The organism is [Leptolyngbya] sp. PCC 7376 (genome assembly GCF_000316605.1).
Classification (GTDB): domain Bacteria; phylum Cyanobacteriota; class Cyanobacteriia; order Cyanobacteriales; family MRBY01; genus MRBY01.
In genome coordinates this window covers 2,824,897-2,940,239 of record NC_019683.1, presented here as the reverse complement: position 1 = coordinate 2,940,239, position 115,343 = coordinate 2,824,897, and the positions used below count along the sequence as shown (strand labels likewise).

111 protein-coding genes, 1 tRNA gene and 2 pseudogenes (1 of these 114 running past the window's edge) are annotated in these 115,343 nt (G+C 44.0%); 61 read left to right on the top strand and 53 right to left on the bottom strand.

Annotated elements, in window-relative coordinates:
* Window positions 1-320 precede the first annotated feature (320 nt).
* A complete protein-coding gene (locus LEPTO7376_RS23595) occupies window positions 321-1,772 on the top strand; it encodes a sensor histidine kinase (protein ID WP_160148456.1) in 1,452 nt (483 codons plus the stop codon).
* Window positions 1,773-1,802: 30 nt separating this feature from the next.
* Here the strand turns inward: LEPTO7376_RS23595 and LEPTO7376_RS13130 are convergent, their stop codons facing one another.
* Both LEPTO7376_RS13130 and LEPTO7376_RS13125 read right to left on the bottom strand, forming a co-directional pair.
* Entirely contained in the window at window positions 1,803-2,699 is an 897-nt protein-coding gene (locus LEPTO7376_RS13130; protein WP_015134659.1) for a branched-chain amino acid ABC transporter permease, read from the bottom strand.
* Between the two features lie 33 nt (window positions 2,700-2,732).
* Window positions 2,733-3,683, bottom strand: a complete 951-nt coding sequence (locus tag LEPTO7376_RS13125; protein ID WP_015134658.1) for a branched-chain amino acid ABC transporter permease — start codon at window positions 3,681-3,683, stop codon at window positions 2,733-2,735.
* Between the two features lie 113 nt (window positions 3,684-3,796).
* On the opposite strand from LEPTO7376_RS13125, the gene LEPTO7376_RS13120 reads away from it, so the two are divergent.
* Window positions 3,797-5,089, top strand: a complete 1,293-nt coding sequence (locus LEPTO7376_RS13120) for a cell wall metabolism sensor histidine kinase WalK (protein ID WP_015134657.1) — start codon at window positions 3,797-3,799, stop codon at window positions 5,087-5,089.
* A gap of 191 nt (window positions 5,090-5,280) precedes the next feature.
* Here LEPTO7376_RS13120 and folB read toward each other — a convergent pair whose 3' ends face one another.
* Both folB and LEPTO7376_RS13110 read right to left on the bottom strand, forming a co-directional pair.
* Window positions 5,281-5,640 carry a dihydroneopterin aldolase gene (folB, locus tag LEPTO7376_RS13115; protein ID WP_015134656.1) on the bottom strand — a complete coding sequence of 120 codons (360 nt, stop codon included), beginning with the start codon at window positions 5,638-5,640 and terminating at the stop codon, window positions 5,281-5,283.
* A gap of 91 nt (window positions 5,641-5,731) precedes the next feature.
* Window positions 5,732-6,133: a biopolymer transporter ExbD gene (locus tag LEPTO7376_RS13110; protein ID WP_015134655.1), complete on the bottom strand. Its 402-nt coding sequence runs from the start codon at window positions 6,131-6,133 to the stop codon at window positions 5,732-5,734.
* Window positions 6,134-6,357: 224 nt separating this feature from the next.
* Here LEPTO7376_RS13110 and LEPTO7376_RS13105 point away from each other — a divergent pair, with 224 nt between their 5' ends.
* Both LEPTO7376_RS13105 and argC read left to right on the top strand, forming a co-directional pair.
* Complete coding sequence (locus LEPTO7376_RS13105) at window positions 6,358-6,597, top strand: hypothetical protein (RefSeq protein WP_015134654.1); 240 nt, start codon at window positions 6,358-6,360, stop codon at window positions 6,595-6,597.
* 282 nt (window positions 6,598-6,879) lie between these two features.
* Entirely contained in the window at window positions 6,880-7,938 is a 1,059-nt protein-coding gene (gene argC, locus LEPTO7376_RS13100) for an N-acetyl-gamma-glutamyl-phosphate reductase (RefSeq protein WP_015134653.1), read from the top strand.
* A gap of 124 nt (window positions 7,939-8,062) precedes the next feature.
* Here the strand turns inward: argC and LEPTO7376_RS23590 are convergent, their stop codons facing one another.
* Window positions 8,063-9,304, bottom strand: coding sequence for a lysozyme (locus LEPTO7376_RS23590; protein WP_015134652.1), 1,242 nt, complete (start codon window positions 9,302-9,304; stop codon window positions 8,063-8,065).
* A 240-nt stretch (window positions 9,305-9,544) separates the two neighbouring features.
* On the opposite strand from LEPTO7376_RS23590, the gene LEPTO7376_RS13090 reads away from it, so the two are divergent.
* From LEPTO7376_RS13090 to LEPTO7376_RS13080, 3 genes are all read left to right on the top strand, one after another.
* Window positions 9,545-10,117, top strand: coding sequence for a GerMN domain-containing protein (locus LEPTO7376_RS13090; RefSeq protein WP_041763598.1), 573 nt, complete (start codon window positions 9,545-9,547; stop codon window positions 10,115-10,117).
* 215 nt (window positions 10,118-10,332) lie between these two features.
* Complete coding sequence (locus tag LEPTO7376_RS13085; protein WP_015134650.1) at window positions 10,333-10,698, top strand: hypothetical protein; 366 nt, start codon at window positions 10,333-10,335, stop codon at window positions 10,696-10,698.
* A 51-nt stretch (window positions 10,699-10,749) separates the two neighbouring features.
* Entirely contained in the window at window positions 10,750-12,717 is a 1,968-nt protein-coding gene (locus LEPTO7376_RS13080) for a tetratricopeptide repeat protein (RefSeq protein WP_015134649.1), read from the top strand.
* Window positions 12,718-12,870: 153 nt separating this feature from the next.
* Here the strand turns inward: LEPTO7376_RS13080 and LEPTO7376_RS13075 are convergent, their stop codons facing one another.
* The 7 genes from LEPTO7376_RS13075 to LEPTO7376_RS13045 form a co-directional block, all read right to left on the bottom strand.
* Window positions 12,871-13,509: a Uma2 family endonuclease gene (locus LEPTO7376_RS13075; protein WP_015134648.1), complete on the bottom strand. Its 639-nt coding sequence runs from the start codon at window positions 13,507-13,509 to the stop codon at window positions 12,871-12,873.
* A gap of 82 nt (window positions 13,510-13,591) precedes the next feature.
* Window positions 13,592-14,920 (bottom strand): cell wall metabolism sensor histidine kinase WalK, encoded by a 1,329-nt coding sequence (locus LEPTO7376_RS13070; protein WP_015134647.1) that lies wholly within the window; start codon window positions 14,918-14,920, stop codon window positions 13,592-13,594.
* 34 nt (window positions 14,921-14,954) lie between these two features.
* On the bottom strand, window positions 14,955-15,866 hold the full coding sequence (locus LEPTO7376_RS13065) for a phosphate ABC transporter substrate-binding protein (RefSeq protein ID WP_015134646.1): 912 nt from the start codon (window positions 15,864-15,866) through the stop codon (window positions 14,955-14,957).
* Between the two features lie 32 nt (window positions 15,867-15,898).
* A complete protein-coding gene (locus LEPTO7376_RS13060; RefSeq protein ID WP_015134645.1) occupies window positions 15,899-16,918 on the bottom strand; it encodes a PstS family phosphate ABC transporter substrate-binding protein in 1,020 nt (339 codons plus the stop codon).
* Window positions 16,919-17,048: 130 nt separating this feature from the next.
* The gene (locus LEPTO7376_RS13055) at window positions 17,049-17,744 is read right to left on the bottom strand and encodes a TIGR00266 family protein (protein ID WP_015134644.1); all 696 of its coding nucleotides are present in this window, start codon (window positions 17,742-17,744) and stop codon (window positions 17,049-17,051) included.
* Between the two features lie 80 nt (window positions 17,745-17,824).
* Window positions 17,825-18,502, bottom strand: coding sequence for a TIGR00266 family protein (locus LEPTO7376_RS13050; RefSeq protein ID WP_015134643.1), 678 nt, complete (start codon window positions 18,500-18,502; stop codon window positions 17,825-17,827).
* A 91-nt stretch (window positions 18,503-18,593) separates the two neighbouring features.
* A complete protein-coding gene (locus LEPTO7376_RS13045) occupies window positions 18,594-19,259 on the bottom strand; it encodes a TIGR00266 family protein (RefSeq protein ID WP_015134642.1) in 666 nt (221 codons plus the stop codon).
* A 190-nt stretch (window positions 19,260-19,449) separates the two neighbouring features.
* On the opposite strand from LEPTO7376_RS13045, the gene LEPTO7376_RS13040 reads away from it, so the two are divergent.
* Both LEPTO7376_RS13040 and LEPTO7376_RS13035 read left to right on the top strand, forming a co-directional pair.
* Window positions 19,450-19,770, top strand: a complete 321-nt coding sequence (locus tag LEPTO7376_RS13040) for a DUF2605 domain-containing protein (protein ID WP_015134641.1) — start codon at window positions 19,450-19,452, stop codon at window positions 19,768-19,770.
* Window positions 19,771-19,783: 13 nt separating this feature from the next.
* The gene (locus LEPTO7376_RS13035) at window positions 19,784-20,380 is read left to right on the top strand and encodes an Npun_F5749 family FMN-dependent PPOX-type flavoprotein (RefSeq protein ID WP_015134640.1); all 597 of its coding nucleotides are present in this window, start codon (window positions 19,784-19,786) and stop codon (window positions 20,378-20,380) included.
* Here LEPTO7376_RS13035 and modA read toward each other — a convergent pair.
* The 6 genes from modA to LEPTO7376_RS13005 all read right to left on the bottom strand — a co-directional run bounded on the left by modA (window position 20,370) and on the right by LEPTO7376_RS13005 (window position 27,856).
* Entirely contained in the window at window positions 20,370-21,191 is an 822-nt protein-coding gene (gene modA, locus LEPTO7376_RS13030) for a molybdate ABC transporter substrate-binding protein (protein ID WP_160148455.1), read from the bottom strand. The genes LEPTO7376_RS13035 and modA overlap by 11 nt on opposite strands.
* Window positions 21,184-21,978, bottom strand: a complete 795-nt coding sequence (locus LEPTO7376_RS13025; protein WP_015134638.1) for an MlaE family lipid ABC transporter permease subunit — start codon at window positions 21,976-21,978, stop codon at window positions 21,184-21,186. The genes modA and LEPTO7376_RS13025 overlap by 8 nt, the downstream gene beginning before the upstream one ends.
* A gap of 112 nt (window positions 21,979-22,090) precedes the next feature.
* A complete protein-coding gene (locus LEPTO7376_RS13020; RefSeq protein ID WP_015134637.1) occupies window positions 22,091-25,183 on the bottom strand; it encodes a methyl-accepting chemotaxis protein in 3,093 nt (1,030 codons plus the stop codon).
* A gap of 158 nt (window positions 25,184-25,341) precedes the next feature.
* Window positions 25,342-25,872, bottom strand: coding sequence for a chemotaxis protein CheW (locus LEPTO7376_RS13015; RefSeq protein WP_015134636.1), 531 nt, complete (start codon window positions 25,870-25,872; stop codon window positions 25,342-25,344).
* Window positions 25,873-26,000: 128 nt separating this feature from the next.
* Window positions 26,001-26,366, bottom strand: coding sequence for a response regulator transcription factor (locus tag LEPTO7376_RS13010; protein WP_015134635.1), 366 nt, complete (start codon window positions 26,364-26,366; stop codon window positions 26,001-26,003).
* A gap of 248 nt (window positions 26,367-26,614) precedes the next feature.
* Entirely contained in the window at window positions 26,615-27,856 is a 1,242-nt protein-coding gene (locus LEPTO7376_RS13005) for a response regulator (RefSeq protein ID WP_015134634.1), read from the bottom strand.
* Window positions 27,857-28,519: 663 nt separating this feature from the next.
* Between LEPTO7376_RS13005 and hmpF the strand changes: the two genes are divergently transcribed.
* Window positions 28,520-30,259, top strand: coding sequence for a pilus motility taxis protein HmpF (gene hmpF / locus LEPTO7376_RS13000; RefSeq protein WP_015134633.1), 1,740 nt, complete (start codon window positions 28,520-28,522; stop codon window positions 30,257-30,259).
* A gap of 172 nt (window positions 30,260-30,431) precedes the next feature.
* Here hmpF and LEPTO7376_RS12995 read toward each other — a convergent pair whose 3' ends face one another.
* A complete protein-coding gene (locus tag LEPTO7376_RS12995; protein ID WP_015134632.1) occupies window positions 30,432-31,337 on the bottom strand; it encodes a phosphoribulokinase in 906 nt (301 codons plus the stop codon).
* A gap of 148 nt (window positions 31,338-31,485) precedes the next feature.
* Between LEPTO7376_RS12995 and LEPTO7376_RS26445 the strand changes: the two genes are divergently transcribed.
* On the top strand, window positions 31,486-31,707 hold the full coding sequence (locus tag LEPTO7376_RS26445; RefSeq protein WP_160148454.1) for a hypothetical protein: 222 nt from the start codon (window positions 31,486-31,488) through the stop codon (window positions 31,705-31,707).
* Between the two features lie 10 nt (window positions 31,708-31,717).
* The gene (locus LEPTO7376_RS12990) at window positions 31,718-32,464 is read left to right on the top strand and encodes a hypothetical protein (protein ID WP_015134631.1); all 747 of its coding nucleotides are present in this window, start codon (window positions 31,718-31,720) and stop codon (window positions 32,462-32,464) included.
* Between the two features lie 13 nt (window positions 32,465-32,477).
* On the opposite strand, the gene LEPTO7376_RS12985 is transcribed toward LEPTO7376_RS12990, so the two are convergent.
* A complete protein-coding gene (locus LEPTO7376_RS12985) occupies window positions 32,478-33,371 on the bottom strand; it encodes a CoB--CoM heterodisulfide reductase iron-sulfur subunit B family protein (RefSeq protein WP_015134630.1) in 894 nt (297 codons plus the stop codon).
* Window positions 33,372-33,454: 83 nt separating this feature from the next.
* On the opposite strand from LEPTO7376_RS12985, the gene LEPTO7376_RS12980 reads away from it, so the two are divergent.
* On the top strand, window positions 33,455-34,222 hold the full coding sequence (locus tag LEPTO7376_RS12980) for a sensor histidine kinase KdpD (protein ID WP_015134629.1): 768 nt from the start codon (window positions 33,455-33,457) through the stop codon (window positions 34,220-34,222).
* On the opposite strand, the gene LEPTO7376_RS12975 is transcribed toward LEPTO7376_RS12980, so the two are convergent.
* Complete coding sequence (locus LEPTO7376_RS12975) at window positions 34,179-34,661, bottom strand: GNAT family N-acetyltransferase (RefSeq protein WP_015134628.1); 483 nt, start codon at window positions 34,659-34,661, stop codon at window positions 34,179-34,181. The genes LEPTO7376_RS12980 and LEPTO7376_RS12975 overlap by 44 nt on opposite strands.
* A 518-nt stretch (window positions 34,662-35,179) precedes the next feature.
* On the opposite strand from LEPTO7376_RS12975, the gene LEPTO7376_RS12970 reads away from it, so the two are divergent.
* The 3 genes from LEPTO7376_RS12970 to LEPTO7376_RS23585 all read left to right on the top strand — a co-directional run bounded on the left by LEPTO7376_RS12970 (window position 35,180) and on the right by LEPTO7376_RS23585 (window position 41,054).
* Window positions 35,180-36,532 (top strand): N-acetylmuramoyl-L-alanine amidase, encoded by a 1,353-nt coding sequence (locus LEPTO7376_RS12970; protein WP_015134627.1) that lies wholly within the window; start codon window positions 35,180-35,182, stop codon window positions 36,530-36,532.
* A 101-nt stretch (window positions 36,533-36,633) separates the two neighbouring features.
* Complete coding sequence (recR, locus tag LEPTO7376_RS12965; protein WP_015134626.1) at window positions 36,634-37,224, top strand: recombination mediator RecR; 591 nt, start codon at window positions 36,634-36,636, stop codon at window positions 37,222-37,224.
* 41 nt (window positions 37,225-37,265) lie between these two features.
* A complete protein-coding gene (locus LEPTO7376_RS23585) occupies window positions 37,266-41,054 on the top strand; it encodes a P-loop NTPase fold protein (protein WP_015134625.1) in 3,789 nt (1,262 codons plus the stop codon).
* Between the two features lie 11 nt (window positions 41,055-41,065).
* Here the strand turns inward: LEPTO7376_RS23585 and LEPTO7376_RS12955 are convergent, their stop codons facing one another.
* Window positions 41,066-42,088: a DMT family transporter gene (locus LEPTO7376_RS12955; RefSeq protein ID WP_015134624.1), complete on the bottom strand. Its 1,023-nt coding sequence runs from the start codon at window positions 42,086-42,088 to the stop codon at window positions 41,066-41,068.
* 765 nt (window positions 42,089-42,853) lie between these two features.
* On the opposite strand from LEPTO7376_RS12955, the gene LEPTO7376_RS12950 reads away from it, so the two are divergent.
* On the top strand, window positions 42,854-43,237 hold the full coding sequence (locus LEPTO7376_RS12950; protein WP_015134623.1) for a hypothetical protein: 384 nt from the start codon (window positions 42,854-42,856) through the stop codon (window positions 43,235-43,237).
* Between the two features lie 113 nt (window positions 43,238-43,350).
* On the opposite strand, the gene lspA is transcribed toward LEPTO7376_RS12950, so the two are convergent.
* The 3 genes from lspA to bioB are packed head-to-tail and all read right to left on the bottom strand — an operon-like array spanning window position 43,351 to window position 45,629.
* Window positions 43,351-43,845, bottom strand: coding sequence for a signal peptidase II (gene lspA / locus LEPTO7376_RS12945; RefSeq protein WP_015134622.1), 495 nt, complete (start codon window positions 43,843-43,845; stop codon window positions 43,351-43,353).
* A gap of 32 nt (window positions 43,846-43,877) precedes the next feature.
* Entirely contained in the window at window positions 43,878-44,516 is a 639-nt protein-coding gene (locus LEPTO7376_RS12940; RefSeq protein ID WP_015134621.1) for a biotin transporter BioY, read from the bottom strand.
* Window positions 44,517-44,537: 21 nt separating this feature from the next.
* Complete coding sequence (gene bioB, locus LEPTO7376_RS12935) at window positions 44,538-45,629, bottom strand: biotin synthase BioB (protein WP_015134620.1); 1,092 nt, start codon at window positions 45,627-45,629, stop codon at window positions 44,538-44,540.
* 174 nt (window positions 45,630-45,803) lie between these two features.
* On the opposite strand from bioB, the gene LEPTO7376_RS12930 reads away from it, so the two are divergent.
* Window positions 45,804-46,283, top strand: coding sequence for a DUF4079 domain-containing protein (locus tag LEPTO7376_RS12930; protein ID WP_015134619.1), 480 nt, complete (start codon window positions 45,804-45,806; stop codon window positions 46,281-46,283).
* Window positions 46,284-46,500: 217 nt separating this feature from the next.
* On the opposite strand, the gene LEPTO7376_RS12925 is transcribed toward LEPTO7376_RS12930, so the two are convergent.
* On the bottom strand, window positions 46,501-46,917 hold the full coding sequence (locus LEPTO7376_RS12925) for a CAAD domain-containing protein (RefSeq protein WP_015134618.1): 417 nt from the start codon (window positions 46,915-46,917) through the stop codon (window positions 46,501-46,503).
* 479 nt (window positions 46,918-47,396) lie between these two features.
* On the opposite strand from LEPTO7376_RS12925, the gene LEPTO7376_RS12920 reads away from it, so the two are divergent.
* From LEPTO7376_RS12920 to LEPTO7376_RS12895, 6 genes are all read left to right on the top strand, one after another.
* On the top strand, window positions 47,397-49,325 hold the full coding sequence (locus tag LEPTO7376_RS12920; protein ID WP_041765534.1) for a hypothetical protein: 1,929 nt from the start codon (window positions 47,397-47,399) through the stop codon (window positions 49,323-49,325).
* A 57-nt stretch (window positions 49,326-49,382) separates the two neighbouring features.
* Window positions 49,383-51,062 (top strand): ATP-binding protein, encoded by a 1,680-nt coding sequence (locus LEPTO7376_RS12915; protein ID WP_015134616.1) that lies wholly within the window; start codon window positions 49,383-49,385, stop codon window positions 51,060-51,062.
* A gap of 278 nt (window positions 51,063-51,340) precedes the next feature.
* Window positions 51,341-52,324 (top strand): IS630 family transposase, encoded by a 984-nt coding sequence (locus LEPTO7376_RS12910; RefSeq protein WP_015132345.1) that lies wholly within the window; start codon window positions 51,341-51,343, stop codon window positions 52,322-52,324.
* 93 nt (window positions 52,325-52,417) lie between these two features.
* The gene (locus LEPTO7376_RS12905; RefSeq protein WP_015134615.1) at window positions 52,418-53,314 is read left to right on the top strand and encodes a TAXI family TRAP transporter solute-binding subunit; all 897 of its coding nucleotides are present in this window, start codon (window positions 52,418-52,420) and stop codon (window positions 53,312-53,314) included.
* Window positions 53,315-53,657: 343 nt separating this feature from the next.
* On the top strand, window positions 53,658-54,191 hold the full coding sequence (locus LEPTO7376_RS23580) for an SMI1/KNR4 family protein (RefSeq protein ID WP_015134614.1): 534 nt from the start codon (window positions 53,658-53,660) through the stop codon (window positions 54,189-54,191).
* Window positions 54,192-54,286: 95 nt separating this feature from the next.
* Window positions 54,287-55,030, top strand: a complete 744-nt coding sequence (locus LEPTO7376_RS12895; RefSeq protein ID WP_015134613.1) for a hypothetical protein — start codon at window positions 54,287-54,289, stop codon at window positions 55,028-55,030.
* An 18-nt stretch (window positions 55,031-55,048) separates the two neighbouring features.
* Here LEPTO7376_RS12895 and LEPTO7376_RS29095 read toward each other — a convergent pair.
* Both LEPTO7376_RS29095 and LEPTO7376_RS12885 read right to left on the bottom strand, forming a co-directional pair.
* Window positions 55,049-55,542, bottom strand: a pseudogene (locus tag LEPTO7376_RS29095) (IS5 family transposase); the annotation flags it as partial.
* Between the two features lie 43 nt (window positions 55,543-55,585).
* Window positions 55,586-55,864 (bottom strand): DUF1816 domain-containing protein, encoded by a 279-nt coding sequence (locus LEPTO7376_RS12885; RefSeq protein ID WP_015134612.1) that lies wholly within the window; start codon window positions 55,862-55,864, stop codon window positions 55,586-55,588.
* Window positions 55,865-56,147: 283 nt separating this feature from the next.
* On the opposite strand from LEPTO7376_RS12885, the gene LEPTO7376_RS12880 reads away from it, so the two are divergent.
* Together LEPTO7376_RS12880 and LEPTO7376_RS12875 are read left to right on the top strand one after the other, a co-directional pair.
* Window positions 56,148-56,507 carry a ferredoxin-thioredoxin reductase catalytic domain-containing protein gene (locus tag LEPTO7376_RS12880; protein ID WP_015134611.1) on the top strand — a complete coding sequence of 120 codons (360 nt, stop codon included), beginning with the start codon at window positions 56,148-56,150 and terminating at the stop codon, window positions 56,505-56,507.
* A 5-nt stretch (window positions 56,508-56,512) separates the two neighbouring features.
* Window positions 56,513-56,905, top strand: a complete 393-nt coding sequence (locus LEPTO7376_RS12875) for a DUF309 domain-containing protein (RefSeq protein WP_015134610.1) — start codon at window positions 56,513-56,515, stop codon at window positions 56,903-56,905.
* Here the strand turns inward: LEPTO7376_RS12875 and LEPTO7376_RS12870 are convergent.
* The 3 genes from LEPTO7376_RS12870 to LEPTO7376_RS12860 are packed head-to-tail and all read right to left on the bottom strand — an operon-like array spanning window position 56,902 to window position 59,739.
* Window positions 56,902-58,149 carry a lipid-A-disaccharide synthase-related protein gene (locus LEPTO7376_RS12870; protein WP_015134609.1) on the bottom strand — a complete coding sequence of 416 codons (1,248 nt, stop codon included), beginning with the start codon at window positions 58,147-58,149 and terminating at the stop codon, window positions 56,902-56,904. The genes LEPTO7376_RS12875 and LEPTO7376_RS12870 overlap by 4 nt on opposite strands.
* 35 nt (window positions 58,150-58,184) lie before the next feature.
* A complete protein-coding gene (locus tag LEPTO7376_RS12865; protein WP_015134608.1) occupies window positions 58,185-58,805 on the bottom strand; it encodes a YqiA/YcfP family alpha/beta fold hydrolase in 621 nt (206 codons plus the stop codon).
* A gap of 4 nt (window positions 58,806-58,809) precedes the next feature.
* On the bottom strand, window positions 58,810-59,739 hold the full coding sequence (locus tag LEPTO7376_RS12860) for an NAD-dependent epimerase/dehydratase family protein (RefSeq protein WP_015134607.1): 930 nt from the start codon (window positions 59,737-59,739) through the stop codon (window positions 58,810-58,812).
* A gap of 179 nt (window positions 59,740-59,918) precedes the next feature.
* Between LEPTO7376_RS12860 and LEPTO7376_RS12855 the strand changes: the two genes are divergently transcribed.
* The 10 genes from LEPTO7376_RS12855 (at window position 59,919) to LEPTO7376_RS12810 (ending at window position 68,065) form a co-directional block, all read left to right on the top strand.
* Entirely contained in the window at window positions 59,919-60,119 is a 201-nt protein-coding gene (locus LEPTO7376_RS12855; protein ID WP_015134606.1) for a DUF3285 domain-containing protein, read from the top strand.
* Window positions 60,120-60,122: 3 nt separating this feature from the next.
* Window positions 60,123-60,602 carry an rRNA maturation RNase YbeY gene (ybeY, locus tag LEPTO7376_RS12850; protein WP_015134605.1) on the top strand — a complete coding sequence of 160 codons (480 nt, stop codon included), beginning with the start codon at window positions 60,123-60,125 and terminating at the stop codon, window positions 60,600-60,602.
* Between the two features lie 25 nt (window positions 60,603-60,627).
* A complete protein-coding gene (locus LEPTO7376_RS12845) occupies window positions 60,628-61,056 on the top strand; it encodes a diacylglycerol kinase family protein (RefSeq protein WP_015134604.1) in 429 nt (142 codons plus the stop codon).
* 26 nt (window positions 61,057-61,082) lie between these two features.
* Window positions 61,083-61,694, top strand: coding sequence for an aminodeoxychorismate/anthranilate synthase component II (locus LEPTO7376_RS12840; RefSeq protein WP_015134603.1), 612 nt, complete (start codon window positions 61,083-61,085; stop codon window positions 61,692-61,694).
* A gap of 45 nt (window positions 61,695-61,739) precedes the next feature.
* Window positions 61,740-62,564, top strand: coding sequence for an MBL fold metallo-hydrolase (locus LEPTO7376_RS12835; RefSeq protein WP_015134602.1), 825 nt, complete (start codon window positions 61,740-61,742; stop codon window positions 62,562-62,564).
* A 105-nt stretch (window positions 62,565-62,669) separates the two neighbouring features.
* Window positions 62,670-63,326 (top strand): GUN4 domain-containing protein, encoded by a 657-nt coding sequence (locus tag LEPTO7376_RS12830; RefSeq protein WP_160148453.1) that lies wholly within the window; start codon window positions 62,670-62,672, stop codon window positions 63,324-63,326.
* 142 nt (window positions 63,327-63,468) lie between these two features.
* A complete protein-coding gene (locus LEPTO7376_RS12825; protein ID WP_015134600.1) occupies window positions 63,469-63,777 on the top strand; it encodes a hypothetical protein in 309 nt (102 codons plus the stop codon).
* 369 nt (window positions 63,778-64,146) lie between these two features.
* Window positions 64,147-65,679, top strand: a complete 1,533-nt coding sequence (gene psbB / locus LEPTO7376_RS12820) for a photosystem II chlorophyll-binding protein CP47 (RefSeq protein ID WP_015134599.1) — start codon at window positions 64,147-64,149, stop codon at window positions 65,677-65,679.
* Between the two features lie 199 nt (window positions 65,680-65,878).
* Complete coding sequence (locus LEPTO7376_RS12815) at window positions 65,879-66,181, top strand: YkvA family protein (protein WP_015134598.1); 303 nt, start codon at window positions 65,879-65,881, stop codon at window positions 66,179-66,181.
* Between the two features lie 249 nt (window positions 66,182-66,430).
* Window positions 66,431-68,065 (top strand): ABC transporter substrate-binding protein, encoded by a 1,635-nt coding sequence (locus tag LEPTO7376_RS12810; RefSeq protein WP_015134597.1) that lies wholly within the window; start codon window positions 66,431-66,433, stop codon window positions 68,063-68,065.
* Window positions 68,066-68,098: 33 nt separating this feature from the next.
* On the opposite strand, the gene LEPTO7376_RS12805 is transcribed toward LEPTO7376_RS12810, so the two are convergent.
* Window positions 68,099-68,356, bottom strand: a complete 258-nt coding sequence (locus LEPTO7376_RS12805) for a hypothetical protein (RefSeq protein WP_015134596.1) — start codon at window positions 68,354-68,356, stop codon at window positions 68,099-68,101.
* 316 nt (window positions 68,357-68,672) lie between these two features.
* Here LEPTO7376_RS12805 and LEPTO7376_RS23575 point away from each other — a divergent pair, with 316 nt between their 5' ends.
* The gene (locus tag LEPTO7376_RS23575) at window positions 68,673-69,584 is read left to right on the top strand and encodes a phycobilisome rod-core linker polypeptide (RefSeq protein WP_015134595.1); all 912 of its coding nucleotides are present in this window, start codon (window positions 68,673-68,675) and stop codon (window positions 69,582-69,584) included.
* A 113-nt stretch (window positions 69,585-69,697) separates the two neighbouring features.
* Here LEPTO7376_RS23575 and LEPTO7376_RS29090 read toward each other — a convergent pair.
* From LEPTO7376_RS29090 to LEPTO7376_RS12780, 3 genes and pseudogenes are all read right to left on the bottom strand, one after another.
* Window positions 69,698-70,569, bottom strand: a pseudogene (locus tag LEPTO7376_RS29090) (IS630 family transposase).
* A 202-nt stretch (window positions 70,570-70,771) separates the two neighbouring features.
* A complete protein-coding gene (gene rpsN, locus LEPTO7376_RS12785) occupies window positions 70,772-71,074 on the bottom strand; it encodes a 30S ribosomal protein S14 (RefSeq protein WP_041763585.1) in 303 nt (100 codons plus the stop codon).
* 182 nt (window positions 71,075-71,256) lie between these two features.
* A complete protein-coding gene (locus tag LEPTO7376_RS12780; RefSeq protein WP_015134593.1) occupies window positions 71,257-72,438 on the bottom strand; it encodes an RtcB family protein in 1,182 nt (393 codons plus the stop codon).
* A gap of 46 nt (window positions 72,439-72,484) precedes the next feature.
* On the opposite strand from LEPTO7376_RS12780, the gene LEPTO7376_RS28400 reads away from it, so the two are divergent.
* Together LEPTO7376_RS28400 and cax are read left to right on the top strand one after the other, a co-directional pair.
* Entirely contained in the window at window positions 72,485-72,607 is a 123-nt protein-coding gene (locus LEPTO7376_RS28400; protein WP_015134592.1) for a hypothetical protein, read from the top strand.
* A 104-nt stretch (window positions 72,608-72,711) separates the two neighbouring features.
* Window positions 72,712-73,815 carry a calcium/proton exchanger gene (gene cax, locus LEPTO7376_RS12775; protein WP_015134591.1) on the top strand — a complete coding sequence of 368 codons (1,104 nt, stop codon included), beginning with the start codon at window positions 72,712-72,714 and terminating at the stop codon, window positions 73,813-73,815.
* A gap of 84 nt (window positions 73,816-73,899) precedes the next feature.
* On the opposite strand, the gene LEPTO7376_RS12770 is transcribed toward cax, so the two are convergent.
* Entirely contained in the window at window positions 73,900-75,228 is a 1,329-nt protein-coding gene (locus LEPTO7376_RS12770) for a CHAT domain-containing protein (RefSeq protein WP_015134590.1), read from the bottom strand.
* A gap of 188 nt (window positions 75,229-75,416) precedes the next feature.
* Here LEPTO7376_RS12770 and LEPTO7376_RS12765 point away from each other — a divergent pair, with 188 nt between their 5' ends.
* From LEPTO7376_RS12765 to LEPTO7376_RS12735, 6 genes are all read left to right on the top strand, one after another.
* Window positions 75,417-76,667, top strand: a complete 1,251-nt coding sequence (locus LEPTO7376_RS12765; protein ID WP_015134589.1) for an FGGY-family carbohydrate kinase — start codon at window positions 75,417-75,419, stop codon at window positions 76,665-76,667.
* 343 nt (window positions 76,668-77,010) lie between these two features.
* Window positions 77,011-77,700, top strand: coding sequence for a PHP domain-containing protein (locus tag LEPTO7376_RS12760; protein WP_015134588.1), 690 nt, complete (start codon window positions 77,011-77,013; stop codon window positions 77,698-77,700).
* 267 nt (window positions 77,701-77,967) lie between these two features.
* Entirely contained in the window at window positions 77,968-79,437 is a 1,470-nt protein-coding gene (gene purF / locus LEPTO7376_RS12755) for an amidophosphoribosyltransferase (protein ID WP_015134587.1), read from the top strand.
* A 52-nt stretch (window positions 79,438-79,489) separates the two neighbouring features.
* Window positions 79,490-80,464 (top strand): M48 family metallopeptidase, encoded by a 975-nt coding sequence (locus LEPTO7376_RS12750; protein WP_015134586.1) that lies wholly within the window; start codon window positions 79,490-79,492, stop codon window positions 80,462-80,464.
* 606 nt (window positions 80,465-81,070) lie between these two features.
* Window positions 81,071-81,721 carry a PTPA-CTERM sorting domain-containing protein gene (locus tag LEPTO7376_RS12745; protein ID WP_015134585.1) on the top strand — a complete coding sequence of 217 codons (651 nt, stop codon included), beginning with the start codon at window positions 81,071-81,073 and terminating at the stop codon, window positions 81,719-81,721.
* Window positions 81,722-82,322: 601 nt separating this feature from the next.
* Complete coding sequence (locus LEPTO7376_RS12735; protein ID WP_015134584.1) at window positions 82,323-83,078, top strand: PTPA-CTERM sorting domain-containing protein; 756 nt, start codon at window positions 82,323-82,325, stop codon at window positions 83,076-83,078.
* 199 nt (window positions 83,079-83,277) lie between these two features.
* On the opposite strand, the gene LEPTO7376_RS12730 is transcribed toward LEPTO7376_RS12735, so the two are convergent.
* Window positions 83,278-83,613 carry a LexA family transcriptional regulator gene (locus LEPTO7376_RS12730; protein WP_041763574.1) on the bottom strand — a complete coding sequence of 112 codons (336 nt, stop codon included), beginning with the start codon at window positions 83,611-83,613 and terminating at the stop codon, window positions 83,278-83,280.
* Window positions 83,614-83,795: 182 nt separating this feature from the next.
* On the opposite strand from LEPTO7376_RS12730, the gene LEPTO7376_RS12725 reads away from it, so the two are divergent.
* Together LEPTO7376_RS12725 and LEPTO7376_RS12720 are read left to right on the top strand one after the other, a co-directional pair.
* The gene (locus tag LEPTO7376_RS12725) at window positions 83,796-84,206 is read left to right on the top strand and encodes an SWIM zinc finger family protein (RefSeq protein ID WP_015134582.1); all 411 of its coding nucleotides are present in this window, start codon (window positions 83,796-83,798) and stop codon (window positions 84,204-84,206) included.
* A gap of 194 nt (window positions 84,207-84,400) precedes the next feature.
* Window positions 84,401-85,528 (top strand): TIGR03790 family protein, encoded by a 1,128-nt coding sequence (locus tag LEPTO7376_RS12720; RefSeq protein ID WP_015134581.1) that lies wholly within the window; start codon window positions 84,401-84,403, stop codon window positions 85,526-85,528.
* A gap of 25 nt (window positions 85,529-85,553) precedes the next feature.
* On the opposite strand, the gene LEPTO7376_RS12715 is transcribed toward LEPTO7376_RS12720, so the two are convergent.
* Window positions 85,554-87,137 carry a choice-of-anchor I family protein gene (locus LEPTO7376_RS12715; protein WP_015134580.1) on the bottom strand — a complete coding sequence of 528 codons (1,584 nt, stop codon included), beginning with the start codon at window positions 87,135-87,137 and terminating at the stop codon, window positions 85,554-85,556.
* A 174-nt stretch (window positions 87,138-87,311) separates the two neighbouring features.
* Between LEPTO7376_RS12715 and LEPTO7376_RS12710 the strand changes: the two genes are divergently transcribed.
* The 3 genes from LEPTO7376_RS12710 (at window position 87,312) to LEPTO7376_RS28395 (ending at window position 88,360) form a co-directional block, all read left to right on the top strand.
* On the top strand, window positions 87,312-87,689 hold the full coding sequence (locus LEPTO7376_RS12710) for a DUF1823 family protein (protein ID WP_015134579.1): 378 nt from the start codon (window positions 87,312-87,314) through the stop codon (window positions 87,687-87,689).
* 8 nt (window positions 87,690-87,697) lie between these two features.
* A complete protein-coding gene (locus tag LEPTO7376_RS26440; RefSeq protein ID WP_160148452.1) occupies window positions 87,698-88,027 on the top strand; it encodes a hypothetical protein in 330 nt (109 codons plus the stop codon).
* A gap of 201 nt (window positions 88,028-88,228) precedes the next feature.
* Window positions 88,229-88,360 carry a hypothetical protein gene (locus LEPTO7376_RS28395; protein ID WP_264308890.1) on the top strand — a complete coding sequence of 44 codons (132 nt, stop codon included), beginning with the start codon at window positions 88,229-88,231 and terminating at the stop codon, window positions 88,358-88,360.
* Window positions 88,361-88,990: 630 nt separating this feature from the next.
* Here LEPTO7376_RS28395 and LEPTO7376_RS12705 read toward each other — a convergent pair.
* Window positions 88,991-89,974: an IS630 family transposase gene (locus tag LEPTO7376_RS12705; protein ID WP_015132345.1), complete on the bottom strand. Its 984-nt coding sequence runs from the start codon at window positions 89,972-89,974 to the stop codon at window positions 88,991-88,993.
* Between the two features lie 324 nt (window positions 89,975-90,298).
* On the opposite strand from LEPTO7376_RS12705, the gene LEPTO7376_RS12700 reads away from it, so the two are divergent.
* Window positions 90,299-90,697, top strand: coding sequence for a hypothetical protein (locus LEPTO7376_RS12700; RefSeq protein WP_041763572.1), 399 nt, complete (start codon window positions 90,299-90,301; stop codon window positions 90,695-90,697).
* 440 nt (window positions 90,698-91,137) lie between these two features.
* Here LEPTO7376_RS12700 and cobT read toward each other — a convergent pair whose 3' ends face one another.
* Entirely contained in the window at window positions 91,138-92,265 is a 1,128-nt protein-coding gene (gene cobT / locus LEPTO7376_RS12695; RefSeq protein WP_015134575.1) for a nicotinate mononucleotide-dependent phosphoribosyltransferase CobT, read from the bottom strand.
* A gap of 78 nt (window positions 92,266-92,343) precedes the next feature.
* Window positions 92,344-93,114, bottom strand: coding sequence for a COP23 domain-containing protein (locus LEPTO7376_RS12690; protein ID WP_015134574.1), 771 nt, complete (start codon window positions 93,112-93,114; stop codon window positions 92,344-92,346).
* Window positions 93,115-93,247: 133 nt separating this feature from the next.
* Here LEPTO7376_RS12690 and LEPTO7376_RS12685 point away from each other — a divergent pair.
* Window positions 93,248-93,329: transfer RNA gene (locus LEPTO7376_RS12685), tRNA-Leu, on the top strand.
* 26 nt (window positions 93,330-93,355) lie between these two features.
* On the top strand, window positions 93,356-93,685 hold the full coding sequence (locus LEPTO7376_RS12680; protein ID WP_015134573.1) for a hypothetical protein: 330 nt from the start codon (window positions 93,356-93,358) through the stop codon (window positions 93,683-93,685).
* Between the two features lie 87 nt (window positions 93,686-93,772).
* Here the strand turns inward: LEPTO7376_RS12680 and LEPTO7376_RS12675 are convergent, their stop codons facing one another.
* Both LEPTO7376_RS12675 and LEPTO7376_RS12670 read right to left on the bottom strand, forming a co-directional pair.
* The gene (locus LEPTO7376_RS12675) at window positions 93,773-94,375 is read right to left on the bottom strand and encodes an ATP-dependent Clp protease proteolytic subunit (RefSeq protein WP_015134572.1); all 603 of its coding nucleotides are present in this window, start codon (window positions 94,373-94,375) and stop codon (window positions 93,773-93,775) included.
* A 52-nt stretch (window positions 94,376-94,427) separates the two neighbouring features.
* On the bottom strand, window positions 94,428-95,120 hold the full coding sequence (locus tag LEPTO7376_RS12670; protein ID WP_015134571.1) for an ATP-dependent Clp protease proteolytic subunit: 693 nt from the start codon (window positions 95,118-95,120) through the stop codon (window positions 94,428-94,430).
* A gap of 124 nt (window positions 95,121-95,244) precedes the next feature.
* Between LEPTO7376_RS12670 and cobA the strand changes: the two genes are divergently transcribed.
* The gene (gene cobA, locus LEPTO7376_RS12665; RefSeq protein ID WP_015134570.1) at window positions 95,245-96,750 is read left to right on the top strand and encodes a uroporphyrinogen-III C-methyltransferase; all 1,506 of its coding nucleotides are present in this window, start codon (window positions 95,245-95,247) and stop codon (window positions 96,748-96,750) included.
* Between the two features lie 11 nt (window positions 96,751-96,761).
* Here the strand turns inward: cobA and LEPTO7376_RS12660 are convergent, their stop codons facing one another.
* The 3 genes from LEPTO7376_RS12660 to LEPTO7376_RS12650 all read right to left on the bottom strand — a co-directional run bounded on the left by LEPTO7376_RS12660 (window position 96,762) and on the right by LEPTO7376_RS12650 (window position 100,818).
* Complete coding sequence (locus LEPTO7376_RS12660; protein ID WP_015134569.1) at window positions 96,762-97,550, bottom strand: EAL domain-containing protein; 789 nt, start codon at window positions 97,548-97,550, stop codon at window positions 96,762-96,764.
* A 145-nt stretch (window positions 97,551-97,695) separates the two neighbouring features.
* Window positions 97,696-98,991: an adenylosuccinate lyase gene (gene purB / locus LEPTO7376_RS12655; protein ID WP_041765527.1), complete on the bottom strand. Its 1,296-nt coding sequence runs from the start codon at window positions 98,989-98,991 to the stop codon at window positions 97,696-97,698.
* Between the two features lie 159 nt (window positions 98,992-99,150).
* Window positions 99,151-100,818 (bottom strand): hypothetical protein, encoded by a 1,668-nt coding sequence (locus LEPTO7376_RS12650; protein ID WP_015134567.1) that lies wholly within the window; start codon window positions 100,816-100,818, stop codon window positions 99,151-99,153.
* Between the two features lie 155 nt (window positions 100,819-100,973).
* On the opposite strand from LEPTO7376_RS12650, the gene LEPTO7376_RS12645 reads away from it, so the two are divergent.
* On the top strand, window positions 100,974-103,496 hold the full coding sequence (locus LEPTO7376_RS12645; RefSeq protein ID WP_015134566.1) for an O-antigen ligase family protein: 2,523 nt from the start codon (window positions 100,974-100,976) through the stop codon (window positions 103,494-103,496).
* A gap of 151 nt (window positions 103,497-103,647) precedes the next feature.
* Here LEPTO7376_RS12645 and LEPTO7376_RS12640 read toward each other — a convergent pair whose 3' ends face one another.
* The 4 genes from LEPTO7376_RS12640 to LEPTO7376_RS12625 form a co-directional block, all read right to left on the bottom strand.
* Entirely contained in the window at window positions 103,648-103,851 is a 204-nt protein-coding gene (locus LEPTO7376_RS12640) for a phycobilisome linker polypeptide (protein WP_015134565.1), read from the bottom strand.
* A gap of 224 nt (window positions 103,852-104,075) precedes the next feature.
* Window positions 104,076-104,561 (bottom strand): allophycocyanin subunit beta, encoded by a 486-nt coding sequence (apcB, locus tag LEPTO7376_RS12635; protein WP_015134564.1) that lies wholly within the window; start codon window positions 104,559-104,561, stop codon window positions 104,076-104,078.
* 101 nt (window positions 104,562-104,662) lie between these two features.
* A complete protein-coding gene (locus LEPTO7376_RS12630; protein ID WP_015134563.1) occupies window positions 104,663-105,148 on the bottom strand; it encodes an allophycocyanin subunit alpha apoprotein in 486 nt (161 codons plus the stop codon).
* A gap of 459 nt (window positions 105,149-105,607) precedes the next feature.
* Complete coding sequence (locus LEPTO7376_RS12625) at window positions 105,608-106,465, bottom strand: DUF72 domain-containing protein (RefSeq protein WP_015134562.1); 858 nt, start codon at window positions 106,463-106,465, stop codon at window positions 105,608-105,610.
* Between the two features lie 296 nt (window positions 106,466-106,761).
* Here LEPTO7376_RS12625 and LEPTO7376_RS12620 point away from each other — a divergent pair, with 296 nt between their 5' ends.
* From LEPTO7376_RS12620 to crtB, 5 genes are all read left to right on the top strand, one after another.
* Complete coding sequence (locus LEPTO7376_RS12620) at window positions 106,762-106,941, top strand: NblA/ycf18 family protein (RefSeq protein WP_015134561.1); 180 nt, start codon at window positions 106,762-106,764, stop codon at window positions 106,939-106,941.
* A gap of 325 nt (window positions 106,942-107,266) precedes the next feature.
* Window positions 107,267-108,139 (top strand): universal stress protein, encoded by an 873-nt coding sequence (locus LEPTO7376_RS12610; protein WP_015134559.1) that lies wholly within the window; start codon window positions 107,267-107,269, stop codon window positions 108,137-108,139.
* A 148-nt stretch (window positions 108,140-108,287) separates the two neighbouring features.
* Window positions 108,288-108,467, top strand: a complete 180-nt coding sequence (locus LEPTO7376_RS12605) for a hypothetical protein (protein ID WP_015134558.1) — start codon at window positions 108,288-108,290, stop codon at window positions 108,465-108,467.
* A 101-nt stretch (window positions 108,468-108,568) separates the two neighbouring features.
* Window positions 108,569-109,984 (top strand): 15-cis-phytoene desaturase, encoded by a 1,416-nt coding sequence (gene pds, locus LEPTO7376_RS12600; RefSeq protein WP_015134557.1) that lies wholly within the window; start codon window positions 108,569-108,571, stop codon window positions 109,982-109,984.
* A 138-nt stretch (window positions 109,985-110,122) separates the two neighbouring features.
* A complete protein-coding gene (gene crtB, locus LEPTO7376_RS12595; protein ID WP_041765526.1) occupies window positions 110,123-111,064 on the top strand; it encodes a 15-cis-phytoene synthase CrtB in 942 nt (313 codons plus the stop codon).
* A gap of 40 nt (window positions 111,065-111,104) precedes the next feature.
* Here the strand turns inward: crtB and LEPTO7376_RS12590 are convergent, their stop codons facing one another.
* Window positions 111,105-111,497 carry a response regulator gene (locus tag LEPTO7376_RS12590; protein ID WP_015134555.1) on the bottom strand — a complete coding sequence of 131 codons (393 nt, stop codon included), beginning with the start codon at window positions 111,495-111,497 and terminating at the stop codon, window positions 111,105-111,107.
* Between the two features lie 385 nt (window positions 111,498-111,882).
* Here LEPTO7376_RS12590 and LEPTO7376_RS12585 point away from each other — a divergent pair, with 385 nt between their 5' ends.
* Window positions 111,883-114,420 carry a DNA topoisomerase (ATP-hydrolyzing) subunit A gene (locus tag LEPTO7376_RS12585; RefSeq protein ID WP_015134554.1) on the top strand — a complete coding sequence of 846 codons (2,538 nt, stop codon included), beginning with the start codon at window positions 111,883-111,885 and terminating at the stop codon, window positions 114,418-114,420.
* On the opposite strand, the gene LEPTO7376_RS29085 is transcribed toward LEPTO7376_RS12585, so the two are convergent.
* Together LEPTO7376_RS29085 and LEPTO7376_RS12575 are read right to left on the bottom strand one after the other, a co-directional pair.
* The gene (locus LEPTO7376_RS29085) at window positions 114,410-114,592 is read right to left on the bottom strand and encodes a hypothetical protein (protein WP_015134553.1); all 183 of its coding nucleotides are present in this window, start codon (window positions 114,590-114,592) and stop codon (window positions 114,410-114,412) included. The genes LEPTO7376_RS12585 and LEPTO7376_RS29085 overlap by 11 nt on opposite strands.
* A gap of 49 nt (window positions 114,593-114,641) precedes the next feature.
* Window positions 114,642-115,343: the 3' portion of a lipopolysaccharide assembly protein LapB gene (locus tag LEPTO7376_RS12575; RefSeq protein WP_015134552.1), read on the bottom strand. 273 nt of this gene lie beyond the right edge of the window; the window shows 702 of its 975 coding nt (coding positions 274-975); the start codon falls outside the window, past its right edge; it ends in the stop codon at window positions 114,642-114,644.

Here is a 115,343-nt window from a genome sequence, read left to right as displayed (position 1 = left end):
TAACTTTTTCAATCTCCCTTGAGATAATAGATCTAGTAAGAGGTTTAGCATCACCAACATCAAGCGCTAGAGACAGTATCCATCAGCCTCCTCAGCTGCCCCTATTCCCACCATAGATGAATCCTCTAAACTCATTTTTCCGAGCTCGTCTCTCCAGAAAGATTGTTTGGTCTGTTTTTCTGAGTATTATTGCGATTGAATTCATTATCCTAATTCCTTCTTTTCTGCGACGAGAAGACGAAATATTAAATCATTTAACCAATCTTTCTTCCGCACAAATCTCAGCAGTTTTATCACCAAATATCACATTAAATGAGAGTGTGAAGACTCAAATTTTCCAGAAACTAGAGCAACTCACTAAGAGAGAAAATGCGTTATTTGAAGGGGGAATAATTTATAACGAAGCTGGTCTCTTAATCACATCATTTGGTCAAGAGCCAGAACTATCTTTTAACGATTTTCAGCAAGCACAAAAAACAACATATCTCAACAGAAACAGTTATCAATATGATGTAGCCCAAACTCTACCTTTAAAGGATGAACGTTACATTCTTATCATTCGCCATGATGCGATCGCCATCCGAGATGAATTCTTTGCCTTTAATAGCCGCATCTTAGGGTTGGTCATTATTATTTCTATTGCCGTCACCGTCTCCACTGCCATCGTTTTAAATAGTCTTGTAATCGCTCCTATTTTGAAACTGCGCGGTTATCTCCATGCAGTCGGTGAAGCTGTTCATCATCATGAAAGCTTGCGAGAAAAAATTCAGCCCACCCACAACATCCAAAATGATGAATTGGGAGAGGTGATGGTTGCGTTTAATGACATGGTGGAAAATATTGCGCGTGGTTTAGAAGAAATTGAAGCGACGCAATATCAGCTGATGCACACGGAGCAACTTATTCACAGTGCCAAGATGTCTGGCTTAGAAAAAATCGTTGCAGGGATCGCCCACGAAATCAATAATCCTCTTGGGGTTGTCTATAGCAATATCCACCATCTCGATAACTATGTAGCGCAGGTTTTAAAGGCTTTAAATCATTGTCGTTTACAACAGTCTGGCGATAAGGTTCCGACATCGACACATCATGCGATCAATCTAGAAAAAAACGAGGATGTCGTTAAAGAAGATACGCTGCCAACAGAAGAGGAGTTAGCGTTTATTGTTCAAGATTTACCGGAATTATGTGACTCAATGAAATCTGGTGCGAAACGTGTCCGCGATATTGTTCTATCTCTACGGGATTTTGCTCGTCTTGATGAAGTAGGCTGCAAAGTTGTAGATATTAATGATGGTTTAGACAGTACTTTAAGTTGGTTGACTTATCGTTTGGAATCTAATCGTTGTACGTCAAAAATCGATGTCAGTAAAGAATATGGCGATTTACCTTTAGTGGAATGTGATCCGAAACAAATCAACCAGGTCTTTCTGAATATTTTGATGAATTCAATTGATGCTTTAGAGGATCCTCTATGTACGACCAAGACTCCGAAATTACAACTGCGGACTCAGGTAGTGAATGGAGATTGTGTCGCAATTAGTTTTATTGATAATGGTGTAGGCATTCCTGCGGAGATTCAGTCCAAGGTTTTTGATCCTTTTTTCACGACTAAATCAGTGGGTCATGGGAAGGGATTGGGGTTAGCTTTGGTGGATCGCATTGTCACAGAGGAACATAAGGGTCAGGTGAATCTCAAATCCAGTCCCGCTGGTACTGAGATGACTGTCATCTTGCCAGTGAAATTCTGTGCTGAGGCGATCGCCAAGTAGTTTACAAATAATCTATTGGACAAGGATGTTCTAGATTTTCGAGCGTAGACGAGCAGGCAACCAACGACGCAATAACTCTGGGGTGATTAAACCTTGGGGATAAAAAATCGTTCCGAGCACCAACAGTAAGCCAAAAAAGATGAGGCGTGCATCACCTAAACCTCTCAAAACTTCCGGCAATGCGGTGAGAATAATACCGCCGAGGATTGGCCCCAAAAAGCTGCGAGAACCACCAATGAGTACAAAAGCCAAATAGGTGATACTGGCATCAAACGTTCCCTGACGGGCATTCCAAGTATTGAGAAAGTGCGCGGCGATCGCCCCAACGATTCCGGCGAGAATTGCTCCCAGCACAAACGATAAAACTTTGTAGTAGGTAGGATTAATTCCCATCGCATTGGCAGCGAGTTCATCTTCGCGAATGGCATTAAAGGCGCGGCCAACTTTCGTATTTTCTAGTCGCCAAACCAACACACCAACGAGTATCAACAGCGGCAACACAATCCAGAGATAATCCAGCGGACTGCCAAATGGTTGCGGGATCGCGAAGATGCCTACTGCACCACCCGTAATCTCTAAATTGAGAGATAAAACGCGCAAAATTTCGACAAATGCAATGGTGGCGATCGCCAGATAAATCCCCCGTAATCTCAAGACCGGAATCCCTAAAATTACCGCGAGAATCCCCGAAGCGACACCGGCCACTAACATTTCGACGAGCAGCCAAGGCACGGGAAACCAGCTCCCTTCAAACGGAATTACTGTGGTCGAGAGTACAGCGGCAATATAACCACCCAACGCATAAAAACCCGGCGTTGCCAGAGAAAGTTGCCCAGTCATCAACGGCAAATACACAGACATGCCCAACATTGCCCCGAGTAATGTCGAGACAATTAAATAGCCATAGGTACTTAGAAATGCCGCCATGTTTTTTGCTCAATCCCTAATAAAAATTCTGACTTAAACCTTTTGAATAGTCTTCTTCCCGAACAATCCCTGTGGACGAATTAATAGCATCCCAAATAAAAGTGCAAAGGCGATCGCCTCCTTATATCCTGAAAAATCCCCCGGAATAAATGCCTCTGCCAATCCAATCAATAAGCCACCAACCACTGCCCCCGGAATATTACCGAGACCACCTAGGACAATCACGCCCAATCCTTTCAAGCCATAGGTGATCCCGAAATAAGGTCCTGCAATACTGACGCTCGATCCCACCAACGTCCCCGCCAATCCAGCTAAACAACCACTTACAAAAAAGGTCAGCTGAATCACTCGCTCGGTATTAATCCCCAGCAAACTGGCTGTCACCCCATCCTCTGCAACCGCTTGCACAGCTTTACCCATTTTTGTTTGGGTCATGCCATAGGTGAGAATGGCCACTGCGATCGCCGATACCCCGAAAATAATCACTTGCACTGTTCGAATCAAAATTGGATTTTCCGCTGACCCAAAATTAATTGACTCGGGAATATTGCCGTAGATATTCGCCGGAAACGTATAAATTTCTGCTCCAACAAGTGCCTGAATACTATTCACAATAACCACAGCAGCCCCAAGGCTAGAGACCAAGCTCAATAGCGAATCAGCTCCTCGTTTGCGCAATGGCCGAAAAGCTAGCCATTCGAGACAGACCGAGGTTAGCCCAGCCACCAAACATCCGCAGATTAAGGCCAACCAAAACGGCAATGCAAAAGGGAGTTGGGCATTGGCAAGCACACCATTGAACCCAAACTTGCCCCCCGCAAACAGATAGGTAAAATAAGCCCCAAGGGTAAAAATTGCGCCATGGGCAAAATTAATGATGCCCAGTATCGAGAAAACCAACGTATAACCAAGGGCAAAGATGGCATAAACACTGCCGATCGACAAACCATTGAGGAGTTGTTGCAAAAACAGGGTAAAGTCCATCGTATGCAGAGGGGGTCAGATTTTTTGCCCCTATAGTCATACCATTTATTTCCACCGACTTTTTTCCATGACCTTAAATCCTTTCTTGTCGGCGATCGCCCGCTGCTAAAGCTATGTTTTGGATTTCACTACTCATCGGTTTAGGCGCTGGCTGTGTGATTTGTTTCGCATGGTACCAACGTCAGCGGTTGGAGGTGAAACGAATGCTCCACTCCTATGGCGATCGCCCTTCGGAAGTGCCATCCTTTGCACCTCTATCTTCGGTAAGACGTGAACTCAAAAGCCTTTATGCCGAAAAAAAAGACCTCCAACAGGAAGTCAGCCAATGCTATAGAATTTTTGAGCATTTTCCCTGCGGCTACCTTCATGTTGATGCGGACAATCAGCTCCTTTGGTGTAACCACAAAGCCCGTGAAATCCTGCACTTAAACCGTTGGCAATCTGGAGAAGTACGACTTTTATTAGAACTTGTCCGCTCCTATGAACTAGACCGACTCATTGAGCAAACCCGCATCAACAGAACCTCCCAAGAACGATCCTGGGAATTTCACCCAAGCCATGATGCCCAAACCCATGCAGATAGCAAAGGAAATTCTGTACATCTCCGGGGTTTAACGATCTCCATGACAGCGGGTGAAGTTGGCGTTTTTCTAGAAGATCAAGAATCTCTGCATATTGTTAAACAAGCCCAAGAAAAATTGCTCTCTGATCTGACCCATGAATTGCGCACTCCTCTCACAGCGATGCGACTAGTAACGGAAACATTAACGTCTCGTCTGCAAGGGCAAGATCAGAAATGGACAACGCAATTGCTCGGAGAAATTAATCGCTTATATTACCTCGTGCAAGATTGGCTTGAAATTAGTCGTTTAGAGTCCCACCCCCACCAAGTCCTCAGTCACCAAACATTTGATTTGGTAGCACTAATCCATGAGGTTTGGGAAAAACTGTCGCCCATCGCAGCCCAAAAACAAATTGACTTAAGCTACACCGGAGCAGATCAACTCAAAATACAAGGCGATCGCGATCGCCTCACCCAAGTCTTTTTAAATTTGTTTGATAACGCGATTAAATACAATCCTTTCCAGAAGCCAGTGCTTGTTTCTCTTCAGCACGATGATGCAACAAATCTAGCAACCATTGATGTCATTGACCAAGGCTCAGGGTTTATTGTGGAGGATTTGCCCTATGTGTTTGAGCGTTTATATCGTGGCGATCAGGCACGGGTGAGACAATCGCAATCTGCAAACTTTAGTCAGGGTAGTGGCTTGGGATTGGCGATCGTCCAGCAAATCATCAACTCTCACCACGGTGAAATCATAGCCAATAATCATGTAGATTACGGCGGCGCATGGCTGCAATTCACATTGCCTTTGACCTTACCTAAGGACGATCTTGATATCTAACTTTTTCCCAGATACAGGTAGTCACATAAATAAAGATTAAAAAGTAAATTTGCACTGCCATGTTTTCCTCCCCACTTTCTACAGGTTTGCACTGAGTCTTGATGTCTTCTTTAGACATGGACTAGATCGAAAAAGTTGCCCGAAGAAAGTAATTAACTCCTATGGCTTTATTTCAGACATAAAAGTCACTTTCAGCCCTTTTTCCGTGTGATATCTATCACGACGCTGCCGGAAAAATCGGGAATAGGTGGGTGAGGCTTCGTTAAACAAACTCTGACAGATTGTATTTTTTCTATTGCCAGCAATTTTGTGGCGATCGCCGCCGCTAAACGCTCCACTAAATCAAAACGATCATTTGTGATCGTCGCCTTCGTTAACTCAATCACCTGACGATAATCTACCGAGTCTTCAAGGTTGTCACTGACCCCAACCGACGCAAGATCTACCTCTAGCTCCAGATCAACCTCAAACCATTGCCCGAGCACTTTTTCTTCCTCGAGAAAACCGGTATAACCATAGCCACGAATATCACGAATTGAAATAATATCCACTGGAGTCCTTGGCAAAACCGCAACCGTATTTTCACGGGGATCATCTTTAGTTTATCTTAACTTTTGTTTAAATCCAAGGAAAAAATACGGACTACTCAGGCTGAATCGTGGCGATCGCCAACTGTAAACCTGGAATTTGGCGAAGCTGATCCATCACGGCAACCACCCGGCCATGGTCAACTTCTGCATCTGCTTGAATAATAATTTGAGTCTGTTCTGCAGTGAGTTCGGCTTCCACAAGCTCCACCAAATTTTCCAACTCAATGTCTTGCTGTTGAAAACGGATTTGTCCTTGGGCATTAATACCTACCTTCAAGGCTTCTTGAGTCTGACTTTCGGTACGCAAGGCTTCAGGGAGATTAATATCCAATCCTTCAGAAGGGACAAGAAACAAAGTCGACAGAATAAAGAAGGCCAAAATCGAAAAAATCACATCGATCATCGGCACAAGATTAATACTGAGGGGGCGATCGCCATCTTCTGGTAACTTCATATCCCTGCACTAAACCCAAGCAATAGACACCTTTAATATTTAAGCGTTGAACGGCACTATTCCTGCGATTTTTTTATGGTGTGTAGGACAATCACGGCGACAAAAATAGAAAAAACACCCTATTTCACTGCGTAAACTTATGTGAGCACACCACAACTTACAAAAGCCAATTTCGTATAATTAGATACAAGAATCATCTTGTTTATTCAAAAAAGAGTAGGAAAATGGCACAAACTCTATCTAAAGCCAATTTGCGCTTCAACTCAGAGAAAACCGTTGAGCATCCCTTCGACACAAAATTCATCCCCGCTCAACCTGATAGTGATTGGGTCAAACTCACGAATATCGAAAGCGATGAGTATGCATTGTTACTGTGTCCTTACTCCGAAGTGGAATGGCTAGTCTGGCTGCCATCCCGAGGTGAAGCTGTTCTCCACAATGATCACTTATGCCACGCCGCATAAATCTCGGACAATCATCGCCCTTCGTGTTTAGCTTTAGCCCAGACTGTAGTCAAACCGTTAGGCGATCGCCTTTTTCCTCAACTGAGATGAAATCATCATTCTGAGAAAAACATGTCATTGTGCGGCAAAAAACAGAGGTGAACCCTCTCAACACAACACATTGCCGTTCATTGACATCACCTCAAAAAATAGATGTGGTCTTGATTTCATTTCCTTGTACAATTGCTGCGAATAGGAACGGGATCAAGCCCGTCGCTAGCCTTTCAGCGATGACAAGGATTTATGAGTAATACAGCAAAAATTTCAGTCGGGATTGTTGGAGCATCGGGGTATGGTGGCGTCCAGTTAGTGCGCTTGCTCCATGACCACCCCAATGTAGAACTCGTTTATCTGGGTGGTAATAGCAGTGCTGGCAAGCCTTATGCTGAGCTGTATCCCCATGTTGGTCACCGCATTGATATGACTATCGAGCCGATTGACCTTGATGTTATTGCCGAGCGCTGTGATGTTGTATTCCTCGGTTTGCCTAATGGTCTTGCTTGTAAGTTTGCACCAGAACTCGTCGCGAAAGGGTGCAAAGTCCTAGATTTGTCCGCTGACTATCGCTTTGAAAATTTAGACACTTATAAAACTTGGTACAAAACCGAACGTACCGATCAAGATACCAATGCGATCGCCATTTATGGTTTACCCGAACTTTATCGGGACGACATTCGCCAAGCTACACTCGTGGGCTGCCCCGGCTGCTATGTCACTGCTAGTTTGCTTGCACTCTCCCCTCTCTTTAAACAGGGATTAATTCAGCCAGAGACTGCCATTATCGATGCAAAATCTGGCACATCAGGTGGTGGACGACAGGGCAAAATCAACTTGCTGTTAGCTGAAGCTGATGCGTCTCTTGGGGCCTATGGTGTCGCTTCCCACAGACATACACCAGAAATCGAGCAAACCTGTAGCAAGCTCGCAAGCCAAGATATTCGCGTTCAATTTACGCCGCACCTCATCCCAATGCCTCGGGGCATTCTGGCAACAGTTTATGCAACGCTCCGTGATCCGGGTTTAGTAAGGGATGATTTGCTCACAATTTATAAAGCGTTTTACCGTGCGTCTGCCTGCGTCGAAATTTTACCGAATGGCGTATATCCCCAAACGAAATGGGCTTGCGGCACAAATCTCTGTTACCTCGGCGTTGAAGTTGACCATCGTACCGGACGAGTAATTGTGATGTCAGCAATCGACAATCTACTTAAAGGCCAGTCGGGACAGGCTGTTCAGTGTATGAATATTATGATGGGATTAGAGGAAACCACGGGTTTACCGCAGCTCGCGTTTTATCCCTAAATCCATAGACTTTTTTTTATTTGGTTGAACCAAGTCTGGTGGCGATCGCCCATAAATAGCCTAGAAAAAACCTCCCATATTGCTGGGAGGTTTTTGCGTAGCAATTGATTTGTGCAAGATGAGATTACTTATTTTCTTTGACGTTGGTAAACCAAACATCAGCCTCGGCATTCCGGCGACGTAGTAAACCAGCTTCTACATTCGAGCCGGGATTACGATAAAGGATTAATGCTTTACGCATATTGCCCCAATCCTTATTTTTTAGGGTGCGGGTAATGGTTTCAAAGTTATTTGCACCGTAGAAACGAGCACCGAGATTATAGGCAAACGAAAGAATGGCACCCTTTTGATTATCATCCATCTCATTAAAATGAGGGATTTTCGCGAGGTGTGGCAGGAATGATTTTTTGCAGTTATTAATCAGCTCTCGCTCTGCTTGTTCTTTGGTAATTGTGTCGCCTTTTTTTACCTTCGCGCCATTTTCATAGAAGGTCGAACCATAGCCAATTGTCCAAGGGTCGCCACCTGTAAGGGGATCAGGATAGGCATGGAGTTCAATGCCTTCAAATTTTTTGATGAGGTCAATGGCCGATACTGGTACGCCATCGATACTACCGCCGCCACTAGTGGAGCCAGAGCTTGCCGCTGCGGCAGAAGCACTCCCTGGAAAGCCTTCCCAATGGAGTTTGTAGAGATACCAAGTCCCGGAGCCATAAGCGAGGTCGATTTTCATATGGTCGCCTGCTTCTTCGGTAAAGTTTTCGACTTGCCATTCTGTGCCTTTTTTATTCAATTTTTTATAGGCATCGGGTAATTCAGAAGCTGGTTTGATTTCACGTTTGAGATAGGTATCTTGGGTAGCGCGGATTGTAATCATAGTGGGTTTGGCAGGAGGAGAGAGAGGTTGAATATTGGGGAAGCCTTCCCAGTGAAAAGCGTAGACATACCAAGTTCCGGCACCATAGGCCAGTTCAATTTTGATATGGTCATCCGTTTCTAAGGAATAGCTCTCGATTTTCCATTCTGTTCCTTGTTTAGAAAGCTTTTTGTAAGCATTTGATAGTTCGGAAGCAGGTCTGATTTCACGTTTTAGGTAGGTATCTTGGGCAGCCTTAATGGTTCGGAGCGATTTGGGTTGGGGAGCGACGGTTTGGGGGAAACCATCCCAGTGAAAAGAGTAGGCATACCAAGTTCCGGCACCATAGGCCAGCTCAATTTTGATGTGATCATCGACATCTGGGCTCGAACTATCAACGCTCCATTCTGTGCCTTTGGGTGAATACTTTTTATAAGCGCTGGGTAGCTCGGATGAGGCTATGGGTTGGCGTTTCAGGAAAGTATTCTGAGTGGCACGGATGGTGAACATTACAAAGTTTCTGCTACAGAAAGAAGGAGTTATTGTCTTTAGGGTACTGAGATTTTCCTGAACTGCTAATGCTTCTGGGTGTTTTGCAATGAAGTTTTAAATTTCGGGGGCGATCGCCTTCATTTTTTATTGACCTAACCCATCGAATTGAATTCTGATTTTCTGAAGGCATCCAATCTTCGGAAAATAACGTCTTGGTAATGAAGGGTCAATTAGAACTGTCGATTTTTTGTGAGGTGAATGATGGTACTTTCTCAAAGAAGGTTTGGAGCGCTCTGGGCTGTGGCGATCGCCGCGCTAATTTTAGTGGGTTGTGATGAAGAAACGACTCAAAACTCAACGAATAATACTGAAACGCCTTCTGAAACGCCAACTTTAACGGCTGAATCCAAAGAGCCGAGGGTTTATTGGCTCGAAGATAATGGCGATCGCCTTGAGCTTGTGCCAGAGTCAGTGATGACGACAAAATCGAATGCGGGTGAAACTCTAGATCAATTGATGATTGAGCTAACGCAAACTACACCGGAAGGTGATCGCTCCTCAGCATTACCAGAAAATACAAAGGTGATTAGCCACACAATTCAGGATGATGGCATTGTGATTAATCTGTCAGAAGAATTCACGCTTGGCGGCGGTAGTGCATCGATGATTGGCCGATTGGGGCAGGTTTTGTATACAGCGACTAGTATTGAACCTGATGCCGCAGTGTGGTTTCAGATCGAGGGGCAACCACTAGAGTTATTGGGTGGTGAAGGGTTAGTTGTTGAACAGCCCATGACTCGCGCCATTTTCGAGCAAGAATTTGAGCTTTAAATAACTGTTTCCATCCCATAGCAAACTCACCGCCCAATCCCCAACAAATTCAGATGCCCACTGCCTCCCTTTAAAAGGGAGGTGCCGAAGGCGGAGGGATCTTTCAATAGGTTGTTCCACCGAAAAAATAGTCTCTAACCTACCTAAAAAAACAAGGGAGGAATCAAAACAATCCATTGCATAATGGGGTTAATGTGCAAGTTTAACGCGAAGCTATGGAACTCTTATTACTTGTCCTCGGTATTTTTGGATCGGGCATTGCGGCGAAGGCTGGGGAAGATACTTTTGACGCTGGGCGAAAGTTATTAACGGAAAAACTCAAGGGTTCAGATACTGGAAGGGCTTTGGCTGCAGGTGAGGAAATTGATCCAGAGCAGGCAGTAATTGATGTAGAGGTGATCGCTGCGGATGATGAAGTCAAAGAGCTATTGGCTGAGATTCAAAAATTATTGGCTCAGAACGAAGACCTCCAACAGCAAGTAAACGAATTAATCAAGAAACAACCGTCAATCACGAAAACCATTCAAGGCATTAATGTTGAGTCTGGCGGAGTCGTCCATAATCCAACGTTTCATTTTTGACTGCAGTCGTCCGAGTCGGGAGCGCGGACAAAGTTAAGACCTCCCAACAATGTGCCACCATTTAATGCTCGTTACTTTGTGGGGCGGGACGAAGATTTAAAGGCTGTGCATAAGCTATTGCAGTTGAATGAACGAGTATCGATTTCGGCTATTCAAGGGATGGGCGGCATCGGCAAAACTGAGTTGGCGAAACATTATGCGGCAGAATACCAAGATGAATATCCAGATGGCATTGCCTGGTTGAGTTTTGGGGCGGCAGGCATCGCTGAAGAGATTGTAAATTTTGGGCGATCACAGTTGAAATTATCCTTGCAAGGGGAAGATATCAAGGCGAAGGTGGCCGAAGTTTGGTCGCAGTGGGATATCCAGTCTGGCGCTCTGGTGATCGTCGATAATCTCAATCGGACAAAGGATTATGGAGCAATTAAATCTTTGCTACCCCAAGGGAATGGCGTGCGGGTATTGCTAACCAGTCGGGTGCGTTTTGGTAATGTGCCTGCCCACAATCTAGAGGTTTTGGATTTACCGGAGGCAGTGGCTTCACTCGAAACTTTGGCCGGGGCATCAGAGCGACAATGGGATCATGAACTCGCCAAGAAACTCTGTGATGAAAAATTGGGGTGTTTGCCCTTAGCGATCACTTTGGTTGGTTGCTATCTTGCCAATGATCCGGGCTTAACCTTGATAGACGTATTGAGACGTTTGAAGAAAAAAGGATTGGACTCAAAACCATTAAATCCGACGGATGATTCGGTAGCGGAAGAGGGAGTCCGCGCCGCTATTGAGTTGACTTGGGATGTTCTCGAAGCTGATGTGCGAAAGTTCGCCGTATTTTTAAGTATGTTTGCCTGTGCGCCGATGGAGTGGCGATTGGTTGAGGCGGCATTAGGAGAAATGGAGCCAGACGATGCCGAAGATTGGCGCGGGGAGTTGTTGCGGTACAGTCTGCTGGAAACAACCGAAATTGAAGAGAGAGAAGCTATTAGCTATAAGTTCCATCCGTTAGTTTGGGAATACCTGCGAGAGAAAGTCCCAACCATGCTGAATGCTCAAACTTGTCAGACAATGGTGAAGGCGATCATTACGGAAGCAGAAACAATTGAATACAATGCACCCCTTGCTGATTATGACAAAATTCGCCCTTCTATTCCTCACATTATCCAAGTAGCTGAAAAATGGACTGATAATCTTGCGACGGAAGATGTAGTTACGCCCTGTACTCGATTAGCTACTTATTATAAGGGACTTGCTGATTCTGCCAAGGGAGAATTTTGGGCCTTCAAAAATATTGATCTTGCCAAAACATGTTTATCGGAGAATCATCCAGAGATTGCGGTTGCTCTCAATAACCTGGCAGAATTTTACCGAGCACAAGGAAAATATGCGAAAGCAGAACCTCTTTACCAAGAAGCGCTGGTAATCGCCCGAGAAGCATTACCCGCAAATCATCCCCAGTTAGCTATTCACCTCAACAACTTGGCTAACCTCTGCAACTTACAAGAGAAATATTCTGAAGCAGAATCTCTCTACCAAGAAGCGCTGGTGATCGATCAAGAAGCATTACCCTCAAATCATCCCCAGTTAGCTAGTCATCTCAACAACTTGGCTAACCTATACCACTCACAAGAGAAATATGCTGAAGCAGAATCTCTCCACCAAGAAGTGCTGGCGATTAAAAAAGAAGCATTACCTGCCAATCATCTAACTTTAGCAATTAGCCTCAACAACTTGGCGGCATCGTACTCATTGCAGGGTAAATATGCTGAAGCGGAACCTCTCTATAAAGAAGCGTTGGCAATTGCTAAAGAATCATTACCAGCTAATCACCCTGATTTCGCTGCTTACACAAACAACTTAGCTAGGCTATATCAAGCACAAGAAAAATATAAAGAAGCGGAACCTCTATTTCAAAAAGCCTTAGCTATCTTAGAAGAGAGTCTTGGCCTAGATCACCCTAATACCTATAAGGTTCGCAGCTACTACGAGGATTTTCTCCGACAGAAAGAAAATGAGACTTAACCCAGATCCCCGACTTCTTTTATTGCGTGGCGACAAACCTCAAAGTCTAGCCACAGAAGTCCGGGGATCTATCGCCCACCGTTATCGCCTGGCTAGCTCCTTCCTTGGGGAAGGTGGTCGAAGATCGGAAGGGGTTTCAATAAGTGCCGCAGCCTACTGAGAACCCACCCCCACCAATTTGCGAAATTTCTTGATGACGGTATTTCGTCCTGCAACTTTACTCTCCGCTAGAAACTGAGGGATTAACTCAATCAAAGGAAGCTCTGGAAATGTGGGACTAGTATCAACTTCTTGGTATTCACCATTGATGAGCACATTAATTTGTAGCTTGCCATGTTCAAAACGCCAGAGTTCTCGGACACCGAGCGCCGCATAAATTTCTGGGTGAGTGCGAGAGGTTATTTCAATTTCAAGGGCGAGATCCGGTGGTGGGTCTATGGCCAAGTCAATGCGACCTTTCCCGCGAATTTTGGCTTCATTAGCAATATAAAAACATTGATCTGGCTCTAATCCTCGTAACGATTCTTTCTTAAATGTGGTAGATCCTAAAGAGCAAAATTCAATATCGAGTTCTTCCAATAACACCTTGATCAGATCCCCAATAATTTCTTTGCTATGCTCATGTTCTGGTAAAGGGGTCATGATTTCTAGAATGCCTTGGTTATAAGCGAGACGGCTGCTGCGACGTTCTCCTAAGTCTTCGAGGATACGCTCAAATTCTTGCCAACTCACATTTTCGAGGATGATGTGTTGTCCCGGCGGCACTTGAATTCGTTCTAGTTCTAGGAGCATGGCGATCGCCCAATAAATTATCTGGGTAGTTCTGTTTTAATTATAGGTATGGAAATTCGGGAGACTGAGGCGATCGCCCTGATCATGCTCCGGATGTTTGGGGTAAAGGCAACATCACTTTAAATTTTGTGCCCGTCCCATCGCTTTTTACTGAAATTTGTCCTTGGTGACTTTGGGCGATCGCATTAGAAATTGCCAACCCCAAACCGGAACCAGTGCTGCTGCCACCGGGATTACTGCGGGCGGGGTCAGGACGATAAAAGCGGTCAAAAATATTCGGCAAAATCTCGGCGGGAATGCCCACACCATTATCGAGAATCGAAACGATAACTTGTTCTTGGGTGGGGCGATTGGCTTTGGGTTGGGTGTCGATACTCACCTTCAACATTTTTTGTTTATCGCTAGCCGACTCCGGAAATGCATAGGCAATCGCATTGCCGATGAGATTCGTGAAAAGCTGTGCCATCTGATCCCAATCGCCCAAAATTGTGAAAGGCTCCTCCGCCTCAGAATCCCCCAGAATTTCTAGTTGCAGGTCAATATTTTGCTGTTCACAGACTGCCCGCTGTTCTTCGATTACTTCCACCAAAAGCGCATCAAGGGGTAACGGCTGAAAATCCACTTGCAATACACCGCTATCCGCCCGCGCCAAAAACAACAGATCATTTACTAACCGCCCCAACCGTTGCGTTAACCGCTCGATCACCTTTAGGTTTTGTTGCCGTGCATCTGGATCTGGATAGGCGATCGCCATTTGCACATTGGTCTGGATCATCGCAATAGGGTTCCGCAGTTCATGGGATGCATCCGCCGTAAATTGTCGCAGTTGTTGATAGGACTCTTTCACCGGTTCCATTGCAATCCCCGACAGCAACCAACCAATTGCCGCCCCGCAGGTAATCATGATTGAAATCCCTAGACTGAGATCAATCACCAATTTTCGAATCGGACGCGTCACCTCAAACCACGGATGACTAACCCGTAGATAACCCACAATATAATGCTCAAATTCCAGGCGATCGGTAATTTGCCGAAGCAGATAATCTGACCCTAAATGAATCGTGTCTCCCCGCAAATTGAACTCCACAGGTAAATCTAATGGTTCAGAAAATGTAGACCACAGCAAATCTCCCGTTGGACTAAATAACTCTAAATCAATGCGATCATCTTCAACACTCGGTTCCTGCGGCCGGAAACTGGCATCGATATTAATGTGATAACCTGCTGTCTTATCTGGCTCAATAATCAGCGATCGCTCGACCACTTCCACTACATGGGTCAGCGTGTCATCAATCCGTTCGATAAGGGTATAACGCACATAGAAATAAACCCCTGTTGCAAATAACAGGAGTAAAATCGCGGTGATCGCGGTATACCAAAGAGCAAGCCGATTACGGGTGGTCTGAAACATTAGCGTCGCATGAGATCCAGAACCATTGTGCCAACTATTGTGCCGCTTGGATGACTTCCATACCGACAGGAGACCCCGCAAATCCTAAAAAGGCTTCCGCTGCGGGAGTTGCAGGCTCTTTATACACGTAATATAGCGGTCTGAGATAAGGGTAAAGATCAGACTCAGGAGTCACACCATTAACGGGGACTGTGCGTACCGTTTGCTGATTCGCAATTTGACCATAGGTCGCGTAACTAATGCCATCTCTACCAAGGGCTTGCAAAATCGGTGTTGTCGCGTCTTGTTCCATCATGGTGAAATTGTCACCTGTGCCAAATGCTGCTCCCGCAAGGACAAGTTCCTGAAAGGTTTGATGGGTACCACTGACTGCAGGACGATTGATCACACGAATAGTACCGCTGGCACTACCACCAATGGCCGACCAATCAGTAATAGAGCCCGTAAATATGCCTTGAGCTTGTTCTTTGGTTAGTCCTGTACTGAAAGGATTTTCTTTCGACACCACAAGGGCGATCGCATCACTTGCGACAGGAATCGCCTTCAGACCTTGGGATGACTCTTGCGCGCTGAGAGGACGAGACACTGCGGCCACATCAGCATTTCCAGCAAGAACATCTTTAATCCCTTCACTGGAGCCACTAGCCGTTGCAGCAACTGTTGTGCCTGGGTATTGAAGTTCAAAGCGATTTTTTAAAGCTTCATTAATTTTGACCATACTAGTTGAACCAGACACGCGAATTGTAGTGCCTTGATTGACGGTGCCGGGTGGACTAAAAGGATTGGAGCTACTTGTATTTGCGACTTGCCCAGTATTCGGATCATCATCACCAATATTGACTTGAACATCAGACCCTTTCAGGAAAAACCAAGCGCCCGCACCCAAAATACCAAGGGTGACGAACAAAGCCAGAATTAGGGGGAGGGTATCGTTTTTTTGAGACATATTATTTAAAAACTGCTATCGAAACTTGTTGTCTAGCGAATTCGTACAAAGCCAGCCTTTTCAATTAAATCCTGGCCTTGTTCGGTTAATAGAAGATTAGCGTATGCCATCCCAGCCTCTTCTTCGACTCCATCGTTTTGTTTCACAATCACAAACAGCGATCGCATAATCGGATAAGCACCTGTTTTAAAGGCTTCATTATTGAGTACATTCCGTTCGAGAGGACAATTCGAGAGAGGCTGGAATGGCTCTTTATAGGGCTTGACCAGTTGGCTTTCGCTCTGACCAAGTGCCAAGGTTTTAACGGAACATTGTGGAACCACTTCTGGGGCTGAAGCATAGTAAACACCACCCAAATTTTCAGAAACTAATCGCAAAGCTTCCGCTGTCGAGGAGACATATTTTTTATTGTCGCCAAACGTTTCACCACCTAAAATCGATTCAATAAAAAAATCGACGGTACCGACCGTTTCTTCATTGCGCGTATAGGGAATAATCTCGACATTTGGGCCGCCAACTTCCTGCCAATTTTTAATCTTGCCAAGGTAAATGTCCTTCAACTGAGCCACAGTCAAACCAGCAACTTCAAGATCTGGATGCACGGCGATCGCCAACCCATCGAGAGCCACAGGAATTTCCTTTAATTTGAACCCTTTCTGCTCTGCTATCTCATACTCTTCGGGTTTTAAAGAGCGCGAAGACTGCGAAAAAGCCAGCTGATTATCCAGGAGCATTTTAATCCCTGCACTAGAGCCAGGAGGGTCAGCATCAGGGTCAATATAACTTAGGTCAAAACCTGATTTCTCAATCAGTAGTGCCTCGTCAATTTCGTCACGAATCGGCGCCCAAATTGTACTACCTCCATAACGAAACAAACCCTGCGGCACACCGTCAACATCGGCAAAAGTATCTTGCGATCGCCCCCCCTCAAACACACCACCATTCGGCGCATCAGAAAACAAATTTCGAGCATATTGCGCCCCGAAAAAAAGCACACCACCGATGATGCCAATCGACAACAGCAGTGAGGTCATCTCTTTACCCTTTGCCATACGATTCCCTACAACTGGGTAATTTTGCTGATCCTCTAAATTTTACTCAGAATCAGCCTAGCCATTCCCAATCAGGAAATAAGAATAGAGAAAAATCATCGATTAGATTAAATTGCAAAAATGGAACTAATTAATCACTCTTCACTGGGCGGTAAGGATAAAGGAAGTTCATCAATGGGAATAAATTACGAGATTGCACCCAAAGTTTTCCTTTGCCGCTAAATCGACAGACAAGACCTTCACCACCAAGGATACCTGTCCGCAAACTCCGGAACGACAACCCACCAATCATTTCCACGTTGTAGTTGAGCGTATCTTCGAAGGCCACAATATAGCCTGTATCAACCACATAATCACCTTCCACCGGAATCTCAATAATTGCGCCATAGGAACTAAACCAAAAATCCCCCTGACCTGATGCCCGTAGAAAGAAGATCGATTCCCCAGAGAAAAAGCCTTTTAATCCTTGAAATTTTGTGTCCAGCTCCACCGAAGGACTAGAAGCAACAAATCCCGATGACTGCACCATCAAACTTTTTGAGCCATCTAGTTCATAGTGAGCTAGATCCCCCGGAGCGCCGGGCGAGAGATAGATTTCAGCCGTTGTTGTTTGCGCTGTAAATTCACTGATAAATAAAGATTCACCACTGAGCATACGCCCCAGACCTTTCATCAGCCCGCCACGCATTTTTGATTTCATTTCGATATTGGCATCCATCGCTGCCATCGCCCCAGCTTCTACAAGGAGGGTTTGATTCGGTGGCAACTTAACAATTAATGAGGCGTAGGACGGGTTATTTTCAACGCGAAAGTCAAACTTAGACATGACACTTAAAACTCAAAGTTGGCAAAACAATTAATTTGGACATTGGGTCATGGCAGATGACCAGCTTTACTCAAAAATCCCTAACGGGGAGGCAATCGCGAACCAACCCGAGAACCGAAGGAACCAGGATTATGGGTTTGACAGTAGAGTTTGCCTTTTCCTTGAAAACGACAGACGAGTCCTTCTCCTCCAAGGAATGCGCCCATCCACGACGGATTTGCCTTACCAACTTTGAAGCTTAGGGTTTTCTCAAAAGCGACAATATGGCCAGTATCAACGATGTACTCACCATCGACATCGATTTCATAGATCGCCCCAAAGGACGTCACTAGCAATGGCCCCTGACCAGAGATGCTGAGCCAGAAAATTGATTCACCAGAGAAAAACGATTTAAAACCCTGCCAGCCTAGATCAATATCCACATTGGAACCAGAGGCAAGATACGAAGAGGCTTGCACTACAAATTCATCGCCTTGCATTTGATAGAGCAATAAATCTCCCATCAGCTTTGGGGCAAACCAGATTTCACTATCGGGCACAGGGGCGCGGAATACGCTTAAAAAGAGAGATTCTCCCGCCAACATCCGTTTCAGGCCGCCCATAATGCCGCCACCTTTGCCCTTTCGGAGAGTCGTGCTGGTGTTGATGCTGCCGCTCATCGCAATCATCGCTCCCGCTTGGGCGACGATCTCTTCGCCAGCATCCATCTTTATATGGGCGATCGCATTATCAGGCTGGTGTAAAAGTTGTATATCCATAAAGATTCAAGCGTTTGAGAGTAAACGAGAAATAATGATTGGGGATTAGTCGTGTCGTGACAGCGTTAATCCTTCTAGAGAAATAGAAACTTTAGAATCGGCATTTCGGACGGAGGAAACCAACCAAACTATCGACACTACGGGATTGGAGATACACTTTGCCGCGGCCTTTCAGCTTATTCACTAATCCTTCGCCAGAGGTAAGCGATCCGAGAAGGCCACCAGACATACGGATATTCATGGTGATACCGGGTTCATAGGCTACAAGGTGACTGTTATCAACGATGTATTCGCCCGCAATTTGTTTTTCCATAATGCCGCCATAGCAACCATAGAAAACGCGTCCTTTGCCTGTAAATTCAAGCTTGAAGAGTCCTTCTCCAGCGAACCAACTGGCAAACCCGGCCCACTTTACGCCCATATTTGCGCCGGGGGTATGGGCAATGTAAGCACCGGGCTGAAAACAAATTGGTCCTTGGGATAAATCAATCCGGTGAATATCGCCAATCATCGATTGGGTCAAAATCACGGTTTGTTTTTTGTTGCTGGTATTACGGTAGATATTGACAAAAAGCGATTCTCCACCAAAGAAAGATCGCAATATTGCCTGCACAAAGCCCCCTGAAAATTCTGTCTTCATCGTGATCCCACCATCCATACTGACCATCGCGCCAGCTTCAGCAGTCACTTGTTCACCCGGATCAAGGGTTACAAACAAACAAGCAAAGGCGGGTTTGTATCGAATTTCATATTTCACGTTCTGCTACCGTAACGTAAAGGTTTGCATTGAGTAGCCAAAAGGCTGACTCCTCCTTAGTTTTATCAGTGCTCCCATAGCTCCAGAACTGAATATTAATTTTGTTTAATATTCTGCATCGAAGCCATGCACAAACTCGATCAGAGAAAAACGTTAAAGTACGTAAAGAATAATTCACATAAAAAGTTTTATGGTCCCTGCTGAAATACCAAACGATCCAGAATTGTTGAAAACGATCCTGGCACCACTTTTAGATGATTTTTCTTATTGGTTTGAGCGATCGCTATCTGCTTTAAAAAAAGAACAATTATCTTTTATGTCGCCCCAAGAACAGGAAACATTTATGGAGAGAATTCAGCAAGCACAGGCAGAAGTGAATGCTACAAAATCTTTGTTTAATGCAACGGGTGGCCATGCTGGCATCGAGATGAAAGTGCTGATGCCTTGGCATCAATTAGTGAGGGAATGTTGGGGAGTTGCCCAGAAAAATCGGCAATCAAAGACTTCCTAGGACGTTTGAGATTATGCCGAATCCTATTGAGTTAGCGCCATGGCGATCGCCCTTATCTCGTGCTCTCCATCGCAATCGTAGCCAAATGCACTGCCGCTTTTTCCAACTGGCAACAGTCACGCCTGAGGGTTTGCCGACCAATCGTACTGTTGTATTTCGTGGCTTTGTGGAGCAAACCAATTACTTAAAAATCATCACTGATCGCCGCAGCCAAAAGATAGAACATCTCGCCTCACACAACCAAGCAGAAATCGCATGGTATTTCACAAAAACCCGTGAACAATTTCGTCTTGCAGGCACGATAGAAATGGTCAATGCAGATGATTTGGAGTCTGATTTTTTTCAAGAAAGACAACAGACATGGGAGACTATTTCAGATAGTGCCCGCTCACAATTTGCTTGGCCATCTCCGACAGCACAACGCAATATAAATTCCGATGATTTTAATGTCGAAACTTCAAGCTCAAAGTCTCCTCTTGACAGTTTTGTTTTGCTAATCTTCCAGCCGCACACTGTTGATCATTTAGAACTACGAGGCAATCCTCAGAACCGTTTTATCTATAAGTTATCTTCGTCTCAAGAGTGGAAAAACACCGAAGTTAATCCGTAGCCATCCAAAATCCATATTCAGCAATAATCTCTTGACCTTGAGGACTTAAAACAAAGTCGATAAATTCTTGGGTTCCAGTTTTATTTATTGTTTTCTGAATTGGGGCGATCGCGTAAGAAATCTCCCCTGTTTGTTCAGAATCCAATGCGAGAAGTTGAGACACAGCTTGAGAATGTTGAAGATCTGTTTGATAAATAAATCCTGCATCAACTGATTGGGTTTCAACATACGTTAGGACTTGTCGTACATTCTCAGTAAAAACTAGTTTTTGTTGTAGATTTAAGGTTCGGTATAAATCCTGATTCGAGGGCGATCGCCTCAAAGCATTTTTTGCATAGTTACCAGCGGGAACGAGTTTTGGATTGCCTAGTGCAATTTTGTTGATTTCGTCACTCACTAATTCTTCTAAACTTTCAACATTAAGCGTAGAATTCTTTACTGCCGCCAAGACTAAATGATTCTGAGCAAAAATCTTATTTGTTTGCGGATTGATTTTCTGTTGATTAATCAACTCCTGAATAATTTTTAGATCAGCACTAGCAAAAATATCAATAGGTGCATTTTGCTCAATTTGTTGTGCCAAGATCCCAGAACTTGCAGCATTAAAAACAACATTTACATTTGGATAAGATCCGATAAATTCTGTACGAATTTCTGACATCACATCACTTAAAGATGAGGCGATCGCCACGACAATTGTTTGCTGATCATCTAAACGAATCCGAGCATTATTACACCCATGTAAACAGAGCGAAAAAAAAGCAAATAGAACAATAACAAAAAAATATTTGAGGTATATGACTCTAACCAACCAATGCACTCCCAAGACCTTGGAACATCACCCATGACAAGAAAAAATTCGCAACAAAAATAGCGAGTAAAGATGTTACAACAGCTGTCGTCGTTGATTGTCCAACTCCCTTAGCACCACCAGAGGTTGTCAAACCCCAACTACACCCAATAATAGAAATCAACCCACCAAAAACAATGGATTTAATTAACGCACTTATAATGTCCCAATATTGTAGAAATGAACGAACCGAATTGATAAAAACAGACTGAGGAATTTGATACAAACTCGCTGCAATTACTAACCCACCTATCATGCCAGTCAACAACGACAAAATTGTTAACAGCGGCAACATCAAACAACAAGCCAAAAAACGCGGTAACACCAAATAATCAATCGGGTCAGTTCGCAGAATATGTAGCGCATCAATCTGCTCCGTCACCCGCATTGTTCCAATCTCAGCCGCAAATGCCGACCCGACCCGACCAGCCAAAACTACAGCTGTAAGCACAGGTGCTAATTCTCGCGTTAGAGATAATCCAAGAACACCACCAACTGCTGTTCCAGCACCAAAATAAATAAATTCTCGAGCCACCTGAATCGTAAAGACCATCCCCACAAAACCTGCCGTGACCAACGCGATCAGCAACGAATCCGGCCCAACAGAAGCCATTTGTTCAATCGTAATCCGGCGATTAAACCGACCACGACATAGGTGAACAATGACTTGTCCTCCCAAAAAAACAGCAGCAGTTAGCCGCTGAAACCACATTCTTAAAGTGCTATTAGAGCTTCTTTGACTGGCCATACTGGAAAGCAAAAGGGATGAATGAACAAATCATACCAACTCCCTTTCCCGAAAAACGCACACCAGCCTAATGTTCTGAGAAGAATATCCCAGATATCATCACAACAGCCAGTTATTTTTCGTCTCCAGACTCGACGCGGAATCTTTCCACAGAAGATAAAAGATCCCTTGCAATTCCCACAAGATTTTGGAGCGAACCTGCAACCCGTTGAGATTCTTGGGATGTTTCCTGAGCTGTTAATTCGACCGACTGCATTACCTGTGCCACTGCTCGAGAGTTCTCTCGCTGTTCAACGGTATCAGCAGTAATCGAACGTACTAACGCATCGATTCGGTTTGATACTTGAATAATATCTTCCAGAGACTGTTTCGCTTGTTCCGCACGCTTCGTACCATCGATAACCTGCTGCGTACCTTCTTCCATTGCAGTCATTACAAGACTTGTCTCAGACTGAATCTGCAATACGATTTGCTCAATCTCTTTCAAAGCTTTCGCTGAACGGTCTGCGAGTTGTCTGACTTCATCCGCAACAATCGCAAAACCTTTTCCAGATTCACCTGCGCGGGCCGCCTCAATTGATGCGTTCAAGGCGAGCAAATTTGTACGAGATGCAATCTGAGAGATCACCGCAACAATCTTCGAAATCTCTTGGGAAGACTCTGCTAAACGTTTTACCTTACGGGCAGTTTCAGCCACTGTTTCTCGAATCTGCAAAATACCAGCTACCGTATGTTCTACAGACTCACCACCTTTAAGCGCTGTCGCAGATGCAGTACGCGCAACTTCTTCTGCCTCACGCGCGTTTTCTGCCACACGCTGAATCGAATCGGTCATCATCTGTACCGAGTTCAAAGTGACAGCCAACTCTTCTGCTTGACGTAACGCATCACTAGACAGACCCCGCGCAAAAGATTCACTATCGGCAGAGTTTTGGTTCACTTGTCTCGCAGCCTGTTTTACCTGTTGGACAATTTCTCGTAGGTTCTGAATGGTTAAGTTAAACGCATCAGCAACCGCGCCTAATACGTCAGCCGTCACTTCTGCTTGTACGGTCAAGTCACCTCTTGCTGCGCCTTCCACATCATCTAGGAGTCGAATCACTTGGCGTTGTAGATCTTCCTTAGATTGCTCGGTTTCTTCAGCGCGACGTTGAGCCTCACTAGTAGTGGTCAAAATCACTCGTGCCATTTGGTTAAATCCAGTGGCGAGTTCCCCGAATTCATCTTCAGAATAGACGGTCGCTTTAACGTTTAAATTACCGTTCGAAACCGCATCAAATTGAGATTGGAGATTGTCGGTACTGCGCTTAATTTGTTTAGTCGTGATCTGACTAAGTAGCAAGGTTGCACCAAAACTAGCAGAGCCTGTAATTAATGTGGTGAGCGTGCCAAAAATGGCAATGGAATTCACAAAATCGCTTGTGCGTTTCTCTTGAGGTGTTGCACTAAGAACACAATAAGTGACGAATGCAGAGGCTAAACAAGAGGCAATACCAGCCCCGGCTGCAGTAAACCATTGTTTTTGTTGTAATCCTGCATTTTCAAACCAAGCAAAATAACCTTGTTCGACATCGGATGTGGCTTCAACTGCTGGTTTTTCACTATTTTTAGCAAAGCTTGTAACCACTTCTTCTGATTTGTTGCCGCCAAAAGTAGAGAAAACACTATCGTCTTCGTCAATGGTCAAGTCATCTGTATCTGTAAAAGAGAGGCTCCCTGCACTTCCGAGACTAGAGTCAAACAAATTAGTGTCGGGCATATCTGCATCGACATCATCGACATCCATATCTAGATTTGGGAGATGATCTAGATCTTCGTCATTAAAGACATGAAATTCTTCGAGAAAACCTTCTTCATCTTCATTATCATCGGCGGCAAGACTACTATCATTCAATAATTCTTCGCCTAATCCGCCGAGACTCATCTCTTCGTCGTAGAAGGGCTCATCATCGGGCATATCTAAATCAATATCTTGGAAGGCTAGATCTTCAGGATCGATATCATCTTCAATATCATTATTGGCAAATGAATCGGCTGCATAGTTATCGGACTCAAATAAACCTGAATCAGGGGAAGCAGATTCTAGGGTGTCATGGGACAAATCACTGCCACCACCATCAATGCCCATCAATAAAGTCTCTTGAAAATTCCCAGGAGCCACAGGAGATTCATCTACATCTTCATCACCAAGGTCAAAATCACCATACTCTTGGTCTGCCTGATCAAAGTTTTCTTGGATCGGGTCAACTGCCAATGTACCTAAGGTCTGAGGAGAGGCGGCATCGACATCGTTATCACTCTCATCAATAAAATCTTGGAAGCTACCAAGATCAATTTCATTGTCATCACCAGCACTGAAATCATCTAGAGCATCAGGGTTAAAGTCAACAAAGTTTTGATCATCTTCGTTCTCTCCGCTAAAGCTATTGATAAAGTCGGAGTCACCCTGATCATCGTTGATGGATGAGTCTGAGCTTTGGCGATCGCCGCCCGTAGGAAGAACAAAAGTCTGTTCGCCATCATTACCTGACTCAGCCATCCAGTTCCCTAATTCATCATCAAAACTCGAATTTGGCTCTCCACCTAAACTGGATGTTTCATCGACAAACGGAAAATCTTCCTGTTCATAATCGTCATCGAAGGAGCCACCATTTGATTCAAAAGCACTACTAAAGGGAGAATTCAAATCTTCTTCTTCAGAACTATTAAAGCTTTTAGCCACAGCTCCTAAGGAATTCTCTGTATCAAAAGGATTTGAAAATGGTTCCTCATCCAGAGACTCTCCTTCAAAATCGCCACTTGCCTCAGGCTCACCGAAATCAACATGATCCCCGAATAAACCACTCTCGTCCTGAGTTAATGTGCCATAGTCATCATCAGATTCAGTAAAGTCTTGATTTTCTACGCCCTGTCCATTAGCGTCCTCATCGCCCATAGAAGCAGAGGCTTGTTCTAAACCTTGGCGGGCATATTCATGAAAATCTTCCTGCTGCGTTACATCCAATACTTGGTTATATTGCTGTGATGCCGTTTGAAAATCTTGCAATCCCAAATAAATATGACCACTTAAAAGCAACAAATTAGGGTCGTCTGGATGGGCTTTCAACAACTGATTGGTAATGCTTTCGGCTTTGCCTAAATCGTTTTGGAAATAAGCATTTTGCGCCTCGCTGTATTCTTTCATGTAATCAGTGCTGAGTGGCATTCGTTTCTCTCCTCGACTTCGGCTCCGCGACCTTAGGATAATCGTACTGAATTGTGGACTGGAATTCTGGACAAATTGGGCTCCTTTTTCAAATCTAATCTACTTTTATTTATTTGGTAAGCAATGGATTTCTCAATACATCTCAATGAAGAGCCGTCCTAGGTTGCCCATCGTGCCGAGCGCAACACTGCCACATGGTCTAACAAATGCCAAATCAAATCTTCATCTTCACCAGGAAGCCACCCCCCCCGCACAAAAGGAGCCATACTGTCTGGCACATCACTGAGTTGAATTTGTAGATCTTCAGGGGGCAACCAACGCATTCCCTTCATATCACCGACGGCCAAGCCCAACAGAGTATCCTGATCTTCGATGGCAATGACCGGAAGTTCCTGGCGATCTGTCCTCAGAGGAATCTGATCCCCAAGGAACTGGCCTAAGTCTGCTACCCAAATAATTTGTCCTCTGAGGTTTATAGTGCCCAAGAGCAGGGGAGAAACATTAGGGATAGGCGTAATCTGATCGGGTGATTGCTGCATCACTTCACGGATACCTTCGGCAGGAAGGGCAAATGCCATCCCAGAAGGCAATGTAAAACGTAGGTGCAGTTCACCTTCCGGACTTTCTAGTTTTTGGACTTCTGAGCCAAATGGTGATGGGTTTTGGCCAAATTCTGTATTACCAACCATGACTCTCACGGATACCTAAACAAGATTTTAGGGCAGTTTATAGATTTCGCGATCACTTATGTCATATTTCGTCTCGACACATCTCAAACTCAAAATGCTTAAGGAATAATTGTCGTTCGGGCGATCGCCTAACTCCGCAGTAATTGCTTAATCGTACCGATCAATTCTGCAGGCTGAAACGGCTTTGCAATATAAGCATCAGCCCCTTGCTTCATGCCCCAATATCGGTCAAATTCTTCACCTTTTGAAGAACACATCACCACAGGAACATCCTTTGTTTTCGGATCAGATTTAATTTTGCGGCACAGCTCATAGCCATTCATACGAGGCATGACAATATCCAAAACGATAAGGTCAGGTTGGAACTGCTTTAAATTTTCTAGCGCCTCGACACCATCCCCTGCTACTTCGACTTTCAAACCACTTCCTTTGAGCAGTTCTGAAATCATTTCTCTTTGAGAGATGCTGTCTTCAACGACCAAAATTTTACTCATTTACGGATTCCCAAGAAACAAAGTGCCGACATTAGTAGCTTCTGTAAAACCAAACGGATTGGCAGATAGATGAACAAGGTTGTCTCCTAATTCTAAAGATACTTTCAAATACAGAAGTATGCTTTATTTAGCTATAACCCCGTTACAGAGTAAAGACAAGGCCACGAAGTAACGAAAAATTTTCGCCTGTTCACACTATGCCATGATACTCTCTTTACCTCAAGATCAATGATCAATCCGGTTGTTTTTTAAGGAGCAGCAGACGAAGTCATCGGCATTTGCCACGAAATATATTTTTCGATTAGAGCCAATAATTCCTGGGAGCCAAAAGGCTTGGTGAGGTAATCAGAAGAACCCACCATATTTGCCTTGATCCGATCAATAAAACCTTCTTTACCCGTCAACATCACAATCGGGGTAAGTCGAAAGCGGTTTGAAGCTCTCAGCATATTACAGATCTGGTTACCATCTAACTTCGGCATCGCGATATCACACAAAATCAAATCTGGTTCGTAGCTAAAGGCACGCTCAAATGCCACCAGAGGATTCTGAATAAGCTCTACCTCATAGCCATAAGGACGTAACATCTCTTCAACGGTTTTACCAATTGTCAGGTCATCGTCAATACACAAAATTTTGGGAGCCGTTAGGGTCTGTTGCTTTTCCCATGCAGGCTGAAAAGTCGTTGCAGCAGGTTGGTCAGGATTGAGCATCTGGATCCAATCTTTTTCGACATAGGGATGTAGTGCCTTAGATAAAGTAACGAGATCTCGGTTTAGATAACGAGCAAGTTGGCGTAAAGAGGTTTTTCCCTTGCTCCAATGGGTTAATCGTTGGTAGGCACTAGGAGGCAGATCTGCGGCTACTTTATTTTCATAAATGATGATGGGGCATTGGTGAGGAGATTTAATGAGCGGCAAAAGCTGCTTCCATTTCTGGACTTTTTTGGCGCTCTCAAGCAATAGATTTGTAATGGAATAGCTAGCAAGCTGAGGCGATAAGGGAGTGCTAAGGCGAAAGTTAAAAGAGCCTTGATGAAGACTGAGTAGATCAAAAAGGGTTTCTTGGATCATGCGTTGGAGAATATGACGGCCCTGATCAGTCGTAATAACATGCTGTTCTAGCAATAACCAGAGGTATGCATATTCTATGATATTCATCGAGGCGATCGCCTCAGGTGCCTTTAGTTCATCTAATTGTTCGTCGAGATGATAATGCCGGAGATAGCCTTTTAGACGCTTCAGGTTTGAGCTGCGGTTATTTGTGGCATAGGTAATCTGGCCATTCACAAAAAAGACATACCAGGCCAAATTACGCCCTGAAGAAGCTGCAATATCTCGATTTTGGGCAAACAGCTCCGTATTTTGCCAACTTGTATTGCGGTCAAAGGAAGCTGTCGGGGCATCAATGACCAGTTGGCCTGTACGTTGTCCCAACTCTACTAGCTGGAAAATACTTCTAATATCAATTTCGTTCAGAGTCCCGTGCATATTAATCCCAGCAACTCAATTCGTGAATCGTCATCCTATTCCGATAGTCTCGACCCTATACAGCGGCGATCGCCCTATTGAAACTGATACATCCAATCTAAAAAGCAAAGCACAAGACCAAACCTTATCGAGCATGCTCGAGTGTTGAATGTAACTGCCAATATTGTATACATAACTTTCGTTACCACCAGCTAAAACAATGGATTCTGCTCACAATGTAAAGACATATTGTAGGCAAGTCCTCCACAACATGAAGTTGATGATGCTACCTCTATATTCCAACAATCATGACGACTTGAGATCCGGATTTGTAACAAATAGAACAGAAAACTAAAGCATTGAACTCATCAAAATAGGAACATCACCAAAACGTCTTACAGACAAGACCCAGAGCGAATTATGTGACTATTTCATCTCTATGAAAATCACGAAAAATTACACTCTGAATCTTGCGATTCGTAATGGTTATAATGATCGACTAGAATCATGGCAATGTCGCCAAGACATTTTAGAGCTGACTGCCATTCGACGAAAATCCCTGATTTTTTCCGGAAAATTGCGAATTTTGTCAGACTCAATCTTTCGATGGGACACCTGTTCTTTCGGAATCTTCACAGCCACACCGCATTCAAGCACTAGAGCTTTCGAGGGGAATTTAGCAGCGTGCTATATCTTGCAGAAGTCAAAAAGACCAAAGGTTTCATGGGCGTTAAAACGGAGGTAAAACTGCTTGCCTGTGAGCGCAATGACAAAAGTTGGAGTGCCGTACCAGGAGATGAGGCGATCGCCACAGATGATTTAGGGCCCTATGGAGATGGAGCACTAATCGTCATTAACCTCGGTGGTAATCGTCAAGTTCAGGGAACACCGGAACCTGCTGGCAACCGTATTCTCGGCATTTTACAGAATTTTTCACGTCTATTGGAAAAGACGAAATCCCAAGAAGAAGAGATTGAGCAATGGAAACAGTCCCTCACTTATCAGGCAGAGGAGCTTAACCGTCGCCAGGCAGAGATGGAGAATCGTCTCGAAGAGCTTGAAGGGGCAGAAGAAGAATTAGAACGTCTCGCAGCCCAGCGGGATGAAGTAGAAAAACTTAAGGCAGAGTCTGATGAGATCAAAGCTGAGTTTGATCGTAAGCAGGCTGAACTAGAAGGTGCCTGGGAACATCTACGGGGTGAACAGGCCCGTTTAGAAGAAGTTCAGGGAGAGAGCAATGGTTCTGGTGGCAGTCTTGCACCGGAGCAAGCAGAACGTCTCAAGTCAATTTTCGAGCAAATTCAAGGGGCGATCGCCCCAACGGACAATTTTCAGGAGCGCTTAGGCCAAGTTTTACAGTCTTCTGAGCAACAGCAACAGCAACTCAAAACAGCCTGGGATGATCTAGAGCAAGATCGTCATCGTTATCAACAGCTAGAAGGAGAAGTTCAGGCGATCGCCACAGATCTTCAGCAACATGAGGGCAACCTACAAGAGAAAACCCATTCCCTTGAAGATGCAAAAATTCAGGTACAAGTCAAACAAGAACTCCTACATGCCAAGCAACAGCACCTCCAGTTTCTAACCTTTGCTCTGCAAAACCATGAAGAACTCAGCACTTCAATTAGTGGACTTGCAGCAGGCCTTGGAGATGGAGAAGGTGAAATCGTTGATGTTGAAGCATTGGAGTCGATGCCCCTCGGTGAACTCGAAAGTATTGTCAATAACTTCAAAGCTGAGCTCGACAAGCTTGTTAACTTCGTTAATGACCAAGAAGAAGAATTAACGCTCCAACACGATGCAGTCAAAGAATTGCGGGAAAAAATTGAGACAGCAGACACCGGTAATGTGATGGCTTATCAGGAGTTGGAAGAAGAACTTAAAGACGAACAAGAGCAAATGGGAATGCTCAATGAAACCCTCGTTGGTCAAAGAAGAACCTTGCGCGATCGCCAATCAGTAATGCGTCAGCACCTCCAAGTTTTAAAGCGCCGGCAAGGGGCGATCGAAGTTGAAGTTGAAACTAATATCAACCTCAATCCAGTCCTTTCCCGCGTCCAGAATGAGCAGCAAGAATATAGCGAAAAACAACAAAAACTCACTAATGATATTGAGCAGCTCACTCAGTCAATTCAGCAAATGCAGGATATTTTATCTGGGCAAACATCTGAGGTGAGCAAGGATCGGGAGCACCTCAAGCAAATGCAGAATGACTACGAACAGAAAAAATTTGAGTTCGAACGTTTAAAAACAAAACTTGAGCTATTTGAAACTCACTTACAACCGATTCAAGATAATCTTGATGGCATTAACCAACCGCTTCGGGAATTAGAGCAACTCAGCCAGCAATTTTCGAGCACAACTGAGCAGCAGCGTACCCTCGCAGATGAACTCAAGTCCACTCTTGATCCTTTGATGGCTTAAGCAAACATCAATAAGCAAAAAAGACTCCCTAGATTTTTATAAAAATCTAGGGAGTCTTCTCATACGCTATGTCGCGATTAATTTCTGAATTCAATCGTATTTCATCAAAAAAGATATAGCTCTCTTAATTCATGAGTTTGAAAGAAAAAATCACAGATTAGCTAAAAATAGATTAGATACCACCAGCTTCTTCAATCATCTGCTTGATGAGAGGTGCAAGGATAATTTCCATCGTGAAGCCCATCTTTCCACCGGGGACAACAAGTGTCGTATGGCGGGACATGAAGGAACCTTCAATCATGTTGAGAAGATAAGGGAAATCAATGTCAAATCTTTCTCTGAATCGCTTGTTGGTATGGACGACAACAAAGCTTTCATCAGGCGTGGGAATATCACGAGCGATGAAAGGATTAGAGGTATCAACGGTCGAAACACGTTGGAAATTAATATGTGTGTTGGAGAATTGAGGAGTGATGTAGTTCACATAGTCAGGCATCCGACGCAAAATTGTGTCGACGATCGCCTCAGCACTATAACCACGCTCAGCGTTATCGCGAGCAATCTTTTGGATCCACTCTAGGTTCACAATCGGTACAACACCGACCAACAAGTCAACGTACTGGGCAACATTAACACCGATTACTTCATCAACGACACCACCGTGTAGGCCTTCGTAGAAAAGGATGTCGCTACCAGTTTCAATATCTTCCCAGGGTGTAAATTCACCAGAGCCACAGTCGGTACCGAGTCGGCCATTATGAAAGTCTGCTTCGCCATCATTGTGAAGATAATAGCGTTTCTGGCCTGTACCAGATTCACCATACTGTTGGAACAGTTCTTCGAGTTTGTCGAGGATATTGCAGTAGAGACCGAAGTGACTCAGATTTTTACCGCCTGCTGCAGCTTTTGCCATCATGTCGCGCATTTGGACGCGATTAAACTTGTGGTAGCTATCGCCTTCAACGATGACAGGACTGATACTTTCGCGACGGAAAATATGCTCAAATGCACGTTTTACAGTAGAGGTTCCAGCGCCGGAAGAGCCTGTTACGGCAATAATCGGATGTTTTTTAGACATGAAGGTAAATTTAAATCTAAGTTGAATGGGCGATTGCTAGAGTGACAGCAAACAAGTTTATCTAACTGGCTTAAGTTAGCCACGGTGATTCCCTTTGAGGTGAATACACGATTGTTGCGGCAGTCTAGCGGCGAGATTTAATGTTTACTTGTTGATAAAGCGGTATCCCGTAGGACAGATAATATCAGTCAACAGCGATATCGTATATTGCTCTGCCGATGATCTTTTTTGGGGAATGGCGATCGCCTTTTGTATGGGCTTTCGGGTTTTTCGGGATGAAGTTTATGGTTCTCTGTCGTGGCTTGCGCTGATCTACTTTGTTTTGTCAGGGTCACAGGCGGCTTTTAAACTAGAAACTGCACTTTATTAACTGCGAAAAAATGCCGCAATTTCAGGTTGGTCAGCGATGGTCATATCAGGTTCGCGCTGAGGAGAATCGAGAGTCGACATTCGTGATCGGTGCGGTGGATACAGATGCCAATATTATTCATATCTCGGTGGAAAAAGCTTTCTTGTCAGACGCTACTGAACCAGTGAGTATTGGCCATATGCCTTTTTCTGGGGAGGCTCTCACTAAAAGTGTGGTTGAACTGCTTGGGAATCAGGTGCAGGTTGATAAAGGTTTTGCGGAAGGGTTGGCACACTGGAAAGCGAATCGAGGTGGCATATTTCAGATAACAGTATCTGATGCGATCACCGCAATTATTTCTGCGCAAAAACCATCGACACCTGATCTATTTGATGAGCTGGTACGAAAGATGCAGGCTGGGCGATCGCCCGAATTAGCGGCAGAATTATATCGGTCGTTATTTGCCCTTGAGGAATGGTTTTTCCTCTGTGAACTAGACAAAGACGAAACACCGATGCAATGGGATTTCAATATTGGAGGTCAGTCTTCGCCAGCAATTTTGGCCTTCACTAGCGCTGAAAAGGCGATCGCCGCTGCTGATAAATTAAACCTTTATCCCACAGAGACAGATATTCGCCTCATGCCTGCCGATATCGACAAAGCAATTATTTGGCTCGACAGCGAAAATTGCCATTGCACATGGGTTTGCTTTAATGTGACCCACCAACAATTTCCGCTCTACATTGCCGATGCAGTGCGGATGAATCTCAAACGTTAATCCGACACTCCGCCTAAAATCCTAATTTTTCAAGCAGAGGTTTTGTGGAAACAATATGTTTACCTAATCCCAATTCCTCTGGAGGAACACCAAGAGCTAGAGCAACTAATTGCGGCAAATGAATAATCGGTAAACCCAATTTTTCGCCAATTACTTTTTCGACTTCCGGTTGGCGGGAATCAAGATTTAGATGGCACAACGGGCAAGGGGTGACAATACAATCTGCTCCGGCGGCGATCGCCGCTTTTAAATGTCGACCAGCCATACTAAAAGATTGTTCAGTCGCATAGCTTGATAACGGCCAACCGCAGCATTGAGTCCTGCCGTCATATATCACGGGAGTTGCACCCACTGCCTCAAAAATATTTTCTAGCGACCGCGGATCAACTGGATCATCAAACGGAATTGTCTTTTGGGCACGCAATAAATAACAGCCGTAAAAAGAGGCACACTTTAAATTCTTGAGAGGTTTTTGAACTTTTTTGCGTAAAGTCTCTAGACCAACATCGCCAACCAATGCCCAGAGAATATGTTTGACCTCCGTTGACCCTTGGTAAGGCGAACAACTTTCTTTTTCGAGAAGGCCATTAATTTTGTCAAAATATAATGGTTCACTCTCCTTAGCCTCTTTCAGTCGTTCATCGACATGACCGAGAACCCCTTGGCAAGTACTGCAATGGGTGAGGAGAGGTAAATTCAAAGATTCAGCGAGGGCAATATTTCGTGCATTCACTGTATCTTCAAGGAGTTGAGATTCTTCTTTATAGGTACCAGAGCCGCAACAGGCAGCCTTTTTTAGCTCAATTAAATTTATATCCAGAGCGCTGGCTAATGCCATTGTAGAAAGGTGAAGCTCCCGACAAGCTCCTTGGGCAACACAACCAGGGAAATATGCGTAGCTCAACATTTCAGCTAGACCTAGGATGAAGTGGAGTCTCTTTCATCTTATCTTTGCGATATATACCGAAGGGCGAACAGTCACGTTTTGTTATGTCTGACACAATGAACAATACCGATACGGCTTTGATGATGGCGTTACAACTAGGGCAAATTCAAGCGGGCTTCCTCGGTCAAACTGCTCACGAGCTGCGATCGCCCATGAGCCACATGATGAGTTTGCAGCAGCTAATCCTGGCAGATCTCTGTGAAGATCCAGCAGAGGAAAAAGAATTTATTGCGCAATGTTATGCAGCTAGCCAAAAATTTATGGTGCTGCTTGATCTTGTACTTGATATCTCGAAATTAGACTACGGTGCGATCGCCCCTAAGTCTGACCTATTTGACCTTGTGACCGTAATAGAAGAGCTCAAGACAATGCTCATGGTCAAGGCTCAAAATCGCAATCTCAAGCTTAATTGCCCTGACGTTGCGGAAGATTTCTCGATCGAAATGATCGGCGATCGCCAACGCACTTATCAGTACTTTTTAACGCTGCTGAATACGACGATCAATGAAACACCATCGGGTGATATTAATTTCGAGTACGGCAAATTGGGCGATCGCTTTACCTTTCAGTTGCAATGCCAAAGCGATGGCGACTTCTGGGAAAACGCCCGTGTCACAGATCTAGAGATTAAAGAAAAACCAACGCTCAAAGAACTACAACACGCTGCTGAAGCCTTCGAGTTTTCTCCCGCCCTAAAATGGCAACTTCTAACAAAGCTCATCATCAAATTAGGGGGAGAGGCAAAACGGGAATTCACTCCCACAGGATCTATACAGATACAGGGCTGGCTTCCTCTATCGGACAAGAAATAATGCTCACTGGGTGTTCGTGGTTGTGAAGCACCATTGTCGTTGTTTGATTTTCGGTAAAGCCAATGCGCTCATAAAATTCTTGCTGGTGGGTTGTCATCAAATAAATGCGCTCAACCCGGTTCATACGGGGATGACTAATCAACGTTTCGACAAGTTTGCGGCCTAAACCCAAGCCTTGATAATCCGGGTGAATGACGACATCCCAAATGGTTGCACGGAAAACGCCGTCTGAGGTGCCCCGAGTAAACCCAATCATGCGATCGCCATCCCAAACTGTCACCACCGGATCGCTGTAATAGACAGCAGTTCGGAGGTCTTCCATGGATCGCTGCTTTGCCCAAAAGGCTGTGGCATTAAACAATTCTCTTAACTGGTGTAGATCTACACGATTTTTATCGACGGAAAAGAGAATATCACTGCAATCCAAAGTTTTAGCCATAATCACTCGCTGGGTAATGGGATCGTAATCAATCAATGACTGAGTTCAGTACCAAGATTTTCGCTAGCATTTGTCGCAAGATGTCAGGCACTAATGGCGATCGCACAGCTCACTTCGACTATGCTCCCCACTAACCTGAAAGTTGATGCACCAAACACCATCTAAGGAATCTCTAGAGTATCAAGTTTTCTAAACAATCCTTGATTTTCGCATTCAATTTTACCTAGTGAATCTTGTTTTGCGGCACTACCAGGGTGTAGAGATCGAACTTTTTTTTAGGAAATGATGATATTTTGCGACAGAAATTGAGGATTCGAGGCGATCGCCACCGTTACTAATCGAGACAATAGAAGCCGAGTATTTTTCCAGAAAAGCAGCCTAGAGCAGTAGAAAACCACGAATTTCTGAGCTAAAGGGGCGAAACTGTAATTCTTCGCAAAATTCCTGCTGTAGATTCAACGATTAGAGTTAACCTTGAATTTAAACGAATCTCTGAGCTCGATACGATAGCAAAGCCAATGGGTAGAATCTTCATTTCCGCAGGTCACGGTGGTTTGGAAGGGGGTCTTCTAGATCCCGGTGCTGTTGCCGGAAATACCACCGAAGCACAACAAATGATCCTCCTACGCGATCAGCTTGTGCCAGAGGTCCGGCGGTTAAATTTAGAAATTTTGGCAGTACCCGATGACTTGAGTGCAGCGGATACAGTTCGTTGGATCAACTCCCGCGCCCGTTCTGGTGATATTGCCCTAGAGCTCCAAACCGATGCCTTCACCGACCCCAGTGTTAGCGGTGCTACGGCCTATTACATCGCCAACAACAGCGATCGCCAAGGAAATGCGAATACTGTTCTAAAGTCATTGCTAAGACGCGTTCCAGAACTCAGCAGCCGTGGCGCGAAGCCCGATACCCAAACCGGATTAGGTCGTTTGCCTTTCTGCCGAGAAGTGGTGATTCCGTCGATTTTGCTTGATGTTGGATTTTTGACCAGCCCCAGTGATCGCACCCTTTTAATTAACCGCCGTAAAGATTTTGCCCTTGGTATCGCTGAAGGATTAGCGGCATGGTTACAGGAATTGAATGGGTTAGTGCCAAGCATTCCAGAAACCACTTACCCCGCGATCAATATTCTGATCAATAAGCAATCCTACGAAGAGCAAGGAATATTAATTAACGGCAACTCTTATCTACCCGTCGATTTTGTTGATCGTCTTGGCGTGAATGTCCTTGCCCAAGAGTCGCTCCGTCTCGTGCAATACCAAGGTGTCGTTTACGTTAAGGCGATTGAGCTACGGAATTTCAACATTACTGTCGGTTGGGACAAAGACACTCGCACGTTAATTTTGTCGTCGATTCAGGCGATTTGTCAGGGTCAACTCGACCGGATTATGGGCGTTGGCAATTTGTCTGAAGTACAGATGATTGTCTTCCTGAAAAATAACAATGCGTCGGCGTTACAGCAATTTCCAGAACTGCCCAAGCTCTATCGCGAAGAGGCCGCAGTGGAAGGGGTTAATGCCGATATTGCTTTTGCGCAGATGTGTCTCGAAACGTCATTTTTGCAATTTATCGGTGATGTGGATGCGTCCCAAAATAATTTTGCGAATCTTGGTTCAGCAGGTGGCGGTGCATCCGGTGCGACTTTCCCCAGTGCCCGCGTTGGTGTTCGTGCCCACATCCAACATTTGAAAGCCTACGGTAGCCTCGAACCCATCGTTCAGGAAATCGTCGATCCTCGTTTCCGGTTTATTACTCGCGGGATTGCACCGTTAATTCAGCAACTCTCTGGTCGGATGTCAGCAGATCTTCAGTATGGCGATCGCCTACTTGCGATGGTGCGTCGTCTCTACGAATCTGCGCAACTTCTCTAGAAAATAGACTCACGCATCAGATAACAAAATCTAAGTGGGAAATGGGGGCGATCGCCGTTTAAGATAAGGTTCGGACATTTTCGGAACCGGAGAAACGAGCCATTTATACGCCGCCCCTTGCCCGCCTGATCGAACAATTTCAGCGTCTTCCCGGCATTGGGCCAAAAACCGCCCAGCGTCTAGCTTTGTATATTCTGAAGCGTCCCGAAAAAGATATTGAAGCTTTCGCGCAGGCACTCCTAAACGCCAAAAAGCAGGTGGGGGTTTGTCAGACTTGTTTCCATCTCTCCGCCACGTCTATTTGTGATATTTGTAGCCACCCGAAACGACAGCAGGACACAATCTGCGTGGTGGCAGACTCAAAAGATGTGATTGCCCTCGAAAAAACCAGAGAATATCGCGGTAAATACCATGTTCTCGGTGGAGTGATTTCGCCGATGGATGGCATTGGCCCCGAACAGCTCACTATCCAAAAGCTCGTACAGCGTGCCAGTGAAGACGAAATCACAGAAGTGATTCTGGCGATTAATCCCAGCGTCGAAGGCGAAACCACAACTTTGTATATTGGGCAGCTCCTGCGACCTTTCGTAAAGGTGACGCGCATTGCGTTTGGTTTACCAATGGGTGGCGACCTCGAATATGCAGATGAAGTAACCCTCGCCCGTGCTCTCGAAGGTCGTCGCGAACTATAGCTCTCTTTCTATAATTGGGGCATCTCTTCAATGATCACCCCATGCAGAAATCAGACCTAACTCAATCTGAAACTATCAATTTTGCAAAGCACCCCGAACTTGTTAGCTCTTTTAAAACAATTTTGGGTGAGATTGAAACGGTCATCGATGTTTTACAACGAGAAGATCTGGACTTTGAATTACTTGTAAAAACCAATCAAGGATTACTACAAGATTTACGTCTAGCGATTAATAAATATCCTGAAGTAGAAGAATATTATCAACAACATTTAGAAGAGTTGGGGGAACTAAATAGTCTTGAAGGTTTTTTTAAAAATCCTGAGTATGTCCTAGAAAATCGTAGAAATTTCATTGATCATTTTAAAGTCATCCATCAATGTATCGAGAAGCCACTCAATGACACTAATAGAATCGAAGAAAAACAAATAAACTACCGTATTTTTAAAGTGCTATATGGTCATAAATCTGGTGTTTCAAGTGTAGATTTTTCACCTGATAGTCAACTCCTTGTCTCTGGGTCATTCGATAGCACAGTTAAAATCTGGAATCTTAAGGGAGAAAACTTACAAACTTTCACTGGACATCAATCAGGCATATTAGATGTTGCTTTTAGCCCTGATGGCAAAATAATTGCTTCAGCATCGAAAGATCAAACTGTGAAACTTTGGACTTTACAGGGTGAAGAACTTCTTACTTTAAGAGGTCACAGTGAATGGGTTTGGGGTATTGATTTTCATAGAAATGGAAAGCAACTAGTTTCTGTATCAGCAGATAAAACAGCCAGAATTTGGGATATATCAGGTCTTAATAATTTTAATCATGATCCAATCATTATTAGAGGTCATTCAGACAGAATTCATGATGTTACTTATAGCATCAATGGCAATGGAGATACTTTTATCACCGCATCTGATGACGGAACAGTTCGTTTTTGGAATCAAGAAAAAGCTATTCTCAAACCATTTTCACATTCAGATCGTGTTAGGTCTGTTTGCTCTAGTTATCATGGAGTAGAGATTTATACTGGCTGTTCAGATCGAAAACTCAGAAGCTGGACATTAAATGGGGAATTACTATTTGAGTCTAGTGGTCATCGTCTTGGAGTCGATTCAGTCACATCTCACCCGAAAGGCTTCTTCATTGCAACAGGTTCAGCAGATAAAACGATTCGTTTTTGGAGTACACAAGGAAAAGCATTAAAAACGATTCAAGGTCATGAAGATAGAATTTGGGATATTTGTTTCAGTCCAGATGGCAATTTATTAGCATCCGCATCTGATGATAGAACAATTCGTATATGGCAACACAATGATAGTTTAGAAACAATCAACTTAGTCCCTCAAGGAATTAGCAATGACTTAGCTCAAGGCGATGACCAACTAAGTATTGAAGATGAGCTTCAGGCTATAGCAGATGTACTTCTTCTCAGACAATTAGAACCGCCAATCGCCGTTGGGATTTTGGGGACTTGGGGCAGTGGCAAATCTTTTGGAATGCACTTAATTCAGCAACGAGTCAATGAAATTCGTTGTTCAAATCGACAGCTTGTTGAGGCTTGGGGTGAAGGATTAGAAGAAGATGACCCCGATAGAGAAAAGAAACTTTCGCCTTATGTCGGGCATATTTATCAGATTAAATTTAACGCTTGGAGTTACGCCAAACAGAACCTTTGGGCGAGCTTAATGCAGGAGATTTTCTCTGAGCTAAACCAACAAATTACTTTTGAACGGCAACTTCAGCAAGCAGGTGTTGATTTACTTTCCGGTGGTCAACTTTGGGAGGTTCTCGAAAATCTCAACACCGGCGATCACCAATATTTTTTAGAGCAAAATCTAGACCCAGAAACATTTGAGCGCTTACGAAATATCGAACTCAAAAGCGAACTCAAAAATGAACTTCTCGAAACATTACGGCGATCGCAAAACCAAGTTCAACAAGATATCAAAGAACAAGAAACTTTACTGCAAGAAACTAAACAAGCCCTCAAAAAACGCCAATGTGAAATTGCAGAGGGAATGGATAATAACCTGAACCTTGCCCTTGCTTCATCGCCAGACCTAATAAAACAAGTTCATAAGCATTTTGGAAAAAATGTTGAACTAAAAATCACTGAGAGTATTCGCGCTAAAGATCCAGATTTTGATCCACAAAACGTCAAAGATTTGATCAACGTTTTTGGTGAAAGTGCAAATCTATTTTTAGGCGATCGCAAACCAGAAGTTTTCTCTTTTCCGAGTCTCAGAAGATGGTTACCAAGGGTATGGCGACCATTACTGATCTTCCTCCTGCTGGTATTTATTTGTATTTTGATTCCATGGAAATTTTATCCTTGGCTTAATCAACTCCTCGCAGCAAAATCTGACAGTACAACTTGGTCATTTATTACCAGTGCTTTTGGGATGCTTGGATTTGGAACACCTGCGAGCTTTAAAGCACGGGATTTACTGACCAACTTTAATAAATGGTCAAAAGACGCAAACCTCACAATTCAAGAAACTCAGAAAAAACTTCAGCAGGAAATGCGGGCGGCAGTTGAGCAAGATGAACAAGCACAAAAATTAAACACGCAATTAACCACTCTAAAAAAAGATATTGAAAGCAAAAAACAAAAATTGCCAGAACTGCAATATGATTCCCTCGCTGAATTTTTAGGCGATCGCCTCAAGCCTGAGAACTATACAGATATGTTGGGGATGATTAATCAGGTGCAGCAAGATTTACAGGATTTGAGCGATAAACTACTGCCGCCCAAAGAAAAGCGTGATGAGAAAATCAAAGACCTTTTCCCTCGTGGTGAACCGAGAGTAATTCTGTATATCGATGACCTTGACCGTTGCCCACCAGACCGCGTTGTAGAAGTTCTTGAAACGGTTCAATTGCTGCTAAAAACCCAGCTTTTTGTGGTGGTACTAGCAGTCGATGATCGCTATATTGCGCGGGCATTAGAAGAAGTTTATTCCGGTGTCTTGAAGCGGCGCGGCAAACCATCAGGCATTGATTATCTCGAAAAAATCATCCAAATCCCCTATCGGATGCGACCAATTTCTTCCGATACCATCGAGCAATATCTCGGCTCACAAATCAATGTTCTAGAAAATATCCCCACCGAAATTCCAACTACTGAACAGAAATCGTTACCGCCAGCCTTAGAACAAGAACCAATTCAGACTACTGCTACGCAAAAGCCAATCACTTCTTCACAGCAAACAAATGATGCGGCGATCGCTCAACAGGATTTCAGTCAAGCACAAACTATCGAATTACCGCCAATTGAACTAGAACCAGAGGTAGACTCCGTAACCTCAGAATTAGGAAGCAATATCAACGAAATCAACACGATTGAACAAGCTGAACTCGATTTAATCGTGAAATGCTGCCAATACGTTGATATCACGCCTCGCACGGGCAAACGCCTAATTAATATCTATAAAATCCTCAAAATTATTTGGCAAAAACGTCAAGAACCGACTCCAGAAACGAAGCAAGTTTTATTCTCATTTCTAGCCCTATCAGGACGCTACCCCGACTTTATGAGGAATCTATTCGAGGAAATTGACACAGAGTTGCAGGAAAAACTTGATGAAACAGACAACCAGCTTGACTACAAAGATTTACTCAACAGTATTTATCCTCAAGTTCCAGAAAGGGATTACCATGCCCAACGTGAATGGCGAAAATTCAAAACTGATATTAGCCAAATGATCCCAACCAATCCATTCATCTTAAATAAGGACGATTTTGAGTTGGCGCTATCGTTCTGTTTTGTGGGAGATATTGGCTACGACCCAGATGATTTCTCGCGCGACCCAATTATGCCAACCCAGCAATAATTCTGACTGAATTAAATACCCTTATAGGTAATAGATTCGCTGAGCTCTTTGGGGGTAGGTTTGGGGACATTTTTCATGGCATTGAGTTTTTGGACACCAATTTGATTGGCGCAAATCCCCAGTAAAATCACAGCCCCACCAATATATTGGGCAGTTGTCGGCGCGTCACCCAAGAGTAAATAGGCAGCGAGAACACCAACCAACGGATTAAAGGCCGTTGCAAAAGACACTTCACTAGCTGTGCTCCGCTTCAAACCACTAAACCAAAATAATTGTCCACCCACAACAATAATCGCCGCATATCCCAACATCCATTGCCAGAGGAACGGCGTTGCCACATCCATAAAGTGATGAGGGCCATACAAAACAGTCGTTGCCGTAAAAAAGGTAATTGTCCCAATAATCATCCGAAATGTACTGAAGATTCCCAGTGGGATTTCTTTGAGGCTGATTTTGCTAATCAGATTGGCGATCGCCTTCAGAACCGCAGCAATCAGGACAAGCAATTCACCGCGACCAATCATAAACACCATCGCATCAGGACTCGACGGTTGCAAAATAACGGTCAAACTCACCCCCAGAAACGACAACGCAGCCCCAAAAATCACCCAGCGGTTCACTTTCGCACCAAGCAAAAATATCGACAGCAACAAAACTAGAGGGGTATCAATTTGGCCAATCAGAATGACATTATTGACCGCTGTAATCGCCAGTGCCGTAAATACCATCGTTGGTACAGCTGCCGCCCCTAACACTGCGACGAAGGTCATCGCCACCCAACTTTTTGCAGAAATCTTTTTCAGATTTTCCTTTGTCCATTGCCGATGATACAGAATACCCAGCAGCACTAAAGCGCATAGGTTCCCCACGAACAACACATTACAAAAGGAAATTGGGTTGCGCCCATCAATCAGGTTCTCAGCACCAATTTCTGTGATTTTACGAGTAACTGCATTTGCTGCCCCAAAAATGGCGATCGCCACCATCAGATAAGCACGCCCAGAGAGTTGAAAGCCTTGCTGTTCTTGCGCCATGAAATATTGCCTATTCGCGAGAAAAATCTATCTTCGCCATCAATTTAGCCCGTATTCACCAGAAAATCGACGTTAAATTTACCAAAAAAATAATACTGAGGCGATCGCCAACGCAAAAGCAAAAACCGAGCAGAAAATCCAGCTTTAGTACTTTTATTAACTGCAAAATCAATCCCTGATTATTACAGCGGCATTTACAAAAAACAAAGCCCCTTCTCAAAGAGCAACTTACATTGATACAAATTCATGACAGTAGCACTTACATAACTTAATTATTTATTTCTATTGCCCCAATGCTCATCAAGTCAAAGAGACAACATCAAGTCACTCATAAATCTAGAACAAAGACTTTTGTAAATCTTGCTCATAAAGAAACAGTAGACACCCCTATCTTTTACCGCATCAAAGTGCTTAAAAGGCTTATTGACTGCAGCTTTTAGGTTTCAGAAGCTTTCGAGGGGAAATAGGTTTATCTGTTCGGTTCAATAATGAAGAGCATAATGATCAGGAGAATAAATTTAGCGGAAAACAATATAGATTTTGTCTCTAAAGCATCAAAAAATGACTAAAATCAGCATTTCAAGACTATAAAAACTCATCCGAATTTATTTATAGAACTTAAAAAGCAACAAGAGTCTCACCCTAATTTCTGCAAGGTTTCCTTAAGGTTCTCAAAGAGAATCTTAAAGATAAGTCGATCAGTGGTTCAACAAGAAAAGATAGTACTAGCATGGTTGAAGTAAAGTTTTAAGGTCAGACTCAACTATGAGTGTTCATAATCATGTTCTTGAGTTGAAGCGCCAACTGGATCATCTCTATCAAACCGTAGAGCAACTTCAAGATAGTGTCCCGACAAATGGCGAAGTCTCCATAGACGAGCTAACACAATTAATGCCGCAACTCAGCAATGAGACTCTCGGCTTAGAGATGAATGTGGGAAATAACAATTTCCACCACAAAGATATTTTGTTCGATGAAACTGCTTTATTAGAAGGTCATCCAGTCGACGACAAAGCAATGACCCCTGATATCCAGATCAAACGACTCACAGCACAATTAACTGTTGCCTATAAACGCATCGCTCAGCTCGAAGAACAGCTTCTCTCCCGCCAAAGCCGCCACAATGGCAACGAGTATATTTACTCTTAGGAACGGAGGAATAGCCCAAAAAGTTTAACAGCAGTTTTATAGTCTTGAAACAAATTGTTTAGTGGGATGGAGAGCAACGTAAATTTCACAGTTTGTTTCATCGTGGATATGTATCACTCGGACTCTTTGTCTGGAAATCGTTGAGAAAAGAGGATGTTGAGCAGCAGACAAGCGATGCCGATATTGATACAGACATCTGCAATATTAAACACTGGAAAATCAATCAGTCGAAAATCTAAAAAGTCGACGACATAGCCAAATAGAAATCGGTCAACGCCATTACCCATAGCTCCAGAGAGGATAAAACCGTAGCCGAGTTGTTCCCAATTATTAAGGCGATCGCCGAACCATGCGAGAGCCATCAGCGCCAAACTCACTAGCAAAGACAACCAGCGTAACCAATGAACGCCGTTGGTAAAAATGCTAAACGCAGCCCCTGTGTTTCGGACATAGGTGAAGTGAAATACTCCATTTAACAGAGGAAAGGTATCTCCCACCTCTGGCAATGTCTGTAGGACAATGGTTTTAGTAAGCTGATCAAGAATTAAGCCTGCAAGGGCAATGAGCCAAAACCAGCGATTTTTCAGTAAATCTTTGCGGAGATCCATAAAGGGGTTATGCGTACCAAGACGTAAAGCTATTAGTAAAATAGGATACGTCGTAAACAGTATGCAATGAATGCGACACCACAAACGAGTACCAGCTGCCCCGCGAATGGTTGCAATGTATACAGGGCGATCGCCGCACCGAGCGTTAAATTTTCAGCCGATAACCGTTCTAACCAAGCCATTCCCATCAGGTAAATCATTCCCGACAAGTGGACAACTAACAAACCACAAAATGCACTGAGAGCAAGAGATTCAAGAGTCAACACATATCGAAAAGCCAACCATCCACACACTCCGGCGGCGGGCACAAACCCTAAAATATAGCCAAACGTTGGCTCCATTAAATAAGCAAGTTTACCGCCCTGAGTAAACACAGGCAGCCAAAATAAACCGACAAAAATATAGGCAATTTGCGACAGAATTCCTGCATTCTTACCGCCGAGACAACCCGTCAGCAACACCGCCCCTACTTGGCAATAGATTCCAAGGGAACCAAACTGAATACCATTCTCTGACCAAGTCCATGGTGGATTTGTGGTGACATGGGCTTCAATAAAAGTGCCCCCAATAGTGAGCAAAACACCGATTAGCGCCCACAGAAATTGATTAGGCGCAGAAACAGTAGACTTCTTCTTGGGGGACGGTTGTGGTTGTCTCAGGGTGGATTTCAAGAATATTGCGGCACAACAAACTTAGTGACTGCGCGAAAAATCTCCAGGGATCGGTGCTTCACCACCTTCTAAACCCAAAGATTCGAGCATTGCTTGGTCTTGCTCAGGAGGCTGACCCATAGTTGTGAGATAGTGACCAATGAGCATTGCATTAATCCCAGCTTTGAGACCAAGGTGCTGCAATTCACCCATGACAGCTTCTCTACCGCCAGCATAACGAATAATTTGCTCCGGTAAAATAAATCGGAAAATTGCCATGCATTTGAGAGCATTGTAGACATCTAATCTCTCGTTATCACCGAGGGGAGTGCCTTCGCGAGGATTTAATAAATTCAATGGCACGGACTCAACTTCAAGTTCCTGTAGAGCAAGAGCCAAATCAACGCGATCGCCCCAACTTTCACCGAGACCCATAATGCCGCCACTACAAGCCTGAATACCCGCAGCCTTAAGATTTTTAATCGTTTCAACCCGGTCTTGCCAAGCATGGGTTGATACAATTTCAGGGAAGAAATTTTCTGAGGCTTCAAGGTTATGGTTGTAGCGCGTTACACCAGCTTCACTGAGTTGCTGAGCTTGTTCTGCTGTTACTTCACCTAAAGCACAACACGGCTTAATTGATGTCTCATCGAGGATACGGTGTACCGTTTCGAGAATTTGAGCGAACTCATTATCCTTAGGGCTGTTGTACTTAATGCCGCGACCTTGACTCACTAGACAAAACCGTTTGGCACCCGCTTCTTCTGCGGCTTTCGCCTGTGCAAGAATTTCCTCAGGCGTCTTGAGTTCATAGGTGGGCGAACCAACACCGGGGTGATGGGCAGATTGCGAACAGAAGCTACAGTTTTCAGAGCAATTGCCAGATTTCACATTCACAATGCTGCATAGATCGACGACGTTACCACAGCATTCATGTCGAATCCGGTCAGCGGCAGCACAGAGTTTGAGAATATTTTCTTCGCCAGTGATTTCAGTTAAACGCAGAGCTTCGTGACGGTTGAGGCGCTTACCTTGAATAATATTTTCGGCGAGGTCATTGAGCCATGCTTCGAGGGCAGGACCATTGAGAATAACGTTTGTTGGAGAGGCGGATTTGATCGGTACTTGAACCACTTTGACCTTCTTTCTCTTTCACTAAAAGTATTCCAAATTTTATCACCCGAGTTTGCTGGTACTGACACTGGATGTTTCCAACTGTTACCTAAATGCTCCAGATGGACTTTTTCGGTGGTGTTTGCGGATAGAATATGCACCGCACGCATCAAGTTTTGTTAAGAGGAAAAAGCAATGGGAGAAATTATTCGCCCCTATTTGGAGCCGATCGCTGATTGGTTTGGTTCTTTACCGATTCCCGGGGTCGTTACGCACTGGGGTCACCCATTCATGATGGGGATTGTCATAGTTATGATTGGTGGGTTTGCAGCTATTAAAGGCTGGAAAGTTCGCACATCTCCTGAGGTAGACGTCAAGCAAGACAGTGCATATTGGCACAAAAAAGCAGCGTTATGGCTGACAACTTTTATCAGTCTTGGCTGGACTGGTGGTGTGCTTTCACTTGTCATGCAGGGTCAGCCGATATTTGAAAGTCCTCATTTCTGGACTGGCACGATCGCCATCGGTTTACTCATGGCAAATGGTGCTTTATCTCTTACCAAGTTTCTCGGGAAGGCTGAGCTCAGAACGGTTCATGCTTATCTCGGTTCTGCGGCGATCGCCCTGCTAGTTGCCCATGCAGCCCTAGGCGTCAACCTTGGTCTTTCTTTCTAAGAAAGATGCATTTAAAAAAATTGGCATCTCTCCAGTCAACATTGATTAAAGGCATACAGTTGGTATGTCTTTTTTATTTTTAAGACGACGCAATTCAATCATTTATCCATTCTCTTTAAACATCTCTCAACTCAAAATAAAAAACCCCGACCAACATGAATGGTCGGGGCGATCGCCATGTCCTTATCCAGAACACAGACAACTATTTACGAAACAATTAAGCGTCTTTTTTGCCTAAGATTTGAGACTTGAGTGAATCGAATTCACCGACAAGCTCATCCCGGTTGGAAGCTTTGAGCATATAGCGGTAAACGAACCAAGCTGTATAAGAAATACCAACTAGCTCAAACACGGGAGCGAGAAGAGGGATTTCGTTGATAGCGCCAAGAAGCGCAAACGTAAGTTTAACGGAAATAAAAGCTGCAATAATTAGACCGACTGAAACTAAAGGTTGCTTATAGTCGGAGAAAAATTTACCCAGCTCATCAGGTAAGTCGGACAAGAAATCCGTGACAGGCTGAACCCATTCTTGCCAAGGCTGATCAGCGTTGGGGGTTGCCATAGAACCGGGTGCTTCGGTATTGAGATATGGAGAAGTTCCAATTTCTGCTTGGGTGCCAGGCTGTTGTTCCATCTTTAAAACCTATCCTTAAAATAAATCACATAATAATTGTGGTAATCCAGCACCCGGAATTGAGTGAGGAAACCGAATTTTCGTGATGGGAGACGAATGATGCCATATTATCAGACATATCTAGATATCTTTCTACATCTACCCCCCTCAAGATCAAGAATAGCTAATATAAAATACTGTTGATGATATTCCCTACTTAATTAAGGGTCGATGCTTAATTAAAACTAAATATTTATCTAGTGGGTGATCGCCTAGTGTGACTATCCGGATTGAGCGTAAAAAGGCTTGCTGTTAAAGCAATAGGACATAACCTTTTGAGTTAAACCAAGGCCAAATGATAGTCATGATATGATCAATCAAAATTTCTATGGCTTAGACTGTCTGTAAAGCTTGATTATTTTGTTTGTTTGCGATCAGCTCCTATGACTCAAAAGCGCAATGTGTCCTCTCCAACCATCTCCGCTGGCGCTCAAAATACTATGAAGACCTCTTCCGATCAGCAACAATCATCACAGCAGACAGCCCGTCCAAAATCTGTCGAGCTGGTCGAAGTAGATAAAGAGGAGGCTCCCCCAAAGCAACGAACGATTCCTCTGCCAAGCTGGCATTTTTTAGGGCTTGTACTGATTTTGCTCTCTGGTGGCGTTGGTTTTGCGGCAACATCTATTTTGCTCAGTTTCAATGGCAGTAGTAATTGCAACGCTCTCTATGTACCGTTAGCCTCCGCAACAACGAGATTATATTGTGCGCAGGTAGAGGCAGAGCAACAAACCCTAGGCAGCTATTTAAAAGCGATTCGTATGGTGGATGGTTTTCCTCAGGATCACCCGCTACGTCCTGACATTGACCGCAATATTGAGGTGTGGACATCCGATATTTTGGAATTGGCGGAGGTACAGTTCCAAGAAGGTAATCTCGATGAGGCGATCGCCATTGCAGAGGAAGTACCTGTTCGTTCGACTGCACGGATCTTAGTTGAAGAACGGATTGAAGATTGGCGATTAGTTTGGCGCGATGGGGAAAGAATTTTTGCAAAGCTAGACCGCGAAATTAATGATGGTGATTTAAGTGCAGCACTTCGGACAGCGGTTGAGCTGAGCTATCTCGAAAATATTTATTGGTCAACGGTTAAGTACGAAGAAGCTCGCAATCAGATTCAGTTGGCTCGCAAAGAAAATGAAGAGCTGGATGTGGCCTATGTGTCCCACCGTCGGGGCGGCATCGAAAATTGGCTTCAAGCGATTGAACAAGCAAGTAAGATTTCGGAAGATAGTTACGCCTATCCACAGGCTCAAAAGCTGATTGACGATTCCCGCGAAAATATTATTCGCTACATCGAAGACCTCGTAGATCAGCAGCAATGGGATCAGCTTATGTCCCTCAGCGATCGCCTCCCAGGTCGTCTCAATCTCGACAATATGGTGGTGGATTGGAAAATTTTGGCACAGGCAGGTCTTAGCGCGCGACGCGGCAGCGTGATCGATCTTGAAACGGCTCTCGTTCAAATCCAGAGTATTCAGCCAAGCAGTTCTGTTTATGACCAAAGCCAAACTTTAATGAATCGCTGGCAATCGGAAATTGCTGATGTAACTCTATTAGAACAAGGAGACGCTATTGCCGCAGGGGGAACAATTACTGACCTGCAACGGGCGATCGCCAAACTCAATCTTATTGAAGAAGGTAATCCTCGCTACGGTGAAGCCCGTCGTAAAGTAGCACAGTGGCGGGAAAAGATCGAAATTTCAGAGGATCGACCCACTCTTCAATACGCGAGAGATCTCGCATCATCACGGGGAACCAATGCCCTCAATGAAGCGATTGTCCAAGCGCGAAAAATTCAACCAGGTCGCGCGCTCTACGACGAAGCTCAATCGGCTATTCGGGAATGGCAAGGAACCATTGAACGGCGGGAAGATCAGCCAATCTATGATCAGGCGATCGCCCTCGGCAACAACCAACGCTATAGCGAAGCAATCACTGTCGCCAACCAAATTACGGCTGGTCGTGCTCTTTATCCCAAAATGCAAGAGAAAGTGGGTGGATGGCGACGGGAACTTACCGCCGCGACAAAATTGCGAGATGCTTATAATGCAGCCTCTAGAGAAACAATCTCTGGTTTAGTTGAAGCAATTCGATTAACTCAAGAAATTCCCAGCAGTGCCTCCGCCGCCCGTTCAGAAGGTCGGGAAGCGGCTAATCAGTGGAGTTACGGCATTCTCAACGAAGCCCAGCGCCAAGCCAATACAGCTTCAATTCCTGAGGCGATCGCCACCGCTGAACTCATTCCTTCTGGTACCGCCGCATATTCCTCTGCCCAAGTCCAAATCGAGGCATGGGAAAGACTAATGCGCCCCGCTCCTCCGGTAGAGACTAGTGAGAATGACGTTTTTCTCGATCCCCAGATCTAGCCTCTACACTTAGGTTGAGGTTAATCTTCACCACGCCCCACACTTGAAACACGACTAATGACCCAAGAACATCCCCTCGGCTCCGTTATTCAGGGTTCCCTCAGCCAAGGTCTAGACGTCCGCCTCCACGGTGACATTTCTGTAGAAGAGATGCGTGTCGGAAAATTTTTAGTCGTTCAGGGTACACGCTCCAAATTCTTTTGTTTGCTCACGGATGTTTCTCTTGGTACTTCTAGTCAACGCATCCTTGCAGATCCTCCCAATCCCGCCGACGATTTTCTGCAAGCAGTTCTCGCAGGAACCAGCACATACGGGACGGTGGAACTTGCGCCTATGCTCATGTTTACGCCCACTCAGAGCGAATTAAGTTCCCAAAATGGTCACCATGAAGATTATGACGAGCTAGAGTTATTACCAGTTAAAACAATTCCGAGTCACTTTAGTCAGGTCTTTGATGCCAGCGATCGCGACTTCCGAATGGTTTTTGGTTGGGAAGACGATCCGCATCATAAAAACTTTGCCATTGGCCAACCTCTCGATACGGAAGTGCCGATTTGTCTTGATTTGGATCGCTTTGTCGAGCGAAGTAATGGCATCTTCGGAAAATCTGGTACAGGGAAATCTTTCCTCACACGACTTTTACTTTCGGGTATTATCCGCAAACATGCCGCCGTAAACCTAATGTTTGATATGCACTCCGAGTATGGCTGGGAGGCAATGCAGGAAGGCAAGGGTGTTAATACGGTTAAAGGCTTAGGACAGTTATTTCCCGGTGAAGTAGAAATTTATACGCTCGATTCAGAATCAACCAAACGGCGGGGTGTGCGGGGTGCGCAGGAAATGTACCTCAGCTTTGACCAGATCGAAATTGAAGATATTCGGTTGGTTGGGTTTGAGCTGGGCTTATCTGAAGCGAGTTTAGATAATGCCAATGTGCTTTATTCCGAATTTGGCAGACATTGGATCACCAGTCTCCTCAATATGAGTAATGAAGATATCAAGGTTTTCTGTGAAGAGAAGCAAGGTCATGCGGGTTCGATTATGGCATTGCAGCGGAAGTTAAAGCGACTCGAAAATTTAAAATACATCAAAGGTGCTTGTCCGTTTAACTACATTGATCAAATCCTCGAATCTCTCGCAGCGGGCAAACACGTCATTATTGAGTTTGGTTCCCAGTCCAATATGCTCTCGTATATGTTGGCGACCAATATGATTACGCGGCGGATTCACTCAGCTTATGTCAAAAAAGCTGACCATTTTCTCCAAACCAAAAATCCCCAAGATAAGCCTCGCCAACTTGTTATCACCATTGAAGAAGCGCATAGATTTCTTGACTCAAAGATTGTGCATCAGACGATTTTTGGAACCATCGCCCGAGAGATGCGGAAATATTATGTGACTTTGTTAGTGGTAGACCAAAGACCATCAGGTATTGATAACGAAGTGATGTCCCAAATTGGTACGCGAGTCACTTGTTTGCTTAACGACGAAAAAGATATTGAAGCAATTTTTACTGGTGTTTCTGGCGGCGGCAATCTCCGTTCTGTCCTCGCAAAACTTGATTCAAAACAACAAGCGCTTGTTTTAGGTCATGCAGTACCAATGCCAGTCGTTGTGCGAACCCGTTCCTATGACCAACAGTTCTACCGGGAAATTGGCATTAGCGACTATCAAGATATGGATGATAAAGAACTATTTGCCGAAGCAGAACTTGCAAAATCAGATTTGGGCTTTTAAAAGTAGCTATTCTCAAAATTGATCATAGTGACTACCCATTGCAAACATGTAAATTTACTAGTCATCGTATTTGCAGACACCGCGATCTTTTTAACGGATACGCAGTGACAATAGAACAGATAGATTATGTTTGAGTGGTTAAGTTTTGCCACGACTAACATCTTGATTGCCCTGCAAAATTTCTAGAATATGACAGAGCAATTTGTATAGTCTTTTATCATTTTAAAATGCTACAGCAAATTTCAGCCTAGCAAAGTGTATGAAGTAGTATAGGTGAGTTGACTGGTGAGGAAGAAAGTAGCATCTTGCCGAAAGCCTACTCATTAGACTTAAGACAGAAAATAGTGGATGCCTACGAAAGGGGTGGTGTGAGTCAAAGTAGTCTTGCCCGACAATTTGGAGTGGCGAAAAGTTTTGTACAAAAGCTCCTCGACCAAAAACGACTGACAGGGTCGATTGCTCCGAAAAAACGAAGCCAACAAACACCTCCCAAATTAAACGAAGAGCATCAAACAATATTGCGCCAGTTGCTCACCAAGAAAAACGATGCGACGCTAGCGGAACTATGTGATGAGATGGAGAAACGCACTGGTCTCCGTGTGGCCAATAGCACCATGCATCGCACCTTAAGAAGAATGGGATATAGCCTCAAAAAAACATTCTATCCAGACCTTAAGGCGACAAAACGAGTGCAACAAGCCAGATATGATTTTTGGCAGAAAATGCAAGCGACTCTAGCGAAAAACTTGATTTTTATCGATGAATCGGGCGTGAACTTAGCCATGACAAGACTGAGGGCACGTTCTGAGAAAGGGAAACGAGCTTATAGTCCGAAATCCAGTAAACGAGGCAAGAATGTTTCTTTGATTGGAGCATTAGGCTTCAAGGGAATGGTCGCTAATTATCATCTGCTGGGGAGTACGGATGGATTAACCTTTGAAGCATTCATCAGCCAGAAGTTAATACCAAACTTATGGGCGGGAGCATGTGTGGTGATGGATAACTGTTCGATTCATTTAGGAGAGTCAGTACGCACAATGATTGAGGCCGTGGGAGCTAAGTTGATTTACCTTCCTCCCTATTCTCCAGATTTTTCACCCATTGAAAATTGCTGGTCAAAGTTGAAAAGTACCTTGAAAAGTATCGGGGCAAGAACTTATCTAGCTCTAGACAAGGCAATTGAGGTAGCTTTTTCCAAGATTACCCTTGATGATATTCGATGCTGGTTTACACATTGCTGCTATTGCACCTCACTCGACTAGAAATTGCTATATACAAATTGTTCTCTAACATATGGAAAGTGATAAGACAGATATGATAAATCACTAATAACATTCATTATTGAATAGGAAAGTATGGAGTTTATAACTATTGGAACCGGCTCGGTCACAGGAGTCTACTATCCAACGGGTGGTGCAATTGCTAAGCTTGTTAACAAAGGTCGAAGAGAGCACAATATTCGTGGTTCTGTTGAATCAACTAGTGGTTCAATTTATAACATCAACACAATCCGTGCTGGTGAGCTGGATTTCGGTATTGTTCAGTCAGACTGGCAATACCATGGTTATAACGGTACAAGTGAGTTTGCTCAACAAGGCCCGTATAAAAAACTGCGTGCAATGTTCTCTCTCTATGTAGAGCCTTTTAATATCATTGCCCGTTCCGATTCTGGTATTCGCAACATAAGTGACCTTAAAGGTAAACGAGTAAACATTGGTAACTTCGGTTCTGGCGATCGCGCAACAATGAACGTTGTTATAGACTCAATGCACTGGACAAATGACAGCTTTAAGCTAGCATCGGAGTTGAAAGGTTCTGAACGATCTCAAGCTCTGTGTGATAACAAAATCGATGCATACATCTACACGGTTGGTCATCCGAATGGTTCTGTCAAGGAAGCAACAACGTCATGTGGAGCGAAACTTGTTTCTGTAAGAGGTTCTGAAATTAACAAGCTTATAGCCGATAACCCTTACTATTCTGTCAGCACAGTACCTGCCGGTATGTATGGGGGAACAGATCAGGACGTAAACAGTTTTAGTACACTGGCAACAATGGTAACTACATCAGATGTATCTGACGATGTAGCTTACAATGTTGCGAAATCAGTATTTGAGAACTTCGATACTTTTATACGCCTGCATCCCGCATTCGCTAATCTGAAAAGAGAAGAGATGGTTAAAGCAGGAATCTCAATTCCTCTTCATCCAGGTGCTGAAAAGTACTATAAAGAAGTTGGTCTTTTGAGATAGAAATAAAACTCAAGAAAATTTGTAAACAACTATTTGTATGCTTACAAATTCTCTTGTGAAAGCAAAGAATTTTGCAAGATTCATTTATCAATTTCTAAATATAATTATGTTTTTATCTGTCTCAGAAAAATTCAAGATTTAGAAAGTTTCTCTATTCTTTTTTTACTGGGAATCACATGTGATCACTGCCATTCTTCCTTTAGCCAAAAAATCTGCGACTTTAATACTGAAATCCGAGAATAATGGTGAACTCAATTCGTTTTCTACAAAAAGAGTAAGAGTTAAAGCTAAACGGTCAGGCGATCATCACGACAAAATACTACCTATAAAGGTTTAGAAAAGAATGGAAGACGAGATTCAAAAGTATTTTCCTCTATCAATTTCTTTCCCAGAAGAATTGGGCTTGTTATGTAACTGGGTTGAAACTAATAGATATCCAATTAGTGGTTATTTCCAACTTCGTGCAGGCGATGGACAAGACTTTTACTGGTGGTTCCGTTCTCACAAAGCTGATGAGCGATTAGCTTTATTTGGAGCAGGGTCAGATGGCTCGATGTATTGTATCTGGAAGCAAGATGATGGTCGGGAACCGATTGTTCATCTCGGATCAGAAGGAGATGAAGTAAAAGTTCTAGCTGGCAATATGAAGGATTTTATTGCTCTTCTGGCAATTGGTTATAGCGAGATTGGCTGCGAAGACATGACCAAACATCCTGTCAAAAATGAGTATCTTCATCCTAATTTTCAAAGCTGGGTCGAATCAGAATTTGGCATAGAAATTCCGAGTGTAGGTCTTGCTATTGTTAAGCCAGCTCAGGAAAGCCATCAAAACTTTCGAGAATGGGTGAACTCAATTTGCAATGAAGAAGCAAAATAAATATTGCGATGAATGCCGAGCAAAATGAAGTGTAATCATCAGCTACCTAGCATCCGATATCGTGTAACTCAGTACGATCATCAATAGAATGCCGTATGAAAAAACAGAATACGACTCGACCTCCATACGGCTTATGTTCTTTTCAAGATTTACCAGAACTATATCAACGGGAATTTTTGCGAGGCTCTGCCCATCATTTATCTGAGAAATTTTTACCTGCCAAAGTAGATTGGTTCACTCAGATTTTTATGATGCCATTTTGGTTGATATATGCACTGCCACCACTGACTCTCCCTCCAGCATTACTTAATCAATTGATACAAAAACCTGAAAGTTTTGGCCGTTTTGTTCAGACAATAAAACAGCAAAATGCAGGAGAGATGGCATTGATGCTGGGCTTATTTGCGTTACTGAGTCTGTTGTTGGTTTACTGTGCTTGGTTTGCATGGGAAGGAAGCTCTTCTTTTGTAAGAACCTGGCAGGCGCATAAGTTACGACGACACGGAAAATACGGCTTTGGGCTGGTGTTGCTTGAGGAAGGTTTGGTGGCAAGATTGATTGATAACATCGATATCTACAACTGCTTCTGGTTACCACGGGAAGCCATTACTAATGTGGTGTGGCAGCGCATCCGCGAAGAGGGGGCCAAACATTCACGATGGGTCTATCGAACTCAACTGTGTTATGTCAGAGGACATCAGGGAAAACAACAAAAATGTTGGCTGACTCTCAAAGGTCATATGTTTAAAACTGATGATCGCACATGGGGTGAGAAAGCTGATCGCCCTTTGTTTGATTACATTGATGGTTGGTGGCGATCGCCCGAAAAATCAAAATAAAACGGCTAGGGCGTATCATCAATTAAGCCAGGTGATAGAAGCCGCAAAGTAAATTGCTCCTAGAAAATTTCTTGCTGTCTTAATCAGCACGAGTGACGCTCTCACAGTATTGCTTCAGTTTGGCAAAGAAGTTTTCGATTAAATAGCGAGCTTGCTAAAGCTCTTGGTCATAAGAATAGGACGGTTTCCGCTTTTTCGTGGCATGAATGATCGCCTCGCAATGCTCCTTTGCCAATCGCTGTCGCACTCTCTCATCCGCATCATCAGCTCTAACCGCCAAAAGAGCTTCCGCTTCTATCTCTGGTAATAATGCATCTACACCATCTAAATCATGAGCTTGACCCGCAGTTAAGTAAAACCCTATCGGGTTGCCTAACACATCGCAGATTGCATGAATCTTTGTACTCAAACCTCCTCTATTGCGACCCATAGCTTTGTCTTCCCCTGTTTTTTGGGGCACAAGAACTATGTTGATGGGCTCTGACAATAGTGGAGTTAATCATGGCATCTTCAGCGTTTATCGCCCATAGAGGAGCGATAAGTTCTTGGTTGCGCCTAAGCTTCGTCAGGGCAAAATGTCAGTTGGGCAGGAGGAAAACATTGGTTGAGCTGCACTTGTACAACTTTTGCTTTTTCTCCTTCTAGATCGGTGCGATAGCCATTGATGTTTGCATTAGCTTCTTTTTGGCTATGGAAAGGTCCAAAATAGTAAACGCATCTAGGGCCTGCTGTTGTGATCTTGAGCCACCAATTACGGCTGTAGGGTTGGTTTAGATAGTAAAAGATTGAGCTCAGAGCAACGGCGTAAACGGAAAAAATAATTAAACCAGTCATCTGATTTGCCTCACAACATAAAGTTTCTAACGGTGCACTGATATCGAACCCTGTTTATTGTATTACTTTCTTTTACATAAAACTTAAGTTTTTCTTATGAATTGGTCTTAAGGGTTGATATTGTGTTTTGCGATATCTCGTCGGGGCGATCGCCTTTTTCTTTAGACGTAACCTAATGCTAACGAAGTTTCATAGGGGTGGTTATGGCGGTTGAGGAAATTAACGTAAGCGTACTATCGTAGTTAGAAGCAAACTTTTTTGAATCTATATCGGGCGGATCGTAATGACTGTTGAGAATGCTGCTTCAGACAAGGCATTGGAGTTAATGAAAAATTTTGCCGAAAAATATGCAAAACGTACTGATACTTACTTTTGTGTAGATCCTTCGGTAACTGCGGTTGTGATTGAGGGATTGGCAAAGCATAAGGAAGAGCTTGGTGCTCCCCTTTGTCCTTGTCGCCACTATGAGGATAAGGAAGCAGAGGTTGCCAATGCTTTCTGGAATTGTCCTTGTGTACCCATGCGTGAGCGCAATGACTGTCACTGTATGCTTTTCATTACTGAAGATAATGATTTTGCGGGTGAGCAACAGGACATTGAACTTGACTATATTAAGGAAGTTACAAATAAGATGAAGGGCTAGGAACAGTGGACGTTCCTGATTCTTTTTTTGATGGTGTGCGGCAACTCAATGAGCAGGAGTTCTATAGTTGCCATGACACCCTTGAGGCTCTGTGGTTTGAGGCTATGGAGCCGGAAAAGTCCTTATACCAAGGGATTTTACAAATTGCAGTAGGTTGTTATCATCTCGGTAACAGCAATCTGCGTGGTGCAACGATTTTGGTGGGTGAAGGCTTACGGCGGCTGCGGGACAGTGACGAAGAGAGTTACGCCGGGTTTGATATTCAAGATTTTGTCGAGCAAGGCGATCGCCTGTTAAAGCAGTTGCAGTATTTAGAACCGACTGCAGTAGAAGCATTTGCGACGGATTTGATGGAAAAAGAAGCTTTTCCAAAACTGAGCAAAGTAGCGACACATTAAGTTTTTGAAAATAGATTTAAGAGATGGACTGCAATGCGTTGAGCAGCACCGGTTTCTCCCATACGTTGTTTGCCATTGGCCGCAATGCTTTGTAATAGGTCTGGATTTTTTAGGATGGCATCAAGTTTTTGGGCGATCGCCTCTGGTTTTTGCAGCAGAATAACAGAATGACCGAGCAAGCGAGTTTGGGCTTCGGCGAAAGCTGGTGTGAACTGCGGGCCAGTGCCAACAATCGTGAAGGCCGGTTTCCCGAGGCCGACAAATTGTTCTGTTGCTGTGCCTGCCATGGCGATCGCCACATCAGCGCGATTGAGAGTTTCGGCATAATAATTTTGGGAAATCACAAGGGTTGCTTGCCCTTGCATAAAACCTTTGATCTCTGGATCGTTGAATCGCAGGTCATCGGGGATTTGATTAGTTGTGTGCCAACCAAATTTGTTTAGGGTTTCGCCAAAATCTGTTGATTCTAAACTCGGGGCGATCGCCGCAATAAAATTTACCGTTTGATATTTATCGCGAATTTGCTGTGTTGCCACTAAGATTTTCCGCCAATTGTGCAAAGCTTCGGGTAGTCGTGAACCCGGTAACAAAACACAAGTTAACGTGCGCTCTTCTTCCTCTAGCTCTAACTGTGATGGCTCTAAACCATCCATCATCGGATTTCCCAGATCAACGGCAGCAATCTTATATTTCTGCAAAATGTCTGTGGTGAGGCGATCGCGCGGATAGACAGCGAGGCATTTTTTTCGACTTAGTAGCCATCGCTCCCAAGGAAGATAGACAGAGCCAAACCATTTTTCGAGACCAGATGTTTTGGAAAGCCATTGTCCATCACTATCCCGCAGATAATATTCAGATTTTGCAGTGCCAATAAACGCATAATTCGTGCCGCTCAATAGCGCAAAAATTAGCGGCACAATATCTCCCACTGCCAAAATAAGAGAAGGTTCATCGGTTTGTTTGGCCCACCGTTGAATGGATTTATGTTGCTGCCAAGTGAGCTTGAGCAAGCCACCTTTAATATCCCGCGCCAGTTGACGATTATCCATATAGACAAAGCCGCCAGAGGGCATCTGCTGGGTGCGACCGATGATGGGGATATCGAGTTTCTGGTAAGCGTGACCTGTTCCCACAATCGGCAAGGCGGCGAGGCTAATGTCAGGATTTTGAACTTGGATTTGTTCTAAAACTTGCACGGCGATCGCATCTTCACCATGACCATTACTCAGGCACAATATCCGCATTGTTCGCTTGCTCCCCTCAACATCCAATGATGGATTTAATTATCGGATAAAAATGCTTGGCTCTCAGCAAATAATTCCGGCAGGCGATCGCCCAAACTGTGGTCACTATCTAGAGCAATAAATTTTACCCAATCCCGATTGTGAGCATAGTCTTCACTCACACTAATCGGCACTGTTTCGTCATTGTTGCCATGCAAAATTAATGTCGGCACTTGATTCTGAAACTCATATTCACTAAGGGCTTCAGCATCTCGGAAAAATTCGTAGTGTAGAGAAATTTCTTTCTGGTAAGAATAGTGATATATCGGCAACGCATCAGTTCTTTGCCAATGACCTAAATTCTTTTCCCCTAAACGTTTGCGCCAATTTTTTGTGAACTGAAATGCAGGAGCCATCAACACAATTTTTTTGATTAACTCCGGGTATTTTTCGGCGAGGAGAGCTGCCGTTAAACCTCCCAAGCTCGACCCAATAATATAGCTTGGCTCTATCAAAAGTTCTCGCACCTGTTCAATCTGGCGACTGACGGTGAGTTTGCCAAAATCTTCTTGGTTGAGGTCAGGGACAAATAGGTCTGGTATATGTTCTAAAAAATACTGAGCTTTGCGGGATTTAGGGCTAGAAGCAAACCCGTGGAGGTAGATCGTGCGAATCATGTTTCTATGCGCCTAAGATTTGGTCGTCGGTAGAAAAGTCAATATCGGTTTTGTCCCGACCAGAGGCGAGATAGTCATTGATAAAAGATTCTTTGAGACCTGAAATCAAATCATATTTAGGTGCCCAGTCGAGAGCCTTTAATGCTTTGCTGATGTCCGCCATAAAATGTTGTGAGCGTATGGGGAAGGCCTTTCTCTTACCGAAACTGAATTCTGTGGGGTCGTAATAAATTAGTTCAACGTCATCGGGATTTTTGCCTGCTGCCTCTGCACAAGCCTTTGCTAGTCCCGTAAATGTGACGAAGCGATCGCCGGAAATATTATAAATTTGCCCAATGGCTTTTTCGTTACCTAGAATGGCTGCCATCGCAGTAGCAAGATCGTAGCAGTGTCCAAATTGCGTAATAAATTGACCGTTACCAGGGATAGGAATGGGGCGATTTCTAACGATGCGATCAAAGAACCAAGCCTCTAGATCATTGTAATTTTTCGAGCCATAAATATATGTTGGACGAATTGATGTCCAGGGCAAATCACTGGCAGCTAAATAGGCTTCCGTTTCGTGTTTCCCTTTGTGGCGACTGTTGGGGTCAACGGCATCTGCTTCTTTGAGAGGGGGTTGAGTGGTGGGGAGATAAACGCCAGCCGAACTGACATAAACGAAATGTTTTATCTTTCCCGCAAAAATTTCCGCGAGAGGCTGGGTGTGAGCGAGTTCACGACCGTTATTATCGAAAACAGCATCAAAGGATTCACCAGCAAGTTTCTCCTTCAGCTGTGCTGGGTCTTTGCGATCGCCCTGAATTTGCGTGACCCCCTCTGGCGCTGGGTGATTGCCGCGATTAAATAACACGACTTCGTGACCTGCTTCCAGCAAAATTTGAGTTAAGTACACACCAATAAACCGTGTGCCACCAATAATCAAAATTCGCATGATTTTTCCCCAGAACTGCTTTGAAATATTAGTTTACAGGGGTGGCGATCGCTTCTCTGAAAATTGTCAGGGGGAGCTGTGAAGAAAATGCACAGCAAAGACTGATAATCCATCTATAGCAATGAACTGTTACATTAGAGTCGTTCAAATTTTTACCAACAATTTTTTGTTTTGGCACTATGACTGAAACTACGTCCGTCACTGATTCGGCGACCGAGCAAGCTTCACTAGAACAAGCAGCAACAGAACCGAAGCCAAGCTATGTCAAACTCGCGATGCGGAATATGGTGCGTAAGGGCGGCAAAGCTATCTACCATTTCACGCTGACGACAATAGGCGTGTTGGGCTTTTTTGTATTGGTGGCATGGCTAACTCACTAAGTGATGGATAACGATATTTTTGTTGAGATGACCCTCGCTGAAACGTTACCGGAGTTGGCGATCGCCCAGTGGCAGACTTGGTTAAATGCTTGGCTGCAGGATTTGGCTGAAACTTTACCTAAAGCTGTGGGCTATGAACTGACTCTGCGATTTACCGATGATGCGGAAATTCACCAGCTCAATACTCAATATCGCCAAAAAGACCAACCGACGGATGTGTTGTCTTTTGCAGCCCTAGAAGATGACCTAGGGATGCCTCTGCCGGACTCTGAACCGATTTATCTTGGTGACATTATTGTTTCGGTAGATACTGCTCAAAAACAGGCGATCGCCCGTAACCATAGCCTCCAAACAGAATTGGGTTGGCTAGCGAGCCACGGTCTTCTACATTTATTGGGCTGGGATCATCCCGATGACCAGAGCTTAGAGAAAATGCTCGACCGTCAGGCGCTACTCTTGCGGCGGGTTCAACTTATTCCATAATGGGGAGAATTTACTTGGGTGTGAGATGACGCAGGAAAAACAAGCATTGCGAGAAAAAACGGAACGGCGAACGCTCGCATGGAAAGTGGCACCAGACCTTTTCGCCAGTTTTCGATATGCCTGGCAAGGCATCGTCTATGCAACCCAAACTCAGCGGAATTTTCGGATTCATCTCGGTATCGCAATTTTTGTGTGGTCGATGTGTTTTTTCCTCTCTCTCAGTTTCCTGGAAACCGCTGTCTTGACTGCGATGGTTGCCCTCGTACTGGTATTAGAGCTGATTAATACTGCTCTCGAATCCGTCGTCGATCTCACTGTGCAACAGACCTATCATGAGCTCGCGAAAATTGCGAAAGACTGTGCCGCTGCCGCTGTACTCATCGGGGCGATCGCCTCACTCCTTGTTGCCACGTTGATCTCATTTCCCCATTTCCGTGCCATGCTTACTTCCTGAACCGTTGATATAAGGAGACTAACCCCTTGATTCTCGTTATCGATAACTACGATAGTTTTACCTATAACCTCGTACAATATCTCGGCGAACTCGGTAAAGAATTGCCCGTTGCGAACGAGATCGAGGTTTACCGTAATGACAAAATTAACCTGGCTGAGATTCGTGCGAAAAATCCAGATGGGATTGTCATTTCCCCCGGCCCTGGTCGCCCCGATGATGCGGGTGTATCACTAGATATTATTCGCGAATTAGGTCAGGAACTTCCGATCCTCGGTGTCTGTCTAGGGCATCAGAGTATTGGTCAAATCTTTGGTGGCAATATTATTGGCGCTCCTGTTTTGATGCATGGCAAAATCTCCCAAATTCACCATACGAACCAAGGAGTTTTTGCAGGACTGGACAATCCTTTCCCCGCGACTCGCTACCATAGCCTCGTGATTGAGAAAGAAACTTGTCCTGATTGCCTTGAAATTACGGCGCAAGTGGATGATGGCACCATTATGGGCGTCCGTCACCGCGATTATCCCCATGTCCAGGGAGTACAATTTCATCCAGAAAGTATTTTGACCACTGCTGGCAAGGATTTACTTCGTAATTTTCTTGTCTCGATTAAAGCCGTCCCTGAGCTTGTCCACTAACGTTCGTCAAATATTCACCACGTAAAGGATTTTTTGAGTTACACCATGAAACGTCGCCAGTTTATTCAAACCGCTAGTGCTTCTGCTTTGGGGGCGATCGCCAGCCACCGACTATTTCAGACAAGCTCAGTTGCCCAGGCCCAAACTGGCAATGTCTCAGTGCAATGGTATGGCCACACCTGCTTTCTGATCCAACACAATGGCGTCAAAATTCTCGTTAACCCCTACAAATCTGCGGGTTGTACTGCGGACTATAGAGGCGACTTCCCTACAGCAGACATCGTGCTCATTACGAGCCAGCTCTTTGACGAAGGCTATATCGAAAATCTAAAGGGTGATCCCACTGTTCTCTGGCAGGCAGGACAATTTGAAGCAGAGGGCATTGTCTTTAATGGCATTAGCCTAGACCATGCGAATGCAGAACGTTATCGTGGTTGGCGCTTCCCCACCAATGTGGCTTGGAGCTGGACGATTGGTGGCATCGGTTTCCTTCATCTCGGTGGTGCGGGTGAACAAGTGGATATTGATGACTTTATTTTGACGGGTGGCGCTGCTGATGTGGTGATGCTGCCTGTTGGTGGAACTGATGCCCATGTGAACAGTACTCCTTCTTTCCCACCGAAAGGCTATCTCCCGACTCAAGCTGTGAAAACCCTTGATTTGTTGCAGCCAAAAGTCATTATTCCGACCCACTATCTCGGCACAGGAGCAGATGATACTTGTCGCCTAAACCCAGTGGATGATTTCCTTGGATTGCTAGGTGATGATGTAACGACGAAAAAGCTCGGCACCAATCGGACTCAGCTGAGTGCATCGAGTCTATCTAAGGATAAAACTGAAGTGATTGTGTTTAACGACAGTTCTCTTTGATAACGAGCCAATGGCGATCGCCTCATAGCGTTCTAGCGTTCATCAACAAAACATCAGGGTAATCACAATCGATTGTCTCAACCACTTTAGGTGGTGGTTTGTGTTGTGAAAAAATTACAGTCTCTAATTTTGGCGATCGCCGCATTTAGTTTCGGCAGATGTTTGTTCGCTGAACCTTTGTTGGCAAAGCAAGCGGATACTTTTTACAGTGATCTTGAGTCTGCCTTAATGAGTCAGGATTGGGAAACGGCAAATGATTTGACACGTGTTTGGGTCGGCAGCGCTATTTTTCCTCCAAACTATGACCCAGTTCAAATTGAAGCGCTGACCTGTGAAACCCTACAAATTATTGACGGGATGTGGCAGCAATATAGTGGTGGCCAATTTGGTTTTTCTGTTCAAGGCGCCTTAGCATCTCCTCCTTCCCAAGCCGCTACCCATATTGCATGGGTTGAGCAATGGGGCGATCATCTCGGTTGGTATCAATTCACTCCCCTAGAAAAACGCTCCGCCCAATGGCAAACTCGAGAATCATTTGCCTGGAAGCTCTCTGACGAAATTAACTACAGCACCACAGCTTCCCAAGGTCATTTGCCATGGGTAGGAGAAGATGCAGCCCGAATCATTGCGCTTAGCGAAGCAGATAAGGCTCCTTGTGGCTCCTGCTCCTATGAAGCCTTCTATATGCAATCTGTACGCTATTACGAATATTTACCAGCTCTATTCCATCGCTTACAAACTTGCCAACTCCTGAATGAGTAATAGTTTGTTGTAAGAAATAGGTACCTAGAGTACGACTCACCTTTCTGAAGTTTTGGGTCGAGATCATGATGTTGAAAAAGTCATGCAATACCCAAAGAATCTCGTACTATTCCTTTGACGAATATTTTTCCAGCAAATTTCCATGAAATACTTTTTTCTTACAGAAGGATGGCAAATAGGTCGTGTTTGGGAATTTGGTGGACTTTGGGATGACGCAGCATGGCGGCGATCGCCCCGTATCCAGCGCACCAACATTGCCATAGATCACAAAGACGAAAGACTTTGGCTGTACCAAGTCGAAGATCCTATCCTCATGCTTGAAGTGAGACCCCACCAAATGGCGAATAATACCTCTAACATCGGCCAAGTAACAATTAAGCGCCTAATGACCCCTGAAGAGGCGATCGCTCAGTTAAACCAAGCTAGCAACCTCCTCACTGCAAGTAATTAAACCTTATGAAGCCGTTACATTTAAACGATTTTGCTTGCCAAGCCATCTAACAATAGTTACACTTCTTTAAACAAACTTTTCTACCAAATTCTGCCGGATTCTATGCCGTGTAGATACTGTAGAAAAGAAAACATAAAGCTTAAGTCCTTGTGACAAACAGCATTTATAAAACAAATTTCTTAAGGATGATTTGTAAACTTTTGTGAAAATATTTCATCGGAGTTTACAGAAACATAGCCCCCGAAAAGTCGTTTCAATCCAGAACTAGCAATGGTTTCAAGGTTGTAACGTCGGTTCCGGCCAAACCTCATGAATAATGAGAAAATGTTTGGTCATAGTAGACACGATTGTTTAGGAGGAGAGTAGTCAATGGGACTACCTTGGTACCGCGTACATACAGTCGTCCTTAACGACCCAGGTCGTCTGATTTCTGTACACCTAATGCACACTGCACTCGTTGCAGGTTGGGCTGGCTCAATGGCACTGTATGAGCTAGCTACTTTTGATCCTAGTGATCCCGTCCTTAACCCCATGTGGCGTCAGGGCATGTTTGTTCTACCCTTCATGACGCGTTTGGGCGTAACTGGTTCTTGGAACGGCTGGGACGTCACTGGCGAAATTGGCACAAACCCCGGTTTTTGGTCATTTGAAGGTGTAGCTGCCGCTCACATCGTTCTTTCTGGTCTTTTATTCCTAGCTGCCGTTTGGCACTGGGTATTCTGGGATCTCGAACTCTTCGTTGATTCTCGTACTGGTAAGCCCGCTTTGGACTTACCTAAAATGTTTGGTATTCACCTGTTCTTATCCGGTCTTCTTTGCTTCGGCTTTGGAGCATTCCACCTTAGTGGTGTCTGGGGACCAGGTATGTGGATTTCTGACCCTTACGGTGTAACGGGTCATGTCCAAGCTGTAGCACCTGATTGGGGACCGAGTGGTTTTAACCCATTCAGTCCTGGTGGCGTTGTTGCTCACCACATTGCTGCTGGTATCGTCGGTATTATTGCTGGTCTATTCCACCTCAGTGTTCGTCCTCCTGAGCGTCTGTACAAGGCACTTCGTATGGGTAACATCGAGACAGTACTCTCCAGTAGTATTGCAGCTGTGTTCTTTGCGGCGTTTATCGTTGCAGGAACAATGTGGTATGGCAATGCAACAACTCCTATCGAATTGTTTGGTCCTACCCGTTATCAATGGGATAGCGATTATTTCAACACCGAGATTCAACGTCGTGTAGACGCTGAAGTCGCTGCTGGCGCAACACTCTCTGAAGCTTGGAATACTATTCCTGAAAAACTTGCATTCTATGACTACGTCGGTAACAGCCCCGCAAAAGGTGGTTTGTTCCGTACTGGTCCTATGGATCAAGGTGACGGTATTGCACAGTCTTGGTCTGGTCACCCCATCTTTACTGATTCGGAAGGTCGTGAGCTTACTGTTCGTCGTATGCCTAACTTCTTCGAGACTTTTCCTGTCATCATGACTGACGCTGAAGGTGTTATCCGTGCGGATATTCCTTTCCGTCGTTCTGAGTCTAAGTTCTCTGTTGAGCAAGCTGGCGTCACTGCTACCTTCTACGGTGGTGAGCTTGATGGTCAAAGCTTTACTGACACTGCGACTATCAGAAAATATGCTCGTCGTGCTCAGCTTGGTGAGTCCTTTGAATTCGATACTGAGACCTTAGGTTCTGACGGTGTATTCCGTACTAGCCCTCGTGGTTGGTTTACCTTTGGTCACGCCGTATTTGCATTATTCTTCTTCTTCGGCCATATTTGGCATGGTTCTCGTACTCTCTACCGCGACGTATTCGCTGGTGTTGACCCTGAACTTGCTAACACTCAGGTTGAGTGGGGTTTCTATAAGAAGGTTGGTGATAAGTCTACAGTTAACGCTGAGAGAACTTAATTTCAGTTGCTCTGGCTTAGTCTTATGACTTGATCGCTATAAATTGAATTACAAAAAGGGAGTTGGACTTTGGTCTGGCTCCCTTTTTGTTTGGCTGAATTTGGTAAATGGTGTAGTGGTGACGGTTTTCTACACTGGGTAATTTTAGAGGTTTACTGGCAAGATAAAAGTATTGATTTAGAAGGTTTGAGCCTCGATTATGTCTCTTTCTCCGAAGGCTATTTATGATTGGTATCGCAGTACTTTACGCAACCCAAAATACCGTTGGTGGATTATTCTCGGTACCCTTGCATATGTGATTAGTCCCATAGATATTTCGCCAGATTTTTTTCCGCTTGCTGGTCAAGTAGATGATGCGATTATTGTTTCTTTGTTATTAGCTGAACTCTCGCAGATTGCAATGGAGTTTTTTCAGAAACGTCAACAGACTCAAGCGCCAAATGCTGATGAAGCAGGTGCGGCTCCAACGGTTGATGTGAATGCTGTTCCAACTGATGGATAAGTAAGGAAAATATTTTATGTTTGATTTTGCCTTCTCTTGATTTGGAGAGGGTTTTTTATTGTCTTAGGTTTGGGGAATTGTGGCGATGTTAGATGTATCTTTTCTGCTTAGCTATGGGGGTGAATATGGGAGATTTCGTCTAGAAAGCATGATTGTAGCTGTTCGGCATGGGCAAATACCGATATGATCGAACGACTTTCTTAGCGTGAATTAGCGATAAATATGTTTAGTCTGTCGAAAAAATTTTCTATGCTTCCCCGCTCGGTCTACACATCGGCGGCGATCGCCTTGATTTTTGGCGCGACATTAGTTGGCTGTAACCCTTCCCCTGATACGACAAATACAAGTACAAGCACTGAAGAAGTTGCCCCTAGTGCCGATAACCGCATTCTGTTGGGAACGACTGCACAGCCTCGCACTATTGACCCTGCTGATAGCTATGAGATCGCCGGGCTAAATATTATCTATAACGTTACGGAAAGCCTCTATACATACGAAGTTGGTACCACGGAAATTAAACCTTTGCTAGCGACAGAGATGCCGATTATCAGTGAAGATGGTTTGAGCTATACGATTCCGCTGCGGGAAGATGTACTGTTCCACGATGGAGAAACTTTTAATGCTGAGGCAATGAAGTTTTCTCTTGATCGCTTTATGCAAAATCAAGGGAAACCATCCTTTTTACTTGGCGATATTATCGGCACTGTTGAGGTGACTGGTGAGTATCAATTGACCATTACTCTCCAAAGACCTTTTGCTGCATTTCCCGCATTGCTGGCTTTTGCAGGGGCAAGTGCTGTTTCTCCCGCAGCCTATGAAATTGGGTCTGGAAACTTTGCGCCGAATACTTTGGTAGGCACTGGTCCTTATACACTTGCGGAATTTAATAGTGACACGATTAAGCTAGACCGCAACTCAGATTATTGGGGAGAAGCGCCGAAAAATGCTGGAGTTGATTTCCAGATCTTTGGTAGTAATGCAGCCAATCTTTTTAACTCGCTGCGCACAGGTGCTGTGGATATTGCCTATCAATCTCTAGAACCTGAGCAAATCACCAATCTCCTCGCCGACGCAGAGAATGGTCAAGTACAAGCCCTTGAAGCGGATGGCACGGCTGTGAATTTCATGGTGCTCAATCGTAATCTTGCGCCTCTCGACCAACTGGAAGTCAGGCAGGCGATCGCCCATTTGATTGACCGTAACTTAATTAATGAGCGAGTTTTACAGGGACAGGCAGAACCTTTATATAGTTTGATTCCGACATCCTTCGCTGCTTCTGAACCGATCTTTGAAGATGTTTATGGCAATGCCAATATTGAAGCAGCAAAAACCTTGCTGAATGAAGCTGGTTTTAGTGCAGAAAATCCGGCTGTTGTGCCATTGTGGTATCCTTCCGGCTCCACAACCCGTGGCATTATTGCGACAACGCTTAAAGAATTTGCAACGCGGGAATTAGACGGCATGCTTGTGTTTGAACCAAGCAGCGTTGAAGGCGCAAATTACTTTAAAAATATTGCACAGGGTGTTTATCCCGCAGCCTTGGGAAATTGGTATCCTGATTTTCTCGATGCTGATAACTATATTCATCCAATGTTGGATTGTGATGAAGGCGATGAAGCAACCGGTTGTGAAGCAGGTGGTGCGCAAAACCAAGGCTCTTTCTATTGGAGTGAAACGATGAATGAGCTTATCGATTCCCAGCGCACTGAAACTGATCTTGAAGCTCGCAAGGCAATTTTTGGAGAGATTCAGGAGTTGATGGCCGCAGATGTACCTTATATTCCGATTTGGCAAGGTACTGAATATGTCTTTGCCCAGAGCAATATTCAAGGTTTAGCTGTGAATCCAAGTCAGAGTCTACCTCTCTGGCTCATTGAAAAATAAGTTGGTGAAAGAGCAGAAAAGATGATGAGCATCTTACCCAGAGGTCTCATCATCTTTTTTTTGGATCTTGAGACTTTTTCTACTGCTTTTTAGCTCTCGCCATAGCTTTTTAATTCTTTTGTAAGCATCATTCGAGGTTATTTTTCCATTTGTCTCGAGATTGCAAACGATATTTACCTTCTGCGCAAATTCTTGCAAATTGGCATTAAATGCCATGTTCTCAAGATTGAATTCGCCACGATAACTGTCCTTTGGATAAATAAATTGTTCCTTTCCGGAATCTTCTGTCATGGCGATCGCCTAGCTCTTCTGTTCAATTGCCATCTCCCACAGTTTAACGGAATGGTCTTCACAAATTTGGTCGATCCTCACAGAACTATTGTGACTCGATAACTTTCAGTGTTGATAATTGTTTACAAAATGAGTAAGGGTTGAGGAAAAAGTTTACCTTTATACAATGAAGTCGAGATGAGTGCAATTCATTGAAAATAGGGCTTTCAGCGAATATGATCCTCCCTTAATGGCACCCGCGCACCTACTTTCACCATGATAAAATCTTGGGAAAATTACTAATAAACCTATTAATTCTGGGACTGACCTTATACATATGTTTAGTCAATTTAAGAGTCTCTTCAATAACAATCAAGATTCTAATGTTGCGGTCGCTGAAAAACCGGCAGCTCCACCTGTAGCACAAACAGCTGCCCCTCCCCTCAAAACAAAAGCAGCCGAACCACCCAAACCTCCTAAAACATCAGACAAGAGCCTCACTGAAAAATATCGTGATGGACTCACCACGGGCACTCCTATTTGGTCAAATGCAGACTCTGTAGAAGATAAAGACCTTGTTATTAGAGCTGCATATAAACAAATCTTTGGTAATGCTCACGTTATGGATAGTGAGCGTCTAGTCAAAGCAGAGTCTCAGCTTCGCTTTGGTGAGATTTCTGTTCGTGACTTTATTCGTGAATTAGCTGTCGGTGGTCGCTACCAGGCTTTGTTTTGGGAAAAATATCCTACATCTACTTTTATCGAGCTGAACTTCAAGCATTTCCTTGGTCGTGCGCCTCAAAATCAAGAGGAAGTCCGTCAACATACTAAAATTCTTCGGGAAGATGGGTTCGAAGCTGAAATTGATTCGTACCTTAATAGTGACGAATACTATGTCAATTTTGGTGAGCATATTGTTCCTTACTTCCGAGGCTATAGTTCTCAAGTTGGACAAGATGTGGTTGCTTTCACCCATGCATTTACCCTTGCAAATATGGCTTGTAGCAGTGATAAATCTGTATTAAATAGCGATACACCTCGCTTACAGTTGAATCTCATTAACAAGCAAGCGAGTGAAATTCCTGCAGTACGACCGATTCCTGACTCTTATCCCTCAGATTTTCTCCCTCCTGCCCGTCCCCCTCGTTTGCCTTCTGAGTTGATTGTTATGGCACGGAAAATTCTCCAAGAACGTACTGGATCCGAAGAAATCTATTCCGAAACTCTTTCGCTTTACGTTAAGTCCTAAAACGAAAGCCTCCAAGTTACTCAAGATATCTCCAGAAACTGCGATTCTATTGTGATTTTTGGAGATGTTTTTTATGGGGATTTTTCTGAATATTATAGCAGCGAAGGAGAAGGTTAGGACATAGAACAGAAGGCTATTCTGATGGCATCGAACAAATCCTCAGTCTTCTTGATGAGCTTACTTACCTCCTTCTTTAACCTCCCCCAAAACTTCTCTATCTTGTTCAGGTGTGGTGAGTAGGGTGGCAAAAATATCACTTCACATCCTGCCTTCGCCACCAATGTTTGTATTCTTTCCTTTGGATGAACACTGGCATTATCCAGAATAATAATTTGACCCGGAATCAACTCTGGCACTAAGCAATCCTCTACCCATTGGCAAACTAAGGCGCTGTTGGCATAGCCCTCAAATACCATCGGTGCTATCTGCTCTCCCTCTCGCCATCCTCCAATCACGCTAACTCGTTCTGTACGATGACCTAACTTCTCTGCGATAAACCTCTCTGACTTATGGCAGTAGCCATACCCATAATCTAAGGTATTATCAAATCCACTTTCATCGATATATACGAGTCGTTCTTGGACATACTGCTTCAGTTGTGCCACAAATGCTTTTTCTAATTCTTTATCTCTCTCTTGATATCGATAGGTCTTTTTTTTCGAGTAAATTCAATTTTCCGTAGAGCTTCACGTCTGGATGCATCACTAATAGACTCTGGCCATTTCTCCGCCATTTCCTTCTGGGTTAGATGCCCATATTTCTCTGCAAAAGCACGAAAAGCATCTAGATCATTAATCTTCGGTTGAGGGCCTCGACGGTAATCTGTCTTCGGAGCGACTGAACCGATTTTCTCTCGTCGTTTCAGCCACAGGTCTAGCGTATTTCGGCTAATACCAAAGAAGCGACAGATATCACTTTTTCGTTCACCTTTATCGAAGGCGGCAACAGCTTTTAGGCGTAAATCAAGACTATGGGGAGCAGGCATGGCATCTATGTTTATTGCTTCTATCCTATTCTGTCTTAACCCACTCCTTGCCTGCTATGAATATTAATAGGTTTCAGAATGGATACAGGTGGTTGATTGTCCTTTAAAAACGCCAATAAAAAAGGTGAAACAATTTAGTTTCACCCACCGATGACGCAATACGGTTAAAAATTTAAAAATAAAAATTAAAGCTAACGAAAAATTACCAGCTGGACTTTACAACGCCAGGAAGTAAACCTTGGTGTGCCCAGTCACGGAGGACGTTACGGCAGAGACCAAAATCACGATAGTAGCTTCTGGGACGGCCTGTTACTTTGCAACGGTTGCGCATCCGAGTAGGAGAGCTATCGCGGGGAAGGTTTTGAATCTTGCGGTGAATTTCGAGCTTCTGGAGGGGATCTTCAGTAGTCTTGAAAGCTTCTTTGAGAGCCGCACGCTTTGCAGCATATTTGGCGACTGTGCGAGCACGTTTCTTATCGCGCTCAATCATCGATTTCTTTGCCATGAAATTAATCTAAAATTTTTCATATAAAGACAGCATTCCCAATTGTATACTAATCACGCAATTTTCTGAATCCTTTCACGTGATGGATTTAACGAGGAAAAAGGTTTGAGAAAAGGGATAAAGCAAATTAAAAGGACAAACGAAAAGGGAGCGGCGATCGCCCCCTTAAATACTAGATATCATTAACCTTTAACGCAGAGTACTTGCTTTAGAACCGCAACAACTTCGACGAGATCTTCCTGTTGGTGCATGACTTCCTCAATGGGCTTATATGCACCAGGGATTTCATCGATGACGCCATGATCTTTTCGGCATTCCACTCCTTTCGTTTGTTCGACGAGATCATCGACGGTAAACTGCTTTTTCGCCTTGGTACGAGACATTAAGCGGCCCGCACCGTGGGAACAGGAACAATAACTCATCAAATTACCTTTCCCTTTCACAATGAAAGACTTTGCACCCATCGAACCGGGAATAATGCCGTAATCATTCGTTCGAGCACGTACTGCACCTTTACGAGTGACATAAACATCTTCGTCGAAATGAGTTTCTTTCTCGGCGTAGTTGTGGTGGCAGTTGACGAATAAAACAGGTTTACTGGGTTTGCCGCCAGCAAGATATTTTTCGACAATCTTTTTAAAGCGCTCCATCATTACGTCGCGGTTAAAGCGAGCGTAATTTTGAGACCATTGCAAATCGCGCCAATAGGCATCAAATTCTGGCGTTCCTTTTACGAAATATGCCAAATCAGGATCCGGTAATTTCGTTTCAGAGAGTCGCGCTAATTCTTTGGCTGTGCCGATATGACATTGAGCTAATTTATTGCCGATATGACGAGAGCCAGAATGTAGCATTAGCCAAACGTTGTCATTTTCGTCCAGACAAACCTCAATAAAGTGATTGCCACCACCGAGGGTGCCCATTTGTTTGAGGGCTTTCCCTTCCAGTTTTTTCACGCCCTTGTGGAGATCTTTGAAACTATGCCAACCTTGCCAGTTGGTTACGGTTTTATCGACATCTTTGTTTTGGTTAAAGCCGACAGGGATAGCCGCTTCGATATCGCGACGAATTTGTTTTAGTTTGCCGTCGAGTTCCTCTGCTTTGAAAGGTAACTGCATTGCTGCCATGCCACAGCCAATATCCACACCAACAGCGGCGGGAATAACAGCATCTTTCGTAGCGAGTACAGAACCGACTAATGCACCTTTACCCAAATGAACGTCTGGCATTAGGGAAACATGCTTGAAGACGAAGGGAAGAGAGGCGACATTTTTTGCCATCTGGAGCTCGCGAGAGGCTAACTCGTGGCCTGCCCAAGAGTAGATAGGCTTTTCTGTTTTCATCGGAAGGGGTTGATATGTCATTGCTCTTATTCTCTTCACACTACAAACATAATACAAATGAAATCTGATGATGTCAAATGGAGGTGAGGCGGCGGCGATCGCCCTGCGTATTTCCGGTTTTGTACCGATTGATGTTGTAGTTACCTCAGGCTCTGGGCGAAATCTGGATGTGAAATACTTTCTCGCTTGACGACCCCATGGCAATCAGTGACGATGAGATGAACTAAAGCCAGAAATAATTACGAATCTGGGCAGCGCATCTATATTGGTCATTAGCGAAACACATACCTGCTTATGCTGAACAAAAACACCCTTTTTCTAGCACTGCTAGTCTTTATCCCGGTCTCCATTGCTGGAGAATATTTGGGATGGAGTCCCGTTACCGTTTTCTGTACTGCTGCGTTGGGTATTGTTCCCCTGGCAGCATTCATGGGAGAAGCCACAGAAGAAATTGCCGTGGTGGTTGGCCCAAACCTTGGTGGTCTCCTCAATGCCACCTTTGGTAACGCGACAGAATTAATTTTGGCGTTTATCGCCCTTAAATCAGGTCTTGTGGAAGTTGTAAAAGCGACGATCACTGGCTCAATTATCAGTAACCTTCTTCTTGTGATGGGTTTTGCCATGTTGCTTGGCGGCCTGAAGTTTAAGGAGCAAGACTTTCAACCCACTGCGGCACGCCTCAATGCATCTTCGATGAACCTTGCCGTTATTGCCATCTTGATTCCCACAGCAGTGCAATATACGTCTACTGGTCTTCCCGAGGGCACGTTGCAAAAACTTTCTGTTGCTGTTGCCGTTGTTTTGATTGGCGTTTATGGTTTGACGTTACTCTTTTCGATGAAAACTCATTCCTATCTCTATGATGTCGGTGTTGCAGAGGTCGAAGAGGGAGGCGAAACTGAAGAAGAAGCGAAGGAAAAAGTAAATCTTTGGTTTTGGGTCGGTATTTTATTAGTTGTTACCCTTGCTGTGGCTGTGGAGTCAGAATTATTGGTTGGCTCCCTTGAGGAAGCGACGGAAACGTTAGGCCTTAGCCCTCTTTTCACCGGTGTGATTTTGTTGCCAATTATTGGTAATGCTGCTGAGCACGCAACGGCGGTTACTGTGGCGCTGAAAGACAAGATGGATTTGTCTGTGTCTGTGGCTGTTGGATCGAGCTTACAGATTGCGCTATTTGTTGCACCTGTCCTCGTAATTTCTGGCTGGATAATTGGTCAGCCGATGGATCTCAACTTCAATCCTTTTGAACTTGTTGCTGTAGCTGTAGCTGTTTTAATTGCGAACTCGATCAGCTCAGATGGTAATTCGAATTGGCTTGAAGGAAGTTTGCTCCTCGCGACCTACACCGTGCTGGGCCTAGCATTCTTTTTCCATCCGGCAGTAGCTGGTTTGGCGTAATTAATCGAGATAGATAATTACTTCGGTTAATTCAGAAATACTGGATCCCCCTAAATCCTCCTTAGTCAAGGGGGATTTTTTTATTTACCAAGGGCTACTGATCATACTAAAGGCAGCCCAGTAGTAAGGATGGGAGAGGTCTTTGGTTGGAGGGATTTGGCTACTGAGGTCATCGGGAATAGGCACAACGCTACCTCGTGAGAGGAGGAGGCGATCGCCTTCAAATTGAATTTTGCCGCGCAGCATTTTAAGTTGAGCTTGGCGGAGGGCTTCCGCTTTTGTATTTTGCACAGAGAGTTCTTGGTAAAAATCTCCCATAAGGGCAAGTGTGCCCGCATCATTGACATTCCAGAGACTGGCGATCGCCGAATCTACACCTAGCTGTAGCGCTAGTCCTGCAAAACCGAGTTCAGCCTCACTATCTCCCACTGCCGTACGACAAGCACTGAGTACTAATAAATCAACATCAGCCTGATTCCAGTCGAATTTTGGCATCTCTTCGAGGGTTAATTTTCGATCGTGAAATTGAATATAAGATTGACTGGAACTGCCCGGCATAAACTCTGCATGGGTCGCGAGGTGCACAATATCAAAGGCGCGATGGGTCAGTAGAGCCTGTAGATCGGTTTGGGTAAAGTCTTGATTTAAGAGAGACAGTTCGTGCCATTCTTCTTTAGCGGGTTTAATCGAGCGCAATTGTTCCACAATCGTTTCGAGTTCGATTGGGACTGCTGGCAAAGGCTTTAGCTCCTCAAATTCTGAGGCTCCCATCGCTAAAATGCCGCCACGCTGAATATCACTATATTCGTGGTTAATAAGATTAAAAGCGGGAATACGGGTGACGGCGTATTTCTCGATTAAAAAGTGATCGCCATCATGGAGTGCTGCGAGCGGAAGACTCCTCAGGCCATCTCCCATACAAACTAGGAGTGTATCAATGCCTGTGGGTTGGAGAAACTCTAGCTCAAAAGGTTCGATTAAAGCTTGGTGAAGTTCTTTGGCAATACGCTGATTAAAGGGGCGACGAGGGTTGGTGATACTGCGCGTGAATTGATTCGCGATTTCTCTTACCTTGGTTTTGGGGAGATCGTAGAGATTGCGGGCAATAGGTTCACCGTTCGGGGTGATTAAAACGAGATGCAAATGATCTTCACGGGGCATAGCCCATAGGACTGCTGGCGTCGTATTCGTTGCCTCTCCCATGCGCGCTAAGGTTTTCGCCATCTCTTCTGGAAGCTGATTTGTTGTTGCCAGATCACTGTCAAAATAAGTCTCAAATTCTTTTTCTAAGCCCTGTTCCATCTTGACAATTTTTTCGTCGAGGGTCTGCGCTGTGCTAGGCATGACTGCCGAGAAACCTAGGGTGATCGCCAAGCTACTGGTGAGAAGAAGTTTGTTGAGTGATTTGAGCATGGCTAAATAGGCGGGTATTGGAGTGCTAATTTTCTCTACATTGATTCTTTACAGTTTTCTGGTGTAAAACGCTGAGAATCGAACCAAAAATTCCTTAAACTATGATGTTTACAAGCTTAATAACTGAGACGGTTGAGAGCTTATTAAGGTTCGCAAAGCTATTAAAAAACGCTAAATATTTTTGAAGCATGACATATTTTCTGGGCATTGATTTTGGCACCTCCGGCGCGCGGGCGATCGCCATTGATGCAGATCAAAAGATTAGCCAAACTATTGCCTTGCCTCTTGAAAAGCAGAACCCCGTAGCTTGGCAGAAAACGTTATTTCAGCTCCTCCAATCACTTAAAAAAGACGTTGCTCAAAATCTTGCGGCGATCGCCATTAATGGTACATCTAGCACTGTTTTGCTCTGTGATACGGATGGTCAACCAGTTTCTGAAGCCTTACTCTACAACGATAATCGGGGGCGATCGCAACTAGAAAAGTTATCAAAACTGGCTCCTCCCGAACACCTCGTCCAATCCGCAACATTGAGCTTGGCAAAATTATTGTGGTTCGACGAAAAAGTCTTTACAAAAACAGCTCAATATTTTCTCCATCAGGCAGATTGGCTTGGGGCGATTCTCCATGGAAGATGGGGTCTTAGTGATGAACATAATGCTCTCAAACTTGGCTTTGATGTCCAAAAACTCTGCTACCCAGGGTGGTTGGAAAATCATCCTCTTTTCCCGATGCTGCCAAGGGTTTTGACTCCCGGCGAAACTGTTGCTGAAATTTTGCCGGCGATCGCCACCCAATTCGATATAAATCCCCATTGCCAAATTTGTGTTGGAACAACCGATAGCATTGCCGCATTTATTGCGAGTGGTGCCAGCAAAGTAGGAGAAGCTGTGACCTCCCTTGGTTCAACGCTGGTTTTAAAGTTGCTCAGCGATCACCCAGTCAACGAAAAAGCTTCAGGAGTTTACAGTCACCGTTTCGGAAACCTTTGGCTAACAGGTGGTGCATCCAATACTGGGGGAGCTGTCCTAAAACATTTTTTTGAACAAGATGATCTAATTCGACTGAGTCGCGAGATTGATCCCAGCAGTTCAACAAATTTGGAGTATTACCCCTTATTGAAGCCTGGAGAACGTTTCCCGATTAATGATCCGCAATTAGAGCCCTGCTTAACGCCACGACCTCAGGGCGATCGCCAATTTTTGCAAGGATTGTTTGAAGGGATGACTCGTATTGAAGCAATGGGTTACGGCAAATTACAAGAATTAGGTGCTCCTAAACCAACCAAAATTTTCACGGCTGGAGGAGGTTCCCAAAATCCCACATGGACAGCAATGCGGGAAACCCAGTTACCTTGTCCGGTTCTTGCCTCTCCCAATCCTGATGCGGCTTATGGCTCTGCTCTACTGGCCCAGCGCGGTAATTTAAACGATTGGTGATAAATCGCTGCCAAAAACCCTCAGTTCCAAAATATTCCCCTTAGAATAAAGAGAAAGATACGTTTATTAATCAGGTTTTCAGTGTGGCGATCGCCAACTGTGGTCAAGAATTAACCCCACTGTCTTCAGTCCTAGTCATCACCCTCATCAAATAATCCAATCGCTTTCATGGGCGGTACTCACACCGGGATCAGAGGATCTCTGTTATGGTGACGGTATTAAGAAAAATTTATATTATCTTTATATTTTCCCTTCCTACCCAAATCACACTCACACTTAAAACCTTTTTAGTTTTTGGCTTTGTCTCCGTTCTGCGGTCTGGAATTAGATCGCTCATACAACTATGACTTTCACTTTATCTACAGCCACTGCGGCTCAAGATGTCCAAGCTTTAAAAGGTGCTTGGCGCAAGATTACCCCGACGAGTTGCCCTCTCCACTACAACTTCCACATGCACTCGGTGTTTTCGGATGGTCAGCTTACCCCTAAAGAAATTGTGGATCAGGCGATCGCCATCGGATTATCCGGCTTTGCAATTACCGATCACCATACTGTTAAAGGCTTTTTTTCTGCCCAAGCCTACTTAGCTGAACAGAATGAGAATTCAGATCGATCCCTCCCAAAACTCTGGACGGGTATCGAGATTAATGGTGTTTTAGGTGAGACGAAGGTACATATTCTGGGTTATGGCTTCGATCCGACTCACTCTGCACTAAAGTACTATCGCCAGCGAGAAATTCAGCGAGGGGAGCGAGCGAATGCAGAAGTTATTGTGAAGGCAATCCATCAAGCTGGTGGCTTAGCTGTTTTGGCTCACCCAGCCCGATATCGTCGTCCAGCGCCGGAACTGATCCCTACCGCTGCTGCACTCGGATTTGATGGGATCGAAGCATACTATGCCTATGACAATCCAGATCCTTGGCATACCAGCGTAAAACACACCGCGACAATGAAAGCTATCGGAGAAAAATACGAGCTCTGGCTGACTTGCGGGACCGATACCCACGGCCGGAGTTTACGTCAACGCATCTAAATGAATTTAGATTGCTTTTTGCCTTCCTGAAAATGTGGCGATCGCCCCGTTGGGATGTTGAACACTTACCAGAAAATCCTCCAAAAATAAACTAACTAGAGGATAATTTACTTGCCAAACGCCAAAAATAGTTGATAATCAGAATGTTAATTTCGTATTAAGTTACGTTAAAGTCGCGTCATTTGTTCGGTAATTAACTGAATCTTTGTCGTTGCTATACTGTCCTTTTGCTTTCGATCTAACTACGCTAGGAGCGCAACCTGTAGGATGACTGTCCCCCAAACTGTCTCTGCTGACCTTCAATCCGATAAACCGAAAGAATATTGCGGTGTTTTCGGAATTTATGCCCCTACTGAGGAGGTGGCAAAACTGGCATATTTTGGACTCTTTGCGCTACAACATCGGGGCCAAGAATCAGCAGGCATTGCAACGTTTGACCGTGAACGCGTCCATTGCCATAAAGATATGGGTTTGGTTTCCCATGTATTCAGCGAGGAGACACTGAACGAACTCCCTGGTATTTGGGCGGTAGGACATAACCGTTATTCGACCACAGGTTCTAGTCATTCTTGTAATGCGCAACCTGCCCTAGAGGAGACGCGCTTAGGAACATTAGCGCTTGCTCATAATGGCAACCTTGTGAATACGATTGAGCTCAAAGAAAAGCTCCATTCTCTTAGCGATAATCTAGATTTTTATACCACCACTGACTCGGAAATGATCGCCAAAGCGATCGCCATCTATGTGAATCAAGGCATGGATTGGCATGATGCTGCCATTGCCGCTTTTAAACTTTGCTCGGGTGCATTTAGCCTTGTGATTGGCACACCCGATGGTTTGATCGGAGCAAGGGATCATTATGGTGTGCGTCCTCTCGTGATTGGCATATTAGAAGAAGAGGATGGTTCAGAACGATTTGTCCTTGCATCTGAAACCTGCGCCCTCGATATTATTGGCGCTGAATATCTCCGCGATGTGAATCCCGGCGAAATGGTGTGGATTACAGAAGAAGGTTTACAGTCAACTCAATGGTCAGAAGCACCAGATAAAAAACTCTGTGTTTTTGAGATGATTTACTTCGCACGTCCTGACAGCGTATTTCATGATGAAACGCTCTTTAGTTACCGTCTACGCCTGGGTGCTCAGCTATCTCGCGAATCCAATATTGAAGCTGATTTAGTGATGGGTGTTCCAGATTCTGGTATTCCTGCTGCGATTGGTTTTTCCCGTGCTTCTGGTATTCCCTTTGGTGAAGGCCTCATTAAAAATCGTTATGTGGGCCGTACCTTTATTCAACCGACGCAACACATGCGTGAAGTTGGGATCAAAATGAAGCTCAATCCTCTCAAGGATGTTTTGCATGGGAAACGCATTATTATCGTAGACGATTCAATTGTTCGTGGTACGACTAGCCGTAAGATTGTGCGGGCACTGCGACAAGCTGGAGCAGAAGAAGTCCATATGTGCATTTCTTCGCCACCTGTAACCCATCCTTGTTTCTATGGCATTGATACAGATAATCAAGATCAGTTGATTGCCGCCACGAAAACACAACAGGCGATCGCCGAGCAGATTGAGGTAGACTCCCTTACTTATCTCAGCAAAGAAGGAATGCTCAAAGTCACCAACGAGAACCCCCAACATTTCTGTACCGCTTGTTTTGATGGCAACTATCCCATTGAGATTCCCGACGCAATCAAATCATCTAAGCTAATGTTAGAGGAAGCCACTGTCTAATAAATTTAGACAAAAAACTTTCACGACAGCATAGCAGCGGAGGAAGAATCCCATGCCGACCTATCCCGGAATTTCGAGCGAAGCTTTTCGCCATCCCTTAGATCGCCAAGCAGAAGAAGCCCTCCGCAACCTCCCTGGCTTTAAACTTCTTGCCAGCCGTTTTGTTGAATATATCTATGAACGTCCCCAGCAGATTTATCTGATGGGGAATTCGATTAAAGTGGGGCCGCGCCAATATTCCACGCTCTACGGAATGTTTCGCGAATGTATGCGGGATCTGAATATTTCCCCAGAGCCGACGCTATATGTCGATCAAAACCCGATTATTAATGCCTACACCCTAGGGACTGAACATCCTTATATTGTGGTGAATAGTGGTCTGCTAGATCTACTTGAAGAAGATGAATTGCGGACAGTGATTGCCCATGAATTAGGTCATTTAAAGTGCGAGCATCCGGTTTTGACTCAAATGGCAATGTGGGCCATGGGAGCAGCCTCTTTTGTCGGCGAAATCACCCTCGGTTTAGGCGGGTTAGTGACGACAGGTTTACTCTATGCGTTTTATGAATGGCGACGGAAAGCTGAACTCTCGGCAGATCGCGCAGCCTTACTTGTTACCGATGATCTCAACCCCATTTTTCGCACGATGATGAAGTTGTCTGGCGGCAGCATGAAATACGTGAATGAGTTGAGTTTAGGGGAATTCACTCAGCAATCTCAGGATTATCAAGATCTTGATCAAGAGCAACTTAACCAGATTTATAAATTTCTGCTCTATAACGGGGGGAATGGGACTTTTCTCGGCCATCCTTTCCCTGTTGAACGTCTCTCCTTTATTAAAGAATGGGAAGAATCGAAAGAGTATCACAACGTTAAGGCTGGCAATTATGCTCAAGGAGATTCTGGCTCTGTCGATGTCGAGACTGAAGAAGAAGATGGCAATGAAGTCGATGATCTACGTCGCCAAGTCGAAGAGTTGCGCCGCGAAATTGAAAAAACAAAAAATCAACGTCAAGGCGATGAATAGGAGAGCTATTCAACTCCGCTGACTGTGAGCGAAAAAATTAATAGGTTTATGAAATCGTCTTGGGCGATATTTTGTGCTGCTCATTGCAGACCATGTTGGTAGAGAAGATGGGCGATCGCCGCAGAGAGCTAATCAAATCCCCTGGATTTATTGGAATAGAACATCGTTAGTGTCGCAAATTTCACAATTATATTGCTTGTCTCTCAATAGTCTAGAAGTCTAAGGCTCCAAATTTCTGATGACTGCATTCACATTTTCCGACATTTCGCTTAATTAAATGTTCCGGATTCTCTTCACAACTAAAACATTCGAGTATTTACGTGGTTTGTAAAGCAGAGATAAAGAAAAAACGAGATTTAAATAGGTGAAAAGCTGGCTTTTATAAAGATACAAATAAGATGCTGAAACCTAGTGTTTTCTAGGTGTGATCACTGAAGACACTGATGATTTTATGGCATTACAATCAGGTCAAATTGATATATAGCTACTCTTTCTCAGACAACTTGTTTTTAATACAACGAGGTCTGTATTCAATAAAGTTCAAAGCTAATTTGGGTTCACATCTAGCCATACCTATTGAAAACTTAAGGTCAGATCGTATTAAAGATGAAACAGCAGATAAAAAATATAAGGAACTATTCAACAGTTCTTTCTGCCACAGCAATAGCGGTTGGTGGTTTGTTGATTGCTCCTGATGCGCATGCACTTACTGCATTTTCTGGTGCAAAAGTGAATTGTAACGCGGGAGAGTTTGAAGGCACTGTAAAGTGTGAAGGTGTTTATTCTGGTAATGATTCCAACCAAATTGGTACTGACACAGAATTATTCGAGCTTGATGGCTGGGAAGAATTGACTAAGATAGATGGTTCTTCTGGCAGTAATGATATTTTTGAAGTCCAAGATCTTGGTAGAAAAAAATATTCATGGTCATTCAAGGATAGTTTTAAAAACAGCGAGGATTTCTCCAGAATTAGTGACCTCTTCTTCTCAGTTAAAGGTGGCCCGAGTTTTAGTGCCTATCTTTGGGACGGTGAAACGACAGAAGGTAACTTTAATACGAAGGGTATTGTGAAAGGGAATGGCAACGCTAAGCCGAGTCTCTCTCACATCAGTGTTTACTATCGCAATGATGTTTATCTTCCATCTCATGTAGCTACAGCTGTCCCCACTCCTGCCGCTGTACTTCCTGTTCTTGGTGGCTTATTTGGGATTGCATCGAAGCGTAAGAAGGATGAAGACGCAGAAGAAGATAGCTAAAGGATTTCCGAAATAGTTTGAGATGTGGCAATTTCTTGTATAGCTAGCAAGAAATTGCTTTTTTCTATTTAGAGAGCTGTCGCCTGAGAATCGCTGGAAGAGTTTTTGCACTCAGAACTTTGTTTGTCGTTTCAGGAGAGGTTCATCAAAAGCTATTGTTCTCATGAAAGGATTTTCAATAATCAAAGTGTTCAAGAAGAGTTACTAAAAGATAACCTTCATACAATCTTTAAAAAGGTATCTGTAAACTTTAAAAACTTTGGTTTTCATGAAAAGCACTAGTTTTATGAAGCTTCTGTGAAGTCAAGTCTTTTTTCTTGAAATATTTACTGAGAAAGCCTTTTGGCAATTGTTGAATGAGCGATTTTCTATTTTTGCTTCTAGGATTTGTGAAGCTAAGGTGAAGCTTTTGTATGGGTGTTTCTTGAAAGAGTAGATTTTGTTGGCTATCCACCAGTTGAGGAAGGTTTCACGTAGGTATTTCTTTGTTATGTTGATATGGAAGACGACGCAAGATTCGTTTTTCTCGACTGTGCATCTTTCGGTTTTTCGAAACTTCTTTCATATTTATTTCGGCGATAACTTTCTCTAAATAATTTCGATGTTTAAAGCAACCACCACTCAATCTATCTGCTTAAAGGCGATCGCCTTGAGTGCTTTTGCTGTTGGGTCGATGCTTCTCGCTCCTGCTGCTAATGCGTTAGTGATGTTGGAATCCCATTCACTCAATACGAACAGCAATCCTGACGCTAACTCAGATTGGTTCGGTATCAGTTTTGAAAAGAATGCTCTAGACGGCACTGTTACCTTTGAGATTGAGAATAAGATTGCTCAGGATAACGGCACAAAGATTTCAACTATCTACTTCGGTACTGATGGCGGTACACCGAATGACGACACAGATGGTTTTTTTAAGTGGTTTGAGAAGGATGCAGCGATAGTTTCTAGCGTTGGACAGACGAATTATTCAATTGATTGGTCGCCAACTGGCGGCAGTCAAATTAATAATAATGCTGGATGGGGTGTCCAAATAGCAGCTGATCCGGCCAAACGTAATAAGAAAAGTACTATTACACCAGGCGATACTTTATCCATCACATTTAACTTGATGAATCCCGACGTGACGGAAGAAGAGTTGGCTTTAGCTTTTACTACAAAGCCTTATCAAGAGTTGGGACTTGCATATCATGTTCAGTCTATTGGTTCTGGATATAGCGAATGGTATGAGGCACAGCCAAAGTCATTTAATCCAGTACCTACTCCTGCGGCTATTCTGCCAACTCTAGCTGGTATATTTGGAGCTGCATCCAAGCGCAAGAAAGACGATGAGCAGGTGCAAGAAGAAGGGATTAGCTAATTAATACAAGCCAGGTTAGAAATATTTGAGAGAACTGCAGTTCTTTGTCTAGGGGCAAGGAACTGTTTTTTGTTGTTTGAAAATGGTTAAAAAAAAGGCGATCGCCGACCCTTGAAGTGAAGAGTATTGTTGGCGATCGCCCCACCGTGGCAAATCTATGATTGGTATTTGAGTGAAATTAGTCCGCGCATGTTTGTGTTTAGAACTGTCGCACTAATCCTGTAACGATGCCCCAAATATCCAAGTCGGTATCTGCAAAAAGTTTTACTGATTTTTCGCTCAGTCGAACGCTGAGATCTTTGTGTTCTTCGATGAGCTGTACTAACGCAAATTGGCCATCGTAAACGGCGATCGCCATCTGATCGGGAGCGATGGAGACAGTGCGGTCAACAACCAATAGATCTCCCTCATCTAAACCTAAAAATTTGCCTGATTCTCCCTCCACGATGAAAAAGAATGTGTCGGATGGGCGGGGAACTAAAGACTGGTTGAGGTTTAAGGGGTACTGAAGCGCGTCAAGAGTGTTGCAAGACATAGTGACTGTGACACCTGAAAATCTGAACAATATAAATGTACCACAAGAATCCTGTTTTTTGAATACTGATTTACTACTTTTTTCTCTTTTACACCCCAAAAACAGTACAAAAATATTATAATAGAGGAGGCGTTAAAGCTGATTTCGTGTTGTTCTCTGATACTGCGGGAAGCGAGATACTGATGAGTAATAACTATTTTTTCTCTGTTCGTGCTGCCGAACGAATTACAAGTAAAAAGGTGAAACGAGTTTCTTTATGGCGTAATGGTGCGGTGCTGGTGCATTTTAAGGATGGCAAGATTAATACGGTTGATCCTTTGGATTTTCAGCGGGATTTTGTGGATTTTCGCCAGCAGAAAAGTCGCGAAATTCTACTCCGTCGGATCACGAAAACGTTGTATGCCTGTAAGAGTGCAGTCCATGAAAAGGTTTATTCGGTGGTAGTTGAGCCGGATGGCCTGCGATGTAATTGCAAGGATTGGGAAATTCAGTTGGAGGAAGAGTTGCAGCGCCCTTGTTGTAAGCATTGTTATGCGGTGCTGCGAGATTTGGGCTGTAGTAGTTTGCAGGATTATCTCAAGATGCCATTTTAAGTTTTTGATTTCGTGACTAAATAGAGGTGATCGCCATCTTTATTGCTCTGTGGCTGGGGCAATAGGGGCGATCGTTTTTCTTTGCAACGGGCGGGAGAATAAAGATTTTGTCAGTTTAAGGAGAGGGTTAGAAAAAATTTCTCTATGCTAGGGTCAGTGGGCGATCGCCACCTGAGAAAGATGCATATTGAGACATGGTGAATTATCTGCGTAAACTCCGTAAATATCTGCGTTTAGACATTTTAGGATTTGGATTTATTGGTCTAATACTCGCGTTACTGCTGAGTTATCAATGGTTGATCGTTGAAGAGATTGATAATTATGACTATCGATTTACGGCACAAAATCTTGGGGTTGTGGTGAATAAAGCTGACCCGCTGAGTGTGCAAATTGGCAATTATTACCAAGCTCAGCGCCGCATCCCTGACGAAAATATGATCTATGTAGATTTTGAGCCTGGCCAAGAAAAAATATCTCGGAACGAATTTTCGAGTCTGCGACGGCGGATTTATCGGCAAAGTACATCGCAAATTCAGGGCTATGCGTTGACTTGGGCAGCTCCCTATCGAGTGGATTGTATGTCGATTACCAGTGCGATCGCCTTCGGTTTTGACGAAAAATATTGTGCTAGTGGGTGTAAAGCAACAGCGCCTAATCCCTACTTTAATCGTGATAGTACTCGTCCCTATGGTGATTATCAGATACGTCCAACCATGATGCTGGCAGCCAGAAATTTTATTGAGGCGAAAGCTTTAATTGACCGAGGGGTGATGTCAGATGAAACTTTTCCCGAAGAAACGGCTTATCTCCTCAAAACTTCTGACTCCTCTCGTAGTAGTCGTGCTGACAAGTTTACTTTTGTCCAGCAGTTTCTGGGTTCCCGGTTTCGGATTGAATTTTTGCAGCAGGATGCGATCGCCGATAAAGATGATGTGATGTTTTATTTCACTGGACGGCCGAAGATCGATAAGCTGAATACCCTTACTTTTTTACCGGGGGCGATCGCCGATCATTTGACATCTTTTGGCGGACAATTGACTAACTCAAACTCCGGACAAATGAGTAGCTTGGAATGGCTTGAAGCTGGTGCGACAGGGAGTTATGGCACAGTGGTAGAACCTTGTAATTTCCCAACAAAATTTCCTGACCCAGGTTTAGTTATTGAGTCTTATCTCGACGGAGCCACATTAATTGAAAGCTATTGGCAAAGTGTGTTGTGGCCTGGTCAAGGTGTCTTTATCGGTGAACCGTTAGCCCGCCCCTTCGGCGAAAAGAAATTGAAACAAATTCCCCAAATTCAAGAGGATATTGGTGAGCTATAAACGATTGATTTAAGGTGTGATGAGATTACTCAGTGACGCTATAAACAGTAACTGTGCCACTCACTTCGCTGGTCACCACTAAAAGATTGTCGCCATTGGGACTATCCGCCGCCGGAATAAAAAGTAAACCTTCTGGCCCTAAATCCCCTGCTGTACCTGCTTCTGCGTCACCGCTAAAATCACGATCATTAGTGTAACTCACAAAGAAAGGAGCCATTGGATTAGTGATGTCATAAACCATGATGCCGCCCATCCGCTCTAGTCCAATAAACGCATAATGGCGATCGCCGATTTGACCGACCGTTATCCCTTCTGGCTCAGTTCCTTTGTCATCACTACGATTATCAAAAGAAGCATTTTCATCATTTGTCGAATTGAAATTATTGGGGTAAAGCTTTGCCGTAATATAAGCGAATTGGCTGCCACTATCAAAAACGATTTCGCCCGAAGTATTCCAAATTGAGAAAGACCGACCACCAAAAGCATATAGCTCATCGAAATCACCATCCCCATCCGTATCACCCATCGTATTGGTGACTTTCAGGCGACCAAGGACTGATTTGTCTTGTAATGCTTCCGCGTTAGGAAAAGCCGTTGGATCAAGATCTAAGTTGCCAATGCGACTTTCTTCATCAAAAATATCTCCCTCTTCAATTCCTTCAATTTCGTCATCGTCGGTGGGACGCACCCGAGAATCCCCTTCATTCGCTGTGATGAGATAAGTTTCTCCATTAACCTCATAGGCGGCGATCGCATCCGGCTGATACAGACCAAAAAGATGATCGTAATTTGCGAGATTAATCTCTTTATCTTTATTGCTGGCATCGAGACGATTTGCTGATTGACTATAATCCTTAAACCCAAGACCAATCACATCAATAATTTCACCAGCGACAATATCTACAACACCAATAGCATTGGCTTCTTGGAGAGTAACCCAGGCCATAGTGGAATCGCTTGAAACCGCAATATATTCAGGCTCAACATCTTCTGCTAATGTTGCCTCCAGACCGAAAACCCGCACACTTTTGTCAAGCTCTACGTTATTCAATGCCGTGAAAGCTGCGGTTGTGACTGTTGCGTTTTCAATACCTGTCGAAATATCGATAATGCTGACGGAACCTTCAGGGTCAATTTTATAATCCTCACTCGGCTCCCCTTCATTTGCGGTGAGGACTTTCAATCCATCTGGCGTGAAGGTGACCATATCCGGGAGGGAACCCACAGAAACACTATTCAGCAAATTTCCCGTTGCATCATAAAAACGAACTTCACCGAGATCTTGTTTGGTGTTTCCTTCGACAGCCGCAGCTAAAACACCGCCATGAAAAGCCACACTGTTAATACCATTTTCGACATCGATACTAAATTCGAGTTCTGGATTTGCCGGATCTATTAGATTTAAAACATCAATTTGATCCGTGGCGGCATTGGTCACAAATAACTTTTTGCTCTTTGGATCAAAGGCAGAAATTTCTGCAGCACTATCATCGAAAATACCTGTGTTGTAGCGACCAATCGTTGTAAGTTCGATTTCTGCTTTTGCAACTTGTCCGAAAAGGATGGCTGCAGGAGTTAGGCACAGAGTCAACAGGGTTTTGATGTTCATTAATCTGGAGAGGGAAAGAGTCAGGACAATTGTCGTTCAATGTCCCACATGAACTGGGGTCGCGGGGTTAACAACAGATTTAAATTTAATTAATCTCGCCATGATGGGGATTTTTGGGTTGACACAGCACTCATTTAAAATTGGATTAATCTGAAATTGATATTGCCTAGAAATATGACAGAACTTCCCCCACTGACGACGGATACTGTGCAAGGGGTTATTGATGAAACCCTTGATGATGATACGCTTCATCGCTTGGTCTGGCATTATCTTGGCTATCGTTATGATGCAGCGGCGCAAAGCTGGAACACCGATTTAGTTGAGCCTGTCTGGCAAGAAAAATATCCTGAGCCGCCTTTATTTATTGAAAGCCGTCCAGCTACGGTGCAATTAACCCGCTCGATCCCGAAACCTTATAAACAGCTCTTAAAAGAAAAGCTTGGGTTTAAGGGCTATACGATTGACCAATTGGTGCCTCGTTTAACGCGTCGGGCAACGATGGCAGGGTGGTTATTAAGCCATATGGCGCAAAATGGGTTGTTGGATGTGTGATCTGAGTCATGTTTTGTTGTCATCTCACAACGGGCGATCGCCTGATGGACTTCACAGAGAAAGGAGCTTACCGTCACTTCAGGGGTGACCAGAAAAAAAGATACTTAATGTACTTGCAACAACTAATTTCTTTCTCTCTCTTCTTTCTCAGAAGAATTTCTACCATGGACTGTTCATATTCTTTGCCTTGTCCGAACTGTGGGGCGATCGCCATCCGGCGTTATTTCCAGCCCAGTTTAGTGGAGACAAGCTGTGATCGTTGTGATTATTTGCTTGTTGTCACCGAGAAAACAGGTCAAGTAATGGATTCATCCGCTGTCAGTTTGTCAAAAACTTAGGCAAAATCTAGTTCAAAGGTCGTTATTCACATTGCAACACATGACTTGAGCAACAAACAATTCCAGTGATGCTCCTCTATTCGGGGAGCTTTGCTGTGTTTAAAGGATGTTTTGGATTAAATCGATTCCACCATAGCAATCGATCTAAAATCTCGTGGTATTTCTGTTGCAATTCTCCATCCTGGTTTAGTTCAGACTCACATGACTAATTTTAAGGAGCGTGGTATCACGCCAGAACGACCAGTTAAAGGTTTGCCTACTCGTCTGGGTCCTCTAAATCTTGAAAATACAGGTCTTTTCTGGCACGCTAACGGTGAAATTTTGCCTTGGTAAAGATTCGGATCAGCTTAAATACTGCTGCTTTCACAAAACAGGTAGTTATACTAAATCCTTTAGAATTGCTTAGTTTTCCTTTCTTATCGACTACTTTTGTTTAACCAAGAGAAAGCAATAAGTATCGATTTTATATAGCCTGAAAGCTTAAATTAATGATTGTTAAGATGGTGAAATGATACAGATCACAAAATAATGGTGATAACAGACATTGTTTTGAATAATTTCAATAACCTTAAGCTTTGATCAAAAACATTAGAGAGTGAAGGATTGGCTCACAGAAATTTCCGGACGTAAGCGTCATACTTAAGATAGATAAAGTAAGACAACAATTTCTTCTTCTGGAGTAATCAGTTATGAACCCCCAACTCATTTCCACATTACAGTTCACTGGTATCATTACAGTCTTTTGCATGATTTATGCACCTCTATTGAGCTGGATTTTACCGACTCACGGCTAAGTAATAAGCAAAAAAATTTTGATAGTATTTTATTGACTCCTATATCAATGTGGAAGTGTAATAATTCTCTGGAATTCGAGTTTTCACATTAACTGATTGACATAGAGTAAGTGATTTTCTTAGGTCAGAAGATAACCTTCTCAAGAAGATTCAGGCAATATAGCAATTTCTAGTCGAGTGAGGTGCAATAGCAGCAATGTGTAAACCAGCATCGAATATCATCAAGGGTAATCTTGGAAAAAGCTACCTCAATTGCCTTGTCTAGAGCTAGATAAGTTCTTGCCCCGATACTTTTCAAGGTACTTTTCAACTTTGACCAGCAATTTTCAATGGGTGAAAAATCTGGAGAATAGGGAGGAAGGTAAATCAACTTAGCTCCCACGGCCTCAATCATTGTGCGTACTGACTCTCCTAAATGAATCGAACAGTTATCCATCACCACACATGCTCCCGCCCATAAGTTTGGTATTAACTTCTGGCTGATGAATGCTTCAAAGGTTAATCCATCCGTACTCCCCAGCAGATGATAATTAGCGACCATTCCCTTGAAGCCTAATGCTCCAATCAAAGAAACATTCTTGCCTCGTTTACTGGATTTCGGACTATAAGCTCGTTTCCCTTTCTCAGAACGTGCCCTCAGTCTTGTCATGGCTAAGTTCACGCCCGATTCATCGATAAAAATCAAGTTTTTCGCTAGAGTCGCTTGCATTTTCTGCCAAAAATCATATCTGGCTTGTTGCACTCGTTTTGTCGCCTTAAGGTCTGGATAGAATGTTTTTTTGAGGCTATATCCCATTCTTCTTAAGGTGCGATGCATGGTGCTATTGGCCACACGGAGACCAGTGCGTTTCTCCATCTCATCACATAGTTCCGCTAGCGTCGCATCGTTTTTCTTGGTGAGCAACTGGCGCAATATTGTTTGATGCTCTTCGTTTAATTTGGGAGGTGTTTGTTGGCTTCGTTTTTTCGGAGCAATCGACCCTGTCAGTCGTTTTTGGTCGAGGAGCTTTTGTACAAAACTTTTCGCCACTCCAAATTGTCGGGCAAGACTACTTTGACTCACACCACCCCTTTCGTAGGCATCCACTATTTTCTGTCTTAAGTCTAATGAGTAGGCTTTCGGCAAGATGCTACTTTCTTCCTCACCAGTCAACTCACCTATACTACTTCATACACCTTGCTAGGCTGAAATTTGCTGTAGTTAACTTACTCACTGATATTAGTTGACGAAGATTTATAGATTTAGGCAATAGTTTGAGTATGGCTCTCTAATATTAGAGAGCTTTTTTCTTGATAGAGTTTCGTTGGATATGATTTTTGTGACTTAAATCACTACTAGAAATGATTTAAATCCATTTTTTTTGTAATATTTATTCAGTGAAATATTGATGAAGTTCACACTGATGTTACTTAGGTATCACAGGGATTTTCTATTATCCCAAGGATAATATCATTATAGAGAAGTTATATATTCTCTGTGGTGCATAATTTAGAAGATAGATACTTTAATGTGATGATGAGTATTTCTTTGGACTCGTCTCCGGTAGATGTTTGGCGTGTTAGCCCAAAGAGAACTGCGGAGATCCAAAATTTAAATAAAGCAAAAGAAAAGCTTCTTGAACAAAGCTTACCTCTTTCAGCAAGAGCTATTTCTTATGTCAGAGTTTGTAGCGTTGTGATGCAGATTTTAGTAAAGGATCTGGGTGATCAGATGCCTGATTCTTATGCGACAATCTTGGCCACTCTCCACTCTCAAGATGCACAGTGGTGGCGTGATTGTTATGTGGATACTGCTGGATTCTTGCAGTCAAAGAATACAAAAATTCAAGCTTTGATTCAACCTCTCAATACTTTTGTCCAAAAAATGATGTCATAAGACTTTTCTTCTTCTCAAATTTTTAGGACTACAGTCTGATCTCGTGAGATATAAAGAGCTTTATCTAAGCTGAGTTAAGTGTACGTAAACAAATCTTTGCTGAGATTAAGAATTGCATCATAAGTTTTGATTCTCATGAATTTCATTTCACCTAAGTATCAAGCCTTGAAGATCTTAGAATTATTTTTATCCTGATTTGCTATACTTAAGTGCGGTCTCATCTACCAAGTAAAAAATGATTTGGTTTTTGCTTGATAAAAAGTCACTTTTGTTGCTTTTTTTGGGAAGTCTAAAAAAGAATTGGTTTTTGCTTTTGTGACTGCGATTTCTTTCTGACTGAGGATATTTAGGGTATGTTCAATAACTTTATGACAGCTTCACAATTTACAGACTTGATGGTCGTTTTTTGTTTGATTAATGCTTCTCTACTTAAAGGAGTTTTACCTCGACGATAATTTTCTAGACCGCTTTTTTGTGTAGGGGAAAAAGATTTTTTCGGTGTTGTATAGTAAATGATCTTGGGTTGCGCCATGGCCTAATACTGCGGCGATCGCCAACCCCCCTGCACCCACACCTTCTTTGACATAGCCTTGTTCATAGGCTTGAAGCTGTGAATACTTCGATTGTTGAAAATTTAGTTGAGTTGCGAGTAACAGAACATCACCAATCAAGTTTGCTAAACCGATAGTATCTCCTGTGGGATCTTCTGCTACCCAGCGAGTTGTACCGACAGTAATGTTTTCTGCTTGAAATTTATGTCGATGAAATTTAGCAATCGCTCGTGTAAGTGTGTAAACAGCTAACATTTGTGTTCCACCTGCCAATAAAACACCATTGGTCTGACTTGCTGTAATCGTCATGCCAGCAACGAAAACCTGCATTGGATCTCCGACTGCTGCGATGATTTTAAACGGATTAATGCTTGGTGAAAGCTGCGTTTTTGCTAAACCTTGTTGAACGATTTGCCATTTTAAATCGTGATTGCATTCGAGATGGCTGCTATTTACTTTTCCTTTTGCTGCGTAACCTAAGGCTGTTAAGACAGCTAGAGCTGTTGTAGTTCCGGCAACGACACATTCTCCGAGAACCAATGATCGCCCTGGATATTTTTCTGCCAGTTTTTTGCCCCAAATTAAACCCTGTTCAAATAGATGTTGAACAATCTTGAGGGGCAAAGCTTGTCCTGTAGAAACGCACTGTGCAGGTCGTCCACCGACATTAATTAAAGGCACTGCTTTTGGGTCGGGAGTGATCGCCAAACCAGTATTAAACAAGTAAGTAGGAATGTCGTAGGTTTCAATAATTGCCCGCGATAAAATTGCTGGGGATGCTCCAACAGTTAGAGGAGGCAAGGGATAAATTGCATTGTCTTGAAAACCATGATGGACACATTCTGCGTCGGCGATCGCCGTATATTTTCGAGATTCAGGAGTTGCTCCGGCGGCAGAAATATTCGGAATTAACGCTGTTTCGGTAAACCCTAGGCCACAACAAAAAACAACGGGGCGATCTCGGTATTTCTCTAACCAAGTCTCGCCTCGTTGCTGTTGTGTATAAATTTTGATCATGTCCCCACCTTCATCTCACCGCGCATGGATCATAAATCTTTTTCGGCAGAGATAGAGGGCGGGTAAACAACGGGAAAATTAACGGAATAAATCGGGATTGAGTTGGCGACTAGGGCTAGAACTGGGGCTGTTGGGGAAGCCATGAGGAGAAATACTGCCTTTGACTAGAGCCGATCCAGTGCCGCCATCACTGGGGTCGAGGAAAGGTTTTAGGTTAATGCCAGAGCTTTTTGATGGGGAAGATATCGGTTGGGAGTTGCCGCCAAAAATCCCGAAAATTTGTCCCAACACATCGTTATTATTTTGTCTGCTGCCAAAGGTATTTACGCCTTGGGTTTGAACGCCATCATCGGCTGTCGCTAGGTTATCAAAAACGGCATCACGGGTGGCGATCGCATTTTGCCCTTGGGGAACCGTAAAAACGATTTGGCAGCTATTGTTAGCTTCGGTGGTCACACAAACAACATCGTAATTATTTTCGCGACCTGTAGTGAGTTCAACTAAACCATCAGAGCGATAGGATTCGAGGCGACGGCTAATTTCAACACAACGACGTTGCGCCGTCCAACCGCCTCCCATACTTTGCGGCACAGCCCAAGCGTAGTTTTCTCCTGGCTGGCTTTCTGGGCGATACATCACCGTATACTGGCCACCGCTATTTTCACAAACAAAACGTTGATCGCCATCGGTAACCACAGTGCCTGGTTGTCCACTAGCTTCAGGCTCTGACTCAATGACAACATCTGGAGGCGTTTGGGCGATCGCCGAGACCGCAGCAAACCCTAAAATTTCGAGGGCAACAATACTAATTTTCAAAAAATTGTGATGACGTGATGAACCTTGTCTCATTGCGTGCAGTCCCAAGCTAAACAAATCCAAATTAGGTCAATTTTGACTTGCATTTCCAGACGCAGAAGATCTTTTTCAAGTTCCCCTTGTCTAGCTGAGAATCGCTATGCTATATTCATCAGGCTAATATTTTGCGGACGTGGCGGAATTGGTAGACGCGCTAGATTTAGGTTCTAGTGTCTTACGGCGTGAGAGTTCGAGTCTCTCCGTCCGCATTTTCCCGATTAACTCATTCTCAACTATGGATTTTCCAGACTCTGAACTTGAGATGGCGATCGCCGATGCCGAGCAAGAGTTAGAGTCTTTAAAATTACGCTATAAAGAAGTTTGTGACGCGACGGCAGAAATTGCTGAGTTAAGGCAATCGCAGCTTGACATGATGGATCAACCTGAACTGGTAATTAAACAAGAATCTATCAAAACTGAATTGTCACTAACAATAAGCAGAATTCAAGATTTAGAACTAAAGCTGGAAAGCAAGCTGCTTAAATGGCAGGAACCTTTCTGGCAAATCGTACGTTTTACGGGAATTGGAATTTTAATTGGCTGGATTCTGCGTACTTCCCTTTAGAATCAAGCTACTAAAAAATCCCTAAGCTTAATAAAGAGAACCTAGGGATAAATTTCACCGACTTAAGTGTGGAGAATCGAAAAAAGATTATGCGGGACGTTCTTCGATAACTTTATCGATCAGACCATACTCCAATGCCTCTTGAGCAGACATGAAGTTATCACGGTCAGTATCTTTCTCAATTTGCTCAACGGTTTGACCACTATGGTCAGCCATAAGCTCATTGAGTTGTTGCTTGATGCGAAGAATCTCTTTCGCCTCAATTTCGATATCAGTAGCCTGACGACGACCTTGAGTGCCACCAAGGGGTTGGTGAATCATGATGCGTGCGTGAGGAAGAGCCAAACGCTTACCTTTTGTACCTGCGGAGAGCAAGAAAGCACCCATTGAAGCGGCAAGACCAACACAGATAGTGACAACCTCAGACTTGATGTGTTTCATCGTGTCATAGATCGCTAAGCCCGCAGTCACAGAACCACCGGGGGAGTTGATGTAGAGATAGATTGGCTTGCTGGGGTCCTCGGAGTCGAGATAGAGCATGATGGCAATAATTTGGTTTGCCAAGGCATCGTTCACACCGCGACCGAGGAAAATGATGCGCTCACGGTAGAGACGATCATAAATATTGATCCAGTCAGAATAGGGTTGACCGGGCATTTGGTACGGAACTTTGGGGACACCGATAGGCATGGGTTATGTTTACCTTGTTCTGAATGAATTGAAAAAAATAAGGAGAGAAAATTTAAGACAGGGTTGGTACAGGAGTAGGGAGATCTTGAGAGCTTTCGAGTACTTTGTCGATAATGCCGTATTCGAGAGCTTGTTCCGGTGTCATATAGAACATCCGATCAGTATCTTTTTCAAGTTTGTCGATGGTCTGTCCTGTGTATTTAGACATCATGTCCATAATGGTGCGCTTGTTGTCGATGACTTCCTTTGCACGGATTTGGATATCGGATGCCTGTCCTTGGGCACCTTGGCGGGCTTGGTGAAGAATGATCGTTGAGTGGGGTAGACTCGCACGACAACCTTTTGTACCTGCGGCCAAAATCATTGCAGCGGTTCCCATTGCTTGCCCAAGACAAATAGTATGTACCGGAGGGGTGATGTAGTTTAGGGTGTCACAAATAGCGAAGGCTTCTGTTTCAAAGCCAATGGAATCACCGCCGTACCAAGAGGTTCCGGTAGAGTTGATGTACATAAAAATGGGCTTATCAGGATCATCGAACTGCAAGAAAAGCAATTGGGCGATGATTAGTTCTGTAACGTCAACACCGATTTGGTCTTTGTATTCGTCTGGGGAAACAAGTGGCAAACCAAGGTAGACAATACGCTCTTTGAGAAGTAAGGAGGGGAGGTCTGGGGGAGGGGTGCGGTAATTTCCGCCACCGCCACCTCTGTAAGGTGCTTGGACAGCCTGAATCGGTGAGTTCATATGCGCTTTATGACAATGCTCGATATTGACCTGACTGGGTTAGGTTTTCGAGGTTTTTCTGTCTAGTTTTGTTCTAGTATCTGATTTTAACGCAAGGTTATGCCGCGGTTTGGTTAGGGACGTTATGGGAAAGGTTTTTTTTGTGGGTTCGGGTTTGGGTAGTTTGGAATATTTGACGGTTTGGGGGCGATCGCTCCTATCTTCGGCAGATGTGGTTATGTATGATGCGTTGGGTTCGCAACAGTTACTAGATCTAGTACCAGAGGGGTGTTTACAGGTTTATGTAGGCAAACGAGGCGGTGAAAAAAGTACGCCTCAAGATGAAATAAATCGCTTACTTGTTGAGTATGGTCAATTAGATAAGCAAGTTGTGCGGTTAAAGGGGGGGGATCCGTATATTTTTGGGCGATCGCACCCAGAAGTTTTAGCGTTAAAGGAGGCGGGTTGTGAGTTTGAGGTGGTGCCAGGAATTTCTTCGGTGCTGGCAGCGCCTTTATTAGCAGGCATTCCGTTAACCCATAAAGCATTGAGTGCTGGCTTTTTTGTGGGCACAGCGCATAATCCTGATGCGTTTGATTGGGCGGCTTTGGCGAAGTTAGATACGTTGGTTTTTTTAATGGGCGGTAGAAAGCTTGGGGAAATTTGTCAGCGTTTGCAGGATGAGGGGCGATCACCAGATTTTCCAATTGCAGTGGTGCGGGCGGCTGGCTTACTGGATCAACAAATCTGGGCTGGAACGTTAAGTACAATTACACAGCGAACTCAAGATGCTAAAAAACTTTCACCCTGTGTGATTATTGTGGGTCAAGTGGTGAATCTGAGACCGGATTATATGAGTTCAACAAGTACAAGACCTTTGGCTGGTAAGACAATTTTAATTACTCGTGCCGCATCTCAATCCAGTGAATTTACCAAGCTATTGACTGAGATTGGTGCAAATGTACTTGAAATGCCAGCCCTCGAAATCCGTGAGCCCTCCACTTGGGAACCTCTCGATCAGGCGATCGCCACTCTCAATACTTTTACTTGGCTGATTCTTACCTCGGCGAATGGTGTGGAGTTTTTCTTTAAGCGTTTACGTACTTTAGGAAAAGATGCTAGAGCTTTAGGCAATCTCAAAATTGCAGTAGTTGGTAAAAAGACAGCTAAATTTCTCGCAAAAGAAGGTTTGAAGGCTGATTTTATTCCGCCTAATTTTGTGGCTGATTCTCTGGTTGAAAATTTCCCTGAAGAATTAGCCGAGCAAAAAATTCTTTTCCCCCGTGTCGAAACAGGTGGACGTGATGTACTCGTAAGAGAATTAACGAGTCAAGGTGCAACTATTGTCGAAGCACCAGCCTATGAATCTGCTTGTCCTCGCTCAATTCCGTCGGATGTCTGGTCGGCATTGCAGGGGAAATCTGTTGATGTGGTTACTTTTGCCAGCTCGAAAACCGTTAAAAACTTTTGGAAATTAGTAGAGCAAAATGGTGGCGATCATCATCTACTTGATCCTGTTAAACTTGCTTCAATTGGCCCTTTAACGTCGCAAACCTGTCTTGAAATCTTTGGGCAAGTAGACATCGAAGCAGAGCAATATACTCTTGATGGGTTACGAGATGTAATTGTCGAAAATTTAGCTGAAGCTTAAAAAATGGGCTATTATTTACCAGAACATAACGAACTGAAGTCGATTTTTGTAGGACTTACAAGTTGTTGAAATAACGGTTTTGCAAATAAATAACCCTGAAAAAGCTCAATGCCAAAAGACTGTAGAATTTTAAGCTCTGCTTGTGTTTCTACTCCCTCCGCAATAACAATTGTTTTTAATTCTTGGCAAACCTGTAAAACACCTCGAATGATAGCTTGTTTGACAGAATCTCGATCAATATTACGAATCAAAGCCATGTCTAATTTAATAATATCTGTACGGATTTCTGAAAGAAAATTCAAACCTGCATAACCAGCACCAAAGTCATCAATTGCTGTCTTAAAACCTCTCTCACGATAATAAGCAACAATTTTTTTTAGATGCTCTAAATCATCAACTTTTTCGCTTTCTGTGATTTCAAAAATAATTTTTTCAATAGGAAAGCCATAGGCATCAGCCGCATTAAGCGTTGTTCGAATGCAGGATTCCGGCTGATAAACTGCATTGGGCATGAAATTAATACTGAGTAATGTAGACATTGATAAATCGGCTGCAAGCTTGATCGCTTTTGTACGACAGCATTGATCAAACCGATAACGATTATCCTTATTTACCTGGTCAAAGATTGTACCTGCCGGTTCGTTCTTAAGGCCTCTTGCTAAAGCTTCATAGGCGAAAATTTCTTTTTTCTTTGTATTGACAATTGGCTGAAATGCCATTGTAAAATCAAAATCCAACCCAACACTATCAGCACAAGCACTGCACTCTAGAGGTTGCCGATATTTCTCTGAGATTTCCAATGGGTTTCTCCAGTCAGATCTTATATAGGTTTTTTGATTCTAACCTGAACAAATTTCTCCTAAAGAAATGTCAGTTTCTCTTCACTAAAAAGTAATACAACTTCAACCGTTGTGAGTTGAAGTTGTATTATTCGATTGAAAAAAATTAAATGCCCAAACGTTGATACACCTGATCGAGGTGGCGAATTTGGAATTGTGGGTCGAAGCAAGCATCAATTTCTTCGGATGAGAGGTGCTTATTGATTTCCGCGTCTGCATTCACATTGGCGCGGAAATCGCCGCCTTCTGTATTCCAAGCTGTATGGGCACAACCTTGTACAAGACGGTATGCTTCTTCGCGATTAATGCCTTTATCGACTAGGGCAAGTAACACGCGTTGGCTGAAAATAACACCGCCATAAACATTCATATTGCGCTTCATATTCTCTGGGTAAACCAAGAGATTTTTCACGAGACCAATAGTGTCTCTGAGCATAAAGTGAACGAGAATGCAGCTATCGGGGAGGGCAATACGCTCAACACAACTATGGGAAATATCGCGCTCATGCCAAAGGGCAACGTTTTCGAGAGCCGCCATCGCATTACCACGAACCAAACGAGCCATCCCGGTTAATCGTTCGGATTTAATGGGGTTGCGCTTGTGAGGCATCGCGGAGGAGCCTTTTTGTTTCTTAGAAAAGAATTCTTCTACTTCAAGGACATCTGTGCGCTGTAAATTCCGAATTTCAACGGCAAAGCGCTCGATAGATGCCGCCAAAACTGCCAATTGATTCATGTAGTTGGCGTGGCGATCGCGGGAAATAACTTGAGTTGACGCGGTGTCAGGATCAAGGCCCAATTTTTGACAGGTAATTGCTTCAACGCGGGGTTCAATATTCGCGTAGGTTCCAACGGCACCGGAGATTTGGCCTACTGCAATTTCTTTTCGCACAGCTAATAGGCGATCGCGGTTCCGAAGCATTTCTGCCAACCAACCTGCTAGCTTGAACCCGAAAGTCATGGGCTCGGCATGGATACCGTGAGAGCGACCGACCATTACGGTGTAGCGGTGCTGTTGGGCTTGGTAACGAATAGCTTGGATCAGTTCTTCGACACAGCTCAAAATGAGATCCATGCTGTCTACCATTTGCAACGCAAGGGCAGTATCAAGTACGTCGGAGCTGGTCATACCGAGGTGGATATAACGACCAGCATCGCCCACATATTCGTTGACATTGGTGAGGAAGGCTATGACATCATGACGAACTTCTGCTTCAATCTCGAGGACTCGCGCCTCATCAAAATCCGCTTTTTCTTTAATGACTTCAACGGCCTCTGTGGGGATATACCCTAACTCTGCTTGTGCCTCACAGACTGCGACTTCTACCTTGAGCCATGCCTTGAGTTTTGCTTCATTTGTCCAGAGATTTCCCATTTCAGGGAGGGTATAACGTTCAATCACTAAATGTGCCACAGAATACAACGTAGTTATTCTACAATCGTGACCCTAAATTTAGGCAAGCAAAAGAATGTATTTTTTCAATAAACTGTCATCTAACCAAAAGAGGAGTTTTTTCTGGTTAGATAACTGAGGCGATCGCCCTGTTTGAAAATGATGATTTTAGGATTGTTCTTGGGTGTTTTGGGAACTGCTTGATTGGCCACCACCACCAGTATTTTTGATGTCCACAACTTTACTCAATAGTTCGAACCAGAATGGCGCACCCATTGAGATTGCGACGCCACTAATGAGCCAGCCAAAGCCTTGTTTAACCCAACCCCAAGAACGCTGAATAGTGGAGAATTTATCTAAATTCTTTAATTCAGGTTCGCCAGTCGTTGGATCTGCAGTCTGATATTGATCTTCTTTTGCGTCTTTAATGCCGAGACGATAAAGAGCTTGTTGGCTTTGATTATCGGGACTCCAACCAATGGGCAAGTCAAGGTCTTCAATTTCAAAGCCATTTTGATTTTGTAGAGCTTCACGATCTTCTGGAGTTCCAGACTCAAAATCAACGTTTGATGCTTGAGTTGCAATCATTCCGCGTAATACGGAGTCATGGGATAACTGGTTCACCATATAAAAGGTGTCGACATTAGCACCGACGGCGATAACCACACCGAGGATAAATGCAAAACCTTTGGAATTACGTTTATATACACCATTGGCGCGCTGCATACCATTATCAAACCAATTTTCGACCCCCCGCTTAAATTCCTTGATGCCTTCCTCGACATCTTCAATTTTGGCTTGGGTTTGATCGGCGATCGCCGCCATACTATTCATGAGGTTATCGGGGACATTATTCAAGACATCCCACATTTCCTCTGCATCATCGTTGCCGCTATTTTGGATGATTTGCTCGATTTTGCCGTGGAGTGATTGAGCACCTTGTTTTGCTTCAACTAATTTTTGGGCGATCACACTATCCGGATTATCATTTGCCCGTTTTAGTTCTTGGTAAGCCCGTAAAACCTGAGAAACACTGGTTTGGGTATTTTCGAGCCAAACTGCCTGTTCCTTATCGAGATAAATTTCTTCGCGAATTGTGTTGAGTTCGTTGAGGAATTTACGCTTAACAATCTTTTGGTGATCATTGCTCTCAGGCAAATTTTCTCGCGCAGCCTGTACATAGCGATAGAGCTGCTCGTACATCTTATTAAATGATTGATTGAGGGTGAGCTGATTGTGGGTAAATTCGTCCACAATAATACCCAGCACCTTATTCATTTTCGCTTCACTCAAGCTCGCTTTAATCGCTTGGGGAATGGAAGGCTCATTATCGATGTGCTGGCAAGCGTGATCTACGACTTCATCAATGCGCTGACGAAAAGCTTCAACTTTGGCCGCATTCACTTCCCGAACGATAGTGTCAACTTTTAATGTTTGTAGAATGCTTGTCGCGAAAGTTCCTGATGGAATTGCGGAAGGGCCACCATTTTTTGAGGCATTAAAGAAGATACGAGTGAGGCGACGGAAGAATTTCGCGATTTTGCCTGTTTTTTCGTAATTAAGGCTATTTACAAGGGGGTGTTTGTAGAGAATCCCTGCGAGTCTTTGACCTTTTTCGCGAGCTTGGAGTAAAACTTGTTTTTGTTCTTCAGATAACGTAGGGTCGTCAGGGTCAGTTGTGCCTGAAATGAGAGTTTCAATTGATTCTTTGAGGTGCTTCGCTCGCCATTGCATGATCGTCGTGATCACTTCCTGGACTTCAGATGCTAAGAGACTCAAAATCAGGTAGATAAAAATTAGTCCGATAGCGATATCAACGACTAGCGACAGTCCCATCGATATTACTCCTTAGGTTTCCCCGAAATTCCGTGACAACTCCCAATCATAGGAGAATTTCCTAGATTAGCGGTGGCGATCGCCACAATCGTTAAAAAAGTAAGATTTAATGGGAGAGCCCGACATTTTGGGTTGGTTAACGTCACAAAAATTTTATGCCCTCCGCGAAATCTCCAGCTCCTTTACTCGCTTACGTTACGGCGTTTTTCTATATTCTTTTTAGTCTTTATCCCGATAGTCATAGCCTAATGGCAGCATGGTCGTGGGTGTTTGTCTGGCAAATTGGTCTATTTTGCCCCTTGATTTGGTTTCTGGTGCAGCTTTGGGATAATCGCTGTCTATACCTGTTGGGTAATGGTTTCGACCAAATACTTTTAGTCATCCTTTTTAGTATCGGAATCTCGACGCTGGGTGCAGAATTCCCACACCAGGCACGTTGGTATGCTTGGGCAAGTCTGGGTTTTTTCGCGACCTTGTATCCAGTAAGCCGATGGCTGAATAGTTCGACTGGGCGATATCGGGTGTTTTTGGGGCAAGGATATTTAAGTTTGGCATTTGTTGCGGTGAGTTTGGCTTTGTGGCTTAGCCAAACATTTTTGCCGGAAATTTCGCGGTTACAGGATTTAGGATTGGCAGGGTCGCAGCTAAAGCTCGATTTATCTGTCTTGACCCTCCGGAATTGGGCTCCCTTGGGTCATCAAAATTATGTGGCTGGCTATTTAATTCTTTGTTTACCGATGCTCTTGGGATTGGCGATTTTACATCGAGATTGGCGGCGATGGCTGTGGCTGACAGGAGTTGCAATTGGTGGTGTGGATCTTTATACAACGAGTTCTCGTGGTGGTTGGCTCGGACTGGCGATCGCCTCAATAGTCGCTTTTCTCTTTGCCTGGAACTTTAGTCAAATTCGCAAATTTTGGTTAGCTTCTGCAGCGGCGATTACGTCAGGATTACTGATTATTTTTGTATTGCTGAATGACCGTCTTTATAGTTTGGTAATGCCCATTTTGCAGGGCAAAGGATTTGGAGAATTGGATTACCGCTGGGTTAATGCGCAGGTAGGCTGGCATATGGGGTTAAGTGATCCGTTGACAGGTGTTGGCCTTGGGAATGTCCCCCTGCTTTATCAGCAATACCGTCCTATTGAGGCTGGCCGTTTATCCGAAATTATTTATCAGCTGCACAGTACTCCGGTGCAACTTTGGGCAGAGCTAGGTATTTGGGGGATTGGTCTATTTGTTGGCAGTTTATTGTTTTTAGGCTGGATACTTTGGCGAATACGGCACAAGATTGTTTCTTTGCCTCGCCAGGATCGGATTTTGCTCGGCAGTATTTATATGGGTTTGGTTGGTTATTGGGCGCTCAGTCTAACGGATTATCAACTGGATAATGTTTGTATCAGCGGCATTCTTGTCATCCTGATTGCGATTTTGGCGGCGATCACCCGTGACGGTGAACCTCAAACTTCGATTCCAGCAATACTCTTCATGGCAAAACCTTTTGGCAAGGTGAGGTTGATCGCCTTAGGATTGTTGGGATTATATGGGGCGATCGCCCTGTGGCTATTGCCAATTCATATTGCCTGGGAAAAATCGAGTCGAGGTTTTGCTGCTCTTGATCAAGAAGCACCGAATTACGAAAAATTTGTCGCAGAACTCAAAGAAGCCCATCAGCTTGCTCCTTGGGAACCCTATTATGCTCATCAACTTGCTTGGAACCTCGGCGAATTAGGTTTGCAGACAAGTGATGTAGAAGCTCGTGGTCAATATATGGATGAGGCAATTCAATGGTTTAAGACCAGCAATAAATTGTCTCCTGCCAGTGAATTTGGACATACTAACTTAGCTTGGCTATACATGGCTCGTCAACAACCAGAGGCGGCAACAGAGGAATTTTTAGCATCAGCTCGTCTGTTGCCAGCCAAGCGGGGTGTGTTTTATGGTTTAGGCCTAAGTTTGCTGGAACAAGGTGATTTAGACTCCGCTATCAAGGCGATCGCCTTAGAGGTGCTTCGTGATCCACAATTTATTACCAGTCCTATTTGGCGAGCAGGTGGTCTAGTCCAGCTCTATCCTGCCGTTGTTGCCGAAGTGATGAATTACTATAATCTGCTGCTCGAGCAATATCCTGATGATCCATTACTTCATCAATGCCGAGGAGCGATCGCCTGGTGGATTGGAGATCAAGAATTAGCGGAGCTTGACCTTTCCAGTTACGGATCGAAGGCTGCTTTAAATCTCTTGGTAAATGATGATGCGATTACACCGAAACCAGATAAAAATGGTGCAATTGCCTTGTTACGTGAAGCATGGGAAAACCCTGATCAACGTTTAGAACTTGTTGAACAGGCTTGGTTTAAAGCTGGGCGGTCCGAAGAAATACTCGCGAATATCCAACAAGATTTTGTTATTTCCATGTCCCAAGCCACAAGCTTTGAACAATGGTTACGTGCCTATGCACCTGAATGGCAATATCGTCGTCTTCGTAGTGGCTTTAATGTTATCAGTCGTCATATTGATGGCGTTAATCCCAGTGATTTCTGGACTGTGACCGAAAATGTGGCGATCGCCACTTGGTTTAATGGTGTATTTCCATCAATTGTTTATCAACCAACGTTTGATCGTCAAATCCAACCGCTACGCGAAGAACTTTGGCAATCTATTACATCCAATAACTAAAAGCTAATGGCTTTTTTTCGCGTTGAATATATAGTTCAACTAGTCAGGTTCATCGCTGCATGAATTGATTGAATTTTGTGCGATCTCAAAAATAAAAAGAGAGGCCGCTACCGACCTCTCCAAGCCAAACCAAAAACGAACACCAAGCGTATTAAGCGAGTCCAGTATTTGCACCAGGCTTACCAGTTGCGAGCTCAACCTTCATGATTTTGCCACCCATTTTCATAATGCGCTGTTGCTCACGAAACCAGTTGTCGTAGGGAACAAGCTTTGTGAAATAGGTATTTTGTAACTCGCGCTGAGTCCGAATTCGGGTTTGACTTGGAACACAAGCCGTGATTTTAAACATCCGCATAGGTTGACGATCTCCTAAAAATTTAACCCAGTCTTTTTTATAAAAAAACAGATTTTATAATCGAGGCTGATATGACAAAGTTCGGAAGCATGTCCCACCACTCAGACCACCAAAACTTTAATGTTGTCTAACAACGAAAAGCTTAGAGGGATCTAAACAGCGTGCGCATACTTCCGAACTTATAAACGGGTACTACATCACTTGCACCTGACAGATGCGAAAAGTTAGCTTAAGCCAGAGCAGATGTAGTCGAAGTAAACGCCCATTTCGCGACCTGCATCAGCGCCGACGAGACCAGCAGTGACTTCTTTCATTGCTTGGACAGCCTGGATGAGAGAACCCACAGGTACACCAAGAGAGTTGTAAGTCTCTTTCAAACCATTGAGAACGCGCTCATCAAGGATGGATGGATCGCCTGCGAGCATTGCATAAGTAGCATAGCGGAGGAAGTAATCCATGTCGCGGATGCATGCTGCGTAACGACGCGTGGTGTACATGTTGCCACCAGGACGAGTTACATCAGAGTAAAGAAGGGACTTTGCGATCGCCTCTTTAACAATCGCGGAAGCATTTGCACTGATTACGCTACCTGCGCGAACACGGAGAGAACCAGTGACGAAGTAGGACTTGAGCTTTTCCATTGCTGCGCCATCAAGATACTTACCTTGGACGTCAGCAGAGTTGATTACAGAAGTAATTGCGTCTTGCATTGTTATATTTCCTTATCTTAATTAGGTCTAAACGAAGTTCCAGAGAGGTAAACCCATGGACACAGTATTCACAGTTTAGTCAATCTGACTTGACGTAATGATTACTGCATTGCTCCGATGACGTAGTCAAAGTAAATGCCAGCTTCAGCTGCATCATCACCAGACATCATGCCTGTTGCGACAGCCTTCATCTCGCTCACGCCTTGAGCAACTGCGTCAATAGAAGTACCGAGAGACTTGTACATCTCGCGAACACCAATGAGACCAATCTCTTCGATAGGAGTAACATCACCAGCAACAACACCGTAGGTGATGAGGCGGAGGTAATAGTCGAGATCACGAAGACAAGTTGCAGTCATTTCTTCGCCATATGCGTTACCGCCGGGAGAAACAACGTCAGGACGCTTCTGGAAAAGTGCATCGCCAGCAGACTTAATGATGCGCTCACGAGAACCGGTTAGGGTCTCTGCAATGCGGAGACGGCTTTCACCAGAAGTAACAAAAGATTTGATGCGATCGAGTTCACCGGGACTGAGGTAACGAGCTTCAGCGTCGGCGTTCACGATAGATTTCGTGACGATACTCATCTATGGATTCCTCCTCTAGATATTGAGAATAAATAAAGTAAATAATGACCAGATTTTAAATTTAAACTGGTTTTTTATCAAATTTTCATTGGTTGGGTTGCTATTGCTCGAAAATGCTCAAACAATCACCAATGTTTGGTTTGTACGCGACCCAAGAGACGAGGCTTAGTCTCACTTTTCAGGAAGAAGCGACCTCAAAATGTCTCCGGCCCATCTACAGCCATCAGGGATTATTCTGCGTTACGGAGATACGCTTCCTTAGGCTTCTGTAACAGTTTTTAACATCTCTCATTTTCGTGAGAGTGGCGTTTTCTGCTTTGGTTTTAAGGAAAATGTTGTGTTTTCTGAGGAACTTTGTCTTGTGTTTACTGTTGAAGAGTTTTCTATCTTGTCTTTTGCCACCTGCAAACTATATTAATGGCAGCCTTTTTCTGCTGAGTTCCAGAGATTGTTTTTGTCTTAGAAAAGGTTAAGTTGTTGTGGCTCTGCGGGTAGCTTTTGCCAAGGTAATGGTGGGATCTGTAATTGAGCTGCTTCGAGTTTGTGCTGGAATTTTTTGGCGATCGCCGGGGAATAGTCTTCGATAGGGCAATGAACAAAAAAATAAATTTGCTTATCTTCGTCTAGCCATTGTTTTAATTGCTTAACCCACATATCTAAATAAGGCTCACTATAACTATATGTTGGGTGACTGATGAAGCGAATAATGACTTGGTTACTAGTACTGACTGGATATAAAGGAACGTTTGGTTTGCGACGTTTTGAGTTGGCTTGGGGATTATCGGGACAGTTATAGATCGATCTGGTGTCTAGGAGCACTTTGGTGATGTTTTCGGTGGTAAGCCAGTTAATGAGGTTGGTGTTGTGAGGCTCCTGAAACCAATGAAGATGTCTGGTCTCTAAGCCGAATTGCACGCCAAAATTTGCTAATTCATGAAAAAAAGTTTGAAGATCTGTAAATTGCGCTGGAGAATAACTTGGTGGCAATTGGGCAAATACGCATCCCAGGCGATCGCCTAAAGGCTTGACTCGCTCTAAAAACTCTTTAGCAATCTTAAGCTGCGGCACGAGCAATCCTTGGTGGGTCACTGTCCGTGGAAACTTAAGACAAAACCGAAAATCCTTAGGCGTTTTAACGCGCCAACGACTCACTGTTATCTCTGAAGGCACTGCATAAAATGTTGTATTTCCTTCTACAGTTCTCAGGCGATCACCGTATAAACGTAAAAAATCTTGTGATGAACTCCCTACCGGAAAGAAAGTCCCCAACCAACCTCGATACGACCAAACAGCACAGCCGATCCGAAACTCAGACATTCCTGCCAATCCTTACTTACAACTAATCCTTAGCCTTACATATCTTGTGAAACTGTTCGCAAACCGCGATAAACCAGTATTTTTACACAGTCTTTTGTTCACTCCGAGCAATTTAATTTCTAAATAACCACTACAAGAAAGAAGAAGCCATTTAGCGAAATGCACATTTGTCAATAGTTGTTTACAATGTGTAATAAGCTCAATGCAACACTAGACTCTCTAAAAGCGTCAGAGTAGTACAAGTAGCCTAGATTCTAGGTGAATCACCATCAAACCAAATCGTAAGGAGCAAATCTATGTTTCCCGGTGAAAACGAACTTTCCTTAGAGCAAAAATTCAGTTTGCGTTCTTTTGAAAGTCAAGTACAGCAAATGAATCGCGAGCAAGCGCAAGAGTATCTTATTAAACTCTATGAGCAGATGTTGTCCCGCGAGAATATGTATAAAGAAGTGATTAAACATCAATGGGGTCTGTAAAGGTTCAAGCATTGTCTAATTAATCATGGTCATTTTTATCCTGTAATTTCATGCTTCTCTAATTGCATTGTTATCGTTTCTTCTGAAAGTTAGGATCAGCAATTCCCCAATAAACTCCATGAGAGTGAAGTAAAAGACGAAGAGAATATAGTCAGCCTCTTTCTCGATCTCGGTTAACTTGAAACCAAGCTTGGGATACTGGGTTGAACAGGATATCGCCTTAAAGCTTGTTAATTCCTTTGAGTCGCTAAAATCCATTAATAGAGAAGTGCTACCGTTAGATAACTAGGTTCTCACTGGTTTTACATTCCCAACGGTACGTTACATGTTCCATAGCGCTTTAATCTGCACAGACTTTACCGACGGTTTAGATCGCCTCACTGACTGCATTGAAAACCTCGTGCGAGGTGGATTATCAAAAATTGTTTTTTTCCATAGTGTGCCCCTGTGGGAAGAAGGAAATATTCCTCGCGTTGACAAAGAAAAAATCACTGAAGTTCAGGCCTTACTTTCCAAAGCCCTTGTGCATGTGCCTGATGGTGCTGATATCAAAGTGGAAGTTGTTTCCGGGAAGCCCCTAGACAATATTGGTAAAGTTATTGATGAATATGGTTGTGAGGTCATTATCGTTGGCACACCCATTAGGAATTTAATTCAAGAAAAAATGTTTGGCAGTACCAGCATGGGCTTCATGAAGTCCTTGAAAAAGCCTGTGATGATTCTGCGTCCTCAGATTGTTTCGACCTACACCCGAGAAGAGCTTGCGTTGAGATGCCAGCATCTTTGGCGCTATTTACTATTGCCTTACAACGATAGTGATGAAGCGAAACATCTAGTTGCTCAAGTAAAGCGTTTTGCTGAAAAGGCTCCTGAGGGATCTTTGCAAAAGTGTTATTTGTCTTGGGCCTTGGATGATAGTGGTATCCAACGCTTGCAGATTGATGCTTTGAAGAAAAACGCTGTAAACAAATTGGCGGCAGTGCAGGCTGAGCTAGAGGCTGTTGGTTTGACCGTTAAAACTTCGGTTGAGGTTGGTGCACCCTTAAGCAAAATCATTGAGATTGCTATTAGAGAGGATATTAGTGCGATCGCCATTGCTAGCAAACCTCGTAATCAACTTCTTGAATTAACCATTCATAGCTTCGCTAGTGACCTCCTGCACCGCAACTGGTTTCCGACGTTATTTTTCCCGATGTGATGGCGCTCACTTAGAAACCAACGACTTCATCACCCTGCGCGTCTAGTGGATATCACCTACGCTATTTTGCCTAGTCACAGACTTCTTTTCTATATTTCGGCAAACTTAAGGCATCAGGAAAATTCATGAACTCACAGGGTAAAGATAGATGCAAGCCTATATTCAAATCGTGATTGATGACGTTGCCTCCGAGGGCGTTCTACCACGACATCGCTACCAACTTATCCAAGGATTATTGGCTGAAGGCAAACTTCGCCGTGAAGACAAAACTTGGATTAAACGCCTTTGTTATGGTGTCAGTAACAATCTTCTACCGCTTGTTGATTAAGCGGATCCGCAGATTTCCCTACAAATGTAACGAATTGCAAAGTATAATCTTATTTATTGTTTTCAAAACAAGCGTTCTTTACGAGTAGGAAACCTTACACCATGCGTGTTGCGATCGCCGGAGCCGGACTAGCAGGATTATCTTGTGCTAAGTATCTAGTAGATGCAGGACATACTCCCATTGTGTTAGAGAGGAGAAATGTTTTAGGCGGTAAAGTGGCAGCATGGCAAGACGAAGATGGTGACTGGTACGAGACCGGACTACACATCTTCTTTGGTGCGTATCCAAATATGCTCCAACTTTTTAAAGAATTAGATATTGAAGATCGGTTGCAGTGGAAAGAACACACGATGATCTTCAACCAACCTGATGCCCCTGGAACTTACTCTCGCTTCGATTTTCCTGACTTGCCTGCACCCGTGAATGGTGTCCTCGCAATTTTGAAAAACAATGACATGCTGACTTGGGAAGAAAAAATCAAGTTTGGTATAGGTCTAATTCCTGCGATGGTTCAAGGCCAGAAGTATGTCGAAGAAATGGATAAATACTCCTGGTCAGAGTGGATGCAGAAACAAAACATCCCTGAACGTGTTGAGAAAGAAGTCTTTATCGCAATGTCGAAAGCGCTGAACTTTATCAATCCTGATGAGATTTCTGCAACAATTCTCCTAACTGCCCTAAACCGTTTCTTACAAGAAAAGAACGGCTCAAAAATGGCCTTTCTGGATGGGTCTCCCACAGAGCGCTTGTGTCAACCGATTGTTGATTACATTACAGAGCGAGGTGGCGAAGTCCATTTGAAGCGCCCTCTAAAAGAATTTGTATTGAATGATGACGGTACTGTTAAAGGCTTTTTGCTTAGGGGCTTAGATGGGCAGCCCGATGAGATGTTTACAGCTGATGCCTATGTGTCAGCGATGCCTGTTGACCCTCTCAAGGTGATGTTGCCCTCAGCTTGGCAAGAGCAATCTTTTTTCAAAAAACTAGATGGTTTAGAAGGTGTGCCTGTGATCAACCTCCATATGTGGTTTGATCGTAAGCTGACTGATGTGGATCATCTTCTGTTCTCGCGATCACCGCTTCTGAGCGTTTATGCAGATATGAGTAATACTTGTCGCGGCTATTACAGCGATAAGTCCATGTTGGAATTGGTATTAGCCCCCGCAAAAGATTGGATTTCGAAATCCGACGAAGAGATCATTGCGGCAACAATGGAGGAATTGAAGCAATTATTCCCTGATGACTTTACCGGTGATGATCAAGCAGAATTGCTAAAATACCATGTCGTCAAAACGCCCCGCTCGGTTTATAAATCTATTCCAGGGTGTCAAGCTTTCCGTCCTTCCCAAGAGACACCCATTAAAAACTTTTTCCTCACAGGCGATTACACAATGCAGCGTTACCTTGCCAGTATGGAAGGCGCTGTATTGTCTGGAAAACTAACCGCCCAAGCAGTTGCTAAAGCTGCTGAGACAACCCTTTCTAACACCACCGATGCTGTATCGGTCGCCGTATAACGATTTGATTTTGGGAGTCATTCGGTAGATTTACTGATTGATTTCCCATTTGAGTCGTACAATGCGACAATCGTTATGGCTTTTTTTTGCCCATGGGGAGAGTTAGAAACCGCTCCCCAGACACTTCGCCCGCAACGCATGCTGCAATTGTCTAGACTTCAGAATTACCAACCAACAGCCTCGTCTTTCATTTCTTGTGAGGAGGCCTATGAATACTGCCGTAAGATTACAGCCAAGTATTCAAAAACGTTTTATCTAGGCACCTTACTGATGCCACGCGAAAAGCGGGAGGCAATTTGGGCGATTTATGTCTGGTGTCGCCGTACCGATGAGCTGGTAGATGGGCCAGAAGCGGTGAATACAACTCCAGAAACTCTAGATAGCTGGGAGCGAGATTTAGAGTCTGTCTTTGCGGGGCAACCTATTGCTGACCCGGATGTTGCCTTAATAGATAGCTTGAATCGCTTTCCTCTGGATATCCAGCCGTTTAGAGATATGATTGCGGGTCAACGGATGGATCTATACCGCAGTCGTTATGAAACATTCGAAGACTTAAAACTTTATTGTTATCGTGTTGCCGGTACAGTTGGCTTGATGTCTGGCTCTGTCATGGGCTTAGAAGTACCAACAAACTCTGCACCTTGGGACAAAAATAAGCCCCTTGCTACGCCTATTGATGAGGCGGTTGCTTTAGGGATTGCGAACCAGCTTACAAATATTTTGCGGGATGTTGGTGAAGATCGAGAGCGGGGACGTGTTTATCTGCCTTTAGAAGATCTAGAGCGGTTTAATTATTCTGAGAAAGAATTGTTTGATGGCGTAATAGATGAACGTTGGCGATCGCTAATGAAGTTCGAGATTACTCGGGCTCGTAAATATTACGACATGGCAGAAAGTGGCATCCGCTCTCTACACCCTGACGCGCGTTGGCCAGTGTGGTCAGCATTAATGCTCTACAAAGGAATTCTCGATGTGATTGAGGCGAATGACTATGACGTTTTTAGTAAGCGCGCATATGTGCCCACACTTCGCAAGATGAGATATTTACCAATCGCATGGCTCCGTTCTCAAGTTCTCTAGAGTCGTTAAAGTTCCGGTTGTTGCTATCACTCCTGGGTTCTCAGACAATTAAACTTTTCATTTGATCAACAAAAGCTTGGTGATCAACTACTGGTTTGGATATATAGCCATCTGCCCCACTTTTTGCGAGAAAAGACTCGCGATCGCCTTGCATTGCGTGGGCTGTCACTAAAACCACTGGGATTTTCTGCGTTACTGGATCAGCTTTCAGGAGCTGGGTAATACGAATCCCATCGACAGACTCACCTTCATAGGTGCTGTCTGTGAGCGAAACGTCCATGACAATTGCATCAACTTTGCCTTCACCTGCCACCGTCAGAATATAATCCACATCCTCAGAGCAAATCACCTCAAATTTCCCACGCTTTTTCAAAATCTTTGTAAAGACGCGAATGTTAATTGGGTCATCTTCCACAATTAAAATCGTTGACATTATGCTCTCCCTGTTTGGATCTAACTCACGTGAATTATGCACATGTTTGAGTCTTCTAGAAACATCTTGTCACAAATAATATGATCTTTGCGCCGCTTTAGAAGATGTAATCTGTGCCAAATACTTACGTAGTCACTGTTCTAAATATTTTATGAAGAGTTGGTGAAGCTCGATCTTACATAGAAAAATTAGAGGTACAAAGTATCGTAATGGCAATTCCCATGATAATGTAGTACAAATAAACTATCTTGGCTCGAAGGCTTTGCTATTTTCGAATGAATCCCTTTAATGTGAAAAAAATACTGAAGGTTGTAAAGGTTTCAGAATCGAGAGTATAGTCCTTGACAATAGCTTCTGACCCCCATTGACCCTATCGCGAAAATTCATGGCACAACAACTTGATCTGCTCCAACCCGGCAATATCATTCCAACGGCGCTCCATACAGAGATGGAGCAATCCTATTTGGAATATGCCATGAGCGTGATTGTTGGTCGGGCTTTACCTGATGTGCGTGATGGTCTGAAGCCTGTGCATCGACGCATTCTGTACGCCATGTATGAGCTGGGTTTAAGTCCGGATAGGCCCTATCGGAAATGTGCAAGGGTAGTCGGTGATGTACTCGGTAAGTATCATCCTCACGGTGATCAGTCGGTTTATGATGCTTTAGTGCGTTTGGTGCAGGAGTTTTCGACACGATATCCGCTCCTTGCTGGTCACGGAAATTTTGGTTCGATCGATAATGACCCGCCCGCTGCAATGCGTTATACCGAAACGCGGTTAGCGCCAGTAAGCTTTGAGGCAATGCTGGATCAAGTCGGGGAAGAAACGGTAGATTTTACAGATAATTTTGATGGGTCTCAGCAGGAACCAGTTGTTTTGCCAGTACAGCTGCCAATTTTATTGCTGAATGGTTCTTCTGGTATTGCGGTAGGCATGGCCACAAATATGCCACCTCACAATCTTGGGGAAGTGGTTGATGGTTTGATTGCTGTTATTGATCGTCCTGATATTGAAGATGAAAAGCTTTGGAAATATATTCCAGCGCCAGATTTTCCAACGGGTGGGGAGATTGTTGATTTAGATGGAGTCCGACAAGCTTACAAAACCGGTCGTGGCATTATCCCGATGCGAGGGATTGTTCATCTTGAAGTGCTTCAAGTTGGCAAAAAACGGAAGCGTGATGTTAATGCGCTAGTGATCACTGAGTTACCCTATCAGGTCAATAAAGCTGCTTGGATCGAAAAGATTGCGACTCTGGTGAATGATGGCAAGATTGTCGGAATTTCGGATATTCGGGATGAGAGCGATCGCCAAGGGATGCGGGTGGTTATTGAGCTGAAGCGAGATGCGGCACCGGAAGATGTGTTGAAGGTGCTCTATAAGAAAACGGCATTACAGTCGAATTTTGGAGCAATCATGTTGTCTTTGGTGGACAATCAACCACGTCAACTCCCGCTCAAGACAATTTTGCAGGAATTTCTAAAATTTCGGGAAGAGACGCTAACTCGCCAATACAGTTATGAATTAGAACATAAAGAAAGTCGCCGTCACTCCGTCGAAGGATTATTGCTAGCGCTGAATAATTTGGATGAGGTGATTGATATTTTACGAAATGCACCCGATGGTACAACGGCAAAATATCAATTTCAAGAGGATTTAGGTCTGAGTGAGGTGCAGTCAGATGCGATTTTGGCGATGCCAATGCGTCGACTAACGGGCTTAGAAAAGCAAAAATTGGAGCAGGAGTTTAATGAACTGGATGGTGAGATTGGCAAACTGAATGCTTTGCTCAATGATCGCCATGAGTTATTAAAGTCTCTTAAAAAGGATTTGCGCTCACTTAAACGAAAGTTTGCAGATGCGCGCCGTACAAGGTTACCAGATGCTCAACCTGAGCCTGAAGTTACTCCCGCAACAGTGGATGCAACGGCAACGACAGCAGATGGAGAGCCACCGAAAAAGAAACGTCGTCGGGCGAAAAAGAAAACAGAACTCACTCTGAACCTATTGCCGCAACGCTCTGAAACCTCTCATGTGGCGATCGCCGCCGATGGTAGTGCATGTTGGGGGAATGATGATGCTGGTCATGTTGATGAGTCGGCTACTCTCTATAAGGCCGCTATCGGTACACAAGAAAATCTAATTGTTTGCACTGATCAGGGTAAAGCCTATCCTGTGGCGATCGCCGACCTTCCTTACCAAGAACAGCGTGATAAGCCGCAATTACAGAGTCTGTTGCCAGATCATGCCCAGCGGGATAACCACCAGCCGATTACGCAATTTGTCTTACCTGCTAATTTAGAAGAGCTTGAGCTATTGCTCCTGACGACCAAAGGAAAAATTAAACGTCTGGCAGGAACGGAATTAAGCAGTTTTACGAGTCGTGGTCTGAGTCTGATTAAGCTCAAAGAAAAAGACACATTGCAGTTTGCCTTTTTTGTACAGCCTGGTGAAGATCGCGTGGCGATCGCCGTGAGTAGTGGGCGCGTGTTGCATCTGCCGATTAGTCAGTCGGAAATTCCGGTACAGGGTCGAACATCCCAAGGGAATCAAGCTTTAAAATTGCGATTTAACGAAAAAATTGTAGGATGTGCATCCTTCCAGCGAGGCGAAGAAATCTTTTTGCTCTCAGAGGAAGGTTACGGGAAACGCCTTGAGGTGAATAGTTTGCGGCTGGGTCGTCGAGGCGATATGGGTAACCATGTGATGCGCTTCGAGACGAAAACAGATCTGCTTCTAAAAATGTTTATACCCGATATGGAAACGCAGCTCTGGACTCAAGATTCGCGAGAAAATGTGGAGCTGATCAGTGTCGATAAATTCCCTGTGGCGAGTAAGGATAGCAGCGGTCGACGGTTCTTTAAATTTACGAAGGGCGATCGCCTTGTGACTGCGCAGTTGGCCTATGAACTCAAACAATAGGCAATAAAAAAGAGGGGCATTTCTCCCCTCCCTTTCGGTCATCTTGCTGCCGCTTGAGTTTGTTTCGCAGCATTTTATTGCGTTTTTTTAATTGGCGCTGGCGGGCTGAACCCCCTTTGCCTTTGTCGTTGCGACCCCGACGGCGGGGACTTTCCCAACTTTTGATGCGCATCGGTCACCATCAATCTGTACTTCTGAAGTATAACGCAGATACTACAAGGTTAGTTGGGTAGAGTGCGGATTAACTCTAGGGTGATCAAATAATCATCCTGTTTGCCTTGGTCTAAAAAGAGTTGAGCAGCCTGTTGATAATCCTGTTTAGCCGCAGCATATTCCCCGCGTTGGGCATAAATATTGGCGCGATTACCGTAGGCTGGCGCAATCTTGTCATTAAATTCGATCGCCCGTGAATAATCGGTGAAAGCCGCTTGATATTGACCTTGTTGCTCTACTGCAACGCCTCGTAGATAATAGGCTGTGGCATTTTCTGGGTCATTTTGAAGGGCAAAGTTATAGTCGGCGATCGCCTCTTTAATACGATTACCTTGGCGATAGATTGCACCCCGTTGCAGATAAGGCGTGACAAGAGAAGGATCGATTTCTACTGCCATCGAATAATCTGCCACTGCTTGCACCACATTATTAAGGCGCTGGTAGACTAAACCTCGTTCAACATATGCTTCAGCAAAACGATTATTGAGATTGATCGCCCCAGTGAAATCCTGTAGCGCCAAAACAGATTCACCTATGCTGGCAAAAGCTTGACCCCGTGCCACCAGCGCAAAAATGTTATTGGGATTAATCACCGTTAAAATTCGGTCAAAATCTTCTACTGCTTTAACCGTTTCTCCTGCCTTTGCATAGAGCATGCCGCGTTGCAGATAAGCCACTTCATGGTTTGCATCACGCTGCAATGCTCGGTT

Bases quoted from the DNA above. Each gene is read 5' to 3' on its own strand.
- LEPTO7376_RS13130 (WP_015134659.1), bottom strand. From the start codon at position 2,699: ATGGCGGCATTTCTAAGTACCTATGGCTATTTAATTGTCTCGACATTA.
- LEPTO7376_RS13125 (WP_015134658.1), bottom strand. From the start codon at position 3,683: ATGGACTTTACCCTGTTTTTGCAACAACTCCTCAATGGTTTGTCGATC.
- LEPTO7376_RS13120 (WP_015134657.1), top strand. From the start codon at position 3,797: ATGTTTTGGATTTCACTACTCATCGGTTTAGGCGCTGGCTGTGTGATT.
- LEPTO7376_RS13110 (WP_015134655.1), bottom strand. From the start codon at position 6,133: ATGAAGTTACCAGAAGATGGCGATCGCCCCCTCAGTATTAATCTTGTG.
- LEPTO7376_RS13105 (WP_015134654.1), top strand. From the start codon at position 6,358: ATGGCACAAACTCTATCTAAAGCCAATTTGCGCTTCAACTCAGAGAAA.
- argC (WP_015134653.1), top strand. From the start codon at position 6,880: ATGAGTAATACAGCAAAAATTTCAGTCGGGATTGTTGGAGCATCGGGG.
- LEPTO7376_RS23590 (WP_015134652.1), bottom strand. From the start codon at position 9,304: ATGTTCACCATCCGTGCCACTCAGAATACTTTCCTGAAACGCCAACCC.
- LEPTO7376_RS13090 (WP_041763598.1), top strand. From the start codon at position 9,545: ATGATGGTACTTTCTCAAAGAAGGTTTGGAGCGCTCTGGGCTGTGGCG.
- LEPTO7376_RS13085 (WP_015134650.1), top strand. From the start codon at position 10,333: ATGGAACTCTTATTACTTGTCCTCGGTATTTTTGGATCGGGCATTGCG.
- LEPTO7376_RS13075 (WP_015134648.1), bottom strand. From the start codon at position 13,509: ATGCTCCTAGAACTAGAACGAATTCAAGTGCCGCCGGGACAACACATC.
- LEPTO7376_RS13070 (WP_015134647.1), bottom strand. From the start codon at position 14,920: ATGTTTCAGACCACCCGTAATCGGCTTGCTCTTTGGTATACCGCGATC.
- LEPTO7376_RS13065 (WP_015134646.1), bottom strand. From the start codon at position 15,866: ATGTCTCAAAAAAACGATACCCTCCCCCTAATTCTGGCTTTGTTCGTC.
- LEPTO7376_RS13060 (WP_015134645.1), bottom strand. From the start codon at position 16,918: ATGGCAAAGGGTAAAGAGATGACCTCACTGCTGTTGTCGATTGGCATC.
- LEPTO7376_RS13055 (WP_015134644.1), bottom strand. From the start codon at position 17,744: ATGTCTAAGTTTGACTTTCGCGTTGAAAATAACCCGTCCTACGCCTCA.
- LEPTO7376_RS13050 (WP_015134643.1), bottom strand. From the start codon at position 18,502: ATGGATATACAACTTTTACACCAGCCTGATAATGCGATCGCCCATATA.
- LEPTO7376_RS13040 (WP_015134641.1), top strand. From the start codon at position 19,450: ATGGTCCCTGCTGAAATACCAAACGATCCAGAATTGTTGAAAACGATC.
- LEPTO7376_RS13035 (WP_015134640.1), top strand. From the start codon at position 19,784: ATGCCGAATCCTATTGAGTTAGCGCCATGGCGATCGCCCTTATCTCGT.
- LEPTO7376_RS13025 (WP_015134638.1), bottom strand. From the start codon at position 21,978: ATGGCCAGTCAAAGAAGCTCTAATAGCACTTTAAGAATGTGGTTTCAG.
- LEPTO7376_RS13020 (WP_015134637.1), bottom strand. From the start codon at position 25,183: ATGCCACTCAGCACTGATTACATGAAAGAATACAGCGAGGCGCAAAAT.
- LEPTO7376_RS13015 (WP_015134636.1), bottom strand. From the start codon at position 25,872: ATGGTTGGTAATACAGAATTTGGCCAAAACCCATCACCATTTGGCTCA.
- LEPTO7376_RS13010 (WP_015134635.1), bottom strand. From the start codon at position 26,366: ATGAGTAAAATTTTGGTCGTTGAAGACAGCATCTCTCAAAGAGAAATG.
- LEPTO7376_RS13005 (WP_015134634.1), bottom strand. From the start codon at position 27,856: ATGCACGGGACTCTGAACGAAATTGATATTAGAAGTATTTTCCAGCTA.
- LEPTO7376_RS12995 (WP_015134632.1), bottom strand. From the start codon at position 31,337: ATGTCTAAAAAACATCCGATTATTGCCGTAACAGGCTCTTCCGGCGCT.
- LEPTO7376_RS12990 (WP_015134631.1), top strand. From the start codon at position 31,718: ATGCCGCAATTTCAGGTTGGTCAGCGATGGTCATATCAGGTTCGCGCT.
- LEPTO7376_RS12985 (WP_015134630.1), bottom strand. From the start codon at position 33,371: ATGTTGAGCTACGCATATTTCCCTGGTTGTGTTGCCCAAGGAGCTTGT.
- LEPTO7376_RS12980 (WP_015134629.1), top strand. From the start codon at position 33,455: ATGTCTGACACAATGAACAATACCGATACGGCTTTGATGATGGCGTTA.
- LEPTO7376_RS12975 (WP_015134628.1), bottom strand. From the start codon at position 34,661: ATGGCTAAAACTTTGGATTGCAGTGATATTCTCTTTTCCGTCGATAAA.
- LEPTO7376_RS12970 (WP_015134627.1), top strand. From the start codon at position 35,180: ATGGGTAGAATCTTCATTTCCGCAGGTCACGGTGGTTTGGAAGGGGGT.
- LEPTO7376_RS23585 (WP_015134625.1), top strand. From the start codon at position 37,266: ATGCAGAAATCAGACCTAACTCAATCTGAAACTATCAATTTTGCAAAG.
- LEPTO7376_RS12955 (WP_015134624.1), bottom strand. From the start codon at position 42,088: ATGGCGCAAGAACAGCAAGGCTTTCAACTCTCTGGGCGTGCTTATCTG.
- LEPTO7376_RS12950 (WP_015134623.1), top strand. From the start codon at position 42,854: ATGAGTGTTCATAATCATGTTCTTGAGTTGAAGCGCCAACTGGATCAT.
- lspA (WP_015134622.1), bottom strand. From the start codon at position 43,845: ATGGATCTCCGCAAAGATTTACTGAAAAATCGCTGGTTTTGGCTCATT.
- LEPTO7376_RS12930 (WP_015134619.1), top strand. From the start codon at position 45,804: ATGGGAGAAATTATTCGCCCCTATTTGGAGCCGATCGCTGATTGGTTT.
- LEPTO7376_RS12925 (WP_015134618.1), bottom strand. From the start codon at position 46,917: ATGGAACAACAGCCTGGCACCCAAGCAGAAATTGGAACTTCTCCATAT.
- LEPTO7376_RS12920 (WP_041765534.1), top strand. From the start codon at position 47,397: ATGAAGACCTCTTCCGATCAGCAACAATCATCACAGCAGACAGCCCGT.
- LEPTO7376_RS12915 (WP_015134616.1), top strand. From the start codon at position 49,383: ATGACCCAAGAACATCCCCTCGGCTCCGTTATTCAGGGTTCCCTCAGC.
- LEPTO7376_RS12905 (WP_015134615.1), top strand. From the start codon at position 52,418: ATGGAGTTTATAACTATTGGAACCGGCTCGGTCACAGGAGTCTACTAT.
- LEPTO7376_RS23580 (WP_015134614.1), top strand. From the start codon at position 53,658: ATGGAAGACGAGATTCAAAAGTATTTTCCTCTATCAATTTCTTTCCCA.
- LEPTO7376_RS12895 (WP_015134613.1), top strand. From the start codon at position 54,287: ATGAAAAAACAGAATACGACTCGACCTCCATACGGCTTATGTTCTTTT.
- LEPTO7376_RS12885 (WP_015134612.1), bottom strand. From the start codon at position 55,864: ATGACTGGTTTAATTATTTTTTCCGTTTACGCCGTTGCTCTGAGCTCA.
- LEPTO7376_RS12880 (WP_015134611.1), top strand. From the start codon at position 56,148: ATGACTGTTGAGAATGCTGCTTCAGACAAGGCATTGGAGTTAATGAAA.
- LEPTO7376_RS12870 (WP_015134609.1), bottom strand. From the start codon at position 58,149: ATGCGGATATTGTGCCTGAGTAATGGTCATGGTGAAGATGCGATCGCC.
- LEPTO7376_RS12865 (WP_015134608.1), bottom strand. From the start codon at position 58,805: ATGATTCGCACGATCTACCTCCACGGGTTTGCTTCTAGCCCTAAATCC.
- LEPTO7376_RS12860 (WP_015134607.1), bottom strand. From the start codon at position 59,739: ATGCGAATTTTGATTATTGGTGGCACACGGTTTATTGGTGTGTACTTA.
- LEPTO7376_RS12855 (WP_015134606.1), top strand. From the start codon at position 59,919: ATGACTGAAACTACGTCCGTCACTGATTCGGCGACCGAGCAAGCTTCA.
- ybeY (WP_015134605.1), top strand. From the start codon at position 60,123: ATGGATAACGATATTTTTGTTGAGATGACCCTCGCTGAAACGTTACCG.
- LEPTO7376_RS12845 (WP_015134604.1), top strand. From the start codon at position 60,628: ATGACGCAGGAAAAACAAGCATTGCGAGAAAAAACGGAACGGCGAACG.
- LEPTO7376_RS12835 (WP_015134602.1), top strand. From the start codon at position 61,740: ATGAAACGTCGCCAGTTTATTCAAACCGCTAGTGCTTCTGCTTTGGGG.
- LEPTO7376_RS12825 (WP_015134600.1), top strand. From the start codon at position 63,469: ATGAAATACTTTTTTCTTACAGAAGGATGGCAAATAGGTCGTGTTTGG.
- psbB (WP_015134599.1), top strand. From the start codon at position 64,147: ATGGGACTACCTTGGTACCGCGTACATACAGTCGTCCTTAACGACCCA.
- LEPTO7376_RS12815 (WP_015134598.1), top strand. From the start codon at position 65,879: ATGTCTCTTTCTCCGAAGGCTATTTATGATTGGTATCGCAGTACTTTA.
- LEPTO7376_RS12810 (WP_015134597.1), top strand. From the start codon at position 66,431: ATGCTTCCCCGCTCGGTCTACACATCGGCGGCGATCGCCTTGATTTTT.
- LEPTO7376_RS12805 (WP_015134596.1), bottom strand. From the start codon at position 68,356: ATGACAGAAGATTCCGGAAAGGAACAATTTATTTATCCAAAGGACAGT.
- LEPTO7376_RS23575 (WP_015134595.1), top strand. From the start codon at position 68,673: ATGTTTAGTCAATTTAAGAGTCTCTTCAATAACAATCAAGATTCTAAT.
- rpsN (WP_041763585.1), bottom strand. From the start codon at position 71,074: ATGGCAAAGAAATCGATGATTGAGCGCGATAAGAAACGTGCTCGCACA.
- LEPTO7376_RS12780 (WP_015134593.1), bottom strand. From the start codon at position 72,438: ATGACATATCAACCCCTTCCGATGAAAACAGAAAAGCCTATCTACTCT.
- LEPTO7376_RS28400 (WP_015134592.1), top strand. From the start codon at position 72,485: ATGATGTCAAATGGAGGTGAGGCGGCGGCGATCGCCCTGCGTATTTCC.
- cax (WP_015134591.1), top strand. From the start codon at position 72,712: ATGCTGAACAAAAACACCCTTTTTCTAGCACTGCTAGTCTTTATCCCG.
- LEPTO7376_RS12770 (WP_015134590.1), bottom strand. From the start codon at position 75,228: ATGCTCAAATCACTCAACAAACTTCTTCTCACCAGTAGCTTGGCGATC.
- LEPTO7376_RS12765 (WP_015134589.1), top strand. From the start codon at position 75,417: ATGACATATTTTCTGGGCATTGATTTTGGCACCTCCGGCGCGCGGGCG.
- LEPTO7376_RS12760 (WP_015134588.1), top strand. From the start codon at position 77,011: ATGACTTTCACTTTATCTACAGCCACTGCGGCTCAAGATGTCCAAGCT.
- purF (WP_015134587.1), top strand. From the start codon at position 77,968: ATGACTGTCCCCCAAACTGTCTCTGCTGACCTTCAATCCGATAAACCG.
- LEPTO7376_RS12750 (WP_015134586.1), top strand. From the start codon at position 79,490: ATGCCGACCTATCCCGGAATTTCGAGCGAAGCTTTTCGCCATCCCTTA.
- LEPTO7376_RS12745 (WP_015134585.1), top strand. From the start codon at position 81,071: ATGAAACAGCAGATAAAAAATATAAGGAACTATTCAACAGTTCTTTCT.
- LEPTO7376_RS12735 (WP_015134584.1), top strand. From the start codon at position 82,323: ATGTTTAAAGCAACCACCACTCAATCTATCTGCTTAAAGGCGATCGCC.
- LEPTO7376_RS12730 (WP_041763574.1), bottom strand. From the start codon at position 83,613: ATGTCTTGCAACACTCTTGACGCGCTTCAGTACCCCTTAAACCTCAAC.
- LEPTO7376_RS12725 (WP_015134582.1), top strand. From the start codon at position 83,796: ATGAGTAATAACTATTTTTTCTCTGTTCGTGCTGCCGAACGAATTACA.
- LEPTO7376_RS12720 (WP_015134581.1), top strand. From the start codon at position 84,401: ATGGTGAATTATCTGCGTAAACTCCGTAAATATCTGCGTTTAGACATT.
- LEPTO7376_RS12715 (WP_015134580.1), bottom strand. From the start codon at position 87,137: ATGAACATCAAAACCCTGTTGACTCTGTGCCTAACTCCTGCAGCCATC.
- LEPTO7376_RS12710 (WP_015134579.1), top strand. From the start codon at position 87,312: ATGACAGAACTTCCCCCACTGACGACGGATACTGTGCAAGGGGTTATT.
- LEPTO7376_RS26440 (WP_160148452.1), top strand. From the start codon at position 87,698: ATGTTTTGTTGTCATCTCACAACGGGCGATCGCCTGATGGACTTCACA.
- LEPTO7376_RS28395 (WP_264308890.1), top strand. From the start codon at position 88,229: ATGACTAATTTTAAGGAGCGTGGTATCACGCCAGAACGACCAGTTAAA.
- cobT (WP_015134575.1), bottom strand. From the start codon at position 92,265: ATGATCAAAATTTATACACAACAGCAACGAGGCGAGACTTGGTTAGAG.
- LEPTO7376_RS12690 (WP_015134574.1), bottom strand. From the start codon at position 93,114: ATGAGACAAGGTTCATCACGTCATCACAATTTTTTGAAAATTAGTATT.
- LEPTO7376_RS12680 (WP_015134573.1), top strand. From the start codon at position 93,356: ATGGATTTTCCAGACTCTGAACTTGAGATGGCGATCGCCGATGCCGAG.
- LEPTO7376_RS12675 (WP_015134572.1), bottom strand. From the start codon at position 94,375: ATGCCTATCGGTGTCCCCAAAGTTCCGTACCAAATGCCCGGTCAACCC.
- LEPTO7376_RS12670 (WP_015134571.1), bottom strand. From the start codon at position 95,120: ATGAACTCACCGATTCAGGCTGTCCAAGCACCTTACAGAGGTGGCGGT.
- cobA (WP_015134570.1), top strand. From the start codon at position 95,245: ATGGGAAAGGTTTTTTTTGTGGGTTCGGGTTTGGGTAGTTTGGAATAT.
- LEPTO7376_RS12650 (WP_015134567.1), bottom strand. From the start codon at position 100,818: ATGGGACTGTCGCTAGTCGTTGATATCGCTATCGGACTAATTTTTATC.
- LEPTO7376_RS12645 (WP_015134566.1), top strand. From the start codon at position 100,974: ATGCCCTCCGCGAAATCTCCAGCTCCTTTACTCGCTTACGTTACGGCG.
- LEPTO7376_RS12640 (WP_015134565.1), bottom strand. From the start codon at position 103,851: ATGCGGATGTTTAAAATCACGGCTTGTGTTCCAAGTCAAACCCGAATT.
- apcB (WP_015134564.1), bottom strand. From the start codon at position 104,561: ATGCAAGACGCAATTACTTCTGTAATCAACTCTGCTGACGTCCAAGGT.
- LEPTO7376_RS12630 (WP_015134563.1), bottom strand. From the start codon at position 105,148: ATGAGTATCGTCACGAAATCTATCGTGAACGCCGACGCTGAAGCTCGT.
- LEPTO7376_RS12625 (WP_015134562.1), bottom strand. From the start codon at position 106,465: ATGTCTGAGTTTCGGATCGGCTGTGCTGTTTGGTCGTATCGAGGTTGG.
- LEPTO7376_RS12620 (WP_015134561.1), top strand. From the start codon at position 106,762: ATGTTTCCCGGTGAAAACGAACTTTCCTTAGAGCAAAAATTCAGTTTG.
- LEPTO7376_RS12610 (WP_015134559.1), top strand. From the start codon at position 107,267: ATGTTCCATAGCGCTTTAATCTGCACAGACTTTACCGACGGTTTAGAT.
- LEPTO7376_RS12605 (WP_015134558.1), top strand. From the start codon at position 108,288: ATGCAAGCCTATATTCAAATCGTGATTGATGACGTTGCCTCCGAGGGC.
- pds (WP_015134557.1), top strand. From the start codon at position 108,569: ATGCGTGTTGCGATCGCCGGAGCCGGACTAGCAGGATTATCTTGTGCT.
- crtB (WP_041765526.1), top strand. From the start codon at position 110,123: ATGCTGCAATTGTCTAGACTTCAGAATTACCAACCAACAGCCTCGTCT.
- LEPTO7376_RS12590 (WP_015134555.1), bottom strand. From the start codon at position 111,497: ATGTCAACGATTTTAATTGTGGAAGATGACCCAATTAACATTCGCGTC.
- LEPTO7376_RS12585 (WP_015134554.1), top strand. From the start codon at position 111,883: ATGGCACAACAACTTGATCTGCTCCAACCCGGCAATATCATTCCAACG.
- LEPTO7376_RS29085 (WP_015134553.1), bottom strand. From the start codon at position 114,592: ATGCGCATCAAAAGTTGGGAAAGTCCCCGCCGTCGGGGTCGCAACGAC.